Annotated in this window: 115 protein-coding genes, 1 tRNA gene and 1 riboswitch (2 of these 117 only partly in view); of the genes, 56 read left to right on the top strand and 60 right to left on the bottom strand. The window is 67.8% G+C overall.

Going from position 1 to position 109,837, the window contains the following annotated elements:
• The 4 genes from uvrA to JC881_RS15905 all read left to right on the top strand — a co-directional run.
• Positions 1-3,708, top strand: partial view of an excinuclease ABC subunit UvrA gene (gene uvrA, locus JC881_RS15920; protein ID WP_198786668.1) — the 3' portion only. The gene continues 2,043 nt to the left of window position 1, outside the view; 3,708 of the gene's 5,751 nt are visible here — the last part of the coding sequence; its start codon lies beyond the left edge, outside the window; its stop codon occupies positions 3,706-3,708.
• A 118-nt stretch (positions 3,709-3,826) separates the two neighbouring features.
• Positions 3,827-4,876 (top strand): ornithine cyclodeaminase, encoded by a 1,050-nt coding sequence (locus JC881_RS15915; RefSeq protein ID WP_198786667.1) that lies wholly within the window; start codon positions 3,827-3,829, stop codon positions 4,874-4,876.
• Between the two features lie 43 nt (positions 4,877-4,919).
• Complete coding sequence (locus JC881_RS15910) at positions 4,920-5,966, top strand: histone deacetylase family protein (protein ID WP_198786666.1); 1,047 nt, start codon at positions 4,920-4,922, stop codon at positions 5,964-5,966.
• Between the two features lie 95 nt (positions 5,967-6,061).
• On the top strand, positions 6,062-7,042 hold the full coding sequence (locus JC881_RS15905) for a Bug family tripartite tricarboxylate transporter substrate binding protein (RefSeq protein ID WP_198786665.1): 981 nt from the start codon (positions 6,062-6,064) through the stop codon (positions 7,040-7,042).
• Here the strand turns inward: JC881_RS15905 and JC881_RS15900 are convergent.
• Entirely contained in the window at positions 6,996-7,598 is a 603-nt protein-coding gene (locus JC881_RS15900; RefSeq protein WP_198786664.1) for a TetR/AcrR family transcriptional regulator, read from the bottom strand. The genes JC881_RS15905 and JC881_RS15900 overlap by 47 nt on opposite strands.
• A gap of 88 nt (positions 7,599-7,686) precedes the next feature.
• On the opposite strand from JC881_RS15900, the gene JC881_RS15895 reads away from it, so the two are divergent.
• Positions 7,687-8,943, top strand: coding sequence for an MFS transporter (locus JC881_RS15895; RefSeq protein WP_198786663.1), 1,257 nt, complete (start codon positions 7,687-7,689; stop codon positions 8,941-8,943).
• Here JC881_RS15895 and JC881_RS15890 read toward each other — a convergent pair.
• Complete coding sequence (locus JC881_RS15890; protein ID WP_198786662.1) at positions 8,933-9,778, bottom strand: HAD-IIB family hydrolase; 846 nt, start codon at positions 9,776-9,778, stop codon at positions 8,933-8,935. The two genes, JC881_RS15895 and JC881_RS15890, sit on opposite strands and share 11 nt — an antisense overlap.
• 93 nt (positions 9,779-9,871) lie before the next feature.
• On the opposite strand from JC881_RS15890, the gene JC881_RS15885 reads away from it, so the two are divergent.
• From JC881_RS15885 to JC881_RS15875, 3 genes are read left to right on the top strand one after another with little or no spacing between them, the layout of a single operon-like run.
• Entirely contained in the window at positions 9,872-10,867 is a 996-nt protein-coding gene (locus tag JC881_RS15885) for an ABC transporter ATP-binding protein (RefSeq protein WP_198786661.1), read from the top strand.
• Positions 10,867-11,709, top strand: a complete 843-nt coding sequence (locus tag JC881_RS15880; protein WP_198786660.1) for an ABC transporter permease — start codon at positions 10,867-10,869, stop codon at positions 11,707-11,709. Before JC881_RS15885 ends, JC881_RS15880 begins: the two co-directional genes overlap by 1 nt.
• A gap of 4 nt (positions 11,710-11,713) precedes the next feature.
• Complete coding sequence (locus tag JC881_RS15875; RefSeq protein ID WP_198786659.1) at positions 11,714-12,517, top strand: ABC transporter permease; 804 nt, start codon at positions 11,714-11,716, stop codon at positions 12,515-12,517.
• Between the two features lie 16 nt (positions 12,518-12,533).
• On the opposite strand, the gene JC881_RS15870 is transcribed toward JC881_RS15875, so the two are convergent.
• From JC881_RS15870 to JC881_RS15840, 7 genes are all read right to left on the bottom strand, one after another.
• Positions 12,534-14,162 (bottom strand): peptide chain release factor 3, encoded by a 1,629-nt coding sequence (locus JC881_RS15870; protein WP_198786658.1) that lies wholly within the window; start codon positions 14,160-14,162, stop codon positions 12,534-12,536.
• Positions 14,163-14,227: 65 nt separating this feature from the next.
• A complete protein-coding gene (locus JC881_RS15865) occupies positions 14,228-14,830 on the bottom strand; it encodes a GNAT family N-acetyltransferase (protein WP_198786657.1) in 603 nt (200 codons plus the stop codon).
• Entirely contained in the window at positions 14,827-15,900 is a 1,074-nt protein-coding gene (locus tag JC881_RS15860) for an alpha/beta fold hydrolase (RefSeq protein ID WP_198786656.1), read from the bottom strand. The genes JC881_RS15865 and JC881_RS15860 overlap by 4 nt, the downstream gene beginning before the upstream one ends.
• A complete protein-coding gene (locus JC881_RS15855; RefSeq protein ID WP_198786655.1) occupies positions 15,897-16,334 on the bottom strand; it encodes a hypothetical protein in 438 nt (145 codons plus the stop codon). Before JC881_RS15855 ends, JC881_RS15860 begins: the two co-directional genes overlap by 4 nt.
• 29 nt (positions 16,335-16,363) lie before the next feature.
• Positions 16,364-17,281, bottom strand: coding sequence for an alpha/beta fold hydrolase (locus JC881_RS15850; RefSeq protein WP_198786654.1), 918 nt, complete (start codon positions 17,279-17,281; stop codon positions 16,364-16,366).
• Positions 17,282-17,299: 18 nt separating this feature from the next.
• Positions 17,300-17,803, bottom strand: coding sequence for a TIGR01841 family phasin (gene phaP, locus JC881_RS15845; RefSeq protein WP_198786653.1), 504 nt, complete (start codon positions 17,801-17,803; stop codon positions 17,300-17,302).
• Between the two features lie 184 nt (positions 17,804-17,987).
• Positions 17,988-18,623: a hypothetical protein gene (locus tag JC881_RS15840; RefSeq protein ID WP_198786652.1), complete on the bottom strand. Its 636-nt coding sequence runs from the start codon at positions 18,621-18,623 to the stop codon at positions 17,988-17,990.
• 129 nt (positions 18,624-18,752) lie between these two features.
• Positions 18,753-18,822, top strand: a riboswitch (S-adenosyl-L-homocysteine riboswitch).
• A 74-nt stretch (positions 18,823-18,896) separates the two neighbouring features.
• Between JC881_RS15840 and ahcY the strand changes: the two genes are divergently transcribed.
• The 4 genes from ahcY (at position 18,897) to JC881_RS15820 (ending at position 22,679) form a co-directional block, all read left to right on the top strand.
• On the top strand, positions 18,897-20,336 hold the full coding sequence (gene ahcY, locus JC881_RS15835; RefSeq protein WP_198786651.1) for an adenosylhomocysteinase: 1,440 nt from the start codon (positions 18,897-18,899) through the stop codon (positions 20,334-20,336).
• A 6-nt stretch (positions 20,337-20,342) separates the two neighbouring features.
• Positions 20,343-21,134 (top strand): TlyA family RNA methyltransferase, encoded by a 792-nt coding sequence (locus JC881_RS15830; protein ID WP_198786650.1) that lies wholly within the window; start codon positions 20,343-20,345, stop codon positions 21,132-21,134.
• 10 nt (positions 21,135-21,144) lie between these two features.
• Positions 21,145-21,969 carry a methylenetetrahydrofolate reductase [NAD(P)H] gene (metF, locus tag JC881_RS15825; RefSeq protein ID WP_198786649.1) on the top strand — a complete coding sequence of 275 codons (825 nt, stop codon included), beginning with the start codon at positions 21,145-21,147 and terminating at the stop codon, positions 21,967-21,969.
• An 83-nt stretch (positions 21,970-22,052) separates the two neighbouring features.
• Positions 22,053-22,679, top strand: coding sequence for a septal ring lytic transglycosylase RlpA family protein (locus JC881_RS15820; protein WP_198786700.1), 627 nt, complete (start codon positions 22,053-22,055; stop codon positions 22,677-22,679).
• 17 nt (positions 22,680-22,696) lie between these two features.
• On the opposite strand, the gene JC881_RS15815 is transcribed toward JC881_RS15820, so the two are convergent.
• Positions 22,697-23,647: a 23S rRNA (adenine(2030)-N(6))-methyltransferase RlmJ gene (locus tag JC881_RS15815; RefSeq protein WP_198786648.1), complete on the bottom strand. Its 951-nt coding sequence runs from the start codon at positions 23,645-23,647 to the stop codon at positions 22,697-22,699.
• Between the two features lie 130 nt (positions 23,648-23,777).
• Between JC881_RS15815 and JC881_RS15810 the strand changes: the two genes are divergently transcribed.
• From JC881_RS15810 to mdtD, 5 genes are all read left to right on the top strand, one after another.
• Entirely contained in the window at positions 23,778-24,263 is a 486-nt protein-coding gene (locus JC881_RS15810; RefSeq protein ID WP_198786647.1) for a hypothetical protein, read from the top strand.
• A 219-nt stretch (positions 24,264-24,482) separates the two neighbouring features.
• Positions 24,483-24,914 (top strand): 50S ribosomal protein L13, encoded by a 432-nt coding sequence (gene rplM, locus JC881_RS15805; RefSeq protein WP_013543664.1) that lies wholly within the window; start codon positions 24,483-24,485, stop codon positions 24,912-24,914.
• 12 nt (positions 24,915-24,926) lie between these two features.
• Positions 24,927-25,319 carry a 30S ribosomal protein S9 gene (rpsI, locus tag JC881_RS15800; RefSeq protein WP_007827948.1) on the top strand — a complete coding sequence of 131 codons (393 nt, stop codon included), beginning with the start codon at positions 24,927-24,929 and terminating at the stop codon, positions 25,317-25,319.
• Positions 25,320-25,500: 181 nt separating this feature from the next.
• Entirely contained in the window at positions 25,501-25,866 is a 366-nt protein-coding gene (gene erpA / locus JC881_RS15795) for an iron-sulfur cluster insertion protein ErpA (RefSeq protein ID WP_013543663.1), read from the top strand.
• Positions 25,867-25,953: 87 nt separating this feature from the next.
• The gene (mdtD, locus tag JC881_RS15790; protein ID WP_198786646.1) at positions 25,954-27,387 is read left to right on the top strand and encodes a multidrug transporter subunit MdtD; all 1,434 of its coding nucleotides are present in this window, start codon (positions 25,954-25,956) and stop codon (positions 27,385-27,387) included.
• 3 nt (positions 27,388-27,390) lie between these two features.
• On the opposite strand, the gene JC881_RS15785 is transcribed toward mdtD, so the two are convergent.
• Both JC881_RS15785 and JC881_RS15780 read right to left on the bottom strand, forming a co-directional pair.
• Positions 27,391-28,515 carry an anhydro-N-acetylmuramic acid kinase gene (locus JC881_RS15785; protein WP_198786645.1) on the bottom strand — a complete coding sequence of 375 codons (1,125 nt, stop codon included), beginning with the start codon at positions 28,513-28,515 and terminating at the stop codon, positions 27,391-27,393.
• Positions 28,516-28,554: 39 nt separating this feature from the next.
• Positions 28,555-29,901, bottom strand: a complete 1,347-nt coding sequence (locus JC881_RS15780) for a M23 family metallopeptidase (RefSeq protein WP_198786644.1) — start codon at positions 29,899-29,901, stop codon at positions 28,555-28,557.
• A gap of 183 nt (positions 29,902-30,084) precedes the next feature.
• Here JC881_RS15780 and tyrS point away from each other — a divergent pair, with 183 nt between their 5' ends.
• Positions 30,085-31,293, top strand: coding sequence for a tyrosine--tRNA ligase (gene tyrS, locus JC881_RS15775; RefSeq protein ID WP_198786643.1), 1,209 nt, complete (start codon positions 30,085-30,087; stop codon positions 31,291-31,293).
• Positions 31,294-31,303: 10 nt separating this feature from the next.
• On the opposite strand, the gene JC881_RS15770 is transcribed toward tyrS, so the two are convergent.
• Together JC881_RS15770 and JC881_RS15765 are read right to left on the bottom strand one after the other, a co-directional pair.
• The gene (locus JC881_RS15770; protein WP_198786642.1) at positions 31,304-31,921 is read right to left on the bottom strand and encodes an OmpA family protein; all 618 of its coding nucleotides are present in this window, start codon (positions 31,919-31,921) and stop codon (positions 31,304-31,306) included.
• A 5-nt stretch (positions 31,922-31,926) separates the two neighbouring features.
• Positions 31,927-32,373, bottom strand: a complete 447-nt coding sequence (locus tag JC881_RS15765) for a FecR family protein (protein ID WP_233101812.1) — start codon at positions 32,371-32,373, stop codon at positions 31,927-31,929.
• 204 nt (positions 32,374-32,577) lie between these two features.
• Here JC881_RS15765 and JC881_RS15760 point away from each other — a divergent pair, with 204 nt between their 5' ends.
• Both JC881_RS15760 and dtd read left to right on the top strand, forming a co-directional pair.
• Positions 32,578-33,498: a cation diffusion facilitator family transporter gene (locus tag JC881_RS15760; RefSeq protein ID WP_198786640.1), complete on the top strand. Its 921-nt coding sequence runs from the start codon at positions 32,578-32,580 to the stop codon at positions 33,496-33,498.
• Positions 33,495-33,938, top strand: a complete 444-nt coding sequence (gene dtd / locus JC881_RS15755; protein WP_198786639.1) for a D-aminoacyl-tRNA deacylase — start codon at positions 33,495-33,497, stop codon at positions 33,936-33,938. Before JC881_RS15760 ends, dtd begins: the two co-directional genes overlap by 4 nt.
• A gap of 7 nt (positions 33,939-33,945) precedes the next feature.
• Here the strand turns inward: dtd and ybeY are convergent, their stop codons facing one another.
• Both ybeY and JC881_RS15745 read right to left on the bottom strand, forming a co-directional pair.
• Positions 33,946-34,404, bottom strand: a complete 459-nt coding sequence (gene ybeY / locus JC881_RS15750) for an rRNA maturation RNase YbeY (RefSeq protein WP_198786638.1) — start codon at positions 34,402-34,404, stop codon at positions 33,946-33,948.
• 1 nt (position 34,405) lies between these two features.
• Positions 34,406-35,347: a PhoH family protein gene (locus tag JC881_RS15745; protein ID WP_198786637.1), complete on the bottom strand. Its 942-nt coding sequence runs from the start codon at positions 35,345-35,347 to the stop codon at positions 34,406-34,408.
• A 169-nt stretch (positions 35,348-35,516) separates the two neighbouring features.
• Between JC881_RS15745 and ruvA the strand changes: the two genes are divergently transcribed.
• Both ruvA and JC881_RS15735 read left to right on the top strand, forming a co-directional pair.
• Positions 35,517-36,089 (top strand): Holliday junction branch migration protein RuvA, encoded by a 573-nt coding sequence (ruvA, locus tag JC881_RS15740; RefSeq protein ID WP_198786636.1) that lies wholly within the window; start codon positions 35,517-35,519, stop codon positions 36,087-36,089.
• A complete protein-coding gene (locus tag JC881_RS15735; RefSeq protein WP_198786635.1) occupies positions 36,086-36,973 on the top strand; it encodes a hypothetical protein in 888 nt (295 codons plus the stop codon). The genes ruvA and JC881_RS15735 overlap by 4 nt, the downstream gene beginning before the upstream one ends.
• A gap of 6 nt (positions 36,974-36,979) precedes the next feature.
• On the opposite strand, the gene JC881_RS15730 is transcribed toward JC881_RS15735, so the two are convergent.
• From JC881_RS15730 to JC881_RS15700, 7 genes are read right to left on the bottom strand one after another with little or no spacing between them, the layout of a single operon-like run.
• The gene (locus JC881_RS15730) at positions 36,980-37,612 is read right to left on the bottom strand and encodes a YdeI/OmpD-associated family protein (protein ID WP_198786634.1); all 633 of its coding nucleotides are present in this window, start codon (positions 37,610-37,612) and stop codon (positions 36,980-36,982) included.
• Entirely contained in the window at positions 37,609-38,565 is a 957-nt protein-coding gene (locus JC881_RS15725; RefSeq protein WP_093442378.1) for a phosphatidate cytidylyltransferase, read from the bottom strand. The genes JC881_RS15730 and JC881_RS15725 overlap by 4 nt, the downstream gene beginning before the upstream one ends.
• Complete coding sequence (locus JC881_RS15720) at positions 38,562-39,227, bottom strand: lysophospholipid acyltransferase family protein (protein ID WP_198786699.1); 666 nt, start codon at positions 39,225-39,227, stop codon at positions 38,562-38,564. The genes JC881_RS15725 and JC881_RS15720 overlap by 4 nt, the downstream gene beginning before the upstream one ends.
• A gap of 56 nt (positions 39,228-39,283) precedes the next feature.
• On the bottom strand, positions 39,284-39,724 hold the full coding sequence (locus JC881_RS15715) for a hypothetical protein (protein WP_198786633.1): 441 nt from the start codon (positions 39,722-39,724) through the stop codon (positions 39,284-39,286).
• Positions 39,717-41,063, bottom strand: a complete 1,347-nt coding sequence (locus tag JC881_RS15710) for a phosphatase PAP2/dual specificity phosphatase family protein (RefSeq protein WP_198786632.1) — start codon at positions 41,061-41,063, stop codon at positions 39,717-39,719. Before JC881_RS15710 ends, JC881_RS15715 begins: the two co-directional genes overlap by 8 nt.
• Positions 41,060-42,826 (bottom strand): bifunctional alpha/beta hydrolase/class I SAM-dependent methyltransferase, encoded by a 1,767-nt coding sequence (locus JC881_RS15705; RefSeq protein ID WP_198786631.1) that lies wholly within the window; start codon positions 42,824-42,826, stop codon positions 41,060-41,062. The genes JC881_RS15710 and JC881_RS15705 overlap by 4 nt, the downstream gene beginning before the upstream one ends.
• Before the next feature lie 35 nt (positions 42,827-42,861).
• Positions 42,862-43,488, bottom strand: coding sequence for a CDP-alcohol phosphatidyltransferase family protein (locus tag JC881_RS15700; RefSeq protein ID WP_198786630.1), 627 nt, complete (start codon positions 43,486-43,488; stop codon positions 42,862-42,864).
• A gap of 84 nt (positions 43,489-43,572) precedes the next feature.
• Here JC881_RS15700 and ruvB point away from each other — a divergent pair, with 84 nt between their 5' ends.
• Positions 43,573-44,637, top strand: coding sequence for a Holliday junction branch migration DNA helicase RuvB (gene ruvB / locus JC881_RS15695; protein ID WP_198786629.1), 1,065 nt, complete (start codon positions 43,573-43,575; stop codon positions 44,635-44,637).
• Between the two features lie 6 nt (positions 44,638-44,643).
• Positions 44,644-45,618, top strand: coding sequence for a CDF family Co(II)/Ni(II) efflux transporter DmeF (gene dmeF / locus JC881_RS15690; RefSeq protein ID WP_198786628.1), 975 nt, complete (start codon positions 44,644-44,646; stop codon positions 45,616-45,618).
• A 122-nt stretch (positions 45,619-45,740) separates the two neighbouring features.
• Here dmeF and JC881_RS15685 read toward each other — a convergent pair whose 3' ends face one another.
• Positions 45,741-47,486 carry a lysoplasmalogenase family protein gene (locus JC881_RS15685; protein WP_198786627.1) on the bottom strand — a complete coding sequence of 582 codons (1,746 nt, stop codon included), beginning with the start codon at positions 47,484-47,486 and terminating at the stop codon, positions 45,741-45,743.
• Positions 47,487-47,757: 271 nt separating this feature from the next.
• Between JC881_RS15685 and JC881_RS15680 the strand changes: the two genes are divergently transcribed.
• The gene (locus JC881_RS15680; protein WP_198786626.1) at positions 47,758-48,627 is read left to right on the top strand and encodes a UDP-2,3-diacylglucosamine diphosphatase; all 870 of its coding nucleotides are present in this window, start codon (positions 47,758-47,760) and stop codon (positions 48,625-48,627) included.
• Positions 48,628-48,646: 19 nt separating this feature from the next.
• Here JC881_RS15680 and JC881_RS15675 read toward each other — a convergent pair whose 3' ends face one another.
• Entirely contained in the window at positions 48,647-48,898 is a 252-nt protein-coding gene (locus JC881_RS15675; protein WP_198786625.1) for a hypothetical protein, read from the bottom strand.
• Between the two features lie 208 nt (positions 48,899-49,106).
• Here JC881_RS15675 and JC881_RS15670 point away from each other — a divergent pair, with 208 nt between their 5' ends.
• The 5 genes from JC881_RS15670 (at position 49,107) to JC881_RS15650 (ending at position 55,446) form a co-directional block, all read left to right on the top strand.
• A complete protein-coding gene (locus JC881_RS15670; RefSeq protein ID WP_198786624.1) occupies positions 49,107-50,297 on the top strand; it encodes an acyl-CoA dehydrogenase family protein in 1,191 nt (396 codons plus the stop codon).
• Between the two features lie 10 nt (positions 50,298-50,307).
• Entirely contained in the window at positions 50,308-51,441 is a 1,134-nt protein-coding gene (locus JC881_RS15665; RefSeq protein WP_198786623.1) for an acyl-CoA dehydrogenase family protein, read from the top strand.
• A 96-nt stretch (positions 51,442-51,537) separates the two neighbouring features.
• Entirely contained in the window at positions 51,538-52,686 is a 1,149-nt protein-coding gene (locus JC881_RS15660; RefSeq protein WP_233101810.1) for a CaiB/BaiF CoA transferase family protein, read from the top strand.
• A gap of 15 nt (positions 52,687-52,701) precedes the next feature.
• Positions 52,702-54,261: an acyl-CoA synthetase gene (locus tag JC881_RS15655; RefSeq protein WP_198786622.1), complete on the top strand. Its 1,560-nt coding sequence runs from the start codon at positions 52,702-52,704 to the stop codon at positions 54,259-54,261.
• A gap of 36 nt (positions 54,262-54,297) precedes the next feature.
• A complete protein-coding gene (locus JC881_RS15650; protein ID WP_198786621.1) occupies positions 54,298-55,446 on the top strand; it encodes an acyl-CoA dehydrogenase family protein in 1,149 nt (382 codons plus the stop codon).
• Positions 55,447-55,470: 24 nt separating this feature from the next.
• On the opposite strand, the gene JC881_RS15645 is transcribed toward JC881_RS15650, so the two are convergent.
• Both JC881_RS15645 and JC881_RS15640 read right to left on the bottom strand, forming a co-directional pair.
• Entirely contained in the window at positions 55,471-55,851 is a 381-nt protein-coding gene (locus JC881_RS15645) for a hypothetical protein (RefSeq protein ID WP_198786620.1), read from the bottom strand.
• Positions 55,848-56,663, bottom strand: a complete 816-nt coding sequence (locus JC881_RS15640; RefSeq protein WP_233101809.1) for an AP2 domain-containing protein — start codon at positions 56,661-56,663, stop codon at positions 55,848-55,850. Before JC881_RS15640 ends, JC881_RS15645 begins: the two co-directional genes overlap by 4 nt.
• 121 nt (positions 56,664-56,784) lie before the next feature.
• On the opposite strand from JC881_RS15640, the gene JC881_RS15635 reads away from it, so the two are divergent.
• Positions 56,785-57,891 (top strand): alpha/beta fold hydrolase, encoded by a 1,107-nt coding sequence (locus JC881_RS15635; protein ID WP_443083351.1) that lies wholly within the window; start codon positions 56,785-56,787, stop codon positions 57,889-57,891.
• Positions 57,892-57,917: 26 nt separating this feature from the next.
• On the opposite strand, the gene JC881_RS15630 is transcribed toward JC881_RS15635, so the two are convergent.
• The gene (locus JC881_RS15630; protein ID WP_198786618.1) at positions 57,918-60,665 is read right to left on the bottom strand and encodes a LuxR C-terminal-related transcriptional regulator; all 2,748 of its coding nucleotides are present in this window, start codon (positions 60,663-60,665) and stop codon (positions 57,918-57,920) included.
• Positions 60,666-60,773: 108 nt separating this feature from the next.
• On the opposite strand from JC881_RS15630, the gene JC881_RS15625 reads away from it, so the two are divergent.
• The 5 genes from JC881_RS15625 to JC881_RS15605 all read left to right on the top strand — a co-directional run bounded on the left by JC881_RS15625 (position 60,774) and on the right by JC881_RS15605 (position 64,990).
• On the top strand, positions 60,774-61,556 hold the full coding sequence (locus tag JC881_RS15625; RefSeq protein ID WP_198786617.1) for an SDR family NAD(P)-dependent oxidoreductase: 783 nt from the start codon (positions 60,774-60,776) through the stop codon (positions 61,554-61,556).
• Between the two features lie 245 nt (positions 61,557-61,801).
• Positions 61,802-62,302, top strand: coding sequence for a fatty acid desaturase (locus JC881_RS32715; RefSeq protein WP_198786616.1), 501 nt, complete (start codon positions 61,802-61,804; stop codon positions 62,300-62,302).
• Positions 62,290-62,814 carry a fatty acid desaturase gene (locus JC881_RS32600; protein ID WP_198786697.1) on the top strand — a complete coding sequence of 175 codons (525 nt, stop codon included), beginning with the start codon at positions 62,290-62,292 and terminating at the stop codon, positions 62,812-62,814. Before JC881_RS32715 ends, JC881_RS32600 begins: the two co-directional genes overlap by 13 nt.
• Positions 62,807-63,691: a DMT family transporter gene (locus tag JC881_RS15610; protein WP_198786615.1), complete on the top strand. Its 885-nt coding sequence runs from the start codon at positions 62,807-62,809 to the stop codon at positions 63,689-63,691. Before JC881_RS32600 ends, JC881_RS15610 begins: the two co-directional genes overlap by 8 nt.
• A 120-nt stretch (positions 63,692-63,811) precedes the next feature.
• Positions 63,812-64,990 carry an acetyl-CoA C-acetyltransferase gene (locus tag JC881_RS15605; RefSeq protein WP_198786614.1) on the top strand — a complete coding sequence of 393 codons (1,179 nt, stop codon included), beginning with the start codon at positions 63,812-63,814 and terminating at the stop codon, positions 64,988-64,990.
• A gap of 22 nt (positions 64,991-65,012) precedes the next feature.
• Here the strand turns inward: JC881_RS15605 and JC881_RS15600 are convergent, their stop codons facing one another.
• Positions 65,013-65,390, bottom strand: a complete 378-nt coding sequence (locus JC881_RS15600) for a hypothetical protein (protein WP_198786613.1) — start codon at positions 65,388-65,390, stop codon at positions 65,013-65,015.
• A gap of 17 nt (positions 65,391-65,407) precedes the next feature.
• Positions 65,408-66,313 (bottom strand): AraC family transcriptional regulator, encoded by a 906-nt coding sequence (locus JC881_RS15595; RefSeq protein WP_198786612.1) that lies wholly within the window; start codon positions 66,311-66,313, stop codon positions 65,408-65,410.
• A gap of 174 nt (positions 66,314-66,487) precedes the next feature.
• Between JC881_RS15595 and JC881_RS15590 the strand changes: the two genes are divergently transcribed.
• On the top strand, positions 66,488-67,231 hold the full coding sequence (locus JC881_RS15590) for an SDR family NAD(P)-dependent oxidoreductase (RefSeq protein ID WP_198786611.1): 744 nt from the start codon (positions 66,488-66,490) through the stop codon (positions 67,229-67,231).
• 18 nt (positions 67,232-67,249) lie between these two features.
• Positions 67,250-67,651, top strand: coding sequence for a VOC family protein (locus tag JC881_RS15585; RefSeq protein WP_198786610.1), 402 nt, complete (start codon positions 67,250-67,252; stop codon positions 67,649-67,651).
• A gap of 32 nt (positions 67,652-67,683) precedes the next feature.
• On the opposite strand, the gene JC881_RS15580 is transcribed toward JC881_RS15585, so the two are convergent.
• The 8 genes from JC881_RS15580 to JC881_RS15545 all read right to left on the bottom strand — a co-directional run bounded on the left by JC881_RS15580 (position 67,684) and on the right by JC881_RS15545 (position 74,554).
• Positions 67,684-67,953 (bottom strand): hypothetical protein, encoded by a 270-nt coding sequence (locus tag JC881_RS15580; RefSeq protein ID WP_198786609.1) that lies wholly within the window; start codon positions 67,951-67,953, stop codon positions 67,684-67,686.
• Positions 67,954-68,062: 109 nt separating this feature from the next.
• Positions 68,063-68,545, bottom strand: coding sequence for a hypothetical protein (locus JC881_RS15575; RefSeq protein ID WP_198786608.1), 483 nt, complete (start codon positions 68,543-68,545; stop codon positions 68,063-68,065).
• Positions 68,546-68,741: 196 nt separating this feature from the next.
• Complete coding sequence (locus tag JC881_RS15570) at positions 68,742-69,473, bottom strand: ubiquinone/menaquinone biosynthesis methyltransferase (protein ID WP_198786607.1); 732 nt, start codon at positions 69,471-69,473, stop codon at positions 68,742-68,744.
• An 84-nt stretch (positions 69,474-69,557) separates the two neighbouring features.
• Positions 69,558-70,433, bottom strand: a complete 876-nt coding sequence (locus JC881_RS15565) for a DMT family transporter (protein ID WP_198786606.1) — start codon at positions 70,431-70,433, stop codon at positions 69,558-69,560.
• A 35-nt stretch (positions 70,434-70,468) separates the two neighbouring features.
• Positions 70,469-71,245 carry a helix-turn-helix transcriptional regulator gene (locus tag JC881_RS15560; protein WP_198786605.1) on the bottom strand — a complete coding sequence of 259 codons (777 nt, stop codon included), beginning with the start codon at positions 71,243-71,245 and terminating at the stop codon, positions 70,469-70,471.
• A 30-nt stretch (positions 71,246-71,275) separates the two neighbouring features.
• Positions 71,276-72,070, bottom strand: a complete 795-nt coding sequence (locus JC881_RS15555; RefSeq protein ID WP_198786604.1) for a phosphodiesterase — start codon at positions 72,068-72,070, stop codon at positions 71,276-71,278.
• Between the two features lie 72 nt (positions 72,071-72,142).
• Entirely contained in the window at positions 72,143-73,780 is a 1,638-nt protein-coding gene (locus JC881_RS15550; RefSeq protein WP_198786603.1) for a lactonase family protein, read from the bottom strand.
• Positions 73,781-73,882: 102 nt separating this feature from the next.
• On the bottom strand, positions 73,883-74,554 hold the full coding sequence (locus tag JC881_RS15545; protein WP_198786602.1) for a nitroreductase: 672 nt from the start codon (positions 74,552-74,554) through the stop codon (positions 73,883-73,885).
• A 176-nt stretch (positions 74,555-74,730) separates the two neighbouring features.
• Between JC881_RS15545 and JC881_RS15540 the strand changes: the two genes are divergently transcribed.
• Positions 74,731-76,371: a 3-(methylthio)propionyl-CoA ligase gene (locus JC881_RS15540; protein WP_198786601.1), complete on the top strand. Its 1,641-nt coding sequence runs from the start codon at positions 74,731-74,733 to the stop codon at positions 76,369-76,371.
• Between the two features lie 269 nt (positions 76,372-76,640).
• On the opposite strand, the gene JC881_RS15535 is transcribed toward JC881_RS15540, so the two are convergent.
• From JC881_RS15535 to JC881_RS15525, 3 genes are all read right to left on the bottom strand, one after another.
• A complete protein-coding gene (locus JC881_RS15535; RefSeq protein ID WP_198786600.1) occupies positions 76,641-77,129 on the bottom strand; it encodes a copper chaperone PCu(A)C in 489 nt (162 codons plus the stop codon).
• Positions 77,130-77,178: 49 nt separating this feature from the next.
• Positions 77,179-77,796 (bottom strand): SCO family protein, encoded by a 618-nt coding sequence (locus JC881_RS15530; protein ID WP_198786599.1) that lies wholly within the window; start codon positions 77,794-77,796, stop codon positions 77,179-77,181.
• Between the two features lie 105 nt (positions 77,797-77,901).
• The gene (locus JC881_RS15525) at positions 77,902-78,303 is read right to left on the bottom strand and encodes a DUF2946 family protein (protein WP_233101808.1); all 402 of its coding nucleotides are present in this window, start codon (positions 78,301-78,303) and stop codon (positions 77,902-77,904) included.
• Positions 78,304-78,385: 82 nt separating this feature from the next.
• On the opposite strand from JC881_RS15525, the gene JC881_RS15520 reads away from it, so the two are divergent.
• From JC881_RS15520 to JC881_RS15505, 4 genes are all read left to right on the top strand, one after another.
• Complete coding sequence (locus JC881_RS15520; RefSeq protein WP_332875246.1) at positions 78,386-78,817, top strand: GNAT family N-acetyltransferase; 432 nt, start codon at positions 78,386-78,388, stop codon at positions 78,815-78,817.
• Positions 78,818-78,947: 130 nt separating this feature from the next.
• Complete coding sequence (locus JC881_RS15515; protein ID WP_198786598.1) at positions 78,948-79,397, top strand: helix-turn-helix domain-containing protein; 450 nt, start codon at positions 78,948-78,950, stop codon at positions 79,395-79,397.
• Between the two features lie 38 nt (positions 79,398-79,435).
• A complete protein-coding gene (locus JC881_RS15510) occupies positions 79,436-79,984 on the top strand; it encodes a hypothetical protein (RefSeq protein ID WP_198786597.1) in 549 nt (182 codons plus the stop codon).
• A gap of 430 nt (positions 79,985-80,414) precedes the next feature.
• Positions 80,415-80,861, top strand: coding sequence for an SRPBCC family protein (locus JC881_RS15505; protein WP_198786596.1), 447 nt, complete (start codon positions 80,415-80,417; stop codon positions 80,859-80,861).
• Between the two features lie 100 nt (positions 80,862-80,961).
• Here the strand turns inward: JC881_RS15505 and JC881_RS15500 are convergent.
• Together JC881_RS15500 and JC881_RS15495 are read right to left on the bottom strand one after the other, a co-directional pair.
• Positions 80,962-81,038 (bottom strand) — tRNA-Met (locus tag JC881_RS15500).
• A gap of 53 nt (positions 81,039-81,091) precedes the next feature.
• The gene (locus tag JC881_RS15495; RefSeq protein ID WP_198786595.1) at positions 81,092-82,615 is read right to left on the bottom strand and encodes a vWA domain-containing protein; all 1,524 of its coding nucleotides are present in this window, start codon (positions 82,613-82,615) and stop codon (positions 81,092-81,094) included.
• Between the two features lie 135 nt (positions 82,616-82,750).
• On the opposite strand from JC881_RS15495, the gene JC881_RS15490 reads away from it, so the two are divergent.
• Entirely contained in the window at positions 82,751-83,416 is a 666-nt protein-coding gene (locus JC881_RS15490) for a sigma-70 family RNA polymerase sigma factor (protein ID WP_198786594.1), read from the top strand.
• On the top strand, positions 83,413-84,792 hold the full coding sequence (locus JC881_RS32595) for a hypothetical protein (RefSeq protein WP_269823176.1): 1,380 nt from the start codon (positions 83,413-83,415) through the stop codon (positions 84,790-84,792). The genes JC881_RS15490 and JC881_RS32595 overlap by 4 nt, the downstream gene beginning before the upstream one ends.
• A gap of 21 nt (positions 84,793-84,813) precedes the next feature.
• Here the strand turns inward: JC881_RS32595 and JC881_RS15480 are convergent, their stop codons facing one another.
• A complete protein-coding gene (locus tag JC881_RS15480; RefSeq protein WP_198786593.1) occupies positions 84,814-85,593 on the bottom strand; it encodes an enoyl-CoA hydratase in 780 nt (259 codons plus the stop codon).
• Positions 85,594-85,731: 138 nt separating this feature from the next.
• Here JC881_RS15480 and JC881_RS15475 point away from each other — a divergent pair, with 138 nt between their 5' ends.
• Positions 85,732-86,322, top strand: coding sequence for a DUF2325 domain-containing protein (locus JC881_RS15475; RefSeq protein ID WP_198786592.1), 591 nt, complete (start codon positions 85,732-85,734; stop codon positions 86,320-86,322).
• Here JC881_RS15475 and JC881_RS15470 read toward each other — a convergent pair.
• The 5 genes from JC881_RS15470 to JC881_RS15450 form a co-directional block, all read right to left on the bottom strand.
• A complete protein-coding gene (locus tag JC881_RS15470) occupies positions 86,319-88,151 on the bottom strand; it encodes a M61 family metallopeptidase (RefSeq protein ID WP_198786591.1) in 1,833 nt (610 codons plus the stop codon). The genes JC881_RS15475 and JC881_RS15470 overlap by 4 nt on opposite strands.
• Entirely contained in the window at positions 88,151-88,873 is a 723-nt protein-coding gene (locus JC881_RS15465) for a DsbC family protein (RefSeq protein WP_198786590.1), read from the bottom strand. Before JC881_RS15465 ends, JC881_RS15470 begins: the two co-directional genes overlap by 1 nt.
• Before the next feature lie 40 nt (positions 88,874-88,913).
• Positions 88,914-90,041, bottom strand: a complete 1,128-nt coding sequence (locus JC881_RS15460) for an FAD-dependent monooxygenase (protein ID WP_198786589.1) — start codon at positions 90,039-90,041, stop codon at positions 88,914-88,916.
• A gap of 66 nt (positions 90,042-90,107) precedes the next feature.
• On the bottom strand, positions 90,108-90,845 hold the full coding sequence (locus JC881_RS15455) for a hypothetical protein (protein WP_198786588.1): 738 nt from the start codon (positions 90,843-90,845) through the stop codon (positions 90,108-90,110).
• Positions 90,839-91,549 (bottom strand): hypothetical protein, encoded by a 711-nt coding sequence (locus JC881_RS15450; RefSeq protein WP_198786587.1) that lies wholly within the window; start codon positions 91,547-91,549, stop codon positions 90,839-90,841. Before JC881_RS15450 ends, JC881_RS15455 begins: the two co-directional genes overlap by 7 nt.
• Positions 91,550-91,691: 142 nt before the next feature.
• Here JC881_RS15450 and JC881_RS15445 point away from each other — a divergent pair, with 142 nt between their 5' ends.
• The gene (locus JC881_RS15445; protein ID WP_198786586.1) at positions 91,692-92,573 is read left to right on the top strand and encodes an MOSC domain-containing protein; all 882 of its coding nucleotides are present in this window, start codon (positions 91,692-91,694) and stop codon (positions 92,571-92,573) included.
• Between the two features lies 1 nt (position 92,574).
• Here JC881_RS15445 and rbsD read toward each other — a convergent pair whose 3' ends face one another.
• From rbsD to JC881_RS15415, 6 genes are all read right to left on the bottom strand, one after another.
• Entirely contained in the window at positions 92,575-92,973 is a 399-nt protein-coding gene (gene rbsD, locus JC881_RS15440; RefSeq protein ID WP_198786585.1) for a D-ribose pyranase, read from the bottom strand.
• A complete protein-coding gene (rbsK, locus tag JC881_RS15435; RefSeq protein WP_198786584.1) occupies positions 92,970-93,953 on the bottom strand; it encodes a ribokinase in 984 nt (327 codons plus the stop codon). Before rbsK ends, rbsD begins: the two co-directional genes overlap by 4 nt.
• Complete coding sequence (locus tag JC881_RS15430; RefSeq protein WP_198786583.1) at positions 93,950-95,047, bottom strand: LacI family DNA-binding transcriptional regulator; 1,098 nt, start codon at positions 95,045-95,047, stop codon at positions 93,950-93,952. Before JC881_RS15430 ends, rbsK begins: the two co-directional genes overlap by 4 nt.
• A 194-nt stretch (positions 95,048-95,241) precedes the next feature.
• Positions 95,242-96,228, bottom strand: a complete 987-nt coding sequence (locus JC881_RS15425; RefSeq protein ID WP_198786582.1) for an ABC transporter permease — start codon at positions 96,226-96,228, stop codon at positions 95,242-95,244.
• Positions 96,225-97,838, bottom strand: a complete 1,614-nt coding sequence (locus JC881_RS15420) for a sugar ABC transporter ATP-binding protein (protein ID WP_198786581.1) — start codon at positions 97,836-97,838, stop codon at positions 96,225-96,227. The genes JC881_RS15425 and JC881_RS15420 overlap by 4 nt, the downstream gene beginning before the upstream one ends.
• A 123-nt stretch (positions 97,839-97,961) precedes the next feature.
• On the bottom strand, positions 97,962-98,915 hold the full coding sequence (locus JC881_RS15415; protein ID WP_198786580.1) for a sugar ABC transporter substrate-binding protein: 954 nt from the start codon (positions 98,913-98,915) through the stop codon (positions 97,962-97,964).
• 200 nt (positions 98,916-99,115) lie between these two features.
• Here JC881_RS15415 and ychF point away from each other — a divergent pair, with 200 nt between their 5' ends.
• The gene (gene ychF, locus JC881_RS15410) at positions 99,116-100,207 is read left to right on the top strand and encodes a redox-regulated ATPase YchF (protein ID WP_198786579.1); all 1,092 of its coding nucleotides are present in this window, start codon (positions 99,116-99,118) and stop codon (positions 100,205-100,207) included.
• Here the strand turns inward: ychF and JC881_RS15405 are convergent.
• Positions 100,197-101,192: a trypsin-like peptidase domain-containing protein gene (locus JC881_RS15405; protein WP_198786578.1), complete on the bottom strand. Its 996-nt coding sequence runs from the start codon at positions 101,190-101,192 to the stop codon at positions 100,197-100,199. The two genes, ychF and JC881_RS15405, sit on opposite strands and share 11 nt — an antisense overlap.
• 119 nt (positions 101,193-101,311) lie before the next feature.
• On the opposite strand from JC881_RS15405, the gene JC881_RS15400 reads away from it, so the two are divergent.
• Entirely contained in the window at positions 101,312-101,986 is a 675-nt protein-coding gene (locus JC881_RS15400) for a glutathione S-transferase (RefSeq protein WP_198786577.1), read from the top strand.
• Positions 101,987-101,993: 7 nt separating this feature from the next.
• Here JC881_RS15400 and JC881_RS15395 read toward each other — a convergent pair whose 3' ends face one another.
• Positions 101,994-102,464, bottom strand: a complete 471-nt coding sequence (locus JC881_RS15395) for a YqaA family protein (RefSeq protein ID WP_198786576.1) — start codon at positions 102,462-102,464, stop codon at positions 101,994-101,996.
• Between the two features lie 174 nt (positions 102,465-102,638).
• On the opposite strand from JC881_RS15395, the gene dusB reads away from it, so the two are divergent.
• From dusB to purH, 3 genes are read left to right on the top strand one after another with little or no spacing between them, the layout of a single operon-like run.
• Positions 102,639-103,700 carry a tRNA dihydrouridine synthase DusB gene (gene dusB, locus JC881_RS15390; RefSeq protein ID WP_198786575.1) on the top strand — a complete coding sequence of 354 codons (1,062 nt, stop codon included), beginning with the start codon at positions 102,639-102,641 and terminating at the stop codon, positions 103,698-103,700.
• A 19-nt stretch (positions 103,701-103,719) separates the two neighbouring features.
• Positions 103,720-103,956, top strand: a complete 237-nt coding sequence (locus JC881_RS15385) for a Fis family transcriptional regulator (RefSeq protein ID WP_007838304.1) — start codon at positions 103,720-103,722, stop codon at positions 103,954-103,956.
• A 15-nt stretch (positions 103,957-103,971) separates the two neighbouring features.
• Positions 103,972-105,606, top strand: a complete 1,635-nt coding sequence (gene purH, locus JC881_RS15380; protein WP_198786574.1) for a bifunctional phosphoribosylaminoimidazolecarboxamide formyltransferase/IMP cyclohydrolase — start codon at positions 103,972-103,974, stop codon at positions 105,604-105,606.
• A gap of 115 nt (positions 105,607-105,721) precedes the next feature.
• Here purH and JC881_RS15375 read toward each other — a convergent pair whose 3' ends face one another.
• From JC881_RS15375 to thiD, 3 genes are all read right to left on the bottom strand, one after another.
• Complete coding sequence (locus JC881_RS15375) at positions 105,722-106,210, bottom strand: hypothetical protein (RefSeq protein WP_198786573.1); 489 nt, start codon at positions 106,208-106,210, stop codon at positions 105,722-105,724.
• Between the two features lie 3 nt (positions 106,211-106,213).
• Positions 106,214-107,500: a glutamate-1-semialdehyde 2,1-aminomutase gene (gene hemL, locus JC881_RS15370; RefSeq protein WP_198786572.1), complete on the bottom strand. Its 1,287-nt coding sequence runs from the start codon at positions 107,498-107,500 to the stop codon at positions 106,214-106,216.
• Between the two features lie 127 nt (positions 107,501-107,627).
• Entirely contained in the window at positions 107,628-108,590 is a 963-nt protein-coding gene (gene thiD / locus JC881_RS15365) for a bifunctional hydroxymethylpyrimidine kinase/phosphomethylpyrimidine kinase (RefSeq protein ID WP_198786571.1), read from the bottom strand.
• A gap of 111 nt (positions 108,591-108,701) precedes the next feature.
• Here thiD and JC881_RS15360 point away from each other — a divergent pair, with 111 nt between their 5' ends.
• The 4 genes from JC881_RS15360 to JC881_RS15345 all read left to right on the top strand — a co-directional run.
• On the top strand, positions 108,702-108,872 hold the full coding sequence (locus JC881_RS15360) for a rubredoxin (protein WP_007838397.1): 171 nt from the start codon (positions 108,702-108,704) through the stop codon (positions 108,870-108,872).
• Positions 108,873-108,952: 80 nt separating this feature from the next.
• Positions 108,953-109,351 (top strand): response regulator, encoded by a 399-nt coding sequence (locus JC881_RS15355; RefSeq protein WP_093442538.1) that lies wholly within the window; start codon positions 108,953-108,955, stop codon positions 109,349-109,351.
• Complete coding sequence (locus JC881_RS15350; RefSeq protein ID WP_042581921.1) at positions 109,351-109,716, top strand: response regulator; 366 nt, start codon at positions 109,351-109,353, stop codon at positions 109,714-109,716. Before JC881_RS15355 ends, JC881_RS15350 begins: the two co-directional genes overlap by 1 nt.
• Positions 109,717-109,735: 19 nt before the next feature.
• A protein-coding gene (locus tag JC881_RS15345; protein ID WP_198786570.1) for a chemotaxis protein CheW crosses the window boundary here: on the top strand, positions 109,736-109,837 show its start. Its footprint extends 432 nt past the window's final position; only the first 102 of its 534 coding nucleotides appear in the window; its start codon is at positions 109,736-109,738; its stop codon lies off the right edge, out of view.

Genomic DNA, 109,837 nt, shown 5'->3' with positions numbered 1-109,837 from the left:
CTGGCACCCGCGCTCATGCGCCACTTCGGCAAGGCGACGGAAACGCCTGGCGCGCACGACCGCCTGCTGGGCGCCGATCACCTGGGCGACGTGGTCTTCGTCGACCAGTCGCCCATCGGCAAGACCGCGCGCTCCAACCCCGCGAGCTATGTGGGCGCGTGGGACGCGATCCGCGAGATCTTCGCCACCGCGGCGCTCTCGCGCCAGCGCGGCTACACCGCGAGCAAGTTCAGCTTCAACTCCGGCGACGGGCGCTGCCCGACCTGCGGCGGCTCGGGCTTCGAGCACGTCGAGATGCAGTTCCTCTCGGACGTGTACCTGCGCTGCCCCGATTGCGACGGCAAGCGCTATCGCCCCGAGATCCTCGAAGTGAGGATCGAGCGCAAGGGCAAGAACTACAACGTGGCCGACGTGCTCGACCTCACCGTGGCCGAAGCGGCGACGGTGTTCGAGGCCGACCGCGACGTGCTGCGCGTGCTGCAGCCGATCTCCGACGTGGGCCTGGACTACGTCAAGCTCGGCCAGCCGGTGCCCACGCTCTCGGGCGGCGAGGCCCAGCGCCTGAAGCTCGCGGGCTTCCTCGCCGAAGCGGCCAAGAGCGCAACGGCGAGCAAGCAATCGGTCGCGCGCAAGGGCACGCTGTTCCTGTTCGACGAGCCGACCACGGGCCTGCACTTCGACGACATCGCGCGCCTGATGCGCGCGCTGCGCAAGCTCCTGGATGCCGGCCATTCGCTGATCGTCATCGAGCACAACCTGGACGTGATCCGCGCGAGCGACTGGCTCATCGACCTCGGCCCCGAAGGCGGCGAGGGCGGCGGCAAGGTGGTGGCCGAAGGCACGCCCGAGCAACTGCGCGAGAACCGCGCCTCGCTCACCGGCGCCGCGCTGGCCGACTACGAACTGGCCATTGGCCCCGAGGCCTACAAGGTGGCCGAGCGCGCGGCGCGGCGCTACATCGCGAACGCGAAGACGGCACCCGGCAGCAATGCCATCGAAATCGTCAACGCGCGCGAGCACAACCTGAAGAACCTGAGCGTGAACATCCCGCGTGGCAAGTTCAGCGTGGTGACCGGCGTGAGCGGCTCGGGCAAATCGACGCTGGCCTTCGACATCCTGTTCAACGAAGGGCAGCGGCGCTACCTCGAATCACTCAACGCGTACGCGCGCAGCATCGTTCAGCCAGCCGGGCGTCCTGAAGTGGATGCCGTCTACGGCATTCCGCCGACCGTGGCCATCGAGCAGCGCCTGTCGCGCGGCGGCCGCAAGAGCACGGTGGGCACGACCACCGAGGTGTGGCACTTCCTGCGCCTCCTGTATGTGAAGCTGGGCATCCAGCACTGCATCCACGACGGCGCGGCCGTGCAGCCGCAGACGCCCGACAGCATCGCCGCGCAGCTGATGCGCAACTTCAAGGGCCAGCACATCGGCCTGCTCGCGCCGCTGGTGAGCAACCGCAAGGGCGTGTACACCGAGCTGGCCGACTGGGCACGGCCGCGCGGCTTCACGCACCTGCGCGTGGACGGCGACTTCCTGCCGACGACGGGTTTCCCGCGCATCGACCGCTTCAAGGAACACAGCATCGAGCTGCCCGTGGCCAGCCTCGACGTGCTGCCCTCGAAGGAAAACGAGCTGCGCGAGGCGCTCACCAAGGCGCTCGAGCACGGCAAGGGCGTGGTGCATGTGCTGAGCCAGCTGGACGGCCTGAAGGCCGCGATGATGGCTGGCGTTTCGGCCGCGGGCATCGGCCGCGTCAACGTGTTCTCCACGCTGCGCGCCTGCCCGGTGTGCAGCACCAGCTACGCCGAGCTCGACCCGCGCCTGTTCAGCTACAACAGCAAGCACGGCTGGTGTCCCGATTGCGTGGGCACGGGCGTCAAGCTCAGCAAGGACCAGCGCAAGGTCTTCGACGATTCGATCCGCGACGACGACAACAAGGGCCGCGAACAGACCTTCGCTGAGCCCGAGGTCGAAGACCTGGCCGACACCGCCTGCCCGACCTGCGAAGGCACGCGCCTGAACGCCACGGCGCGCGCCGTGGGCTTCGGCACTGCGGCCGACGGCTCGGGCGGCATCGGCATCACCGAGCTCGCGCGCATGAGCGTGACCGAGGTGCGCCAATGGTTCGAAGGGCTGGTTCTCACCGGCCGCGAAGCCGAGATCGCACGCGACCTCGTGCCCGAGATCAAGAGCCGCCTCGAATTCCTCGAGGAAGTGGGCCTGGGGTATCTCACGCTCGACCGCGGCGCCCCCACGCTCTCGGGCGGCGAGGCGCAGCGCATCCGCCTGGCGGCGCAGCTGGGCAGCAACCTGCAGGGTGTGTGCTACGTGCTCGACGAGCCGACCATCGGCCTGCATGCGCGCGACAACCAGATCCTGCTCGATGCGCTGCACAAGCTCGGCGACAAGGGCAACACGCTGGTGGTGGTGGAGCACGACGAGGACACCATCCGCCGCGCCGACCACATCATCGACATCGGCCCGAGCGCTGGCAAGCGCGGCGGGCGCCTCGTGGCCGAAGGCTCGGTGGCCGATATCGAAGCGGCGGGCGATTCGCAGACCGGCAGGTACCTCCGCGATGCCATCAAGCATCCGCTGCAGGCCCGGCGCCTGATTCCCTCGCCGAATCCGAAGGCCGAAGACAGCGGCCAATGGCTCACCGTGCACGGCGCCGACCTGCACAACCTGCAGGACGTGACGGCCACGCTGCCGCTGCACCGCCTCGTGGTGGTCACCGGCGTCAGCGGCTCGGGCAAGTCGACGCTCGCGCGCGACGTGCTGCTGGCCAGCGTGCAGGGCATCGTGATCCAGCGCATGACCAAGGCCGGCCGCGATGCCGATGCCGCGGGCAAGCGCGCGGCCTGGTCCGGCTGCAGCAAGGTCGAGGGCTACGAGACCATCGACCGCGTGCTCGAGGTCGACCAGACCCCCATCGGCAAGACGCCGCGCAGCTGCCCGGCCACCTACATCGGCTTCTGGGACACCATCCGCAAGCTCTTCGCCGACACGCTGGAAGCCAAGGCGCGCGGCTACGGCCCGGCGCGCTTCAGCTTCAACACCGGCGAAGGCCGCTGCCCGGGCTGCGAGGGCGCGGGCGTGCGCACCATCGAGATGAGCTTCCTGCCCGACGTGAAGGTGCCCTGCGAGGTGTGCCACGGCGCGCGCTTCAACCCCGAGACGCTGGCCGTGAGCTGGCGCGGCAAGAGCATCGGCGACGTGCTGAAGATGGAGGTGGACGAGGCGGTCGAGTTCTTTGCCGCCATGCCCAACATCAGCCATCCGCTGCAGTTGCTCAAGGATGTGGGACTGGGTTACCTCACGCTGGGGCAGCCCTCGCCCACGCTCTCGGGCGGCGAGGCGCAGCGCATCAAGCTGGTGACCGAGCTGAGCAAAGTGCGCGACGACATCACCCGCCGCGGCCAGAAGGCGCCGCACACGCTGTACGTGCTCGACGAGCCGACCGTGGGCCTGCACATGGCCGACGTCGAGAAGCTGATCCACGTGCTGCACCGTTTGGTGAACGGCGGCCACAGCGTGGTGGTGATCGAGCACGACCTGGACCTGATCGCCGAAGCGGACTGGATCATCGACCTCGGGCCCGAGGGCGGAAATGCCGGCGGGCGCATCGTTGCCGCGGCGCCGCCGGAGGAGGTCGTGCGACTGGCTACCCATACGGGTAATGCCTTGGCCCCAGTGCTGGCGCGTTGATGCAGGCAGGCGCAGAATGGTTTCGAACCCTTGGCGCAGGCGCATCCTGAATCAGCCATGGTGGATTGAACATGCGAGGGGATGAAGCGCCGTGCCGGGCTACGCAAGGAGCCATGTCATGACCCGCTTCATCGATGTTCACAGCCTGGTTCGCCTGGTGGATGAAACCGGCGTTCCGCAATTCCTCCAGGCGCTGGCCGACGCGCTGCGCGACGACTTCATGCGCTGGCGCGAGTTCGACAAGAAGGCGCGCGTCGCGAGCCATTCGCACCTGGGCGTGATCGAGCTGATGCCGGTGGCCGACGACGGTGCCTACGCCTTCAAGTACGTCAACGGGCATCCGCACAACACCCAGGTCGGGCTGCCGACGGTCATGGCCTTCGGCGTGCTGGCGGAGGTCGACACCGGCTATCCGGTGCTGCTGTCCGAGCTCACACTCACCACCGCGCTGCGCACGGCGGCCACTTCCGCGATGGCGGCGCAGGCCCTGGCGCGGCCCGATTCGCGCAGCCTCGCGCTGATCGGCAACGGCTCGCAGAGCGAGTTCCAGGCGCTGGCTTTCCATGCGCTGCTGGGCATCGAGGAAGTGCGCGTGTTCGACACCGACCCGCACGCCACCGACAAGCTGGTGCGGCATCTCTCAGCGTGCACGCCGCTGGAGATCGTGCGCGCCCGCTCCGTGGCCGACGCGGTGCGCGGCGCCGACATCGTCACCACCGTCACCGCCTACCAGGGCCGCGCGACCGTGCTCACGGCCGAGATGATCGAGCCGGGCATGCACATCAACGCGGTCGGCGGCGATTCGCCCGGCAAGACCGAATTGCACCCCGACGTGCTGCGCCGCGCGCGCGTGTTCGTGGAGTACGAGGCGCAGACCCGCGTCGAGGGCGAGATCCAGCAGCTGGCCGCCGACTTTCCGGTGCACGAACTGTGGAAGGTGCTGCTGGGCGAAGTGCCGGGGCGCGAGACCGCCGAGCAGGTCACCGTGTTCGATTCGGTCGGCTTTGCGCTGGAGGACTACACCGCGCTGCGCTACATCCACCAGCTCGCGATCGAGCGCGGCATCGGCCAGAAGATCGCGCTGGTGCCCGAGCTGGACGACCCGAAGGACCTGTTCGGCCTCACCGCGTCCGGCAGGCGCCGGGCGGTGCTGCGGCGTGCGGCATGATCGGCGGCATCCGCAACGCCGATCCTGTCTTTCTTCTTTTTCCATGCTCACCATCTACAACGACCAGCACGCACTGCACCAGGGAAAAGTCGAAATGTTCCGTGGCGAGCTGGTGCCTTGCTTCGAGGTGCCGGCCCGCGTCGACCATGTGAAGCATGAGCTGGAGCGCCGCGGCCTCGGCCCGCTGCAGGCGCCCGATGCGATCGACGATGCGCTGCTCGCCAAGGTGCATGCGCCGCGCTACCTGGGCTTCATCGCCGGCGCGTGGGACGAATGGGTCGCGCTCGATCCGGCCAATGCATCGCGCGATGCGCTCCCGTCGTACTGGCCCACGCGCGGCATGCGCACCGATGTACTGCCGCAGAGCTTTCCGGCGCGCCTGGGCCTCTTCTCGTTCGATGCGGGCACGCCACTCACGGCCGGCAGCTGGGCCGCCGCGCGGCAGGGTGCGGCGTGTGCATGGACCTCGACGCAGCGCGTGCTCGGCGGCCAGCGCGCGGCCTTCGCGCTGACGCGGCCTCCGGGCCATCACGCGGGCGCCGATTTCTTCGGCGGCTACTGCTTCGTCAACAACGCCGCGGTGGCCGCGCAGGCGCTGCGCGATGCGGGCATCGAGCGCGTCGCGGTGCTCGATGTCGACTACCACCACGGCAACGGCACGCAGGCCATCTTCTACGAGCGCAGCGACGTGCACTTCGCCAGCCTGCATGGCGATCCGTTCACCGACTACCCGTATTACCTCGGCCATGCCGACGAGCGCGGCGCCGGCCAGGGCGAAGGCTTCAACCACAACCTGCCGCTGCCGCGCGGCACCGAGTTCACGGCATGGCGCGCGGCGCTCAAGACGGCGCTCGACGGCATCGCGAAGGTGAAGGCCGGCGCGCTCGTGGTTTCGCTCGGCGTCGACACCTTCGAGGGCGATCCGATCTCCGGCTTCAAGCTGAAAAGCGACGACTACCTGCGCATGGGAGAAGACCTCGCGCGCGTGGGGTTACCGACGGTGTTCGTGTTCGAGGGCGGCTACGCGGTGGCCGAAGTGGGCGTCAACACAGTGAACGTGCTCGAAGGATTCGGCCACGCGGCCGGCTGAGGAACCTCGGCGACAGCAACCGGGTGAGCCCCGATTGCCGCATCGGGCGGGGCAGGGCCCAATCCGCGGTTCTTCAAGTTTCAGGAGCCTTCGCCATGTCCCGCCGTTCCCTTCTCTGCGCCGCCACGCTCGCCGCGTGCGGCCTCGCTTCCCCGCTGGCGGCGCTTGCCCAGGCTTTCCCCGCCAAGCCGATCAAGCTGGTCATCGCGTTCCCCGCGGGCGGCCCGACCGACATCACGATGCGCCAGCTCGCCGACAACGCGAGCAAGATCCTCGGCCAGCCGGTCATCATCGACAACAAGCCCGGCGCCGGCGGCACGCTGCCCGCGCAGGCGCTGCAGACCGCGCAGCCTGACGGCTACACGGTCGCGCAGATTCCGCTGGGCGTGTTTCGCCTGGGCTACACCACCAAGATCAACTGGGACCCGCTCAAGGACATCACCTACGTCCTGAACGTGACCGGCTACGCCTTCGGCATCGTGGTGCCGGCCAACAGCCCGTTCAAGACCTGGGCCGACTTCGTCGCCTACGCCAAGGCCAACCCCGGCAAGCTCACCTACGGCTCGACCGGCACGCTCACCAGCCCGCACCTGACGACCGAGATCGTCGCGCAGAAGGCCGGCATCGAGCTGCAGCACGTGCCCTACAAGGGCAGCGCCGACCTGATGCTCGCGGTGGTCAGCGGCCAGCTCATGGCCGCCGCCGACAGCACCGGCTTCGCGCCGCAGGTGGAGGCCGGCAAGCTGCGCGTGCTGAACACCTGGGGCGACAAGCGCCTGGCCAAGTTCCCCGATGCGCCCACGCTCAAGGAGCTGGGCTACGACGTGGTGCAGAACTCGCCCTTCGGCATCGGCGCGCCCAAGGGCACGTCGCCCGAGGTGGTGAAGAAGCTGCACGACGCGTTCAAGCAGGCGATGGAAGAGCCGAGCTACGTGGCATCGCTCGGGCGCTACGACATGCTGCCGAACTACATGAGCTCGGCCACGTACACCAAGTTCGCGCAGGACACGGTGGTCAAGGAGAAGGTGGTTATCGAGAAGCTGGGGTTGGCGAAGGAACAGCCGAAGACGAACTGATCGCGAACAGTTCGCCCACCAGCCGGTCCGCCAGTTCCGGCTTCACCGGTTCCGCCCCGAACACCAACCGGAACACGATCGGCGCGATCAGGTGATCGATCACCTGCTCCGCTTGCGGCGCCGGCTCACCGCGGGCGTGCGCCTGCTCGACCAGCGTCAGCGCTTCCTTGCGGCGGTTGCGCAGGCAATCGGTGTCCGCATCGCCGGTGGCCAGCGCGGCAGCGGCTTTCAGCAGGGACTTGCTGCAGGGCTGCGCCAGGTGCGTGATGAGTTCCTGCGCCCACGCGGTCAGGTCTTCGCGCAGTGCGCCGGTGTTCGGCAGCGGCCGGTCCGGGTCCAGCCGGCGCGTGGCCGTCTCGGCCAGAAGACCTGACAGATCCCCCCATCGGCGATAGATGCTGGAGGCGCTGACCCCTGCGCGTTCGGCCACGGCCGGCACGGTGACGCGCTCGCTCCCCTGCTCGGCCACCAGTTGTTCGAGGGCGGTACGCACCAGCGCTTGCACCTGGGCGCTGCGGCCGCCGGGACGCTTGTTGGGAAGGACAACATCGTTCATGTGAGGACTTTAACGCAAAGTTATTTGCTTTAGTGAATCCACAGGTCTAGAATCGCAAAAGCTAAAAAAGTTGCGTTAAGGACCTCCAATGCCTTCCTCCTGCCCTGAACTCGCCGTTGCCACCGCCGACGTCGCTGCCCGTTCCAAGCCCTGGCGCCTGCCGGCGGCGGTCGGTTTTCCGTTGCTGGCCTCGGTGCTGTTCGCCTTTTTCTTCGCGGCCGCCGCGCCCACGCCGCTGTTCGTCGTGTTCCAGCACGCCTGGGGCTTCTCGGCGTCGATGCTCACGGTGGCGTTCGCGATCTATGCGATCGCGTTGCTGATCTCGCTGCTGGTGGCCGGCTCGCTGTCGGACCACATCGGCCGTCGCCCGGTGGTGCTGGCGTCGCTGGTGCTGCAGGCGGTGGCGATGGGGCTTTTCGTGCTGGCAGAGGACATCGCCGGGCTGATCGTCGCGCGCATCGTCCAGGGCGTGGCCACGGGCATCGCGAGCGGCGCGTTGAGCGCGGCGGTGGTCGAGGCGGCGCCGGCATCGCGCAAGCGCCTGGGCGCGCTGATCACGAGCGTCTCGCCGCTCGCGGGGCTCGCGGTGGGCGCGCTGCTGACCGGCATCGCGGTGAAGTTCACCGACCAGCCGGTGATGCTGGTGTTCGGCGTGCTGGCCGTGGTGTTCGCGGTGGGCGCGGCCGTGGTGCTGTGGATGCCCGAGACCGTCACGCCGCGCGCCGGTGCGTTGGCCTCGCTGGTGCCGCGCGTGTCGATTCCCGTGCGGGCGCGGGCCGACTTCGTACGGGGTCTCCCGGTGTTCATCGCGGTCTGGGCGCTGGGCGGCCTGTACCTCTCGCTCGCGCCGTCGCTGATGCTGCATGTGTTCCACATCGACAACGGCGTGGTCAACGGCCTCACGGTCGCGGTGCTCTCGGGCTTCGGCGCGCTCGCGCCCACGCTGCTCGGCCGCTTCCCCGCACCGCGGACCGTGGTCTTCGGCGCGGCCAGCATCGCGGTCGGCCTGGTGCTGCTGCTGGCATCGCTGGCGACGAAGTCGCTCGTGCTGTTCTTCGTGGGCACCGCGATCGCGGGCCTGGGCTTCGGCGGCGCATTCTCGGCGCTGGTGCAGACGCTGGCGCCGCTGGCCGATTCGCACGAGCGCGGCGAGCTTTTCGCCGCCATCTTCGTGGTCTGCTACCTGGCGTTCAGCTTGCCGGCGATGCTCGCGGGCTTCTTGGTGAAGCCGCTCGGCCTGCTCAACACGGTAGAAGGTTATGCGGCCGTGCTGCTGGTGATCGCGGCCTTCGGCATCTGGCGCCAATGGGCGGCGCTGCGCCGCAGCGTGCCGGTCAGCGGCTAACGCGCACCGCAAGCATCGCGCGCGCCGCTTCGGCGAAGCCCACGCCGCGCTCGCCCTGCGTGACGTAGCGCGGCAGGTGCTCCAGCTGCGGCACGAAGCGCGCGACGTTCGCCACGCCGATGCTGCCCGCGAAGGTGCGGAACATCAGCTGGTCGTTGGTGGAATCGCCCACGTAGGCCCAGCGGTCGAGCTCGTCGTCGAGCGTGCGGCCCCAGAGTTCGCGCACGATCCAACGCGCGCCCTCCAGCTTGTCGTTGTCGCCGTACCAGCCGTTGATGTGGATGCTGCTCACCGTGGCGTGCATGCCTTCGCTGCGCATCAGCGCGACGACGTGCGCGATCGTCTCCTCGCCCAGCTGCACGAATTCGCTGTGGTCGATGGCGATGTCGGTCTCGCGGCCCGCCGAATCGGTGGCGCGCTGCGCACCGGGAATCTCGCGCTCGATGCGCGCCAGCACCGCCTGCATGCGCGCGAAGTTGGCGGCGCGCGTGGGCGCATCCTGCTGGTAGCGCTTTTCGATCTGCCCGCCGGGCGCGGGCAGGAGCGCCACCGCGCCGTTCTCCGCCACGATCGCATCGACCGGCCAGGTGTTGACGAAAGGCAGGCTCCAGCCCACCGGCCGACCCGTGATCGCGACGATGGCGAAGCCGGCGGCCTTCAGGTCGCCGAGCGCCTGCAGCGCATCGGCCGTGATCGCACCGTCGGTGGTGAGCGTGTCGTCGATGTCCGTGAACACGCCGATGAGCGCGCTGCGCGCCGCGGTGGCCCAGCGGTCGAGCGGCAGAAGGTGGGTGGGCGAGGCGGGCAGGGGGGATGAAGACGACAAGGACGACATGGCTGTGAATCTCTGCAGAGCCCGAGATCGTACCGGCGCTTTCGTGTAGCATCCCGCCCCCGCCGCGCTTCCCGCCCGGAGCGGCACTTTCCCATGTCCCACATCCTCGTCGACCAACTCCTCAAGACCTACCGCATTTCCGAGCGCGACCCGGGCGTGATGGGCGCGCTGCGCGGCCTCGTGCAGCGCCGGCACCGCACGGTCGAGGCGCTCGCCGGCGTGTCCTTCGAGTTGCAGCGCGGCGAGTTGCTCGGCTTCATCGGGCCGAACGGTGCGGGCAAGTCGACCACCATCAAGATCCTCGCGGGCATCCTGCGGCCCGACGGCGGGCGCGTGGAGATCGACGGGCGCGATCCTTTCGCGGACCGCGAGCGTCACGTGGCGCGCATCGGCGTGGTCTTCGGGCAGCGCACGCAGCTGTGGTGGGACCTGCCCGTGGGCGACGGTTTCGACCTCTTGCGCGACATCTACCGCGTCGATCCGCAGCGCTACCGGCGCACGCGCGACGAGCTGGTCGCGCTGCTGCACCTGGAGCGCGTGCTCGACCAGCCGGTGCGCCAGCTCTCGCTCGGCCAGCGCATGCGTGCGGAGATCGCGGCGGCGCTGCTGCACGAGCCCGACATTCTTTTTCTCGACGAGCCGACCATCGGGCTGGATGCGCCGTCCAAGCTCGCGGTGCGCGACTTCGTGCGCCGCGCCAACCGCGAGCGCGGCACGACGGTGCTGCTCACCACGCACGACATGCACGACATCGAGGCGCTGGCCCAGCGCGTGATCGTCATCGGCCACGGCCGCGTGCTGGCCGACAGCCCTGTCGAGGCGCTGCGCGCGCAGGTGATGGCCGAGCGCCGGTTGATCGTCGATTTCGCGCAGGACGCCGTGCTGCCCGCAGAGGTGCCCGGCGCCACGGTGCATGCGCGCGACGGCCAGACGCTGGTGCTCGACTTCGATCCTTCGGTGACCACCGCGCCGGCGCTGATCGCACGCATCGCGGCCGCGCACGCGGTGGAAGACATCCGCCTCGAAGGCATGGCGATCGAGGCGGTGATCGCGCGCTTCTACGCGATGCACGGAGCGGCCGAAGCGTGATGCAGCTGCGAACCCTCGCGCGCCCCTACGTCGCGGCCTTCGCTTCGCGCTTCCTGCAGATGCTGCAGTACCGCACCGCTGCGCTCGCGGGCTTCGCGACGCAGTGCTGGTGGGGCGGCATCAAGGTGATGGTGTTTGCCGCTTTCTACGGCGGCACTGCGATTGCAGGCGCGAGTTCGTCGATGTCGCTCGAACAGGCCATCACCTACACATGGCTCGCGCAAGGGCTGCTCGTGCTGCTGCCCTGGCTCGGCGATCCCGAAGTGGCGCAGGCCGTGCGCACCGGCGCGGTCGCCTACGACCGGCTGCGTCCGGTGGACGCTTATGCGCTGTGGTTCGCGCGCAGCGCCGGATGGATCGCCGCGCGCGTGCTGCCGCGCGTGGCGCTGATGGCGGCGTTCGCCGCGGTCGCATTGCCATTGGTGGGGCTCGGCGAATGGGCCTGGCAACTGCCCGCGAGCTGGACCGCGGGCCTCGCGTTCCTTGTGTCCATCGTGCTCGCGCTGCTGCTGTCGGCATCGATGGTGATGCTGCTGAACGTGGCGGCGACCGCGGCGCTCAACGAGCGGGGCATCAGCGCGGTGGCGACGCCCGTGGTCATCGTGCTGTCGGGCAATCTGCTGCCCCTCGCGCTGCTGCCGGACGCCTGGCAGACGGTGCTGCGGGTCCAGCCGCTGGCCGGGCTGATGGACATTCCGGCGCGGCTGTACTTCGGGCAGTTGGGCGGCTGGCACGCCGTGGCCGCGCTCGCACTGCAGTGCTTCTGGATCGCCGTGACCGTCGCGGCGGGACGCTTCGCGATGGGCCGCACGATGCGCAGCCTGCAGATCCAGGGGGGCTGACCGAATGGGCTCGCTGCCTCTTTTCTTTCGCCTCGTGCGCGCCTCCATCGGCGGCCAGGCGCGGTATCCCGCCTCGGCGCTGATGCTGACCGTCGGCCAGTTCCTGGGCACCGGCATCGAGGTGATCGTCGTCTGGGCGCTGTTCCACCGCTTCGGCGAGGTGCAGGGCTGGCGCATCGGCGAAGTGGCGCTGTTCTACGGACTGGTCAACTGCATGTTCGCGCTGGCCGATGCGCTGGGTCGCGGCTTCGACGTGCTCGGCACCGAGTTCCTGCGCACCGGCGCCTTCGACCGCCTGCTGCTGCGCCCGCGCCCCCTGGCGCTGCAGCTGATGGGCAACGACTTGCGCATCAGCCGCGCGGGCCGCCTGCTGCAGGGCCTGGCCGTCGTGGCATTCGCCACGCAGCAGGCCGGCATCGAATGGACGGCTGCCACGGTGGCGATCGCGCTGTTCGCGCTGGCCGGCGGCGTCGCGCTGTTCCTGGGCATCCTGGTGCTGCAGGGCACGCTGTCGTTCTGGACCGTCGAGAGCCTGGAGATCGCCAACGTGCTCACCTACGGCGGCGTGCAGGCCGCGCAGTACCCGCTGGCGCTGTATGCACAGTGGTTCCGCCGCGTGCTGACCTTCGTGGTGCCGCTGGCCTGCGTGGCCTATTACCCCGCGCTGGCGATCTTGGGAAAGGCCGATCCGCTGGGGGCGCCGGCGTGGGTGGGTGTCGTGTCGCCGGTCACGGGCTTCGTGTTCCTGGCGGCTGCCTTCGGCGTGTGGCGGCTGGGGGTGCGCCGCTACGCGTCGACGGGCAGCTAGGGCTTTCTCGCCGCGATCAACCGGCGCTCTGCAGTGCCAGCCCCGCATGCTCCCGCAGCGGATGGAAGTGGATCTTCGGAAACCGCTCCTGCGCCAGCCGCACGTCGTAGGGAGAGGTGCAGAGAAAGGCCAGCGTGTCGGCCGCATCCTTGGCCATGCGCACCGGGTAGGCGTTGACGAACTCGCGCAACTCGGCCGGCGTGTCGGCGGTGATCCAGCGCGCGCCCGTGTACTGGCAGCCTTCGAGCCGCACGTCGGCGTCGTACTCGGCCTTCAGGCGGTGCTGCACCACTTCGAACTGCAGCTGGCCGACCGCGCCCAGCAGCATCGGCCCGCCGACCTCGGGGCGGAACACCTGGATCGCGCCCTCTTCGCCGAGCTGCGCCAGGCCCTGCTGCAACTGCTTGGTGCGCAGCGGGTTCTTCAGGATCACCGTCATGAAGAGTTCCGGTGCGAAGAAGGGCAGGCCGGTGAACTGCAGGCTCGCGCCGTCGGTGATGGTGTCGCCCAACTGCACGCCGCCGTGCGTGGTGAAGCCCACGATGTCGCCCGCGTAGGCTTCCTCGACCGCTTCGCGGCGCTGGCTCATGAAGGTCACGACGCTGGTGGGGCGCAGTTCCTTGGCGGTGCGCTGCACCTTGAGCTTCATGCCCGGCGTGTACTTGCCCGAGGCCATGCGCACGAAGGCGATGCGGTCGCGGTGGTTGGCGTCCATGTTGGCCTGCACCTTGAAGACCACGCCCGCGAAGTCCTTGTCCTCGGGCTGGATCTCCTTCACCACCGGCTGGCGATTGACCATGGTGGTGCTGGTGCGCGACTGCGGCGAGGGCGCCAGGTCGACCAGCGCGTCGAGCACTTCCATCACGCCGAAGTTGTTCACGCCCGAGCCGAAGAACACGGGCGTCTGCTTGCCGGCGAGGAACGCCTCGCGGTCCCAGGTGGGCGAAGCGCCGGTGGCCAGCTCCATGCTGTCCATGGCGGAGTCGAAATCGGCGCCGAAGCGCTTGGTGAGCACGTCGCGTTCCGTGAGGGCGATCGTCTCGAAGTCGTGCGGCAGCCGTTCGCTGCCCGACTCGAACACCGTCATCGTCTGCGTGCGCAGGTTCATGATCCCGCGAAAGCTCTTGCCCTGGCCCACGGGCCAGGTCATCGGCACGCAGGGCATGCCGAGCTCGCGCTCCACTTCGTCCAGGATGTCCAATGGCTCGCGCACTTCGCGGTCCATCTTGTTGACGAAGGTGATGATGGGCGTGTCACGCTGGCGGCAGACCTCGATCAGCCGGCGCGTCTGCGCTTCCACGCCGTTGGCCGCGTCGATCACCATCAGCGCCGAGTCGACGGCGGTGAGCACGCGGTAGGTGTCTTCCGAGAAGTCCTTGTGGCCGGGCGTGTCGAGCAGGTTGATCACGTGGTCGCGGTACAGCATCTGCATGACCGACGAGGCCACCGAGATGCCGCGCTGCTTTTCGATTTCCATCCAGTCGGAGGTCGCATGGCGCGAGGCCTTGCGCGCCTTCACGGAGCCGGCGATCTGGATCGCGCCGGAGAAAAGCAGCAGCTTTTCGGTCAGCGTGGTCTTGCCGGCGTCAGGGTGGGAAATGATCGCGAAGGTGCGGCGGCGGCGGGTTTCGGAGACAAAAGACAAGGTGGGCAATCTGCGGGGGAATGCCGGGATTTTAGAAGGTGGCCCCGAAACGCCCGCACCGAACCCTAAAAAGCCTCCGTCACCCCATACGCCCGCATCTGCGCCTCGAACTGCGCCACGTCGTTGCTCAGCACCACGAGGTCGTGCGCCTGGCCCTGACGGTCCTTCACGTGCTTGCTCAAGAGCGCCTCGGGCCGAAAGCCCAGCGCCTGGAAGACGGCGATGGCGCCGCGCTGGTCGACCGTCATCTGCGCGACGATCTTTTCCTGCCCGCGCTCGACCGCCAGCGCACAGCCCTCCTGCGCGAGTTGCTGGCCGAGGCCGCTGCCGCGCAGCGCCGGCGCGACCAGCACGCGCAGCTCGGCCACGTGGTCCGACCAGGAATGCGGGTCGCGGATCACCGCCGCGCAGCCGAGCACCGTGCTGCCGCGCACCGCGAGCACGCTGTCGATGTCGCCGCGCTCGATGGCGCGGACCCACGCGCCCATCACCTTGGGCTCGGTGATGTCGCGGGGCAAAAAGAGCAGGTCGTGCGCGGGCAGCGCCTTCGCGAACGCGAGCACGGCGGGGGCGTCGTACGCGGTCATCAGGCGCAGCTCGATGTCGCCGTCGCCGTTCGGCACCATGCGCGGGTAGTTGCGGGAGGAAGAGGCCAAGGTGATGGTCATGTCGATCGCACTCCAAGCCAGTCGTCGAGTTTGGGCCACAGCCGGCGCACCGCGTTGGTGCCCGCGGCCAGGCTGACGTGGCCGCCCTTGAGGACGACCTCTTCCTTGTCGGCCGAGCCGATGTTCGCGATGAGCGGCTGGCCGGCCTCGTAGGGAACGATGTGGTCGTGCTGCGCAAGCGCGTGCAGCACCGGCACCTTGATGTTTTTCAGCAGCACCTTGCGCCCGCCGAGCACCAATTCGCCCTTGAAGAGCTTGTTGTCCCACATCAGCTCTTTCACCGTCTGGCGGAAGTACTCGCCGGCCAGCGGCAGCATCTCGGCGCCCCAGCGGTCGAACATGCGGTACGACTTCACGAACTCGTCGTTGGCCATGTTGTCCCACAGCTGCACCACGCCGGCGCCGCGGCCCGCGGGACGCAGCATGTCGAACGAGGCGAACAGCATCTCGGGCGGCACGTTGCCGATGGTGTCGATGAGCCGGTCGACGTCGAAATAGCGCCGGTCCGACCACGCATGGAAGAGCTTCATGCGGCTGAAGTCGATGGGCGTGGTGAAGAGCGCGAGGCTCTTCATCGGCCCGTCGGGGTGCAGCGCCGCGTACAGCGTGGAGAGCACGCCGCCCATGCAATAGCCGGCGATGGTGATGTCTTCCTCGCCCGAATCTTCCTGCACGCGGCGAATGGAATCGGGAATGAAGTCGAGCACGTAGTCCTCGATGCGCAGGCGCTTCTCGTCGGCGCGCGGCGCGTTCCAGTCCATCACGTAGACGTCGTAGCCTTTGAGGAGCAGGTACTCGACCATGCTCTGGCCGGGCGCGAGGTCGAAGATGTACGCGCGGTTGGTGGTGGCCATCACCATCAACACCGGCACGCGGTAGATCTCGTCGACCAGCGGGCGGTAGTGGTAAAGGCTCAGCGTGCCGCGGCGGTGGATCTCGTCCTTGGGCGTCTGGCCGACCGCGGGCGTGGCGGAGGTGAGGAAATCCAGGCCCTTGATGTTGCGCTGGATCGCGCGCTCGATCTCCGCGCCGATGTCCGGCAGAGCGAGTGCGTCGGCGATGGCGTTCATCGCGCGCTGCGCTTTCTTGCGGGGCGCTTCGGTGCGGGGGGCGGTGCCGGGGCTTTCGCGGCGGCGGCAGCTTGCGGCGGCTGTTTGGTGCGGCGCGGCTTGGGTGGCGCGGCCGTGGCCGCGGAGGTTGCAGGACCGCGCCCGCCCTCCATCGCGCGGCTGATGTTCGCCAGGTGATCGTCGATGCGCTGCAACTGTTCGCCCAGCGCCTGGATGTCGGCGCGCGTGGGCAGGTTGAGCAGCGTGAGGTAGCGCGCCATCAGGTCGCCCAGCCCCTTCTGCGCGGTGAGCGATGCGTTCATGCCGCCGTGCATGCCCTGGCGAAACGGGTCCGAGGCCATGGTCTCGTTGGCGAATTCGTTGGTGCTTTTTTCCCATTGGGCCGTGAACTCGCGCCACATGGCCATCGGGTCGAGGGGGGAGAACTTGTTCATGGACAGAGGCCCCGTCGTCTATCGGTCGGTCAATGGTCGCGGCGCTGCCCGGTGTGCGCGGCGATGGCGTCGATGATCTGCGGCCACATCGACACCGGCAGCGCGTGGCCCATGCGCGGAATGCGTAGCAGCTTCGCGCCCGCAATGGCATCGGCCACATCCACGCCGCAGGCCACCGGCACCAGCGGATCGGCATCGCCGTGGATCACCAGCGTGGGCACCTGCACGTCGCGCAGCGCGGGCTTGCGGTTGCCGGACGCGAAGATCGCCGCCAGCTGGCGCGCCACGCCGCCCGGGTTGAGCCCGCGCAGGAAAATGAGCTGCGCGCGCTCGGCGTCGCGCGCCTCGTCGAGCGGAAAGTCGGGGCCGCGCAGCACGTGCCAGACCTTCCTGTAATGCGGCAGGTAGGCATCGAAGGAGAGCGGCGTCGGCGAGAACAGCACCGCCATCGCCTCGGGCGTGGGCGGCGGCAGCGCCGGGTTGCCGGTGGTGGACATGATGCTGGTGAAGGAGCGCATGCGCTCGGGGTGATGGATGGCCAACTCCTGCCCGATGGCGCCGCCCATCGATGCGCCCACGAAGTGCGCGCGGTCGATGCCGAGCGCATCGAGCAGGCCGATGCAGTCGGCCGCCATGTCGCGCAGCGTGTAGGGCACCGCGAGCGGCTTGCCCGCCATGGCCTGCAGCATCAGCGCCTGGATGTCGGGAATGCCCAGGTGCGGCAGGTGCGTGGAATGGCCGATGTCGCGGTTGTCGAAACGGATCACGCGGTGCCCGCCGGCTTCGGCCAGGCGGGCGCAGAACGCGTCGTCCCAGGCGACCATCTGGGCGCCGAGGCCCATGATCAGGAGGAGCGGCGGCGCGTCGGGGGCGCCGAAGCTGTCCCACGCGATGTCGATGCCGTTGGCGAGCGTGCGGCGCTCGGTGCGGGGTGGGACGGCGGTCATCGCGCGAGCGCCTTGCGCTTACTTGCGCTGCAGCAGCTTGGTCACTTCGTCCACGTTGGACTGGATGCGCTGGCGCACCACGTCGAAGGCATCGGCCTGCGACTTGGCCGCGAGGTTGGCCAACTCCTTGATGTCGTCGATGGCGCGCTGGAACGATTGGCGGCCGAGCTCGTCGAGCTTGGCGAGGTTGGCCTTGGCGTCCTTGGCCGGCATTTCCTTGGCGGCCGTCTGCCATTCGGTGATGGCGCTCTTGATCATCTCGGTCTGCCGCTGCACCACGGTCTGCAGGCCCTGGTAGGACTTTTCGTTGGCCTGCATCAGCGCCTGCAAATCCTTGCGGCCGCTCTCGAGGAGCTTGCCCGCGCCGCCGGTCAAGTTCAGTTCCTGCAGGCGATCGGTCATGCCCTTGAGGTTCTTCAGCGGGTTGAGCATGTCGGCGGCGCTGGGAGCGGCCGTCTTGGCGCTGCTGCTGCTACTGCTGGCGGTGGTCTTCTTGGCGGCGGCTTTCTTGGCAGTGGCCATGGTGCGGTATCTCCTGTGTCGGGTGAACGGGTGAATGGCAAGGACCGGCCGGACGGCAAAAGTCCCTCGCCACGATACGCCGCACCGGCACGGCCAAGGTCCCCACGGCAACAAAAATGCCTGCGGGATTTCCCTTGGATATTGAATGCCTATGTCGCGAATGCCCGCGACTGTCTGCGAAGGCTTACATCGGCGGCGCGAAGCCGTTGCGCCCGGCCGTCACGCGCAACGCGGTGGGCGTGCCGTTCTTTTCCTGCGCATTGACCAGCACCTTGGCGCCGGGCACCAGGAGTGCATCGGTGCCGGGGCGGAAGGTCACGACGGGCACGTCGGGCGGCACGATGACGGTCTTCTCGCCGCCCTTGTAGGTCAGGCGCAGCTGCTGTCCGCCCTTCACCGATTTCGGCGCCGCGGCCAGGTCGGCGACGGTGGCGTTGGTCATGGTGCTCTGCGGCAGCAGGTCCCACGGGCGATGGCCTTCGCCGGTGCCGCGCGCGGCCTCGGGGAACACCACGACTTCGAGCGCCTTCTGCGAGCCGTCGGCCTGCGGCATGGCAGCGGTGCCGATGAAGCTGCCTTTCTTGATGTCGGCCAGCTTGATCTGGTAGACCTCCGACAGCTGCATGTCGGCCGGTCGCGCGAGGCTGACGACTTCGCCGCCGCGGTCCTGCACGACGAGGGTCTTGGCATCGACGCGGACGATGGTGCCGCGGATGCGGACTTGTTCGGAGGCCGCTTGCGCGGAGGCGATGACCGGGAGGGCCGCAGCGGCGAGAAGTGCGGCCGAGGCCAGCAGGGTCGAGGGGATTCTGGAGAACATGGGGGGTCTTGCGTCTTGCATCTTGGTGTTGGGGTGCGGATCAATGTACGCCTCGACAACGAAACGCGCTTCCCGTCATGTGGGATACCCCAGCGGTTGGCTCGGCCTGGCACCCCGTCTACAATCCGCCGTTCCGAGGAGCGTTGCAGCGCCATCAAGGCGTGAGGCTCGGACCACATCGCAACCACGCTCACCCGCTGTTCTCGCGGTGAGTCCTTTTTCCGTCAGACCCCCGTACGCAGTGGCATCTTTCAAACCAGTTTTGGAGTTCTCATGAGCGCTGTTCTCAAGCCCACCCCCGTTTTGACCGCCGACCAGGCGATTGCCGACCTGTCCCTCGCCGCCTGGGGCCGCAAGGAAATCCGCATTGCGGAAACCGAGATGCCCGGCCTGATGGCCATCCGTGAAGAGTTCTCGAAGGCGCAGCCGCTCAAGGGCGCGCGCATCACGGGCTCGCTGCACATGACCATCCAGACGGCCGTGCTGATCGAGACGCTGCAAGCCCTGGGCGCCACCGTGCGCTGGGCCTCGTGCAACATCTTCTCGACGCAGGACCACGCCGCCGCGGCCATCGCCGCTTCGGGCACGCCGGTGTTCGCGATCAAGGGCGAGTCGCTGGAAGACTACTGGGGCTACACCCACAGCATCTTCGACTTCGGCCCGAAGGACTCCAAGGGCGAAGGCCCGAACATGATTCTGGACGACGGCGGCGACGCGACGCTGCTGATGCACCTGGGCCAACGCGCCGAGAAGGACCTGGGCGTGCTGGCCAATCCGACCAGCGAAGAAGAACGCATCCTCTACGCCGCGATCAAGGCCAAGCTGGCCGTCGATTCGACCTGGTACACCCGCAAGTCCGCCGAGATCATCGGCGTGACCGAAGAGACCACCACCGGCGTGCACCGCCTGAACGAGATGAGCGCCAAGGGCACGCTGCTGTTCCGCGCCATCAACGTGAACGACTCGGTCACCAAGAGCAAGTTCGACAACCTGTACGGCTGCCGCGAATCGCTGGTGGACGGCATCAAGCGCGCGACCGACGTGATGATCGCCGGCAAGGTGGCCTGCGTGGCCGGCTACGGCGACGTGGGCAAGGGCTCGGCCCAGGCCCTGCGCGCCCTGAGCGCCCAGGTGTGGGTCACCGAAATCGACCCGATCAACGCCCTGCAGGCCGCGATGGAAGGCTACAAGGTCGTGACGATGGAATACGCCGCCGACAAGGCCGACATCTTCGTGACGACCACCGGCAACAAGGACGTCATCACGCACGACACGATGGCCAAGATGAAGGACCAGGCGATCGTCTGCAACATCGGCCACTTCGACAACGAGATCGACGTCGCCTCGATCGAGAAGTACGAGTGGGAAGAAATCAAGCCGCAGGTCGACCACATCACCTTCCCGGACGGCAAGAAGATCATCCTGCTGGCCAAGGGCCGCCTGGTGAACCTGGGCTGCGGCACGGGCCACCCGAGCTTCGTGATGTCGTCGTCGTTCGCCAACCAGACCATCGCGCAGATCGAGCTGTTCACCAAGCAGGACGCGTATCAGGCCGGCAAGGTCTACGTGCTGCCCAAGCACCTGGACGAGAAGGTCGCGCGCCTGCACCTGAAGAAGGTCGGCGCCATGCTGACCGAGTTGACGGACTCGCAAGCCGCCTACATCGGCGTGAGCAAGAACGGCCCGTACAAGCCGGACACGTACCGCTACTAAGCGTCCATGCGCGCTGATCAATTGCTGGTGGAACGCGGCCTCGCCGCGTCGCGTTCGCAGGCCGTGCGGCTGATCGCCGGCGGCATGCGCTGGCGTGATGCGGGCACGAGCGACGCATGGCGCTCGGTCGTCAAGAACAAGGACGAGGTGCCCGATTCCGCCGAGCTCGAGCTCGACGACGCGGCCGAGGCGCGCTACGTCTCGCGCGGCGGACTCAAGCTCGAAGGCGCGCTCACTGTGAGCGGTGTCGATCCCGCCGGCAAGCTGTGCCTCGATGTGGGCCAGTCGACCGGCGGCTTCACCGACTGCCTGCTGCAACGCGGCGCGACGAAGGTCGTGGGTGTCGATGTCGGCCACGGGCAGTTGCATGCGAAGTTGCGCGAGGACGAGCGCGTCGTCGCCATCGAAGGCGTCAATGCGCGGGCCTTGTCGCCGGACGATCTGCAAGACGAGGAGGGCGAAGCGCCGTCCGATCTGCGTTTCGACCTGATCGTGGGCGACCTGTCGTTCATTTCGCTCACGCTGGTGCTGCCAGCGGTGGTCGAATTCCTGGCCGACGACGGCCAGCTCCTGATGCTGATCAAGCCGCAGTTCGAACTGCAGCCCGGCCAGGTCGGCAAGGGCGGCATCGTGCGCGATGCGGCGATGTACGAGATCGTCGAGAAGCGCCTGCGCGATGCGTGCGCCGCACTCGAGCTGCGCGTGCTGCAGTGGTTCGACAGCCCGATCGCCGGTGGCGACGGCAACCGCGAGTTTTTCATTCACGCCGTGCGCGCGTCCGGCGCGAACGGCTCCTAAGGAGACGCAGGTGCGCCTTCCGCTGAGTTTCGAATTCTTCCCGACCAAGACGCCCGAAGGCGCGGTTAAGCTGCGCGCCGTGCGCCAGCAGCTGTACGTGCGCAAGCCCCAGTTCTGCTCGGTCACCTACGGTGCCGGCGGCTCCACGCACCAGGGCACCTTCGGTGCGGTGCAGGAGATCCTGGGCGAAGGCGTCGATGCCGCCAGCCATTTCTCGTGCATCGGTGCCACCAAGGCCACCGTGCGGGAGCAGCTGGCCGAACTCAAGGCCATGGGCGTCAAGCGCCTCGTGGCGCTGCGCGGCGACCTGCCGAGCGGCTATGGCATCGGCGGGGAATTCCACTACGCGAGCGATCTCGTGGCCTTCATCCGCGAGGAAACGGGCCGCGACTTCCATATCGAGGTGGCCTGCTATCCCGAAGTGCATCCGCAGGCCCGCTCGCCCGAGGCCGACCTGCAGGCCTTCGCCGCGAAGGTGAAGGCGGGCGCCGATTCGGCCATCACCCAGTATTTCTTCAGCCCCGAGGCCTACTTCCGCTTCGTCGACGACGTGCGCAAGCTCGGCATCGACACGCCGATCGTGCCGGGGATCATGCCCATCACGAGCTCGACGCAGCTCATGCGCTTCTCGGACGCCTGCGGCGCCGAGATCCCGCGCTGGATCCGGCTGCGCCTGCAGGGCTTCGGCGACGACACGGCCTCGATCAAGGCCTTCGGCCTGGACGTGGTGACCGACCTCTGCGCGCGCCTGCGTGACGGCGGCGCACCCGCGATCCACTTCTACACGATGAACCAGTCGGCGGCGACGCTGGCGATTCTGGAGCGCCTCGATTGAGAGGGCGCGCCGCAGGTTCGTCGCTGCGCGCGGGGCTTCGCCTCGCGATCGTCGCTGCCACCTGCGTGCTTGCGGGCTGCGCCATGCCGCCCGCCACCGAGGGCGGCACCGATCCGGGTGCGGCGGCGGGCTCGCGCCTGCGGCCGCTGTCGAAGGGGCTGGCGGTTCCGCCGGGCGCTTCGGCGCGCTCGGATGTGCCGTCGGTGCGCTATGACCTCGCGGTGTCCGGCACCGGCGAGTTGACGCCCGACGACGGCGTGCCCGGCGACGACGGCCCGCGCGATATCTTCGAGCGCGGCGGCGCGTCCTGGTACGGCATCCAGTTCCACCAGCGCAAGACCGCGAGCGGCGAGCGCTTCGACATGACGGCCCTGACGGCCGCCCACAAGACCCTGCCGTTCGGGACGCGCGTCTGCGTGCGCAGCCTGGTCAACGGCAGCGAGGTGCTGGTGCGCATCAACGACCGCGGCCCCTATGCGCAGGGCCGCGTCATCGACCTGAGCCGGGCCGCCGCCGACCGCATCGGGCTGATCGGCCTGGGCATCAAGCAGGTGGCGCTGTCGGTCGTCGGGCCCGGGGGCATGCGTTGCGGCGGTGTGCAGGCCGAGCCGGGCGAGGCCGCCGCGCCGGTGGCACCGGGCGCCGACCGTGCCAAGGCCGCGGTGCCGGCCCGGCGCAAGGTGATCGTGCCGCCGCGGCGGCACCGTTGAGGCGCTGAAAGGGCTGATCAGCCGCCGCTGTCGAGCGAGAAGGTCGCGTTGCGGTCCTGCGCCAGCTTCTCCGCCAGCTGCGGCAGCGCCGCGGCGAGCAGCGGCTTGAGCGTGTAGGGCGGGTTGATCAGGAACATGCCGCTGGCCGGGAGACCCGGACGCTTGGTCTCGCCGGTGGGCGTGGCCGTCAGCTTGCTCGACTTGACCGTCAGCGTGGCATGCAGCCACGGCTTGCCGGCCTTGGTCGCCATGGTCTTGAGCCGGCGCGGCAGGTCGTGCGCCTCGGGCCGCGGAATGATCGGATACCAGACGGCATACGTGCCCGTGGCGAAGCGCTTGAGCGCCTCGGCCGCGAAGTCGAGCACGCGGGCGTAGTCGCTCTTGATTTCGTAGCTGGGGTCCATCAGCACCAGCGCGCGGCGCGACGGCGGCGGCAGGAACTTGGTGGCGCTCCCGAAGCCGTCTTCGCGCAGCACGGCGATCTGCCGGCCGGCCTCCAGCTGGGCGATGTTGGCGTCCAGCGTGCGCGCGTCGGTGGGGTGCAGCTCGAACAGCTTGAGCTTGTCGTGGTCGCGCAGCAGGTGCTGCACGATGAACGGCGAGCCGGGGTAGACGCGGGCGCCGCCCTTGGGGTTGAAGTCGTGGATCACGCCGAGGTAGCGCGCGATCGCGTCGGCCAGCGGTGCCTCGGCTTCCGGGGCCGCTTTCTTGGCCGCCGATTTTGCGGCGGGCGCGGGTGCGGCGGGCTCTTTGGGAGGGGCCAGCAGACGCAGGATGCCGTCTGCCGCCTCGCCGCTGGTGTCGGCGTAGTCGCCATCGAGCCGATAGAGGCCCGCGCCGGCGTGGGTGTCGACGACCGTGAGTGCTGCTTCTTTTTCAAGCAGGTGGTCGAGCGTGGCAATCAGCACCGTGTGCTTGAGCACGTCGGCGTGGTTGCCGGCATGGAAGGCGTGGCGGTAACTGAACATGAGGGGATTCCGGATAGGTGGCAGATGTGCAACAGCCTATCAACAGAGGCTGCGGTAACATCAAATTACAAAACTAGAGGGAAACAGGATGAGTCCGTCGAACTGGAGATTTTGGGGCCTCGCGGCCACGATGGGGATTTTGTCGGTCCTGGGCGGCTGCGCCGCCGTCAGCCAGGGGCTCGATCAGCCGATGCGCGTGGACGTCCTGTCGCAGAAGGGCGAGCTCATTCCCGATGCGCGATGCCGGGCGGTCAACGACAAGGCCAAGGTGAGGATGCGCTCCGGCCGGGTCATCGGCGTGCGCCGCTCGCGGGCCGACCTCGTGATCCAGTGCGCCGTCGACGGGCAGGGCGTGGCCACCGGCCAGGCGATCTCGCGTCCCAACATCGGTTTCCTGGGTAATTTCGCCATCGCCGGTGGCGTGATCGGCGCTGCGGTGGACGACAGCGCCGGCACGGCCTACACGTACCCGACGTGGATCCAGATGGTCATCGGCGAAGAGCGTCTGTACGACCGCAGCGGGCACCGCGACGAAAGCCTGGACACCGGCACCCTGGTTCGCAAGATCGACACCGGGGTCGCCGTGGCCAGCCCGGTGGCCGCGCCGGCCCACTGAGCTGCAGCGCCCCCGCGCGAAGCCCGGCGACGGCGGAAATTGGCCAGATCGGCCGATTCTTCATATAATCGCGGGCTTCGCAGCGTTTTTGTAGCCCCGCGGCGAAGGCATTCAACCCGCTTGCGGGGCGAATGAAAACCCACCTAAGAGATTCCCATCAGAGGAACGCCGACCGTGGAAAAGGGCTCGCCAAACCCTCTTTTTTCAAGAGAAAAACTCATGACCAAAACGTTCAGCGCCAAGCCCGCTGACGTGACGCACGAGTGGTTTGTGATTGACGCGACCGACAAGGTCCTCGGACGAGTAGCCAGCGAAGTTGCTCTCCGTTTGCGCGGCAAACACAAGGCCATTTACACGCCTCACGTCGATACCGGTGACTTCATCGTCATCATCAACGCAGCACAACTGCGTGTCACCGGCGCCAAGTCGATCGACAAGGTGTACTACCGTCACTCGGGCTACCCGGGCGGCATCAGTGCCACCAACTTCCGCGACATGCAATCCAAGTTCCCGGGCCGTGCCCTGGAAAAGGCCGTCAAGGGCATGCTGCCCAAGGGCCCGCTGGGATACGCGATGATCAAGAAACTCAAGGTCTACGGTGGCGCAGAGCACCCGCATACCGCCCAACAGCCCAAAGTGCTGGAACTGTAAGGAGCCTTGAGAATGATTGGTGAATGGAACAATGGCACCGGCCGTCGCAAATCGAGCGTCGCCCGTGTGTTTCTGAAAAAAGGCACCGGCAAGATCACGGTCAACGGCAAGGACATCCAAGAGTTCTTCGGCCGCGAAACCTCGATCATGATTGCCAAGCAGCCCCTGGCGCTGACCAACAACCTCGAAGCTTTCGACGTGATGGTCAACGTGAACGGTGGCGGCGAATCGGGTCAAGCCGGCGCAACGCGCCACGGCATCACCCGCGCGCTGATTGACTACGACGCGACGCTCAAGCCCGTGCTGAGCCAAGCCGGCTTCGTAACGCGCGATGCGCGTGAAGTCGAACGTAAGAAGGTCGGTCTGCACTCCGCCCGTCGCCGCAAGCAGTTCAGCAAGCGCTGATCCTGTTCGTTGCGAACCAAAGCCGCCTTCGGGCGGCTTTTTCGTTGCCAGTACTTGGCGTGCGACGCATCCGACCCCACTTGCGTTGGGGTGCACGCCACAGTCAGCCTGCCGGAAATGCGGCATTGCAGTAGCATTCGTTCCATTGGCCGCATGTCCGGCCCCCCAAGGAGTTACCCCCATGAGCGCCGTAGCCGAAAACATCCAGACCCAGATGCCCGAGCCGATCGTCTTCACCGACAGCGCGGCAGCCAAGGTGGCCGACCTGATCGCCGAAGAAGGCAACCCCGAGCTGAAGCTGCGCGTGTTCGTGCAGGGCGGCGGTTGCTCCGGCTTCCAGTACGGTTTCACCTTCGATGAAATCACCAACGAAGACGACACCACCATGACCAAGAATGGCGTGTCGCTGCTGATCGATGCCATGAGCTACCAGTATCTGGTCGGCGCCGAGATCGACTACAAGGAAGACCTCCAGGGCGCCCAGTTCGTGATCAAGAACCCGAACGCCACCAGCACCTGCGGCTGCGGATCGAGCTTCTCGGCCTGATGCCTGGATGCCGCTGACAAGGCCCCTCCAAGAAAGCCGCCTCCGGGCGGCTTTTTGCTGCCCGTCGTTTTTCGCTTTCCTTCTTCCATGACGTCCGAAGCCGCCACCGCCGTCGATCCCTCCCGCAAGAGCCTCTTGTGGCTCGTGGCCGTCGGCTTCTTCATGCAGACGCTGGACGCCACCATCATCAACACCGCGCTGCCGGCCATGGCCGCGAGCCTGAGCGTGAGCCCGCTGCGGATGCAGTCGGTGGTGGTGGCCTATGCGCTCACGATGGCGATGCTGATCCCCGCCTCGGGCTGGATCGCCGACCGATTTGGCACGCGGCGCATCTTCTTCGCGGCCATCGTGCTGTTCGCCGCCGGGTCGGTGCTCTGCGCGCTGTCGCAGGGGTTGGGGCAGCTCGTGGCCGCTCGGGTGGTGCAGGGCCTGGGCGGCGCGTTGCTGCTGCCTGTGGGGCGCCTGGCGCTGCTGCGCACGGTGCCGCGAGGCGAATTCCTCCAGGCGATGAGTTTCGTCGCGATCCCGGGGCTCATAGGCCCCTTGCTGGGGCCCACGCTGGGCGGCTGGCTGGTGCAGTACGCCTCCTGGCACTGGATCTTCCTGATCAACGTGCCGGTCGGCCTAGCGGGCTGCATCGCCACGCTCAAGTACATGCCGGACCTGCGCGGCGCCATCCAGAAGCGCTTCGACAGCGTGGGCTACGCGATGCTGGCCTTCGGCATGGTGGCGATCTCGCTGGCGCTGGACGGCGTGTCCGAACTCGGCCTGCGCCAGGGCGGTGTGATGGTCGTGCTGATCTTCGGCTTCGCGAGTGTGGTGGCCTACTGGCTGCGCGCCGCGCGCACGCCGGAGCCCCTGTTCGCGCCCTCGCTGTTCGGCGTGCCGACGCTCAGCATCGGGCTGATCGGCAATCTGTTCTCGCGCCTTGGCAGCAGTTGCATGCCCTTTCTCGTGCCGCTGCTGCTGCAGGTGTCGATGGGCTATTCGCCGGTGCGGGCCGGCCTGATGATGCTGCCGATCGCGCTGGCGGGCATGGCCATGAAGCGCTTTGCCACGCCGCTGATCACCCGCCACGGCTATCGCAAGGTGCTGGTGGTCAACACGGTGCTGGTGGGCTGCACGATGGCCAGCTTCGGCCTGACGGCGCCCGGCCAGCCCATGGTGCTTCACGTGCTGCAACTGCTGGCTTTCGGTGCGGTCAATTCCCTGCAGTTCACCGCGATGAACACGATCACGCTCAAGGACCTGGACGGCAGCATGGCCAGCAGCGGCAACAGCCTGCTGTCGATGGTGCAGATGCTGGCGATGAGCCTGGGCGTAGCGGCCGCTGGCGCCGTGCTGGCGGGCTACAACGGCATCTTTGGCACCGAAACGGCCGCGCACACGCTCGACGCCTTTCAGGCCACTTTTGCGAGCATGGGTCTGATCACGGTGGCATCTGCCTTGATCTTCTGGCATCTGCCCGCGGAAGTTCGCGCAGCGCAGCCTGCGCAACCGGAAGTTTCCGGTCAGGGCTGAGGCTCAGGCCGGGTAGATCGCGCCCAGCACCCGCGCACCGCGCGCCCCGGTCACGCTGGCCAGATTGCCCGCCTCGCGCCGAACGGTGCACCGCGCGAGCCAGGCAAACGCCGCGGCCTCGACCTGCTGAGGTGGCAGGCCTTGGTCGGTCGATGCCACCACCTGCACACCGGGAAGCAGCGTGCGTAGGCGTCCAAGGAGATGGTCGTTCAGCGCGCCACCGCCGCAGACGATCAGCAGCTTGCTATCTTTTCCGTAGCTGACGAGATCGGCGGCACAGGTGCTGGCTGTCAACTCCGTCAACGTGGCCTGCACATCGGCAGGCGCCATGGCCGTGGTCCCGAGGTGCGAGGCCAGCCAGGTCGGATTGAACAGGTCGCGCCCCGTGCTTTTCGGCGGCGCCTTGGCGAAATACGGATCGGCCCGCAACTGTGCGAGCAGTTGAGGCAGCACCTGCCCGCTGGCCGCCCACTGGCCGCCGCGGTCGAAGGGCTGGCCCTGGTAGGTCTGGCACCAGTGGTCCATCAGCGCGTTGCCGGGACCGCAGTCGAAGCCCAGCACGATGGCGCCATCGGGGGCATTGGTGGCCGGGAGCAGGCTCAAGTTGGAAATGCCGCCGATGTTCAGCACCGCGACGGTTTCGTCGGCACGCGCGAACAGGGCGCGGTGAAACGCCGGCACCAGCGGCGCGCCCTGGCCGCCGGCGGCGAGGTCGCGGCTGCGGAAGTCGCCGACCACGTCGATGCCGGTCAGCTCGGCCAGCAGCGAGGGGTTGTTGATCTGCAGGGTGTAGCCGACGTCGTCGAATTCGAGCGGCCGGTGGCGCACCGTCTGCCCGTGCGCGCCGATGGCGGTGATCGCTCCTGCGGCGATGCCGCTGTCCGCCAGCAGTTGCTGGACCACGCCGGCATAGGCCCGGGCGAGCCCGTTGCCGGCCAGCGCCGCGCGATGCAGTTCGTTGTCGCCGGGGGTGTTGAGCGCCATGAGCTCCGCGCGCAAGGCCACGGGAAACTCCGCGGTGGCGTAGGCCTTCACCGCGATCCGGCCGTCGGAAAGGTCGGCAAGCACGCCGTCGACGCCGTCGAGCGATGTGCCCGACATCAGGCCGATGAAAAGCTCGGCGGCCATCTCAGGATCGGTGTCTGGAGAAGACCGCCGCGAGCGTGCTCAGTCCGCGCTGGCCTGGATGACGGAGAAGGCGGCTGCCAGCTCGGTGCGGGCGCCGACGGCGATCCGCTCGAACGCCGGGCGCAGCGCCGCGGTGATCGGGGCGCCGCCTTCTTGCGCGATGGTGGCCGGGTCCTGATAGACGCCGCCCACGCGGAATTCGAAGTGCAGGTGCGGACCGGTGGCCCAGCCCGTGGAGCCCACGGCGCCGATCGCCTGGCCCTGGCTCACGCTCTGGCCGGCCTTGACGTCGATGCGGCTCAGGTGCGCATACGCCGTTTGCTGGTTGTTGCGGTGCGTGATGATGATGATGTTGCCGTAGCCGCTCTGCGTGCCCGCGAAATCGACCGTGCCGTCGCCGACCGTGCGCACCGAGGTGCCGGTGGGCGCCGCGTAGTCGATGCCGTTGTGCTGGCGCCAGCTGTTCAGGATCGGATGCATGCGCATCGCGAAACCGCTGGACACGCGCGAGAACTCGACCGGCGTCGCCAGGTAGGCCTTGCGCAGGCTGTCGCCGTTCGGGCGGTAGTAGCTGCCCTTCTGGCCCGCGCCCGGGGGCTGGAACCAGACGGCCTGGTGGATCTTGCCGTTGTTCTCGAACTCGGCCGAGAGCACGCGGCCGCTGCGCAGCGCCTGTCCGTCGGCTTCGAAAGTCTCGTAGACCACGGCGAAGCGGTCGCCCTTGCGCAGAGCCCGCACGTCGACGTCGCCCGCGAAGATGTCGGCCAGCTGGCTCGCCACCGCGTCGGGAATGCGCGAGTCGTCGGTGGCGGCGAACAGCGAGGTGCGGATGGTGCCGCTGGCCAGGCGCGTGCCCGGCGTCAGCGTGTCGCGCTCGGTGAGGGCGACGAAGCCGACCGGCGTGCGCTCGATGACGAAACGCTTGAAGCCGCCGTCACCGTCGGGAATCCAGCGGGCGCTCAGCTTCTTGAGCTGGTTTTCCTGCGTGGCTTCGGCCGTGATGGTGCGGCCGGCGCGGGCGAACAGCGCATTGCGGGCTTCGCCGCTGCCGCGCACGAAGGCGGTGGCTGCGGGATCGGAAATGCCCAGGCGCCTCAGAAGGGCTTCGGCCGTGTCGCTCGAGCGGGTGATGTCGGTGCGAAACAGCGTGAAGCTGAAGTTCTCGAGCGAAGCCGTCTGGTCTGCGAAAGACTGGGGCGCCGTGGCTTCGAGGATCTGGTGGACCGGAAGGTCGGAAGCGTCAGGACCCAGCGAGGCCACCGCGAGGGTGCCGGCGCTCAGCATGGCCGCGGCGATGAGCGCCGTGATCTGCTTGGGATAGGTACGGAACGTATAGGCCACGCGAGAAGCAAGGAGCTCCTCGGCGGCAAGAATGCCGTTGATCAAACTATGAATTCCAGCTCAGGTTCTGCAAATCCGTGCTGCAAGGCCCAGTGCGTTCAGGGCGGCAGGAGACGGTGCGGAAAAAGCGCCGCTTAGAATTCGGCGCTTGAAAAGTCGGGCTGAGTATAGCTTCGGCATCCCTAAAGTCAGCCAAAAAAGCCCGTAAAGGCCGAATCTGTTACATCCATGACCCTCTCAAATAGTGTAGGACGTGCGCTCGAAATATCCCTCCGTGGGGCTGACGAGTTGCTGCCGCAGGACGAGTGGGTGCGCAAGCTCCAGCGCTCCGAGGCGACCGGAACGCCACTTCGCATCAAGCTCGGGCTCGACCCGACCGCGCCGGACATCCACATCGGCCACACGGTGGTGCTTAACAAGATGCGCCAGCTCCAGGACCTGGGGCACCGGGTGATCTTCCTGATCGGCGATTTCACCAGCACGATCGGCGACCCCTCCGGCCGCAACAACACCCGTCCGCCGCTCACCCGGGAGCAGATCGAGGCCAACGCCCAGACTTACTACAAGCAGGCCAGCCTCGTGCTGGACCCCGAGAAGACCGAGATTCGGTACAACTCCGAGTGGAGCGACCCGCTGGGCGCCCGCGGAATGATCCAGCTGGCCGCCAAGTACACGGTGGCCCGGATGATGGAGCGCGACGACTTCAACAAACGCTTCAAGGCCGGCCAGTCGATTTCGGTGCACGAATTCCTCTATCCGCTGATGCAGGGCTACGACTCGGTGGCGCTCAAGAGCGACCTTGAATTGGGCGGCACGGACCAGAAGTTCAACTTGCTCGTGGGCCGTCATCTCCAGCAGGAATACGGCCAGGAACCGCAGTGCATACTCACTATGCCGCTGCTGGAAGGGCTCGATGGCGTCGAGAAGATGTCCAAGAGCAAGAACAATTACATCGGCATCAGCGAAGACGCCAACACCATGTTCGCCAAGGTGCTGTCGATTTCCGATGACCTGATGTGGCGCTGGTACACGCTGCTGAGCTTCCAGTCGCTGGAACAGATCGAGGCGCTGAAGGCCGAAATCGCCGGCGGCCGCAATCCGAAGGATGCGAAGGTCGCGCTGGCCAAGGAAATCACCGCGCGCTTCCACAGCGCGGCGGCGGCCGAGACGGCGGAGCAGGATTTCATCAACCGCAGCAAGGGCGGCGTGCCGGACGAGATTCCCGAGGTGTCGCTCAGTGGCGCGCCGATGGGCATCGGCCAACTGCTCAAGCAGGCGAACCTGGCGTCTTCAGCCGGGGACGGCAACCGCCTGATCGACGGCGGCGGGGTGCGCGTCGACTCGGTCGTGATCAGCGACAAGGCGCTGAAGCTGCCCGCGGGCAGCTACGTGGTGCAGGTCGGCAAGCGCAAGTTCGCGCGGGTGACCCTGAGCTGATCGCCCGCGTTCAGCGGACTTCGATGGTGACGCGCCGGTTGCGCGGCTCGTCCACCTCGTCAGCGGTCGGCACGGCCAGGTCGCGCTCGCCGCGGCCCACGGCCTCGACGCGGTTGGCCGGGAACTGCCGCTCGACGAACAACTGAACCACTTCCTGCGCCCGGCGGCGCGACAGCTGGTCGTTCGATTCGCCGGTGCCCTTGGTATCGGTGTGGCCCGTCACCACGATGTCGCCGCCGCTGCGGGCCAGGGCCGCGGCCAGGGCCTCGGTCATGATCTGCTGCGACGCCGGGGTCAGCGTGGTGCCGCCGACCTCGAAGAACACCGTGTAGCGCTGCGGCGGGGGCGGGCGCATGTCGAACAGCGGCTTGTTGTCCGCCTGGACCTTGGCCGAATCGGCCTGGTCGACCACCGGCGCGCCCTTGGCGCCCACCGCGGCCGTGGCGCGCTGGTAGGGCTGGGAGAGGATTTCCTCCCCATCCTTGGCGCGCACCACGACGGCGGACGGCCTGCCGTCGGCCTGCGGAAGCAGCACCACCCGCGTGCCCGGCGTCGAGCAAGCGGCAAGCAGGAGGGTGATCAGTGCGGTGGGGAGAAGGAGAAGGCGGTGCGACGGGGTTTTCGTCATCATCATCATGGCTGCCCGTCGGTTTGCACGATGAAGTCGGTGCCGCGGATGCCGATGGTGGCCGTTTGCGTCTCGACCCGCACGGCGTCGGGGTTGGTCTTGCCGATGAGGCCGGTGATCATGCGCATCGAGCCGCGCAACAGCGAGACCAGGAGGCCGCCGTCGCGCGTGGTGGAGTCGAAGTGGAATTCCTTCAGGTCCATGCGCGAGGAGGGCCCGACCACCAGGGTCGTGTCGTCGCGAAGAACCACGGAGGCCGAAGAATCGGGACCGGTCACGATGCGGTCCACGGACCCCAGTGCATCGCCGGCGGCGGCGGTGCGCGTGGTGCCGGCGGCGCTGAGCAACTGCACGTTGCCACGCACCGATTTCACGAAACCGGCCTGGAGCTCGGCAACGGCGGCAACAGGGGCGACCGGCGCGGCGGGCGGCGTCTGGGCCTGGGTCATCATGGTGGTGCCCATCAAGGCAAGGCCACCCAAAACGTTCAAAAGGTTTTTCATCATCCGACTCTCTGCGAAGAATGTTTCGCAATTGGTCACAAATATTAGGCCGAAGGCGTTACATGTGGACACTGCGCTGATAATTCAGCGTCATCTTGCGTCCTTTTGCCGCTTTTTGCGTCGTCTTTTGCCGAATCTGCGTTCCGATTGCCCATGACGCTCACTCCCAAAACTCTGCTCCGCGTCTCCGTGGCCGTGGCTCTGGTCACCATCGTGCTCAAGGGGCTGGCGGGCTACATGACCAATTCGATGGGCCTGATCTCCGATGCGATGGAGTCGTTCGTCAATCTTGCCAGCGCCATGTTCGCCTTGGCAATGGTGACGATCGCCGAGCGGCCGGCCGATGAGGACCATCCCTACGGCCACCACAAGGCCGAATACTTCTCCTCCGGCTTCGAAGGCATCCTGATCGTCGGCGCAGCGGTGGCGATCCTTTGGGTGTCGGTGCAGCGGCTGCTGTCGCCCCAGCCGCTCGAGCAACTGGGCTGGGGTCTGGCGCTGTCGGTGCTCAGCTCGGGCTTCAATGCAGCGCTGGCGGTGATGCTGTTCCGCGCCGCGCGCACCCACCGCTCCATCGCGCTGGAGGCCGACGGCCGCCACCTGATGACCGACGTCTGGACCTCCGCCGCCGTGGTAATCGGCATCGTCGGCGTGCATTTCAGCGGCTGGCTCTGGCTCGATCCGCTCCTGGCCATCGGCGTGGCGCTCAACATCGTGCGCGAGGGCGTCAAGCTGGTGTGGCGCTCGTCGCAGGGCCTGATGGACGAAGCCCTGGACGCCGAAACCCTGGCCACCGTGCGCGCCACGCTCGATGCCTTCGCGGCGCGCCAGCCCGAGGGCAGCCGCCTGCGCTTCGACGACATGGTGACGCGCGGCGCCGGCCAACGCCGCTTTGCCGACCTGCACATGCACGTGCCCGGCGATTGGACCTTGCAGCACGCCGCCGCCATGCGCGACCAGCTTGAGCAGGCCCTGATGGACGCAGTGCCCGGCCTGCGCGTCACCATCCAGCTGCTGCCGCTCACCATGGAAGCGCGCGCCACCCGGACCGTGGAAGAACCAGCACACCCATGAAAGCCATCCTCCAGCGCGTCGCGAACGCCCGCGTCGACATTGCTGGCCAGACCGTCGGCGCCATCGATGCCGGCCTCCTGATCCTCCTGTGCGCGGAACGCGGCGACGTCGATGCGCTCGCCGACCGCATGCTCGCCAAGATCCTCAAGCTGCGCATCTTCTCGGACGACGCCGGCAAGATGAACCGCAGCGTGCAGGACATCGGCGGCGGCCTCCTGGTGGTGAGCCAGTTCACGCTGGCCGCCGACGTGAGCGGCGGCAACCGCCCGAGCTTCACGCTCGCGGCACCGCCCGACGAGGGGCGCCGACTCTACGACTACTTCGTGGCGCAGGCACGCGCCGCGCATCCGGTGGTGGCGACCGGCGAGTTCGGCGCCGACATGCAGGTGCACCTCGTCAACGACGGACCGGTCACGATCCCGCTGCAGATGTCCGCGTAGCGACTTGCTACTTGCCGTACGGATCGCGGATGCCCAGCTCCGCGAGGATCTGGATCTCGTACGCCTCCATCTCGTCGGCGTCGGCCTCGCTGGTCTCGTGGTCCCAGCCTTGCGCGTGCAGCGTGCCGTGCACCAGCAGGTGCGCGTAGTGCGCGGCCAGCGTCTTGCGCTGCTCCTTGGCCTCGCGCGCGACCACCGGCGCGCACAGCACCAGGTCGGCCATGGCGACCGGGCTTTGCGCATAGTCGAAGGTCAGCACGTTGGTCGCGTAGTCCTTGCCGCGGAATTCGCGGTTCAGGCGCTGTCCTTCGTCGGCATCGACGATGCGCACCGTGATCTCGCCGTCGATGTCCAGCGCATGGCGGATGCAGCGCGCGACGCGGTGGCGCGGCAGCGCGACGCGATGACGCTCGACGCCCTTGAAGCGCCCGAACTGCAGTGAAAGAGCAAGTGCCGGCAGCGCCATCTCAATGCGTGCCGGTGCGCTTGCGTTGCCCGTCGTAGGCATCGACGATCTTGGCCACCAGCGGATGCCGCACCACGTCGGCGCTCGTGAAGTGCGTGATCGCGATGCCGCTCACGCGCCGGAGCACGCGCTCGGCGTCGATCAGCCCGCTCAACTGCTGCTTGGGCAGGTCGATCTGGCTCACGTCGCCCGTCACCACCGCCTTCGCGCCGAAGCCGATGCGCGTGAGGAACATCTTCATCTGCTCGACCGAGGTGTTCTGCGCCTCGTCCAGGATCACGAACGCGTTGTTCAGCGTGCGCCCGCGCATGAAGGCCAGCGGCGCGATCTCCAGCGCATTGCGCTCGAAGGCCTTCTGCACCTTCTCGTAGCCCATGAGGTCGTAGAGCGCGTCGTACAGCGGCCGCAGGTACGGATCGACCTTCTGCGTCAGGTCGCCCGGCAAGAAGCCGAGCCGCTCGCCCGCCTCCACGGCCGGGCGCGTGAGCACGATGCGCTGCACCGCCGCGCGCTCCAGCGCATCGACCGCGCAGGCCACCGCCAGGTACGTCTTGCCGGTGCCGGCCGGGCCGATGCCGAAGGTGATGTCGTGCTTGGCGATGTTGTCCAGGTACAGCGCCTGCGTCGGCGTGCGCGCGCGCAGGTCGGCGCGGCGGGTGACGAGCATGGCCGCGTCCTCGTCGCTCATCGAGCCGTCGCCGGCCAGCGTGAGCTGCACCACGGCCGGATCGATCGGGCGCTGGGCGATTTCGTACAGCGCCTGCAGCACGTCCATCGCGCGCTGCGCCGAGGCCTTGGGGCCGTCGACCTTGAACTGCTCGTGGCGGTGCGCGATCTTCACGCCCAGGGCTTCCTCGATGCGGCGCAGGTGCGCATCGAGCGGTCCGCACAGGTGTCCGAGGCGCGAGTTGTTCGGTGGGGTAAAGGTGTGTCGCAGAATCACGCGGTATCCATTTCCATCTATTTGGCAGCCCTATGCAAGACCAGCCATGCTCGAAAAAACGCAATCCAAAGCGGGGAACACCGCGGAACCGGCTTTGCCGGGCCGCCGGTGTTGCCCCCTTGAGGGGGGAGGCGGCTACACGAAGTGAGCAAGCAACGGGGGTGGGCCAATGATAGGCAAACTCACCGGCATCCTGGCCGAGCGCAATCCACCGCAGGTGGTGGTGGACTGCAACGGCGTCGGTTACGAGGTCGATGTGCCGATGAGCACGTTCTACAACCTGCCCGGCACCGGAGAGCGCGTTTCGCTGCTCACGCATTTCGTGGTGCGCGAGGACGCGCAGATTCTCTACGGTTTCGGCACCGCCGAGGAGCGCGCGGCTTTCCGCCAGCTCATCAAGATCACCGGCGTGGGCCCGCGCACCGCGCTCGGGCTGCTCTCGGGCATGAGCGTGGGCGAGCTGTCGCAGGCGATCACCACGCAGGAGCTGGGCCGGCTCGTGAAGATCCCGGGCATCGGCAAGAAGACCGCCGAGCGGCTGCTGCTGGAGCTCAAGGGCAAGCTGGGCGCCGACATCGGCCTGCCCGCGCACGCGGCCTCCGATGCGCAGGCTGACATCCTGCAGGCGCTGATTGCGCTGGGCTACAGCGACAAGGAAGCGGCGCTGGCCCTGAAGGCGCTGCCCAAGGATGCGACGGTGAGCGATGGCATCAAGCTGGCGCTGAAGGCCCTGGCCAAGTGAACCTGCGCGGGGCCTGGTCGCGCGTCGAGGCGCTGCGCCACGAATCGGTCCACAGCGACTTGCTGCTCTTGCGCGTAGCCCTGATCGGTTGCGTGCCGATTCTCCTGGCCTACGGATGCGCGGGCATCGTCTACGGCAACCTGCCGTTGATGACGCCGGTCGGCTTCATCGACATGCCGGGCGCCTGCGCATGGCTCACCGCCGCGATGGCGTTCGCACTGGCGATCCTTGCGACCGACTGGCTGGTCCGCGGCGAACTGACACCGCCCCAGCCGCAGCCCGTCGTGGTGACGAAGCGCTGGAGCCGGGGCAGCTACACGCGGACCGTCATGCCGCCGCATGTCGTCCCCGAGCCTCGTTCGTCTCTGCTGCGCATCGGCTGCCTGGGCGTTGCGGCCGTGGGCTGTGCGTCCGCGCTGGTGGGCCGCGCCACGCTCGCGCTGGGGTGGCAGGCCTTCGCGCGGCCGGGCGGCATCGCGCCGCGGGCGGAGTGGCCGCTCTGTCCACTGCAGTGGGTCTGGCCCTGGCTGCTGCCGCTGGCCCGGCGGCCCGTCGTGCTCGGATTGATCGGGGTGGGCGCCGTGCTGCTGGCAGCCGCCTACTTCATGAACTGGCGCAAGGTGCGCGGTGCGTGGTTCCCGTTCCTGACGGTGCTGCCGATGCTGGTGACGCTCAATTTCCTGGGCGATGCGGGTTTCGATTTCGCCGCCGCACGCGGCCTGGGCGGACTGGTCGAGCCTGAACTCGTGAGCGCGCTGGCGCAGCAGCCGGGCCGCTACAACGTCTTCAATTTCCTGAGCCTCTGGGGCGCCGTCGGCTTTGGCACGGTGGGCCTGATCGTGGGTTTCTGGTTCGGTCGCTCACGGGTGATGGACGAAGACTAGTACGCCTCAGGGGTGGATCTTCTCGCCCTTGGCGAGCATCTCCACGAACTTCGCGATGCGCCGGGCCCGCGTCTCGGCCTTCTTCGCTCCCTGCGTGCGAAACAGCACCGCATAGCGATTGCGCGCATCCAGCGTGGCGAAGAACTTCGCGGCCTTCTTGTTCGCATCGAGCGCGGCCTGCAGGTCGGGCGGCACGGTCGCCACGCTCGCGCCGTCGTAGGCCGCATCCCAGCGGCCGTCGGCCTTCGCCCGCTCCACTTCGGCCAGCCCGCCCGGCTGCATGCGTTCTTCGTCGATCAGTTTCAGCGCCTTGTCACGGTTGATCTTCGACCAGGTGCTGCGCGCGGTGCGCGGCGTGAAGCGCTGCAGAAAATACCGTTCGCCGTCGTCCGTGTCGCTCTTGCGCTGCCCGTCGATCCAGCCGAAGCACAGCGCGATTTCCAATGCCTCGGGGTGGTCGATGGAGGCGATGCCGCTGGCCTTCTTCGCGATGCGCAGCCACACGCCGGCGTGCGTGCCGTGGTGGCGCTTGTACCAGCGCACGAGCGCCGCGGCGTTGGCGAATTCGACGGGCGCGTCGTCGACGATGCGCTCCGCCTTCGCAGCAGTCTTCGGGGTTTTGACTGCTGCGGTGCTCACGGCACCCACCAGTAGCGCAGTGCGTGGAAGTAGATCGGCGCCGCGAAGATCACCGAGTCCAGCCGGTCGAGCATGCCGCCATGGCCTTCGATCATCGAGCCCCAGTCCTTCACGCCGCGGTCGCGCTTGATGGCCGACATCACCAAGCCGCCGAAGAAGCCCATGAAGCAGATCATGAAAGCCATCAGCGCCGCCTGCCACGGATTGAAAGGCGTGGCCCAGTAGAGCGCCGCGCCCAGCGCGGTGGCGCTGGCCACGCCGCCGATGAGGCCTTCCCAGGTCTTGGAGGGCGAGAGTTCGGGCGCCACCTTGCGCTTGCCGAAGAGCTTGCCCCACACGTACTGCAGCACGTCGCTGCCCTGCACCACGATCACCAGGAACGCGATCAGGAGCAGGTTGCGGCCCTCGAAGCCCGGGATCTGCAGCGTGAGCAGCGCGGGCACGTGGCTGATGCAGAACACGCACACCATCAGGCCCCACTGGATCTTCGATGTGCGCTCCAGGAAGCGCTGCGTGTCGCCGCCCACCGCCGCGAGGATCGGCAGGATGAGGAAGGCGTAGACCGGGATGAAGATCGAATAGAGCCCGTACCACTCGATCCAGATCAAAAAGTACTGCCCCGGCAGCGCGATGAAGAACGCGAGCGCGATCGCCGCATGGTCGCCGCGCCGCGTGTACGCGAGGCTGATGAACTCGCGCAGCGCATAGAACGAGATCAGGTAGAACAGCACGATCACGCCGCCCTTGCCGAAGGCGAAGGCCAGGCCGATCACCGCCACCATCACCCACCACGCGTTCACGCGCGAGTTGAGGTTGTCGATCACCGAATGCGGCTGGCCGTGCGCCACGCGCCACTTGAGCAGCGCGCCGATGGCCGAGGCCAGCAACAGCACGCCGAAGACGCCGCCGAAGAGCTTGAACGTGGTCCACGCGAAAGGAGACAGTTCGATCATGATGCGGCGCCCTCGGCCTTGTCGTTTCGGTCGTATTCGGGGCGCAAATCGAGCATGGCGGCGCGCGCGCGGGCGATGAAGGTGTTCTTGTCCTCGCCTTCGGCCAGCACGATCGGCGTGCCGAAGCGCACCGTGCAGGCCAGCGGAATCGGCACCAGCGTGCCCTTGGGCAGCACGCGCTTCAGGTTCTCGATCCACACCGGCACCAGCCGCACGCTGGGGCAGGCGCGCGCCAGGTGAAAGAGGCCGCTCTTGAGCGGCAGCAGGATCTCGTCGCCGGTGTTGCGCGTGCCTTCGGGAAACATGATGAGCGAGTCGCCGCCTTCCAGCGCCTCCTTCATCTGCTCGACCGGGTTGTCGCCCTGGCCCGAGCCGTCGCGGCGGATCATGAGCGCGTTGAACACGTCCGCGCCGATGAACTGGCGCACCTTCGAGGCCATCCAGTAGTCCTGTCCCGCCACCGGCCGGGTGAGGGCGCGCAGGTCGGGCGGCAGCGTCGCCCACAGCAGCACGAAGTCGCCGTGGCTCGTGTGGTTGGCGAAGTAGAGCGTCTGCTCGGCCTTGGGCGTGGTGCCGCTCCAGATGGCGCGCACGCCAGTCAGGAGCCCCGCCGCGCCGATGATCAGCTTGCCCGCGACGATGGCGAGCCCGCGGCGCAACACCGTGCTTTCCGGCCTGTCGTTGGGCTTGTCGTTCTTGTTGTTCTCGTTTTCGTCGGTCAAGAGAAATCCTGTGTCATCAAGGCAAGAAGGAACATGGCGCTCTGGCAGGCGACCACGATGGCGTGGCGCTGCATGAGCTGGCGGGTGCCCTGCACGCGGTCGTCGAGCGGCCGCGTTGTGGGGGACGACGGCGCGTTGCGAAGGCCCAGCCGCTCGAGCGCGCGGTCGAGCGCGTCCAGCGAGGCGATGGTGCCGCGCGCGAGGTCGCCGAAGAGCGTCTGGTCCAGCCGCAGCCGGAAGGCGAAATAACGTTCGAGCACGCCGAGGATCACGACCGCGCCAAAGCCCATGGTGGGCGTGGTCGGGAGCGAGCGCAGCGTGAGCGCGAGCACCAACGCCGCGATGCACGTGAGCGCAAAGCCCCAGATCGCCAGCACCGTGAAGGCGCGCAGCAGGCCGGCGAGCGCGGCGCAGGTGGCGCGGTCGTTGTCAGTCATGGGGTGGCACCTCTCGTGCGGGATGGAGCGGCGCGAGCGAACTCAGCCACGCGGGGCGCAGCACGATCTGCGGCCGCGCACGGCGCACCGCGTCCTCGGCCTGCGCCATTCCGCCGGCCGAACCGTAGCGGCCCAGCCAGGCGATCACCGCCGCGGCGCTGCGCGAAAAGCCGAGCGCGCAGCAGACCCACACCGGCGCGCCCTCCGCGTTGCGGCGCTGGCCTTCGATGACCGCGGCCGCGCGTTGCAGCCGCACCGTCGGCGGCACCGTCAGGTCGAGCAAGGGCACGCACCGCGCATGCGGCACGCCGGCCGGCATCTGCAGTTCGGCGCACAGGCTCACGAGGCGCGGCTTGCCGGCGGCGAGCCATTCGGCGTGCGTGGGCCGCCGGCCGAGCCGCAAGCCGGGCACCACCTCGACCGAGGCGGGCAGCTTGCGCGTCCAGAGCCAGGCGTTGACCGCGGCGCCCAGGCGGTAGGGCGCGAACAGCCAGCGCGCCGCCCAGCCCATGCGCCCGCGTGCGTCCATCTGGAAGCCGCGCGCGCCGAGGCCGATGTAGTTGAGCGCCACGAAGGCGAGCGATGCCGCCGGCCATGCGAGCCACAGCCACACGCCGCCGCCGTACAAGGCAACGGCAAGAAACAGCGCCGCACCCACCGCATAGAACGCCGCGAGCTTCCACCGCTGCGCATCGTGCGTGACCTGCCAGGCGCGCCGCATCGACACCACCCGCTGCAGCGGCCAGAGCCACACGCACAGCACCCCGAGCAGCGCGCCGGTCGGGATGTCGATGAAGTGGTGCTGCCAGGTCGTGAGCACCGAGGCGCAGATCGCGAACGCCCACACATGCAGCACCAGCCGCGCCCACAGCGGACGGATGAATTGCCGGTACCAGTCCCACAGGATCACGGCCAGCGCGATGTGCAACGAGGGCGCCTGGTTGAACGGCTGGTCGAAGCCGCGCAGCGCGTTGAAGAGAAACGCCGGCGCGCCATCGACCGGAGGCTGCCCGAAGCTGAAGTGCAGCGGCCAGGCGATGAAGCAGGTGCAGGCGACCAGCGTCGCGGTGACCAGCCGCAGCGCATGCCGGTCCAGCGTGTGCTTGCTGCGCGCGAGGAACAGCGACAGCGCGTAGAAGACGTTGATCGTCCAGTACGGAAAGATCGTCCACGGCCAGAACGGGATCTGCCGCTCCCAGTCGAAGGCCATCGACGGCACGTTCGCGCGCGTGGTGGCCCACCAGTTGGCGAAGCCGTAGGTCGCGTAGAACAGCGGTCCCAGAAACACGAGCCATGCGGCGGCGCGCTTCCAGGGCCGTTGCGCGAACCAGGCTTTCATCGCCCGGTGCGCACCGCCAACGACACCGTGAAGATCCCCCACTCATCGACCCGCTGGTCGATCTTGCGGAAGCCCGCTTCTTCCACCAACTGGTCCATCTCGACCTGCGTGCGGCGGCGCATGACCCAGGCTTCGCCTTGCCGGTGGCTGGTGAGCGCGCGGGCGATCATCTCCAACTGCGGATGCCACGGCTGCCCGGTGTAGACAAGGTAGCCGCGGTCTTCCACCGCGTCGCCCACGCCCGCGAGCGAGCGCTGCACCATCTCGTTGTCGGGGAAGAGTTCGTACAGGCCCGACACCACCGCGAGCGTGGGCCGCGGCGTCACGGTCGCGAGGCTGATGCGGTCGAAGGCATCGGCCTGCACGAACTGCGCAGTGTCCTGCAGCCCCTTCTCGGCGATGAGCGCGCGGCCGTCGCGCACGTTGATGTCGCTGTAGTCGCGCAGCAGGATCGAGCTGGCCTTGACCGGGCTCGCGAGCACCGCGTCGAGCACGTAGCGGCCGTGGCCGGCGGCGATGTCCATCACCCGCACCTCGCGGTGCATCTCGGCCAGGCGCTCCATCGCGATGCGCAGCAACTCCTCGACGTGGATCTTGCGTTGCCGGATGCCGCGCCAGCCGATCGAGTTGAGGTACGTGTTGTCGATGCTGCGGCCCAGCGGCCCCTTGCCTTCGGGGTGGTTGCGGTAGACGTAGTCGAGCGTGCTGCCCGAGTCGAAGCCGGTTTCGTGGCCCAGCGCGATGCCGCTGGAGAGCTTGCCGCCGATGCGCAGTCCCCCGCGCGTCAGGGCCCAGTAGGCGCCGCGAGGCGACAGCGGCGAGAGCGGCTCGGCCAGCGCGCGCGATTCGTCGGCCGTGTCGCCGGCCAGGTGCGCCGCGGTGCGGTCCACCGGCACGGCCGGCGCGTCGAAGCGCTGCAGGATGAATTCCCGGATCTGCGCCACGGCCGGCGCCCGGTCTTTCTCGCCCAGCGTGTCGTGGAAGAAGCCCGGCAGCTCCGTCTTGGTCTTCACGGCGCTGCCCAGCCGCTCGAAGAACTGGTGCTGCGGCTTGTGGTGCACCACCCAGTCGGCGCCGGAGATCAGCAGCTGAACCGGCAGCGTGATCGCGTTGGCATCGGCCACCACGCGGTCGGCCGCTTCGTACAGGCCCAGCAGGATGTTGACCGCGATGGGCCGCGAGATCAGCGGATCGCTCTCGTAGCTCGCGATGCGCTCGGGGTCGTGCGTGAGGAACTTCGCCTTCACGTAGCTGTTGACGAAAAACAGGCCCCGCAGCTTGTGCATCAGCCCGAGCCCGGCGCGCGCGAAGGGCACGTAGAGCTTCACCTTGAAGGCGGGCGAGGCCAGCGTGAGGCCGCGCACCTTGGGCGCGTAGTCGTGCGCCCAGGTGGCGATCAGCACCGCGCCCACGCTCTGCGCGACGACGTGGATGTCCTGCTCGGCCACGCCGTGCGCCGTGCCGATGTGGTGCACGAAGGTCTGCACGTCGCGCACCGAGGTGCCGAAGCTCGGGCTGTAGCCGCGCTGGCCCGGCGAGCGGCCGTGGCCGCGCGCATCCCAGGCGAAGAAGTCGAAGTCCGGGAGGTCCAGTTCGTCGACCAGGTGCGCCATGCGCGCGCCGTGCTCGTGGCCGCGGTGGAACAGCACGATGGCGCCGCGGCGCACGGCGCCCGTGGCCGGCCAGTGGCGGTAGAAAAGCGATTCGCCGTCGTGCGTCTGGAAGTGCAGCTCTTGCGCGGTGCGTGGCGTGGTGTCGGTCATTGAATCCCTGTCGATGTTTCTTTGTTTGTATGTGTTCAGTGGCTGCCGGCGCGGGCTGTCGCATCGGCTTCGGCCAACGCGCGGCGGATGCGGTTGACGACAGTCCAGGCCACCAGCGCCGCCAGCAGCGGCATGAGCCAGGCCGTCCAGGCCGCGAGCGGCCAGCCCAGCGCCACGTAGAGGCCGAGCGCGCCGAACACGAAGGCCCGGTCGCTCTTGCCCAGCGGCCCGTCGTAACGGCGCGAAGCGCCCACCGTGGGACCGAGCGCGCCGGCGAATTCGCTCAGGCCCGCCAGCACGATCACCGTGCCGATCCAGAACGGGCTGAAGGGCGCGACCAGCGCGAAGGGCAGGTAGAGCGCGGCGTCGGAGACCACGTCGGTCAGTTCGTTGAGAAAGGCGCCCAGCTTGCTTTGCTGGTTGTGCTCGCGCGCCAGCATGCCGTCGATGGCGTTGAAGGCCATGCGCAGGAACATCCAGGCCGGAATGAGCGCAAAGGCCGCTGCCGAGCGCACGAAGAAGAAAAGCCCGAGCCCGAGCGCGACCGAGACGACGCACGCCGCCAGCGTGACCTGGTTGGCCGTGACGCCCATCGCATGCAGGCGGACCACCAGCGGCCGCAGCAGTGCCTGGAAACGCGGCTTCAATTCGTAGATCGACACGTGCTGCCTTCCCCTCGTTCGTTATATGGCCGAAGCATTCTGCCAGTGAAGGGCAGGCACTAAACTCAAGCCAAACCCCCTCCCATGACCATCCAGACAGACGATTTCGCACCCGCCCCCCAGCGCGTGGTGTCCGCCGCCCCCGCCTCGCCCAACGAGGAGGCGATCGAACGGGCCCTGCGCCCCAAGCTGCTCGATGAATACGTCGGCCAGGCCAAGGTGCGCGAGCAGCTCGAAATCTTCATCGGCGCGGCGCGCAAGCGCAAGGAGGCGCTCGACCACGTGCTGCTGTTCGGCCCGCCGGGCCTGGGCAAGACCACGCTGTCGCACATCATCGCGGCCGAGCTGGGCGTCAACCTGCGCCAGACGTCGGGGCCCGTGCTCGAAAAGCCCAAGGACCTGGCGGCGCTGCTGACCAACCTCGAGCCCAACGACGTGCTCTTCATCGACGAGATCCACCGGCTGAGCCCGGTCGTCGAGGAAATCCTCTACCCCGCGCTGGAGGACTACCAGATCGACATCATGATCGGCGAGGGCCCCGCGGCGCGCAGCATCAAGCTCGACCTGCAGCCCTTCACGCTGGTGGGCGCCACCACCCGCGCCGGCATGCTGACCAACCCGCTGCGCGACCGCTTCGGCATCGTCGCGCGGCTGGAGTTCTACACGCCCGAGGAGCTCGCGCTGATCGTGACCCGCAGCGCCCGCCTGCTCAAGGTGGAAACCGACGCCACCGGCGGCTTCGAGATCGCCCGGCGCTCGCGCGGCACGCCCCGCATCGCCAACCGCCTGCTGCGCCGCGTGCGCGACTACGCCGAGGTCAAGGGCAACGGCCGCATCACCGAGGACATCGCCCACAAGGCGCTCGCCATGCTCGACGTCGATCCGCAGGGCTTCGACCTCATGGACCGGAAGCTGCTCGAAGCCGTGATCCACCGCTTCGACGGCGGCCCGGTGGGCCTGGACAACGTCGCGGCCAGCATCGGCGAGGAGCGCGACACCATCGAGGACGTGATCGAGCCGTATCTCATCCAGCAGGGCTACCTGCAGCGCACGCCGCGCGGGCGCATCGCCACGCTGGCCGCCTACCGCCACCTGGGCGTGACGCCGCCCTCGAGCCGTTCCGACGGACAGGACCTTTTCGGAGCCTGAAGACCCATGCACACCCATGACCTGAGCGCCTGGCAGCACGACCACCAGTTCGGCGCCGGCAGTGCCTCCGCCGAGCGCAGCACGCGCCTGGTGATGTGGATCACCGCCGCGATGATGGTGGTGGAGATCGGCGCCGGCTGGTGGTTCAACTCGATGGCGCTGCTGGCCGACGGCTGGCACATGAGCTCGCACGCGCTGGCCATCGGCCTGAGCGCCTTCGCCTATGCGGCCGCGCGCCGCTACGCGCGCGATCCGCGCTTCGCCTTCGGCACCTGGAAGATCGAAGTGCTCGGCGGCTTCGCGAGCGCGCTGCTGCTGCTCGGCGTGGCGGCGCTGATGGTGGTGGGCTCGCTGGAGCGGCTGTGGTCGCCCTCGGCGATCCACTACCCCGAGGCGATTTCGGTGGCGGTGCTGGGGCTCGTGGTCAACCTGGTCTGCGCGCGGCTGCTGGGCGGCACGCACCACGATCACGGGCATGACCATGGGCACCACCACCATGGCCATACCCAGGGCGATCAGCACGACGATCACCACGAACACGGCCACGACCTGAACCTGCGCTCCGCCTACCTGCACGTGGTGGCCGACGCCGCGACTTCGGTGCTCGCCATCGTGGCGCTGCTGGGCGGCTGGTTCTACGGCTGGGCCTGGCTCGACCCGGCCATGGGCATCGTCGGCGCGGTGCTGGTCGCCAGCTGGGCCCGGGGGCTCTTGAAGGAAACCGGCAAGGTGCTGCTCGACCGCGAGATGGACCACCCGGTCACCGCAGAAATCCGCGAAGGCGTCGAGACCACGCTGGCCGATTCGGAAACCCGCGTGGCCGACCTGCATGTCTGGCGCGTCGGCCGCGACGCCTACGCCTGCGCGCTCACGGTCGTGACCCATTCGCCGACGCTCACCGCCGACGAGGTGCGCGCCTGCTTCTCGATGCACGAGGAAATCCGCCACTCGACGGTGGAAATCCAGCGCTGCGCGGATTAGGTTTCAGGCCTTGCTCCTTCCCCCTCTGGGGGAAGGTTGGGATGGGGGCGGGCAGAGCGCCCGATGGGTACGCCGCTTGCCCCCACCCCTGCCCTCCCCCAGCGGGGGAGGGAGAAAGAAATTCAGGCAGCCGTCCGGCGAACGTGCCGCACGATCAGCACCTGCGCCGCGTAGTAAGTCGCCAGCACCCACAGCTGCGCCAACGGCAGCGCCGAGACAAATCGGTTGGTTGCCAGCAGCGCATCGCTCAGCATGAAGAAGCACGCGCCCACCGCCACCCACACCGCTGACGGATCGGCTTCGCGCAGCACCGCCGCACGCCCGATCGCCTGCGCCGCCATGCAGGCGATCACCACCACGTAGACCCCGACCGGAATGCGCAGCGCGGGCGGCAGCCCGCCCTGCCAGAGAAACGCGTACATCCCCGCGCCGACCAGCAGCGTCGCCGCCAGCACCCCGCGCCGCGGGAACAGGCCCACGCCGATGCCAAAGAGCGCGATGTACGCCAGGTGCGCGAGCAAGAAGCACACGAGCCCCGGCACGAACAGCGTCGCCGGGCCCATCAGCAGCACGTCGCCCGCGAGAGACGCGGCCAGCCCGGCCAGCAGCAGCACGTCGAAGCGCGCGATGCCGCCCGCCCGCATCGCACGCCGCGCCGCGAAGACGATCGCGATCGACAGCGCCAGCGGCTTGAAGACGTGGTGCAGCCCGTCGATGTGCAGCGCCGCGCTCGCGGTGGCCAGCGCGGCGGCCTCGACGAGCAGCACCTCGGTGACCGACAGCCGCCCCTGCAGCACCGCGCCGATGGCCCACACGCTCGCCGTCAGCGCGGCCAGCCAGACGGCCGCGCGCTGCATCGGCATGTCGTCGGAGAACCAGAGAAACAAGGCCACGCCGCCCAGCATCAAGAGGAACTGCACGCCCGCGAACCACTGCACCCCGCGGCTCACGACGGGCTCGTAGCGCGTGACTTTCGCGATGTCGAAGGCCGGCTTCGGAAAACGCGCCGCCACGTCGGCCGGCCGCCAGCCGGGAGGCTTGATCCACACGCGCAGCTTGTCGGCCCAGCTGCGCGCATGCCACGAGTCCCTCGCCAGCGCCCAGTACACCTCGGCATTCGCCCACAGCGGGTCCCAGCTCTTCAACTCGCCGCGCGTGCCGTAGACGCAGCGTTCGTCCTCTTCGCGGAAGGTGCCGAACATGCGGTCCCACACGATGAGGACGCCGCCGTAGTTGCGGTCCAGGTAGGTGTCGTTCACCGCGTGGTGCACCCGGTGGTTCGAGGGCGAGCAGAACCAGCGGTCGAACCAGCCGAGCTTGCCGACCTGCTCGGTGTGCACCCAGAACTGGTAGAGCAGGTCGATGAGCGCCACCACCACGAACACCAGCGGCGGCACGCCGGCCACCGCCATCGGCAGGTAGAAGATCCACCCGAGCAGCGCGCCGCTCGATGTCTGCCGCAGCGCGGTCGACAGGTTGTAATGCTGGCTCTGGTGGTGCACCACGTGCGCCGCCCACAGCACCGCCGATTCGTGGCCCATGCGGTGCAGCCAGTAGTAGCAGAAGTCGTAGAACACCAGCGCCAGCAGCCAGCCGTACCAGGTGGTCCAGAAGTCGCTGGCCGCCTCTTTCGGAAAGAGCGCCACCGCCGAATACACCGCGGTGTAGATGCCGATGCGCAGGAGCCCCGTGAGCACCGCGCTGATCTGGCTCAGCATGCCCAGGCCGATGCTGTTGACCGCATCGGCCAGCCGGTAGGTGTCGTGCCCCGTGCCGCGGCGCGCCCGCACGCGGCCTACCGCGAACTCGATCGCGATCAGCAATAAGAAAACAGGGGTCGCAAGAACGATGATCTGGCCAGGTCGCATCGCGCGATTGTGGCGTTGCCGGGCCTGTTGATGCTATTTCCGGCGTCGCGTTGGACAGCCAACCCTGCGGGAAGGTATGCCAGGGCAGCCCACTCTGCGTTGCGCTCCTTGCGTGTGCATATGCACACGCGGCGTCGCGCGCCTTGATTGGCCCGCCCTGGCATACCTTCGCGACGCCGGAAATAGCATCAACAGGCCCTGGGCCACGCGTCACCGGGATGTCACGGGTGTGCCATCGCGGCGTCATGCGCCGGTGGGAGCCTACCCGTCCATGCAACGCGACGACGCTTTCCTTCGCGCATGGCGCGACACCGCTGCCCAGGCTCCCGACCTGGAGGACGACGATCGCCAGCGTCCGCCGCTGCAGTTCCGCACGCTCTGGATCTCCGACCTGCACCTGGGCACGCCCGGCTGCCAGGCGCGCGCGCTGCTCGACTTCCTGAAGCACACCGAGTGCGAGACGCTCTTCCTGGTCGGCGACATCATCGACGGCTGGCAGCTCAAGCGCCACTGGTACTGGCCGCAGGCGCACAACGACGTCATCCAGAAGCTCTTGCGCAAGGCGCGCAAAGGCACGCGCGTGATCTTCATCCCGGGCAACCACGACGAGTTCGCCCGCAAGTACCTCAACCACAACTTCGGCGGCATCGACGTGGCCGACGAATGGATCCACGAGACGGCCGATGGCCGCAAGCTCTGGATCATCCACGGCGACCTGTTCGACGGCGTGATCCAGTGCGCCAAGTGGCTCGCCTACGTGGGCGATTCGCTCTACGAATTCACGTTGAAGCTGAACCGCCACCTCAACTCGCTGCGCGCGCGCATGGGGCTGCCGTACTGGTCGCTGTCCAAGTACCTCAAGGGCAAGGTCAAGCGCGCGGTGAGCTACGTGGGCGACTTCGAGAATGCCGTGGCACGCGAGGCCCGCAAGCGCGGCGCGCAGGGCGTGGTGTGCGGCCACATCCACCATGCCGAGATGCGCGACATCGACGGCATCCTCTACTGCAACGACGGCGACTGGGTGGAGAGCCTCACGGCGCTGGCCGAGCATGCCGACGGCACGCTGGAAATCATCGACTGGGCCGAGCACATGCCGGTGCCCTCGAAGGCGACGCCGGCGCGCGAAGCCGTCGCGGCCTGAGCGCGGAACCAGGGGAGGATCAGTCGCGCCGCGCCGGCCCCTTGGCGGTGTGGCTGAGGTAGTGCTCCCGCCAGGCATCGCAGTGGCGCCACATGCTCTTGCCCATTTCGTCCATCCACAGCCACCAGGTCAGCGCGAGCTTCTCGGGGTCGTGAACGTCGGACAGCAGGGGCATCGCCGCGGAGGCGCGGGCCGGCGGATCGGGCAGTTCGTAGTCGCACAGCCGCTCGACGCTGGCGTGCGAGAAACCGGGTGTGGTGGTCGCGTGCATGGTGCTCTCCATTGAGCGCAGCGCATTCTCTGGCGCACAGAACAACTCCCGGACGCCGATTGTGCGCGGCGGCTCCACCGCGTCGCAGAGGACTATCCCGGGTGTGCGCACAAACTACGGAAAGTGGTGAGTCTTCGTCCGATCCGACGATGCCGCCACCCCGCCCCGCGGGTGCACACTCGCCGCTGCATTCCAACGGGACCCCACCATGGCCTGGACACTCAGCGCGGCTGAAACAGCATTCCGGAACGAGGTTCGCGACTTCCTCTCGCGTGAGCTGACGCCCGCGCTGCGCGCCGCCGGCCGGCGCTGCTCGGGCATCTTCAGCGACTACGCCGAAGGCAATGGCTGGCACCGCATCCTTGCCCAACGCGGCTGGAGCGTGCCGCACTGGCCCGTCGAGCACGGCGGCACCGGCTGGACGCCGATGCAGCACTACCTCTTCGCGGCCGAGCTGGCCGCGGCCGATGCGCCGCAGCGCGCGCCCATGGGGCCGGGCATGGTTGCGCCGGTCATCATCGCCTTCGGCACCGAGGCGCAGAAGCGCGCGTGGCTGCCGGGCATCCGCTCGGGCGAGGACTACTGGTGTCAGGGCTACTCCGAGCCGCAGGCGGGCTCGGACCTCGCTTCGCTGCAGTGCAAGGCCGTTCGCGATCACAGCAATGGCGACCACTACGTCATCAACGGCACCAAGATCTGGACCACCCACGCGCAGTACGCCAACCGCATGTTCTGCCTGGTGCGCACCGCCTCGGGCGGCAAGCCGCAGCAGGGCATCAGCTTCCTGTGCTTCGACCTTCCCACGCCGGGCATCACCATCCGGCCGATCATCAGCATCTCGGGCGACCACGAGCTGAACCAGGTGTTCTTCGACGACGTGCGCGTGCCCGCCGAAGGGCTCATCGGCGAGGAGAACCAGGGCTGGACCATCGCCAAGTACCTGCTGCAGCACGAGCGCGGCGGCGCCTGGACGCCGATGCTGCGCGCGCGCCTGCGCCGCTTGTACGTGGCTGCCGACGCGATCGCCGATGCGCAAGAGGCCGACGACATGGCGCTGCGCCTGGCCGACGCCGAGTGCGCCATCGACGCGCTCGAGGCCACCGAGCTGCAATCGCTGCGCGCGCACGCCCGCGGCGAGCCGCCCGGCATCCGCCCCTCGATGGGCAAGGTGCTCGGCTCCGAGCTGCGCCAGCGGCTGACCGAACTGGGCGTCGACATCGCCGGCCCCTACGCTGGCGTCGACCTGCCGCTGGACGACGGGCTGCAGGGCGAACTGCAGATCCCTGAGGAGGCCGTGTTCTCGATGTCGGCCTACCTCAACGACCGCGCCGCGTCGATCTACGCCGGCTCCAACGAGGTGCAGCGCAACATCGTCGCGGCGCACCTGCTGGCCCGCTGAGGTTTCCGTCATGAGCACACGCACCGAACAAGACGACACCCTCGCGATGCTGCGCGACAGCCTCGCGCGCTACTTGGACGACAACCACGGCTTCGCGCAGCGCCTGCATGCGCTCGCGAAAGCCGACAACGCGCCGCCGCCGTTCTGGCAGGGCCTCTCGCGCGAGCTCGACCTGCTGGGCGCGGCACTGCCCGAATCGCAAGGCGGCCTGGGCCTGGGCATGGCCGCGCACCTCGCGCTGACGGAAACGCTGGGCGGCGCGCTCGCGGCCGAGCCCTATTTGTCGACGATGGTGATCGGCGCCGGCCTGCTGCAGCGCCACCCCGGCGCGGAGGCCGATGCGCTGCTCGCGCGCATCGTCGCGGGGCAGGCCGTGCTGGCCTTTGCGCACGGCGAGCCACAGAGCCGCCATGCGCGCGACGACGTGCAGGCGCAACTCGTGCGCGAGGGCGACGGCTTCCGGCTCGACGGCCGCAAGGCCGTGGTGCAGGCCGCGCCGTGGGCCAGCCACTTCATCGTCACGGCGCGCAGCGACAAGGGCCTGTCGCTGCTCGTGGTGCCCAACGACACGCCCGGCCTGCGCTTGCGCGCCTACCCGACGCGCGACGGTGGCCGCGCCGCCGACATCGCCTTCGACAACGTGCGCCTGCCCGCCGATGCATTGCTCGGCGCGGAGGGCGGCGCGCTGCCGCAGATCGAACGCGCGCTCGACGAGGCCACGCTCGCCGTCTGCGCCGAATCGGTCGGCGTCATGCGCCGCCTGCTGCGCGACACGCTGGACTATGTGCGCCAGCGCAAGCAATTCGGCGTGCCCATCGCGAGCTTCCAGGTGCTGCAGCACCGCCTGGCCGACATGCACATGGCGCTGGAGCAGGCGGCCGCGCTCACCGCGAGCGTCGGCGAAATGGTCGACAGCGCGAGCGACGACGAACGCGCCCGCGCGGTCTCGTCCGCCAAGGTCGCCGCGGCCAAGGCGTGCAAGGCCGTGGGGCAGGGCGCGGTGCAACTGCACGGCGGCATGGGCATGACCGAGGAGCTGGCGATCGGCCATTACATGCGCCGCGCCACGTTGATCGAAGGACAGTTCGGCCCGCCCGCATGGCACCTGCGCCGCGTGGTGAAGCTGCGCGCCGTCGTCACCTAGACGGACATGGCGATATAGCGGGCGCATTCGTCGCTTTGGACGATGCACCCCCGCCGCCCCCGCGCCAAGATTGCCTCCACACACAGGAGACAGACCATGGCAGGCCCATTGCAGGGACTCAGGGTGATCGAGATGGCGGGCATCGGCCCCGGGCCGTTCTGCGCGATGCTCTTCGCCGACATGGGCGCGGAGGTGGTCCGCATCGAGCGCCCCGGCACGCGCACCGCTTCCTGCGACATCCTCGCGCGCGGCCGCAGCACGCTGCAGCTCGACCTGCGCGCGGAAGGCGCGGCCGAGGCTGTGCTCGCGGCCATCGCGAAGGCCGACGTGCTCATCGAAGGCTTTCGCCCCGGCGTGATGGAGCGCCTGGGCCTCGGCCCTGCTGAATGCCATGCGCGCAACCCGCGCCTGGTCTACGGCCGCATGACCGGCTGGGGCCAGCACGGCCCGCTCGCACATGCGGCCGGCCACGACATCAACTACATCGCCATCAGCGGCGCGCTGCACGCCATCGGCCGCGCGGGCGAGCCGCCGGTGCCGCCGCTCAACTACGTGGGCGATTTCGGCGGCGGCGCGATGCTGCTGGCCTTCGGCATCCTCGCCGCGCTGCACGAGGCCAAGGGCTCGGGCCAGGGACAGGTGGTCGATGCGGCGATGACCGACGGCGCAGCGTTGCTGTCCTCGATGATGTACGGCTTCAAGTCGGCCGGCATGTGGAGCAACCAGCGCGGCGAGAACATGCTGGACGGCGGCGCGCACTTCTACGACACCTATGCCTGCGCCGACGGCAAGTACGTGGCCGTGGGCGCCATCGAGCCGCAGTTCTACGCACTGCTGCGCGAGCGCTGCGGCATCGCCGACGACACCGCCTTCGATGCGCAGATGGACGCCGACCGATGGCCGCTGCTCAAGCTGCGCATGGCCGACCTGTTCCGCACCCGCACGCGCGACGAATGGTGCGTGCTGCTCGAAGGCAGCGACGCCTGCTTCGCGCCCGTGCTCGACTGGGACGAGGCGCCCGCGCATCCGCACAACGTGGCGCGCGGCACCTTCGCGAACGTCGGCGGCGTGGTGCAGCCTGCGCCCGCGCCGCGCTTCAGCCGCACCGCACCGGTGATGCCGCCCGCCACCGCGCACGACGACGGCGAAGCGATGCTGCGCCGCTGGGGCGCGGCGACCGTGCCCGTCGTTCCCATCGCGCCCACCGCGTCCACCGCGTCCATCGCGCCCACCGTGGCCGGCTGAAAAAGGAGACACCCCATGTTCCTCACCCAGCCCCTGCACAAGGGCCGCCGCGAGAAGGCCCGCGACACCGCCGTGGTCTGCGGCAGCAAGCGCCTCAACTTCGGCGAACTCGCCGACCGCGCCGCGCGCCTGGGCGCCGTGCTGCGGCAACTCGGCATGCAGCGCGGCGACCGCGTCGGCATGATGAGCCTCAACTCGCACCGCTTCGTCGAGTACTTCTTCGGCACCTGGTGGGGCGGCGGTGTCATCAACCCGGTCAACATCCGCTGGAACCCGAAGGAGGTCGCGTACTCGCTGGACGATTGCGACACCCGCATCCTGCTGGTGGACGATCTCTTCGCTCCGATGTCGCCCGCGCTGCGCCAGCTTTCGGCATCGCTGCGCACCGTGGTCTATTGCGGCGACGGCGCGGTGCCCGAAGGCATGGTCGGCTACGAGGCGCTGCTCGCCGAAGCGGCGCCCATCGACGACGCACAGCACAGCGCCGACGAACTCGCGGCCGTCATGTACACCGGCGGCACCACCGGCCAACCCAAGGGCGTGATGCTCACGCACGGCAGCCTCTGCATCAACGCGCTGGGCACCGTCGCTGCGCTGCCGCGCGAAACGCAGGACGCGGCCGCCATCGTCGCCGCGCCGATGTTCCACGTGGCCGGCTGCGGCATCGCATTGCAGAGCCTGCAGCGGCTCGTGCCCATCCACGTGGTGCCGATGTTCGACGAGCTCGCGGTGCTCCAGACCCTGCAGTCCGCGCGCATCACCGAGATGTTCCTGGTGCCGACCATGATCAAGCGCGTGATCGAGCATCCGCGCTTCGCCGAGTTCGACCTGTCGAACCTGCGGCTGCTGTCGTACGGCGCCGCGCCCATCGACGCGGCGCTGCTCGACCAGGCCATGCGCGCCTTTCCGCGCACCGCGTTCGCGCAGGTGTACGGCATGACGGAGCTCTCGCCCGTCATTACCGCGCTGCCGCCGCACTGTCACCAGAGCGGGCCCGATCGCGAGCGCCTGCTGCGCTCGGCCGGCACGCCGATTTCCATTGCAGAGGTGCGCATCGTCGATGGCGACGACAACGAACTGCCCTTCGGCCAGGTCGGCGAGATCGTCGCGCGCGGGCCGATGGTGATGAAGGGCTACTGGAACAAGCCAGAGGAAACCGAGGCTGCATTGCGCGGCGGCTGGATGCACACCGGCGACGGCGGGTACATGGACGGGCACGGCTTCGTCTACGTGGTCGACCGCATGAAGGACATGATCGTGAGCGGCGGCGAGAACGTGTATTCGGCGGAGGTCGAGAACGCCATTGCGCAGTTGCCGCAGGTGCTGATGTCCGCCGTGATCGGCGTGCCCGACGACCGATGGGGCGAGCGCGTGCACGCGGTGATCGTGCGGCGCGAAGGCATGGCGCTGGAGGCGGAGGCGGTCATCGCGCATTGCCGCGAACAGATCGCCACCTACAAATGCCCGCGCAGCGTGGAGTTCCGCGATGCGCTGCCGCTCTCGGCCGCGGGCAAGCTGCAGAAATTCCAGCTGCGCGAACCCTTCTGGGCCGGCAAGGCGCGCCGCGTCGGCTGACCGCCAACATTTTCAAAACTACAAAGGACAACTCCCATGCCCATCGATTTCAGCCGCTCCTGGAGCGACGAAGACCTGGCGCTCTACCGCGACAACGTGGTGCGCTTCGTCGAAACCGAAGTGCTTCCGCACGACGAGGAAGCCCGCAAGCGCGGGCACGTCGGCCACGAGGTCTGGCGCAAGGCCGGCGCGCTCGGCCTCTTGTGCGCCGACATTCCCGACGACTACGGCGGCGCGGGCGGCGACTTCCGCCACGAGGCCGTGGTGTACGAGGAGATGTCGCGCCGCGGCCTCACGGGCATGGCCACCTCGGTGCACGCCATCGTCGCGCACTACATCTTCAACCACGGCACCGAGGAACAGAAGCGCCACTACCTGCCGCTCCTGGCGAGCGGCGAGATGGTCGGCGCCATCGCCATGACCGAGCCCGGCGCGGGCTCCGACCTGCAGGGCGTGCGCACCCGCGCCGAGAAGAAGGACGGCGGCTACGTCATCAACGGCTCGAAGACCTTCATCACCAACGGCTACCTCGCCGGCCTGGTGCTGGTGGTGTGCAAGACCGATCCGGCGCAGGGCGCCAAGGGCACCTCGATCCTCATCGTGGAGACCGCGGGCTGCGAGGGCTTTCGCGTGGGGCGCGTGCTCGACAAGATCGGCATGAAGGCGCAGGACACCTCCGAGCTCTTCTTCGACGATGTGCGCGTGCCCGCCGATGCGCTGCTCGGCGGCCAGGAGGGGCAAGGCTTTTTCCAGTTGATGAGCGACCTGCCGTACGAGCGCACCATCATCGGCGTGACCGCGCTCGCGGCCATGGAAGGCGCCTACGAGGCCACGCTGGACTACGTGCGCGACCGCAAGGCCTTCGGCAAGCCGATCGCCGAGTTCCAGAACACCAAGTTCAAGCTCGCCGAGATCGCCACCCAGATCAAGGTGGGCCGCGCCTTCATCGACCGCTGCGTCGAAGACCTGGTGGCCGGCCGGCTGGACACCGCCACCGCCTCCATGGCCAAGCTCTGGGGCACCGAGGCGCAGGGCCGCGTGATGGACGAGTGCCTGCAGCTGTTCGGCGGCTACGGCTACATGAGCGAATACATGGTCGCGCGCATGTACGCCGATGCGCGGGTGCAGCGCATCTACGGCGGCACCAACGAGATCATGAAAGAGGTGATTTCGCGGGCGCTGTAATGCGCCGCGCCGGCGTCCGCGCGCTCAGGTCAGACGGCGGATTTCCGCCCGCGCGATTTCGCGGTGGTGGTACGAGGGCGAGATGCCGATGAACCGCGTGTAGCGCTCCACGGCGGCCACTGTGTTGCCCGTGTCTTCCAGCTCCAGCGCCTCGAGCATGAACTGGGTGAAGAGCTTGTTGGCGTCGGCCTCGCGGTCGGACGCGGCGAGCGTCTTGGGCCGCAGCTCGGGCCGGATCGCGAAGATCCGGCGCTGCACTTCCATCACCTCGATGAGCGCGCGGCCGATGCGCTCGATGTTCTCGGGGATCGGTTCGAGCTGGGTGTCGCGCACTTCCGTCGCGGCCTGGTCCAGCAGATGAGAAGCCACCCGCAGCAGCTGATGCAGTGGTTTGTGGTTGGTCATGGCCGGGCCGGATGGCCGCTGGCCTTGTACTGGAAGGAGAAATCGGGCGATGCCTGCTTGGGCTGCTGCGGCTGCACTTCCTGCTGCTGCAGCTGCTGGTGTTGATGCTGCTGCTCCGCATCCTTCAGCTTCTGGGCCAGCTGGCGGCCGCGCTCGGCGATCGCCAGGCTCTTGGCCGTGTCGTAGCCGTGCTCCTTCACCGAGAAGGCCTTGCACACGCTGCCCTTGCCCGCGGTGAACGTGGTCGCGAGCCAGTAGCCGGGATGGCCCGCATTGGGCATTTTGAACTGCACGCCGCTCACGCCGCTGGAATTGGTGCTGCGGGTGATCTCCGACTTGGAGCGCTTGGACGTGCGCGGCCCCGGCGCCTGCACCGTCATGCCCTGGCGGATCGCCTCTTCGGCCGGATGCAGCCGCGCGAGGCCCGACATGCGGGCGAGCTGTTTCTCGCGCTCCTCGATGGCCAGCGCCAGCGCCGCGTTGCCGACGCTGTCGACCGGAAAGTCGGTGCGCAGGATCTCGTCCTGCCCGATGTAGGTCTTGGCGACCCACGCCCGCACCCGGCCGCCGGATGCGATCTGGCAGAAGACGCCCGAGACGCCCGTGGTGTTGTTGGCGCGCAGCTTTTCGGCCCGCGCGCGCCGCGCCACCGGCGGCACGCTGCGCACCACGGCATCGCGCCAGTCCTGCGCCTGGACCAGGGCCTGCTCCAGCCCACCGTAGCTCGCCTTGCCGAACTGCCGGTAATAGCGGGTTCCGTTGCGCACGAGCGAGACTTCGAACCCCCAGGGGCGGGGGGCGATGCCATACATGGCGGCTGGGTTGGGAATACCTCTGGGCATTTGGGCGCACTGCTACTTTTTCAGCATTTCTGCTGGGGGGGCTCCCTGGCGGGTCGGGCTGTTCTGACAGGGATGCTAGAGATTGCGCTCCGTGGGCGGTATCACCGATTTCCGTAGTCGTGAGACGACCGGGTGCCAAGGGCGCGGCCCGAATGCCTTTGCGGCCGCGCCGGCGCTGGTGTTGTATTTCTTTTCTATCTATTCGGAGCGCAAAAGAGGACTATTGGTAATGATCAAATTCAGACCCCACCTCGCCCTCCTGGCCCTGCTCGCGGCAGGCTTCGTTGCCATGACAGCCCATGCGCAGGGTTCGCCAGCTCCTGCGTCCACGGCGTCCCGGGCATTCCCGGCGTTTCCCGCGGGCTTCAAGACCCAGAACATCACCGTCAACGGCGCGACGCTCCACGTGCGCGTCGGCGGCAAGGGGCCGGCCGTCACCCTGCTGCACGGTTACGGCGAAACGGGCGACATGTGGGCGCCCATGGCCGCCGATCTCGCGCGCGACCACACGGTCGTCGTGCCCGACCTGCGCGGCATGGGCCTGTCGGACCACCCGGCCGGCGGCTACGACAAGAAAACCCAGGGCCAGGACATCGCGCTGCTGCTCGACACCCTGAAGATCGACCGCACCGACCTCGTGACGCACGACATCGGCAACATGGTCGGCTACGCGTTCGCCGCGCAATACCGCGACCGCGTGACCCGCTTCGTGCTCATCGACGCGCCGCTGCCGGGCGTCGGGCCGTGGGAAGAGATCCTGAAGACGCCGCTGCTGTGGCACTTCCGCTTCGGCGGTCCTGACATGGAGCGGCTGGTGGCAGGCCGTGAGCGCATTTATCTCGACCGTTTCTGGAACGAGTTCTCGGCCACCCCCGCGCGCTTTTCGGAAGGCGCCCGCCGGCACTACGCCAAGCTGTACGCGCGGCCCGGCGCGATGCACTCGGGCTTTGCGCAGTTCGCGGCGTTCGACCAGGACGTGATCGACAACAAGGCCTTCATGGCGCAAGGCAAGCTCGCGATGCCGGTGCTGGCCTTGGGTGGGGAGAAATCCTTCGGCCCGATGATGGCGACGGTGATGCGGTTCGCTGCGAGCGATGTGACGGAAGGGTCGATTCCGGATTCGGGGCACTGGATCATGGAGGAGAACCCCGCAGCAACGGTGAAGGCGGTGAGGGCGTTTCTCGACGGGGTGAAGTAACAACGTCGTGGCCCCCTGCGAGGAAGCTAGCGGATCACCCCCACCTTCCTCGCAATCGCCACCGCCTGCGTCCTGCTCTTCGCATCCAGCTTCATATTGATATTGCGCAGGTGCGTTCGCACCGTGCTGTCCGACACGAACAATTTTTCCGCCATCGCGTTGTTCGAGTACCCCTCGGCCAGCAGCTGCAGCACGCGAATCTCCTTGCGGGTCAGCGGCTCTTTGATCGCGTCGCCGGCCGGCGCCGTCTCCGCATCGACCGCCGCCATCGGCCCCATCGCCTGCAGCAGCCGCTGCAGGTAGTCCGCAAGGATCGGATCGCCGCGCGTCGAAGAAGAAGGCGACGCAGCCGCCTCCTGCGCCGCCGCATTCGCATACCGCTGCACCAGCACCCCCACCGCCGGCCCTTCGTCGAGGATCAGCCGCATGAAGCCTTCCTGGCTCGCGGTCTGCAGCACGGCGCTGATCTCGTCGATCGCTGCGGCGACATCGCCCGCGCGCTGCAGCGCCATCGCGCGCAGCACGCGCAGCTTGAGCACGCGGCGGTTGCGGTTCGATGCGACGGCTGCGTGCATCTCGGCATCGAGCACCGCGAGCGCCGCGCGCGCATCGCCGAACGCGATGTCCCAGCGCGCCTTTGCGAGCGCCAGGTAGTCCAGGTCGTGCGCAGCCAGCTGCTGGCGCCGCTCGCGTGCCCACAGCTCGGGGTCGTCGGCGCGCAGCAGTTCGTCGCGCGATGCAGGCCCGTTGCCTTGCAGCAGCAGCATGCGCGAGCGCTCCAGCTTCGCGCTCGCCACCACGCGGGGCAGTTGCCGGTGGTGGCCGAGGTATTCGAGTTCGGTCAGCGCCTGGACGGCCGCGTCGATGTCGCCCGCGTGGAACGCGATGCGCGAGCGCATCACGTGACTCAGGATCATGTGGTCCGGCAGGCCCACGTCGCGCGCGAGCGGCAGGTACACGTTCAGCAGGTGATCGGCCTGCGGCAACTGGTTCGACTCGTACACCACGCCCGCATACAGTACGCCGGCCCAGGCGTTGCCGTGGCTGTGGTTGTAGGACACCGCATGCGTCGTATCGACCGCCATGCGCAGCCGCGCGGTCGCCTGGCGGAGGCGCCCTTCGTGCAGGTCGAACAGGCCCGCCAGCGACTCGGTGTACATGCGGTTGAAGGTGCTGTTGCCTTGTTCCCGCCGCGCGGCGTCCAGGAGGCGCTGCGCCTCGCGCTGGTCGCCGCGCACGGCCAGGATGTTGGCCATGGCGTTGAGCAGCACGCTGTCGGCAAAGGCCAGGCCCGTGGGCATGCGGGCCAGGCTGGCGCGGCCCGCTTCGTAGGCTTCGTCGTGCTTGTCCTGCATGGCCAGCAGCAGCGGCACCAGCGCGTGCGCGCTGGCCCGCACCTCGGGAATGGCGCTGTCGATGCAGCCCGATTGCTCGAGCATCTGCATCGCCTCCCACGGCCCGTGCGTGAAGCAGGTGGCCCACAGCGCGATGGGCTGCAGGAACGGGTGCGCGCGCAGCTGGTGTTCCGGAATGGCCGAGAACCAGCGCGCGAGCATGCGCATGCGGCCCTGCTCGAGGAACTGCCCCGCATAGCTGTCCAGCAGCGTGAGCGCATGCGGGTGGTCGCCGCCTTCGATCGCGTGGTCGATGGCCGGCACGGGCCGGTCCTGCGATTCGTACCAGCCCGAGGCGGCGAGGTGCAGCCGCTCGATCTCGCCGGGTTGCTCCCGCACCAGCTGCGCGCGCAGGAAGTCGGCGAACAGGCTGTGATAGCGCCAAGCGCGGCCGTCGCCGCTCACGGGCGTGAGAAAAAGATTGGCCGCGGCCAGCTGCTCCAGCAGAGCCGCGCAGTCGATGCGCGGGTTGAGCGCCTGGCACACCGAAGCGTCGAGCTGGCGCAGGATGCTGGTGCGCAAGAGGAAGTCGCGGATCTCCCTGGGCTGGTGCGCGAGCACGTCTTCGGCGAGGTACTCGGCCACCGCGCGGTCGGAGCCCGAGAAGCGCTCGACAAAGCCGGTCGCGGTGCCGTGCCGCTCCAGCGCCATCGACGCGAGCCAGATGGCGGCCACCCAGCCTTCGGTCTTGCGGTGCAGCTGCGAGAGCAGTTCGGCCGGCAGCGCTTGCGATGCATGCGATGCCTGAGATGCGTGGGCCTGCCGCAGGCCGAAGAAGGCGCTGGTTTCCTCGAGCGTGAAGCGCAGGCGGTCGGTGTCGATCTCCATCAGCTGCCCGCGCGCGCGCAGCCGCCCCAGGCTCAGGTCGGGCAGGCTGCGCGAGCCGATCACGATCTGCCCGCCGCGCGGCAGCTGCTCGATGATCTCGCGCACGAGCCCGAGCACCGCGGGCTCCTGCACCACCTCGAAATCATCGAGAAAAAGAGTGAAGGGCGCGTCGTGCGCGGCCAGCGCGGCCACGGCGTCGAAGGGACCGTTGGCGCGGGGCTCTTCCACGCCCAGGCGCTGCACGGCCTCGGCCAGGCAATTGAGAAAGCGCGAGACGTCGTTGTCGGCGCGGTCCAGCGTGATCCACGCGGTGGCGGTGCCCTGCGCCTCCATGCGCTCGCGGATCTGCGCCATGGCGGTGGTCTTGCCGAAGCCGGCGGGCGCGCGCACGAGCACCAGCTTGACGCTGGCCGCGGCGATCTCCTCGCCGATGGTGGTGCGCGGCACCTGCGTGGCGACGAAAGCAGGCGGGTTGAGCTTGGTTTCGAGAATCCGGAGAGAGCGCGGTGAAGAGCGCGGTGAAAAGGGCGGTGGAGCAGCAGGAGAAGGCATCGCAAACGGGGGAGTGAGCGCCTTGAAATTCCGTCGCTTCCGACGATTCCGGCCGTCGATTCTGCTGCCTAAACTGGTTTTCGGACAACCTTCCGGAGACAACCCAAGATGCAACTCGATGCCAGTATTTCCGCCGTCGTGACCGGCGGCGCCTCGGGCCTGGGCGCCGCCACCGCGCGCCGCCTGGCCAGCCACGGCGTAAAGGTCGCGCTGTTCGACCTCAACGCGGAGCAGGGCGAAGCGCTCGCGAAAGAGCTGGGCGGCGTGTTCTGCAAGGTCGACGTGACCTCCGAGGAGCAGGTCGACGCCGCCTTCGCCAAGGCCCGCACGGCGCACGGGCAGGAGCGGGTGCTGGTCAACTGCGCGGGCACCGGCAACGCGGTCAAGACCGCGAGCCGCGACAAGGCGACGGGCGAGATCAAGCACTTTCCGCTCGCCAACTTCGACCGCATCATCCAGATCAACCTGGTGGGCACCTTCCGCTGCATCGCCAAGTCGGCGGCCGGCATGCTCACGCTCGATGCGCTGCAGGACGGCGAGCGCGGCGCCATCGTCAACACCGCCTCGGTGGCCGCGCAGGACGGGCAGATGGGGCAGGCCGCCTACACCGCGTCGAAAGCCGGCATCGTCGGCATGACGCTGCCCATTGCGCGCGACCTGATGAGCGAGGGCATCCGCGTGAACACGATCCTGCCGGGCATCTTCGACACGCCGCTCCTGCAGGGCGCGCCCGACAACGTGAAGGCGGCGCTCGCGGCGTCGGTGCCGTTTCCCAAGCGCCTCGGTAACCCCGCGGAGTACGCGACGCTGGCCGAGCTGATGATCACCAACGGCTATTTCAACGGCGAGAGCGTGCGGCTGGATGGGGCCATTCGCATGGCGCCGCGCTGACTGCATTTATTCAGTGCGGTAGAAGCGCAGCGTCGTTGTACGAATATCTTGTAATTCAATAGATTGCGTCGAACCGTTCGCACCCGCGGGAACGAGATATTTTCATCTAGCATTTGAATTAATTGACTTAAAACCGTCAATCCCGGTTTGGCCAATGTCATATGCTCTTGCGAGAACCACGGGGTTCGAACGCGATTGTCTGCAAGATGGGCTAATAATCTTTCGACAATCATCATCGCGCGCAAGTGCATCAGGGACTTCCAGAAGGGGCTCAAGCCCCTCATATTCAGATGATTCGTTATCAGTTTGATGAAAAAGTAAAAAATTCAATTCATTTACTTTACCGGTACAACAACAGCGCCGGAATCCTGGCTGTCTGTGTCAATTTTTCATTGATTGCCGCCGTAATTGCGTTGAGCGAGTACAGCATGTGGTTTTTGCCGGTGTCCATACTGGTAATAGGTTCTCGGCAAAGAGCGTTGGCCACACTCCTTCATGAGGCGTCGCATGGCATCTTGAGTCGGAGCAAACGTTTGAATCGATTCCTTGGAACCTGGCTTTCCGGCTATCTTGTTTTTCAGACGTGGAGTGCGTACAAGGCATCGCATGTGCATGCCCATCATTCGAAATTGGGTAATCCGACACATGACCCGGATTTTCAGTTCTATGTCAAATCTGGCGTATACGACATAAAGACAAGTGAGGCTTTTTTTGGCGCCACGTCGCGCGGCCGATTTTATTTCTGAACTTCTTATCGAGCGTTTTTTATCTTGCACGCCATCGATTGTTGAATAAAGATTCCAGGAGTGAAATTCCTTCGCTCATGCTGGCGGTAACGGCGTTGGGAACGGTGGGCACATTGTGCGCCGGCTCCAAGTTTTTCCTGTTGTACTGGCTGCTGCCGTATTTCACTGTTTTTCAGGCTATCACTTGGTTCATCGAACTTTCCGAGCATTTTCCGATGGTCAAGTACGCCAAAAAAGATATAGAGGCGACTCGCAACCGATTCAGCCACGCCATTGAGCATTTTCTCACGGGCATGCACGGCGAGAACTTTCATCTTGTTCATCACCTTTTTCCGGGGGTGCCCTTCTATCGATTGAAGGCGGCGCACCGAATTCTTTTGGGTGATCCCGTCTACGCCCAATTGAACGCCAATACCGGTGGGATTTTCTTGTCGAGCAATTTCGCGCCCGCCGTCATTCCGGCAATTCTTTCGGCCATGTCGGCTCGCCAGATCGAAGGCACTCATGCGTGATGCCCACAAGGGGGTGCTCTACGCATTGGCCGCGGCCGGACTCAATGCAACGATTGGCGTCCTGACGAAGACGACGGCGGCACTGGGATTCCAGTCAGATGCGATCGCCGCGCTCAAAACAGTCATCGGATTTGCAACGGTGGGCCTTCTCGCCGCCGTCTATCTTCGCCCTCAGATGCGAGGCAAATGGCGCGAGGCGGCGCTCTGTGCTTTCTTCGGCATCTTCGTGCTGTTCTATTTCGAGACTGCAGCTTATGCACACGAGCTCACTGCAAATGTGGTCGTCACCCTGATGGCCTTCGCGGCGCTGTCGGCGATCCTGCTGGGCTGGCCTCTCTTGGGCGACAAGCCGACCCGCATGCAGTTTCTGGGCTTGGGCCTGGCGCTGTTGGGGGTCGGCTTGGTCTCGGGCGTGCGTGCGGCGCACAGCGGGCAAGGGCTGCTCCTTGCTGCCAGCGCCGGCATTGGCTACGGTGTGTTTTCGGTGCTGGTGAAGCATTTCGCCTTGCCCGGAGGCTTCGCGCTGACGGCGAGGTTGCTGTTCTTTGGCACGATCTATTTGGGCGCGACGTTGCACTTCGATGCGCTGGCGCAAGCCAGATGGAGCGCTGCAGCCGTCGCAATGCTGGGGTTGCTCGCGGTCTTCCCGACCATCATGGGTTTCGTATGCACGACGCGGGCCATCCAATACATCGCGCCCGGGCGTGTCCAGACGCTCGAACTCACGGAGCCGCTGTTCGCCAGCATCTTCGCGCTCGTCTTCTTGCACGAAGTACCGACCGCCTGGACTGTCGCTGGCGGCGTGCTGGTGGTGCTGGGCCTGTACGTGTCGTCCATGCAACCGAGCCCGATGGGCCCGGCACGATCGGCTCCGTAGCTGCGCTGCCAGGTCGCGTGCGCATTTGCGGGGGATGGTGAAATCGTCCGTTCCGACGACGCTGTGCGCCGGCACGGCGTCAACAATTCCCCGATCCACGAATTTCGACGGAGAACACACATGCCCGAAGCCTATATCGTCGCCGCCGCCCGCACCGCCGGCGGCCGCCGCAACGGACGCCTGTCCGGCTGGCACCCCGCCGACCTCGCCGCGCAGGTGCTCAACGCGCTGGTCGAGCGCACCGACGTCGATCCCGCGCTGGTGGAAGACGTCATCATGGGCTGCGTCGGCCAGGTCGGCGAGCAGGCCTCGAACATCGCGCGCAACGCGGTGCTGGCTTCGCGCCTGCCCGAGTCGGTGCCGGCCACCTCGGTCGACCGGCAGTGCGGCTCGTCGCAGCAGGCGCTGCACTTCGCGGCGCAGGCCGTGATGTCGGGCAGCATGGACATCGCGATTGCCGCCGGCGTCGAGAGCATGACGCGCGTGCCCATGGGCACGCCGAACATCCTGCCGATGAAGAACGGCCTGGGCTTCTACGTGAGCCCGCTGATGCAGCAGCGCTACCCCGACATCCAGTTCAGCCAGTTCACCGGCGCCGAGATGATCGCGAAGAACTACGGCATCGAGAAATCCGAGCTCGATGCCTACGCGCTGCGCAGCCACCGCAACGCCATCGCGGCCACGAAGGCGGGCCGCTTCGACGCCGAGATCGTGCCCGTGGCCGCGCGCCTGAACGATGGCAGCGAGCCGGGCGACATGCACACCGCCGACGAAGGCATCCGCTACGACGCCACGCTGGAGAGCATCGCGGGCGTGAAGCTCATCGCCGAGGGCGGCCGCTGCACCGCGGCCACCGCCAGCCAGATCTGCGACGGCGCGAGCGGCGTGATGGTGGTCAACGAGCGGGGCCTGAAGACGCTGGGCGTGAAGCCGCTCGCGCGCATCCACCACATGAGCGTGATGGGCCACGACCCGGTGATCATGCTGGAGGCGCCGCTGCCCGCCACGCAGCGCGCGCTCGCCAAGGCCGGCATGAAGATCGAGGACATCGACCTGTACGAAGTCAACGAAGCCTTCGCGCCGGTGCCGCTGGCCTGGCTGCAGGCGCTGGGCGCGGACCCGGAGCGCCTGAACGTCAACGGCGGCGCGATCGCGCTGGGCCATCCGCTGGGCGCCTCGGGCACCAAGCTCATGACCACGCTGGTCCACGCGCTCGCGCAGCGCGGCAAGCGCTATGGGTTGCAGACGATGTGCGAAGGCGGCGGCATGGCGAACGTGACGATCATCGAGCGGCTCTGAGGCCGCGCGCGGGATCGCTCGATCAGCCCACGGACCAGTCGCAGCGCAGCTTGTGGCGGGCGCCGCGGTAGGTGAGGGCGCCTGCATTTCCGGAGATCCACAGCGTGGCCTTCACTTCCGGCCGCTCCAGGCTCGTGCCGCTCGCGCGCATGAGCTTGCGCCGGTAATCGACGAACCTCTGCTGCAAGGCGAACCGCTCGCCCGTGTGCTGCGAATCGTCGGTGCGCGCGATGACGAGTTCCGTCAATCGGCCGGTCGAAAGGCTGGACTGGATCTCCACCGTGTAGGCCGGGCCTTCGCACAGCATGCTGCCGGTTGCGAAAGCGGGCGAGGCGCACAGCAGCCATGTGCCGGCGGCCAGCAGCATGCGTCGCAGCCTGGGGCGCGTCTTGTTGTTCATGGTCATCTTCTCGTGGTTCATCGCGCGGCCCTCGCGCCGGACGCGCGCGCATTGTCGAGAATCCGCGCCGCGTCCTGCGTCGGCGGCAGGCCGAACGCGCGAGCGTATTCGCGGCTGAACTGCGTCGGGCTCTGGTAGCCCACGTCGAACGCGGCGGCGGTGACGTTCCGGCCGCCCGCGATGAGCAGCATGCGCGCCTGCAGCAGGCGAATGCGCTTCTGGAACTGCAGCGGGCTCAGCGCGGTCACCGTCTTGAAATGGCGGTGGAAGGCGGACGGGCTCATTGCCGCTTTTTCGGCCAGCGTGTCGATGCGCAGCGGCTTGGCGAAGTCGCGCCGTATCCACTGGATGGCCAGGCCGATGCGCGCGAGCGCGGTGTCGGGGTTCGCGATGTCGCGCAGCATCCAGCCGTGCGGGCCCTGCAGCACCCTGTAGAGAATCTCGCGCTCGTAGGCCGGCGCCAGTGCCGGGATGTCGTCCGGCCGCGTCATGAGCCGCAGCATGCGGACCCACGCATCCATCAATTCGTCGGACACGGGCGCCACCGAGAAACCGGCTTGGTGCTCGCCCGCATCGGCAGGTTTGGGCAGGTCGATCAGCAAGGCGGAAACCACGGCGGGATCGAGCGTCAGGCTGACGGCGAGATACGGCTCGCCCGAGGCCGATGGCCGCACCGTGCCCACCGCGGGCAGGTCGATGGACATCACGAAATAGGTCGCGGGGTCGTAGTGCAGCGTGCGGTCTCCCACCGTCATCGACTTGCTGCCTTGCAAGATGAGATTGACCATCGGGTCGTAGACCGCGGCCAGCTGGTGCTCGGGGATCGCGCCTTTGACCATGGCCACGCGCGGGATGCCGGTCTCGGTGCGCCGGTTGGCGGCGTTCGCTGCGAGCGCGCGCAGTTCGTTCAGCGGGTCTGTCATTGCTGTGCATCTAACCGCAGTGCCGTGCATTGCACAAGCCTTCGGGCCGGCCATCGAGCAGGCCATCGGGCAGGCCATCGGGCAGGAATAGGCAGGCATGAGGCAAGAACAGGCAGGCCGGAACCGGGGCCGATGGATATCGTCGATGCACACCTTCACACACGAAAGAAAGACATGAGCGTCATCGTCATCACCGGCGGCAGCCGGGGCATCGGAGCCGCCACCGCGGTCGAATGCGCACAGCGCGGGATGAGCGTCATCCTCACGTACAAGACCAACCCGACGGCCGCCGACGCCGTGGTCCGGCGCATCGAGGCGGCGGGCGGCAAGGCCGTGGCGCTGCCACTCGACGTGGCCGATGCGCAAAGCTTCGGCGCATTTCGAGGCACCGTGCAGCGCACGCTGGAAACGGCATGGGGCGCCACGACGCTGCACGGCCTGGTCAACAACGCGGGCTACGGGCTCTACAACCCCATCGAGACGGTCACGCCCGCGCAGTTCGACGGCCTCATGAACGTCCACCTCAAGGGACCGTTCTTCCTCACGCAGGCGCTGCTGCCGCTGATGGCGCAGGGCGCGAGCATCGTGAACCTCACCAGCGCCACGACGCGCGTGGCCACCGCGGGCGTGGCGCCTTACGCGGCATTCAAGGGCGGGCTCGAAGTGCTGACGCGCTACATGGCCAAGGAGTTCGGCGAACGGCGCATCCGCGCCAATGCCGTGTCCCCCGGCGCGATACGCACCGAACTGGGCGGCGGGTTGACCGGCGAGTTCGAGGCCCTGCTCGCATCGCAGACCGCGCTCGGCCGCGTCGGCGAGCCGGAGGAAGTCGCCCGGGTCATTGCCCACCTGCTGTCCAGCGAGAGCGGCTGGGTCAACGCGCAGTCCATCGAGGTCACGGGCGGCTACGCTGTCTGAACCCAAAGGAGTGCCACGATGCTCGACCATGTCTTCCTGTCGGTGAGCGACCTGCGTCGCTCGATCGATTTTTACACCGCCGCCCTCACGCCGCTGGGCATCACGACCCGGCTCGACTACGACGGCAAGAACGGCCCGCCGGGCCATCCGGACCTCAAGGGCTTCGGTGCGAACGGACGCGTCTTCTTCTGGCTGCGCGAGGGCGTGGTGCAGGGGCGGGCTGTGCACGTCGGTTTCGTGGCATCGCGCACGGCAGAGGTCGATGCCGCCTACGCCGCTGCCATGGCGGCCGGCGCCACGGACAACGGCGCGCCCGGCGCACGGCTGCACTACGACCCGCGTTACTACGCGGCCAACGTGCTGGACCCGGATGGCTACAGCCTGGAGTTCGTCTACAAGAGCTGGCAGCACCCGCAGTGAAGCAAGGCGGGCACGCGCCTCACGTACGCGGCTCAGTCCTCGAACTCGCGCCCCGTGCGCGGCGCATCGGGCGCCTGCTCGTCGAGCGACTGCCGGTAGCGCACGCAGCCTCGCATGAACTGCGGCCAGTCGGGCACGGTGAAGCGCGGGTCGGTTTGATCGGGCAGCAGCGCCCAGAGATCGGGGTGGTGCCAGCACAGGTCGTGGCCGCTCGAATCCCGGTGCTGCCGGATGGCGGCGCGGAGCTTGCGGACTTCCGCGACGAGCGCTTCGTGGGGGAGTGCATCGAGGTCTTCATCCATCGCATGAACCTCCGTGGATGGGTGTGGGTGGGTGTGGATGGGGGCAAGCCGCCACTGTTGGCTGAAACCCGGCGCGATGCAAGCGGGCATCGCGGGCCTGCCCGGGCGCTCAAGCCTGCCAGGCCTTCAGCGCGGCCCGCAGGCACTCCTCGAAGCCGCGCTCCACGCGCGATGGATTCACCGACTCGATGCCCAGCGCCTCGTGCGTGACGCCGTGTTCGCCCGAGCGCTGGTCGTAGGAAGACACGTGGTGCACCTGCCGCGTCGCCGCGAACGCGCGCAGCGCGAAGACCGACTCGCGCGAAGCCAGGTCCGCCAGCCGCACGCCGGCGACCGGTGAGAAGCGCACCGAGATGTAGGGCTTGTAGGGGTTGGCCAGGTCGTCGTCGACGATCGCATCGTGCCGCGAGGCGGCGAGGTCCGCGACGAAGGCCTCGAGCAGCGGCCGTGCGTTCGCCTCGACCAGGGCCTTGAACTCCGAGAGAAACGCGTCGCGCGCGACCTGCGTGTTGATGGCGGCGGCCGCCTTGCTGGCCGCGCGCGCGGCGACCTCGGCCTTGTGTTCTTCGATTGCTTTTTTGACCAGCGACATGGAGTGAGAGAGAGGGTGCTTCGGGTGTCTGCGTTCGCGTTCGCCCGAAGTGCCGGGTGCTCGGCGCAGGCTCAGGGGCGGTGGGAGCCCAAGTGATTCCATGCGGAAAAATCGGGCGCGGCGACTGTAACGGCGCGACTTGCCCGCCTTCTGCACAAAGGCAAAAAGTATCGCCTAGCGATACCGAAGGTAGCAGTCAGGGGCGCGGCCCGAGCGGCTTGCGCGCGAGATGGATCGCGACGATCCCGAGCGACAGCCGCTCGAACGAGACGTCCGCGAACCCCATCTCCCGCAGTTCCGCGGCGAGCCCTTCGGCCGTGGGGAAGTCCTGGATGCCCTTGAGCAGGTAGCGGTAGGCCGAGGCATCGCCGCCGGTCGCGGCCCATCCGATGACGGGCATGCACACGGCCATGTAGCCGAGGTAGGCGCGATGCAGCCAGCGCGCGGAAATGTTGGACGCCTCCAGCGCGATGAAGCGGCCGCCGGGCTTCAGCACGCGGAGCGCTTCGCGCAGCGCCAGCTTGCGCTCGCAGATCTTCAGGCCCAGCGAGATGGAATAGAGATCGACGCTCGCGTCCGCAATCTCCGGCATCGCGTGCGCATCGAGCACCCGGAACTCGACCGGCACCTTCAACTGCGTGGCGCGCCAGCGCGCGATCGCGAGCATCTGTGGGCTGATGTCCGAGGCGACGATCTTCTGGCCGGACTGCAGGCCCTGGCGCCGCGCCACCTTCAGGACGACATCGCCCGTGCCTGCGGCGACGTCGAGCAGATCGGTCCACGGCTCTCGTGAGATCAGTGCCGCCACCCGCCGCTTCCACAGCCGGTGGATGCCGAAGCTGAAGAGGTCCGACAGCAGGTCGTAGCGTCCGGCGATGCGCCCGAACACGTCGTCTTCTTGGGTGTGGAAATCGGCTGCGTTGTTCATGGAAGGGGCTGTCGCGCAGGTGCGGGGTGCGCGGATTCTGCCGCAGGGGCATGTCTTGCCCTCGGGCCGCTCGGACCGCCGCCCTTACCTGATGCGCACGCCGCTCGCGAGCACGATCCCCGGCACGACCAGCATCAATGCCAGCACCACCGCCGCCGTGATGGGCTCGCCCATGAAACAGGCCGCGCCGAGCGTGGTGAGCACCGGCACGGCGGCCGCCGACAGCGAGGCGCGCGCCGCGCCCAGGTGCGAGATGGCCACCGCATAGGCCACCAGGCCGAGCACGCCGGCGACCACGCCTTGCCCCACAGCCTGCAGTGCCACGTCGGCCCCAGGCGCGCCGAGCAGCCGCGGCGTGCCCGTGAACCACAGCAGCGGCAGCAGCAACAGCATCGACCACCCGTTGACGAAAGCCGCACCTTGCCATGGTGTCAGGCCGCAATGCCCGAAGGCGAGCGAGTAGACGGCCCAGAGCATCGCGGCCGCGAGAAAGAGCAAGTCACCTTGCCAGCTCAGCGAGCCCGGCTGGAAGCTGCCCACCGCGAAGAGCGCCATGCCCAGGGCGATGCAGCACAGGCCGATCAACCGGACGCCCTGCACCTTCTCTCCCTTGTGGATGCGCGCGCCGATGGCCGTGAAGAGCGGCAGGCTGCCGGCCATGAACAGGCCCATGTGGCTGGCCGGCGCCCACTGCGCGCCGGCGAGCACCAGCAAGCCGAAGGGCAGTCCGCCGCCGATGACCAGCAGCGCGAGCGCGATGCGCGGCGCCTTGGCCACGACGCGTTGCTTGCCGAACAGAAAGGGGCAGAGCAACAGCGCTGGAATGCCGTAGCGCAGCAGCGCGATGTCCAGCGGGCCGAGCGTGGTGGTGACGCCGTGGCGCGAGATGAGTTGCCAGGCGCTGCCCACGAGCGCCGCGGCCAGCGCAGCGAAGAGGCCGACGGAAAAGTTGCGATCCATCGCGCGAGTCTCGCGACGGCCCGGCGCGAAAGCTATCAGATTCGTGCGCCCGGCCCCAGCGTGCGGCGGGCTTCGCCCAGCGTGACGCCGACCTCCTGCCGGAACACCGCGCCCAGGTGGCTCTGGCTGCAGTAGCCGAGATCGTGCGCGATGCCGGGCAGGTCGCGGTCGCCATCGACCAGGCGCTCCATCGCCGTGGCCAGGCGCAGGTGCTGGCGGTACTGGTGCAGGCTGAGGCCGGTTTGCGTCCTGAAGCTGCGCGCCAGGTGGAACGGCGAGCGCGAGACGGCATCGGCGACCTCATGCAGCGATGGGCCCGCATGCCGGTCCGCGGTTTCCACGAGCAGCCGCCGTGCGCCGGCGACAGGGCCGGTCAGCGGCACCAGCCGGCGTGCGCAACGCAGTTCGTCGACGAGCGAGGCGATCGGCGTCGCATCGCTAGTGCCCGATCGAAGCTGCTGCTGCGCGATATGGACGCGATAGAGCGACTTCGGCGAGAGGAAGCAGACATCCGGCGCTGCATGCGCCGAGATCCGCCGATGCCCGCTGACGATCACGCTGCGCCGCGCGGCCTGTGCACCCGGCCGCAGCTGGTAGACCGCCGCATCGCTGAAGCTGATGGTGGTGAGTCCATCGACCAGCCAGGTGTCATTGCCCAAGCGCAGCTCCAGCATCGCGCGGCTGATCGGAAAGACGATGCGCTGCGACGCCATGACGTACGGCGCGCTCCATTCATGGCCATGCGCATGCGAGCGAACGTGTTCCACCTCGAACTCGCGTCCGGCGTAGAGAAGGGTTCGTTCCTGGGGCATGGCGTGGGTTCGAAGTCGCGAGCGGCAGTGTCACGCAAACGGGTAGGGCCCGTCCATCTTTTCGATGTGGCTCACATGGCTCACCATGCCCTCTGCCTCGTCCCACAGGTGCAGCATGCAACCCGGCCGTCCCACGTAAGACGCGGGCGCCGCGTCGGGCGCCAGCCGCAGCGCGATCTCGGTCGTGCTGCTCGGGCACGAACAGACGACCGTGCCCGCCCAGCGCTTGAACATCGTGCGGTGCACGTGCCCGCAGAGCACGAGCTCGATGTTGCCGGCGCTTCGCACGATGGCTTCGAGCGGCGCGGCGTCGATGTACCGGTAGCTGTCCATGTACGGAATGCCGCTCGAGAAGGGCGGGTGATGCAGCATCAGCAGCGTCGGCTTTTTGCGGTCGGCATCGAGCGTGCGCTGCAGCCACGCGAGGCCCTCGGCGTCGGCGTGTCCGTGATGCAGCCCGGGAACGCAAGCGTCGAGCGCAACGATGCGCACCGGGTGCGTGTCGATGCAGTAGTGCAGCGCGCCCGTGGTGGGCAGATAGGCATGGTCCGCGAAGGCGGCGCGGAAGTTCTCGCGATGGTCGTGGTTGCCGGGGATGACGAGGTACGGCAGCGCCAGGTGCGCGAGCAGGCGGCGCACCTGCGCGTACTCCTCGGGCCGGCCTTCATCGACGAGGTCGCCGGTCAGCAGCACCAGGTCGGGCTGTCGGTCGAGCGAGTGCAGGTGGGCGATGGCCGCTTCGAACATCCGGTTCGAATCGACCACGCCCTGGTACAGCTGGCCGGCGGGGCGGACATGGGGGTCGGAGATCTGTGCGATGAGCATGACGGGGGAGGCGCCTGAATGGTCCTCTCCGTCAAGCACGATCCGTTCCCCGTGCCGGTTGTGGGCGCCTTTTTATTTCGTGAGCGCGAGGAATTGCGGCCCGCCGCCCGAGGACACGATTCTGACGCCCGTACCGAGCGAGCCGGTCGCCCTATCGATCGTGAAGAAGGTGATCGTGTTGTCGGCTTGGTTGGCCGTGTAGGCGAAGCGGCCCGTGCGGTCCACGGTCACGGAGTTGGGCACGTTGCCCGCCGCGAAAGGTTGGCCTGGCACCGGCGTGAGCGCGCCGGTGCGCGGGTCGATGCTGTACGCCGAGACGTTGTTGGAGTTTCTGTTCGCCGCATACAGGAAGCGGCCGCTCGGATCGATGGCCATGCCGAAGGGCGTGTTGCCGGCGGGGACCGAGCCGATCTGGGTCAGCGCGCCCGTGGTCGCGTCGATCGCGTACGCGAGCAGCGTGCCGGGGTTGTTGCCGACGTTGGCATAGGCGAAGCGGCCGGTGGGCTCGATCGCGATGTCGGTGAGTCCGCTGCTGCCGGGCAGCGCGACCGACGCGGGCGGAGAGATCGGCGCGCCTGTGGCCGGGTCCAGGCGGAACGCGGCCAGGGAGTTGCCGTTGACCACCACGAACGCGAAGCGGCCTTGGGGGTCCAGGCCGATCTTGCGGCTGACGCCACCGGCAACGGCCGTGCCGCCGGTGAGTTCGCCTGTGTTGGGATCGACGTCGAGGGTGTGCAGCATCCCATCCCCGATCACGTAGGCATGCTGGCCGTTGGGCGCGATTCCGACGAAGTACGGGTTCGTTCCGACACCGGCGGTGATGGCGCGCTGCTGTGTCAGCGTGCCCGTGGGAACGGTGGTGGTGTCGATGGTGTACTGGATGACGCCCCTGGTGGCGCCCGAGATGTTGCTGGCGTAGATGTACGGCTTCGAAGGGTGCGTGGTCACATGCTGAGGCGTCCCGCCCACGGGGAAGCGGCCGGCATCCGTCAGGCTGCCATCGGAATTGACGATGTACATCGAAACATCGCTCGTGCCCTCGTTGGCGGTGAAGGCAAAGCGATCGGCGCCCGGCGTCGTGCAGGCGATCGTCACCGAGGCGATGGGCGCCGTGGTCACCGTGCCGAATGCCTGCTTCGCGATGCACACCTGCAGCGCGGTGGGCTGCGTCTTCACCGTCACGCCGTAGTCGGCGCCGACTGCCACCGGCGTCGCAAAGCTGAAGGTGCCGTCGGCGCTCACGGCAAGGTCGTCGCCTGCATTGTTCTGCAGCACCAGCCCGCCGGCTGCGTCCAGGCCCGTGACGGCTACGCTCACCTTCTGGCTCGTGGTGGCGCAGACCACCGCCACGTTGGCGACGTCGGCATTCCCGATGGTGCCGGACGCGTTGTTCACGGTGCAGGTCTGCGAGGGCGTCGAGGGCTGCTGCTTGACGCTCACCGCGTAGCTCGCGCCCTTGTCGAGTTTCTCGCTGAAGACGAAGGCGCCGTTGGCGGTCACGGCCAGGTCGGTGGCGCCAGCGAGTTGCAGCACGAGGCCGCTGCCCTGCAGGCCGCTGACGTTGCCGCCCACCGCGTACTTCGCCGCGGTCGACGGTGGCGGAAAGGGAAAGAAGGAAAAGCCGCCACCGCCTCCACCGCCGCCGCACGAAGCGAGCGCCAGCGGCACCAGGACGAACAGGGCAAGACGAAGACGGGAAACGAGCGGCATCGCGGGCATTTTTTACCTCCTGCAACAAACGGGCGGGAGCGATGTTAGCGGCACATCGTTCCATTTGCACGCCCGCCGATCGGCGTACTTTCCGCGCGCTCGTCAGATGCCGATGAACTGCGCCACTTCATCCAGCGGCGCGCGCTCGGTCACCAGCGCATCGATCGCCTTGCTGCGGTCCGCGTACCCGATGGCCATGCCCGTGAACAGCATCCGTTCGGGCGGCAGTTCGATGAAGCGCCCGATGGTCTGCGGGTACATCGCCCAGCACTCCTGCGGGCAGCTGTCCAGGCCCTCGGCGCGCAGCAGCAGCATCACGTTCTGCAGCACCATGCCCAGGTCCGACCACTGCGGCGGACCCATGCGGCGGTCCACCGTGCAGAACAGCGCGAGCGGCGCGCCGAAGAACTGGTAGTTGCGCGCGAACCATGCGCGCCGCGCGGCCTTGTCCTCACGCGGAATTCCCAGGCGCGCATACATCGCCTCGCCGACCGCGAAGCGGCGGTCGCGATAAGGCGCGACGAGCTCGCGCGGGTAGATGTCGTATTCGGTGCCTTCGCCGGTCGGCGCTTCGTGCACGCGGGTGCGCATGAGCGCCTTGAGTTCATCGAGCCGTTCGCCGCCCACCACGTGCAGGTGCCAGGGCTGCAGGTTGCCGCCCGAGGGCGCGCGCAATGCTTGCTGCAGCACGCGGCGGATGACATCGGGCGCCACGGGGTCGCTCAAAAATTCGCGCACCGATCGGCGGCTCGCAACGGCTTCGTACACGTTCATGCTTTGGCTTTCACTCGGAAGAAAGGCGGGACGACATCGTCCTGGATGACACCGATGCTAGGGGCAACCCTCAGGTGCTCAATCGTCCGTTCCGACGATGTGGCGCGCGCGAGGCCCTGCCTACGATGCAGCCGGCCGCTGCATGAGATTCCCGTTGGCGCACAGGAGACAAGAACATGTTCGGATTGATGCAAGACCGCCCGCTGTTGATCTCTTCGCTGATCGACCACGCGGCCACCTTCCACCCGCGTGCCGAGATCGTGGGGCGCACGGTGGAGGGACCTGTTCATCGCACCACCTACGGCGAGGTGCAGCGCCGCGCCAAGCAGGTGGCCAACGCGATGAACGTGCTGGGCGTGGCGCCCGGCGACCGCGTCGGCACGCTCGCATGGAACACGCACCGCCACCTCGCGCTGTACTACGGCGTCTCGGGTTCGGGCGCTGTGCTGCACACGGTGAACCCGCGGCTCTTTCCGGAGCAGATCGACTACATCGTGAACCACGCGGAAGACAAGGTGCTGTTCTTCGACACCACCTTCGCGCAGTTGGTCGAGAAGCTCGCGCCGCACCTGAAGACCGTGCGCGCCTTCATCGCGATGACCGACCGTGCGCACATGCCCGCCATCGATGTGCCCAACCTGCTGTGCTACGACGAGCTCGTCGGCGCGCAGAGCGAGCACTACGCCTGGCCCTCGTTCGACGAGCGCACGGCCTCGTCGCTCTGCTACACCTCGGGCACCACGGGCAACCCGAAGGGCGTCTTGTATTCGCACCGCTCCACCGTGCTGCATTCGCTGATGGAGTGCGCGCCCGACACCTTCGGCGTCAACTCGCAGATGACGCTGCTGCTCGCGGTGCCGATGTTCCATGCCAATGCATGGGGCATGCCGTATGCGGCCGCCATGACCGGCATGAAGCTGGTGATGCCCGGCCCGCACATGGACCCGCAGAGCCTGTACGAGCTGATGCGCGACGAGAAGGTCGGCTTCTCGCAGGCCGTGCCGACCATCTGGCTCATGCTGTTCCAGTATTTCGATGCGCATCCCGAAATCGACACGCACGCCATTGGCTTGAAGCGCATCGGCGTGGGCGGCGCGGCCACGCCGCGCGCCATGATCGAGCGCTTCGAGCGCGACTTCGACGCCGACTTCGTGCAGGGCTGGGGCATGACCGAGACCAGCCCCATCGGCGTGATCGGCAACCTGCTGCCCAAGCACCGCGCGCTATCGAAGCAAGAGCAGACCACGGTGAAGATGAAGCAGGGCCGCGGTGTGTGGGGCGTGGAGATCAAGATCGTCGGCGAAGACGGCCAGCGCCTCGCGCACGACGGCAAGGCCTTCGGTCACCTGCACGTGCGCGGTCCGTGGATCGCGAGCGGTTACTTCAAGGGCGAGGGCGGCAGCGTGCTCGACGCCGAAGGCTTCTTCCCGACGGGCGACGTTGCCACCATCGACGAAGACGGCTACGTGCAGCTGGTCGACCGCGCGAAGGACGTCATCAAGTCGGGCGGCGAGTGGATCTCGTCCATCGACCTGGAGAACGCCGCGAGCGCGCACCCGGCCGTGGCCGAGGCCGCGGTGATCGGCATCGCGCATCCGAAGTGGCAGGAGCGGCCACTGCTCATCGTGGTCAAGCGCGCGGGCATGGAGGTCACGGGCGAGGAACTGCTCACTTTTCTTTCGACGCGCGTGGTGAAGTGGTGGCTGCCCGACGACGTGGCTTTCGTCGACAGCCTGCCGCATACAGCCACCGGCAAGCTGCTGAAAACCAAGCTGCGGGAAATGTTCAAGGGATATGTCGCGGCGAAGTCAGTTTGATGACTTGTTCGATTTTTCTGTGGACAACTCTGTGGGTTGCCGGAGGAGGGCGGGCTTCAAAGCGAGCAATGACGGGGCTTCCCACCACGTTGCCTGTTGAATGAGCAGCCCTTCGGCCGGCGGGGAAAACGTGCGACGCAAACTGGTGCGTTCACAGCCGGCGTAAGGGGAAATCCCCAGCAGATTTCCCGTGTGACACGCGGCGCTCTTGGGTAACATCGCCGGCCGCTCGTGTGCAGCGATCGGCGATCGATCTCTCGCGCAGTCGCTCAGTGCTTGTGCTCGCCGTGCGCAGCGCCGGCAGGCTTGGCCGCGGCGTTGAGCGCGCGCACCGGCGCCTTCACCTCCAGCGTCTCGCGCTTGCCGTCCTGTCCTTCGAACACCAGCGTGAGCGGCACCGTGTCGCCTTCCTTCACCTGCTGCTTGAGATCGAGCAGCATCACGTGATAGCCGCCGGGCTTGAGCTCGACCGTCTTGCCCGCGGGCAATGCGACCGAAGGCACCTGGCGCATGCGCATCACGCCGTCCTGCATCGCCATCTCGTGCACCTCGACGACCGGCGTGACGGGCGAGCTGGCCGAGATGAGCCGGGTGTCCTTCGCGGCGCTGATCTGCATGAACGCGCCGGTGGCCTGCTGCTGCGGCACGGTGGCGCGCACCCACGCCTCCTTCACGGTGACCTGCGCATGCGCGGTGGCCACGAGGAACGAAGCGGCGGAGAGGGCGAGGATGCGTGCGATGGGGGTCATGTTCGTCATGAGGGAAATCTCCTTGGATTGAATGGATCGGATCGGACGGAGCGGGTGCTCAGGCGGTCGTCTTGAGAATCGTGCGCAGGTCTTCGGTGCATTCCTGCGCGCTCTGTTCGTGGCGCAGCACCAGCCGCACTTTTCCTTGCGGGTCGTACACGTAGCTGAAGGCCGAATGGTCCATCGTGTACGAAGCGCCCGTGGGCACTTTCTTGTAGTAGGCCTTGAAGGCCTTGGCCGTTTCGCTGGTTCGTTGCAGGTCGCCGTAGAGCCCGATGAAGCTCGCATCGAATGCGTTCGTGTAGGCCTTGAGCACGATGGGCGTGTCGCGCTCCGGATCGACGGTGACGAAGATCACCTGCAGCCGCTCGCCGTCGGCGCCGAGCATGTGGCGGATCTCGGCGGCGCGCAGCAGCGCGGTGGGGCAGACGTCGGGGCACTGCGTGAAGCCGAAGAACAGCATCACGGCCTTGCCCTTGAAATCGGCCACGGTGCGCTCGCGGCCGTCGGGGTCGGTGAGACGGAAATCCTGCGCGTAGTTGGCGCCGGTGATGTCGATGCCGTTGAAGCGCGCGGGCAGCACCTTGTCGCAAGCGGCGAGCGACAGCGCGGCGAGGCCGCCGCCGGCGACGAGCAGGTGCCGTCGTGAAAATTCTTTGGGTCGTGTCGTGTGCATGAAAGCTCTCTCTGGCGATCGTGATCGCGATCGCATGAATGGCGGGAACGCGCGATGCGGTGCCGTCAACAAGGCGGCATCACATGCGCGGAAACCGGAAGCGATTCAGGAGAGCGAGGGAGGCCCGCGCGCGGGCGGCGGCGCTGCGGTGATGGCGGCGATGTGCGCACGCGCGAACGGCGTGGCCGCGTGGACCGCGGGTGCGACCGATGGCAATGACACGCCCGGCGTTGCGGGCGGTGCGCCGCCGAGCGCGCACAGCGGGCAGTCGAGGTGACCGGCGCCCAGTTCGTGCGCGCCATCGTCGGTGTGCACGATGGCCTTGACCGAACCGCTGGCCGAGCAGACCAGTTCCATCGACACCGGATGCACCATCGGCGAGGCGATGGCCGCGCCGAGCGACAGCGCGAACCACAGCAGCGCCCATCGGATCAGCGGCACACCGGGACGCCGCAAGACCGCAGGGGCTGCGTGCCTGTTCGGTGCGGCGTGGAAGGGCGTGGGCATTGGCGCGGATTATCGGTGACACGCATGACGGGGCATGTGCCAGGACTTCTCCAACGAAAGGGCTTTGCTTATGCTCGCCGGCATGCAGCAACTTCGAATCTCCACCGCGATCGAGGACCTGGACGTGCCGCTCATCCATCGCTTCCTGTCGGAAGAGTCGGCGTGGGCGCGGCAGATTCCGATCGAGACCGTGCGCACGTCCATCGACAACTCGCTGAACTTCGGCGGCTTCCTCGGCGATGCGCAGGTGGCGTTCGCAAGGGTCGTCTCCGACTACGCAACGTTCGCCTACCTCGTCGATGTGTTCGTGCTGAAGGCGCATCGCGGCAACGGGTACAGCGCGGCCATGGTCGCGGCGGTCATGGCCCATCCGCAACTGCAGGGGCTGCGGCGCTTCATGCTGGCGACCGGCGATGCGCACGGGCTCTATGCGAAGTTCGGCTTCACGCCGCCGTCGCGGCCGCAGACGTTGATGGAGAAGTACGTGCCGGATGCCTACGCGCGCGTGCGCTGAACGTGGCGAAGCCTGAGGCGGGCAAGGCGCTCGCGCGTTCATCGCTGGCCATGGGCAAGGAGCTCCACGCCCGCGTCTCTGGTCAAGAATCCTGACAGCCGCGGACCCGCTATGTGGTCACAATGCCGGCATGCCCAATATTGCATCCATCCTCAAAGCCGAGATCTCACGCGTTGCCAGGAAAGAAGTTCGCGCGGAGATCGACATCCTCAAGAAGGCCTCCGCCCAACATCGCGCCTCGATCGCCGCATTGCGCCGGCAGGTGAGTGCACTGGAAAAGGAATTGCGACGCGCCGCCAAAGGCGCCGCACGGCGAGCGCCTGCCGACGATGCCGATCAGACGGACGAGTCGGGCGAGGCGGGGCCGAAGCGGCGATTCAGCGCGACGCGGCTGGCCACGCATCGCGGCAAGCTCGGTCTTTCAGCTGCGTCGTACGGGAAGCTTGTTGGCGTGTCGGGCCAGACGATCTATCACTGGGAACAGGGCAAAGCCCGGCCGCGTGCGGCGCAGTTGCAGTCCCTGGCGGCCGTGAGAAGCCTCAGCAAGAAGGACGTGGCCGAACTGCTGGAAGAAAAGTAAGGCTTGGCCTTTGGGCATGCGAGCGTTCAACGGCGCTTATGAAAGTACTGCGAATATCCCTGACGGGCGTTCTTGCGGCCATCGGCTTCGTCGTACTCTTGATTGCTCTTTCGTCGTCATACCGAGCAGTTGTCGCCCTTCTTTCCTTCGATGAAGTCAAAGGCGTCGTCACCCGGGCTGGCGGGCAAGAAGTTTGGATCGAGTACGTTCAGCCTGATGGCCGAAGGGGCGAACTTAGAGCGTCGGGCGGTGGCAAATTCAATCCCCGCGCCATTGGCAAAAAAGTTGCGGTGCTGCTGCCTCCGCAAGACGGGGCAGATCAAGAACTAACCCCGCTCGTCAAAGACGATTTGAGCGGGGTTTTCACAGAGCTTGCAGTCGCCGCTATTTTCCTGGCGAGTGCGGTGTTGATCTGGCGTGAAAAATCGGGCGAGCGGATCACCGATAGCGGAGATCGTTCGGGCGAGGGTGTGCGTGTGAGATCGCTTCGCACCGACTCGGCGGACCGCGAACGTCAGGTGCGCCTGCAGGCGTCAATCGATCTCGAGATTGCGGAGAGAAATGGAAGGCGGCAGAAACTCAAGTGATGAAGCACTTGAGGGAATCGCCTCACCAGGGCTTCCACCAAGGCCGCACGGATGGCCAGTCGGCCAAGGGGCGAGTGTCCAGATCGTGGGCCGCGATCGGCGGTCCGCCGCGCAGCCGTCGCACCTCCACTTCGAGCGCATGGGCGATGCCCCGTGCATCCCGATCGCCTCGAAGGGCTCGCCGTCGCCACTCGGCCGCCTGGGCTGCCAAGCCGTGTGAGTCGGGGTCTTCCATTTCGAGCATGGGATGGGATTCTTCATTTCCGCGTGCGATTGCCTGTAGGCCAAAGGAGTAAGCGTCTGTACGAAGAGATACAGACGGCTTTGCGCCGGCATCGAGCGCCGCGCGCGGTTGGCAGGATCTACGGTTTCTCGGTCCTTGTGATGCGCTGCGGATGTTCGTAGGCTCGCGGTTTCGAAAGGAAGAACCATGAGCACCAACACAGTCAGATTGCATCGCGTCCTCGCCGCCAAGCCCGAAAAGGTCTATCGCGCATTTCTCGATGCCGACGCCAAGGCGCGGTGGCTGCCGCCCAATGGCTTCACGGGCAAGGTCCACGAGATGGACGCCAGGGTGGGCGGCAAGTACAAGATGTCGTTCACCAACTTCACCACGGGCAAGAGCCATTCGTTCGGTGGCGAATACGTCGAGCTCGTGCCGAACCAACTGCTGCGCTACACCGATGTTTTCGACGATCCCAACCTGCCCGGGAAGATCCACGTGACCGTCACGTTGAAAGAGGTGTCGGTCGGCACCGAGCTGAGCATCGTCCAGGAGGGGCTGCCCGAGGTGATTCCGGTGGAAGCCTGTTATCTGGGCTGGCAGGAGTCGCTGCGCAACCTGGCCAGGCTGGTCGAGCCGGAGATCAACGAGTAGCAGGCGCCGCAGGATTGCCTGGCGACAGGACGAAAAAAGCCCTAAGTAGTTGATCTACCTAGGGCTTTTTGGCTTCAGCGGAGAACCGCTTCGGCAGTGTTGGTGGCTCTTCACGGATTCGAACCGCGGACCTGTGGATTATGATTCCATCGCTCTAACCGACTGAGCTAAAGAGCCGTTTCAGCGTTTTGCGCTGAGCCCAAAATTATAGCCCAGTCCGCGGGGCGCTTTCAACCACCCGCCGGCAGCTTGCCCAATTCTTCCGTCACCAGCCGCACGATCAGCCGGTCCAGCGTCTGGACCGAGTAGTTCGCCACGTCGTGCCGCGTCTCCGCGCCCGGTCCGCTCGCGGGGTTCGCGCCCTCCTTGTAGGTCAGGAAAACGAAGCGCCCGCCCGTGTACTGGGCGATCTGGCGCTGGATGTATTCGCCCTGCTTGTCCAGGCCCGAGGCGCCCACGCTGAACACCTTGATGCCCTTGCCCAGCGCCGCGACCATGCTGTCGTCGTACTGCGGGCCGCCGTAGTCCAGGTGCGGCGGCGCGTCGGCCAGCAGCACGACCAGGCGCGTGGTGCCCGTGCCGCGCCAACTCAGCTGGTGGACGGTTTCGGCCAGCGCCTCGTTCATCGCCTCGGGATAGTCGCCGCCGCCCGCGGCCTGCAGCCCATCGAGCACGCCCTGGAACGCGTCGAGGTTGTCGGTGAAATCGTGGCGGCGCACGACGAAGTCGTCGGTGACGTCGCGGTACGCCACCAGCCCGAAGCAGGTGTCGGGGCGGCTCGGCAGCCGCGCCACCTCGTCGGCGATGGTGCGCAGCGTGCCTTTGAGCTTGGCGATCTCGTCGGCCATCGAACCCGTGGCGTCGATCAGGAAGACCAGGTCCAACTGCGCGCGTGCGGGCGCGGCGCCGGGCTTGTCGATCACCACGTCGACCGCGCTCTTCTGGCCGCGCTGCAGGAAGGCGGTGCCCTGCCGGCCGTTCTTGCGGACCGTGACCTCGTACATCTGGCTGTGCGTGCGGTCGAAGGCGAGCGGATGCAGCCAGGCGCGCCCGCCCGCATCGGTGCGCGCCCACATGGCGGCGCCGCTGGGCGCCTGCACGGCCACCTCGGCATCGGGCACTGCAGCGCCGCGCGCGTCGCGCACCTGGAGCAGGTAGCGCATGCTGACGTCGCGCTCGCGGTGGGCCACCTGGGTGCGGCCACGGAAGTTCAGGTATTCGCTGAAGTCGGCGTTGTCGTCGACCATGCCGGCGGTGACGGGTTCGTTGGCCGGGCGTCCGGCCTGCGCGGGCTGGGCGATGCTTGCGCGCGGGGCCGGCGATACAGGCATGGGCGCCGCGGCGACCGGTGCCGGCACAGAGGCCGCCACAGGCGGCACGGCCGCGCTCAGCTCGCGGGTGCTCGAACCGTAGGCTTTCTTCTCGGCCGCCGCGGCCGGTTCCGCCTTGCGCAGTGCCTCGGGCGGTGCGGCGTCCAGGCGCCCCATCGTCGGCGCAGTGGTGGCCCTGGGTCTTTCGAGCTGCGCGTTCCGCGCGCCCGGCGTCTCGTGGGTCTGCACCGGCCGCGCGCAATGCGTGGCCGAGGGCGCCTGGAAGTTCGGCTCGGTCTGCGAGACCTGCAGGGCCGGCTGGGGCCAGCGCGCGTTGCTGCCGACGGCCGGAATCTCGGTCGCGCCGCTGGCGCTCCACAGGAATTGCGCGCACAGCAGCACGACCAGCGGGCGGCGAAAACGGGGAGCGAAAGGTTGGGCCATGGAAAGACTCCGGGTGGTGGAATGCAGGCTGATACGGCCGGCCCGCGGCCCCGGGGTTAAGCCGTGTGACTTTTTTTGTGGACGCGAACCCCGATGCCGTCCGCCGCCCGTACAAGCTCAGGTGAAAATCCGCCGATGTCTGCGCTCCCACGCGCCCCTTCCGCCAAAGCCGCCACCGAGCGCGACGCCATGCCCGACGATCAGTTGATGCTGGCCTACGCCCACGGTGACGCCGCCGCGTTCGACGTGCTCTATGCGCGCCACGAGGGCGGGCTGTTCCGCTTCGTCAAGCGCCTGCTGGGTGCGCGGCTCGTGGCGCAGGCCGACGAGGTGTTCCAGGACACCTGGGTGCGGATCATCTCGGCGCGCGAGAGCTTCTCGCCGCAGGGCGCCACCTGGCGCACGTGGGCCTTCACGATCGCGCACAACCTGGCGATGGACCGCCTGCGCGTGAGCGGCCGCGAGGTGACGCTCGATGCGCACCCGGACGACGACGGCGATGCCGTGCCCACGCTCGATCGCGGCGTGCGCGGGGCGGTCGATGCCGCCGCCCATCCGTCCGCCGAGGAGCTCGCCTTCTGGCGCGCCGCCGGCCGGCGCCTGCTGGCGTGCCTGGACGAACTGCCGGCCGAGCAGCGCGCCGCATTCCTGCTGCACCACGAAGACGGCCTGACCGTCGAGGCGCTGGCGGCGAGCCTGGAGATCGGTTTCGAGACGGTGCGCAGCCGCCTGCGCTACGGGCTGCAGAAGCTGCGCGGCTGTATGGAACGCTACCTGTCGGTGCTGGAGCAACGCGCATGAGCAATGGCATCGATCTTCCCGACGACGGCGATCTGCGCGATGCGGCGCTGCGCCGCGCGCTCGACCATGCGCCCGATCGCGATGCGGCGCCCGATCCGCGCACGCGCGATGCGATCCTGAAGATGGCGCACAACATGGCCGCCGCGCCACCGGCCTCTGCCGCCAACAACGCGAGCGCCGCGCCTTGGTGGCGCCGGCTGTTCGGCGGCGGCGGCACACGCGCGCGCATGCCCTGGAATGCGGCCTTCGCCACCGTGCTCGTGGCCGGCTTCGTGACCGTGCTGTGGCACAGCGAGCCGATTCCCGATGCGAGGCTCGATGGCGAGGCGAAGGTCGCGAGCGCGCCGGCGCCGGCACCCGCAGCAGCGCCGACGCCACCCGCGGCAGAGTCCGCGCCCAGCCCCGCAATCGCAGCGCAGCAGGCGCCTGCGGCAGAAGCACCCGCAGCGCCCGCGCGCGATGCGGTCAGGGAGGCGCCAAGTCGCGCCACGGCGGATGCTGCCCGCAAGCCGGCGCCGGCGACTGCCCGCAAGCAGGTTGAGGCGTCGCCTGCACAGGAGGCGAAGGCGACGCTTCCCGAGCCAGCCCCGACTGCAGCCCAGGCTGAAGCGCGATCGGCTGTGGTGCCTATCTCTCCGCCGCCTGCCATCGTTGCACCGGCGCCCGCACCTGCACCTGCGGCGGCAGCACCTCCACCGGCACTCGCGGCGCAGGCGCCGGGCGTCGCCGAGTCGTCCGCACGCGCGCGTCAAAAGAGCGAAAGCGCGCAGGACGAAAGAGAGCAGGAGAGGCGTGCTGCCTATGCCGCTCCGCCCGCGCCATCGGTGGCGCCTGCGCCCATCGCCGTGCCCGAAAGGACGCCGCCTGCGGTGGCCTCTGCGCCGGCCGCGCCGCCAGCGCCAGTGGCACCGGCGCCCTCGCAACGGGAACTGTCAGGCAACGTATCCGGCTCCGTTGCACGGGGAGGCAGTCCGAATGCCGACGTCTCGGGCGCCCTGCGCGATGCGGCCCCGCCACGTGCCGCCGCCGCCAAGGCCGCAAGGTCGCCGGCGGGCGCGCCATCGTTCTCCGCGCTGGACCGCTGGACGTCCTTCGACATCACGCGCGCAGGCGCGGATGTGCGCCACGCACGCGGCGACATCGAAGGGCTGGCGGCATTGGTGAACACGGTGGCCCGCTCGGCCACGACGGCCGATGCGCCACTGGCCGCGCCGGTCGAGGCGCGCCTGTCGCTCTATCAGGGCGGCACGTTGATCGCCGTCCTCGAGATCGCCGGCGACCAGGTGCGCTGGACGCCGCAGCCCGGCGGCACCGCAACGGTCGGCACGCCGCCGGCGCAGGCGCTCGCAGCGCTGCGTGCCCTGCTGACGCGCTAGCTGCGCGTCAGGCCAACGCCCTCAGGCGTTCTTGAAATCAGGCGCGCGCTTGTTCAGGAAGGCGTCCATGCCTTCCTTCTGGTCGACCGTGGCGAACAGCGCGTGGAACATCCGGCGCTCGAACATCACGCCGTCGCTCAGGCCGCTCTCGAAGGCGCGGTTGACCGATTCCTTGGCCGCCATCACCGAGATCTGCGAGAAGCCGCAGATGACGAGCGCCGCGCCCAGCGCCTCGTCGGCGAGCTTTTCGTAAGGCACCACGCGGCTCACGAGGCCGGCGCGCTCGGCTTCGGCGGCGTCCATCATGCGGGCGGTGAGCACCATGTCCATCGCCTTGCTCTTGCCCACCGCGCGCGGCAGGCGCTGCGTGCCGCCGGCGCCGGGGATCACGCCGATCTTGATCTCGGGCTGGCCGAACTTGGCGGTGTCGGCCGCGATGATGAAGTCGCACATCATCGCCAGCTCGCAGCCGCCGCCCAGCGCGAAGCCGGCGACCGCGCCGATCACCGGCTTGCGGATCGAGCGAATGGTTTCCCAGTTGCGGGTGATGTAGTCGCCCTTGTAGGTGTCGATGAAGCTGTACTTGGCCATCGCCGCGATGTCGGCGCCGGCCGCGAAGGCGCGCTCGCTGCCCGTGAGGATGATGCAGCCGATGGCCTCGTCGGCATCGAAGGCCTCGAGCGCCTGGCCCAGCTCGGTCATGAGCGCGTCGTTGAGCGCGTTCAGGGCCTTGGGGCGGTTGAGGGTGATGATGCCGACCTTGCCTGCTTCGGTCCGCACTTCGATGTTTTCGTAGCTCATGGTGTCTCCGGGAAAGGTGAGGGAAAAGGGGAAAAATTCGCTCGGGCCACTATACCGAGCATGGCTTCTTGCCTGCTGACACCCCAGGCCTTCCAATTGAGAATTGCTCTCATCTAGAATGGCCGCATGGAGTTCCCGATGCAAGAACATGCCGTGTTGCTGCGGGCCTATGCCCGCGTGCAGGAGCGCTGCTCGCGCCTGCTGGCCGAGCAGGCCGCACTGGTCGAGCGGCTGGAGGCGCAGGTCGTGCGCCTGCGCGGCGCGCTGGTGGCGCGCGATTCGGCCATCGCGATGGTGCGCGAAGAACTCGCGGCGCGCGCGGCCGTCGGCGGTACGCTGCCCAAGCGCCTGCACGCGCTGCTGTCGCCGGCCAGCCGCCGCCACGAGCGGCCGCCCGCCGCCGAAGCCCCATCCGATCTGCGCGAAAAATCGGTGCTGTGCGTCGGCCGCGAAGAAGAGGCGCCGTCGCTCGCACGCCAGCTGGTCGAAATCGCCGGTGGGCGCTACCTGCACCACGACGGCGGCGACGACGCCGACGACCTCGCGCTCGAAGCGGGCCTGCGCGCCGCCGATCTCGTGATCTGCCAGACGGGCTGCGTGAGCCATGGCGCCTACTGGCGCGTGCAGGACCATTGCCGGCGCACCGGCAAGCCCTGTGTGCTGGTGGGCGAGCCGCAGCCGATGCTGTTCGTGCGGCAGCAGCCCGCGGCGACCGAAAACGCCGGCTAGCCGGCCAGCCAGCCCGTCACTTTGGCGGCGTCGTGCGTGAACAGGCGCCAAGTCGTCACGCCGGTCGGCAGCGTGAGCGGCAGCCGCAGCAGCTTGCGGTCGCGCGCGACGATGGCTGTGAACTTCGTCGTGTCGCCCAGGTAGAGCGTGAGGTCGTCGAGCTTGGCGATGCGCCAGGCTTGCGCAGACTTCTTCTTGCCGATGGCGGGCAGTTCGATGCCGATCCACTCGTCGTTCGCGGAAAACCCGGCCTTCTCGGCCGCGCCGCCGCGCAACACCACCTTCACCTGCACGCTGCCGTTGGCTTCGGCCACGCGCAGGCCGAGCACCTGCGCCTGCTGCGACGGGTCTTCGAGCGTCGCCACGCCGTGCGCGCGCAACAGCTGCGCGAGCGGCAGCTCCTCGGTCGAATGCACCCAGCGCGCGAGTTCCAGCGCATACGAGCGGCCGCTCACCGCTTCGAGCGCGGCCGCGATGTCCGCTTCGCTGATCGGCCCGCCGCTGCTGTGCGTCCACAGGTGGCGCATCACGTCGTCCAGCGAACCCTTGCCTTCGTGGCGCAGCGTGAGGTCGAAGCACAGCGCCACCAGCGCGCCCTTGGTGTAGTAGCTCACCGTGCTGTTGGGCGTCTGCTCGTCCTGGCGGTAGTACTTGACCCAGGCGTCGAAGCTCGCATCGGCGACAGGCTGCACGAGCCGCCCCGGCGTCTGCTGCACCTGGTTGATGGTCTTGTTGAGCAGCCGCAGGTAGGCCGCATCGTCGATGCGTCCCGCGCGGCGCAGCAGCAGGTCGTCGTAGTAGCTGGTGAAGCCTTCGAAGAACCACAGGAGCTGCGTGTAGTTCTCGCGGCTGTAGTCGTAGCGGGCGAACTCCGCCGGCCGCATCCGCTTGACGTTCCAGGTGTGGAAGTACTCGTGGCTGATGAGCCCCATCAGCGTGGTGTAGCCCTCGGGCTGCTTTTTCTTTTCGCCGCGCTGCGGCAGGTCGCGGCGGTTGCAGATGAGCGCCGTGGAGTGGCGGTGCTCCAGCCCGCCGTAGCCGTCGTCCACCGCATTGAGCATGAAAACGTAGCGGTCGATCGGCAGCTTGGGGCCGCCGCGCTTGCCGGCCTTGTCGCCGTGCCAGAAGCGGATCTCGGCTTCGCAGATGGCCTTGGTGTCGGCGATGAGCCGGTCGCCATCGAACGAGGCCGCGGCGCCCGCGATCACGAAGCGGTGCGGCACGCCGCAGGCGTCGAATTCGGCGCTCCAGAAGGCGCCCATTTCGACGGGGCTGTCGGCCAGTTCGTCGTAGCCGCCGGCCTCGTAGCTCCCGAAACCTTGCTTGTCGATCTTCGAGGGCACGAGCGCCGTGGCGCATGACCAGGTGGCGCCTTCGGCCGTCGATGCGGGGGCGATGATTTCGATCGCGTGCGGCGCATCGGTCTGCCCCTCGACGCGCAGGCACAGGCTCGTGCCGTTGAAGAAGCCGCGCTCGGCATCGAGCCACGCGGTGCGCACCGAGTTGTCGTACGCGCAGACCTGGTAGTGCAGCACCAGCGGCTGGCCCGGCGTGCAATCGACCAGCCAGCTGCACTTGTCGACCTGCGTGAGCACGGGCTTGCGGCGCCCCTGCACGGCGCGCAGGCCCTGCAGGTTCTTGGCGAATTCGCGCACGAGATAACTGCCCGGAATCCACACCGGCAGCGTCACGCGCTGCAGCGCGGCGGGTGCGTCGATGGTCAGCGTGACGGCGAAGAGGTGCGCGTGCAGGTCCGCGCACTCGATGCGGTAGCGCACGCCCGCAGCGGGCGCGCCGGCTGCGCGCCGGGACACGGCTTTCGTCGCCATCAGCTGGCGGAAGCGGCGAGTTGCTTCTCGACCTGCTCTGCGGGAATGGCGCCCGGCGTGCGCGTGCCGTTGCTGAAGATCAGCGTGGGCGTGCCGGTGATGTTGTACTTGCGGCCGAACTCCACGTTGCGCTGCAACGCGGTCACGTCGCAGCTGCCCGCCGCGGTGGTGGGCTTGGCGCCGGTTTCCATCCAGTCGCCCCAGGCCTTGCCCTTGTCCTTGCTGCACCAGATGTCGCGCGACTTGACGGTCGAATCGGCGCCCAGCACCGGGTAGAGGAACAGGTACACGGTGACGTTGTTGACCGTCTTCATGTCCTTCTCGAAGCGCTTGCAGTAGCCGCAGTTCGGGTCCTCGAACACCGCGAGCTTGCGCTTGCCGTTGCCGCGCACGATCTTGATCGAGTCCTGCAGCGGCAGCTTGTCGAAGGCCACTTCGCTCAGCTTCTCCACGCGCTCCTCGGTGAGGTTGCGGCGCGTCTTCGCGTCGATCAGGTTGCCCTGGATCAGGTAGCTGCCCTGCTCGTCGGTGTAGAAGATCTGCGAGCCGTTCACGCGCACTTCGTAGAGGCCGGCGATCGGCGACTTCGTCACCTCGTCGATGGCCGGGAACTGCGGAATGTGCGTGGGCAGGTTCTTGCGGATCTCGGCTTCGCCGGCGGTGGCGGCCATGGCCGCGCCCAGCGTGCAGGCGGCAAGAAGAAGGGTGCGTGCGAGAGTCATCTAGAGATCCGTTCGGTTCGAATGTGGAAGCTGCATGCGTTCAGGCCTTCAGGCCCATGGCTTGCGCGGTGATCCAGTGCTTGACCAGGCGCGTGCGGTCGAAACCGCGCATGCCCCAGTTGCGCAACGCAGGCAATGGCCCCAGGTTGTGCGAGAAAAGTTGCTGCAGGCCGTCGGTGGCCAGGCTCATCTGCAGCACGTCGGCGCGGCGCGCGCGCTCGTAGCGGCGCAGGAGGCGCGCATCGCCCACGCTGCGCCAGTAGTCGCGCGTCTTGATCACTTCGGCGAGCGCCGCAGCATCGGCCAGGCCGAGGTTCAGGCCCTGGCCCGCGAGCGGATGCACCGTGTGGGCCGCATCGCCCGCGAGTGCCCATGATCGATTCGCCTGCCCGGTCATCGCGCCGGTCCAGCGGTCGGCGATGGCGCGCGCGAGCGGCCAGGCCGCGCGCTCGCTCGCGAGCCGGAGCGCACCGAGCGCTCCGTGGCTCGCCTCGGTCACCGCGGCGTTGAATTCGTCGTCGCCCTGCGCGAGCAGCGCGGGGGCGCGCAGCTGGTCGACCGACCACACCAGCGCGACCGTCTTGCCGTGCGTGCCGCCCAGCGGCAGCAGCGCGAGCACTTCGCCCTTGTCGTTGAACCACTGGCGCGCGATGCCGTCGTGCGACTGCTCGGCCTCCAGGCGCGCCGCAACCGCGTGCTGCGGATAGCGCGTGACTTCGTAGCTCACGCCCAGCGCCTCGCGCGTGGCACTGGCCTTGCCTTCGCACACCACGGTGAGCGGCGCGGGCACCGGCTCGGCCACGATCTCGATCTGGGGCTGGAAGCGCACCGCATCGGCCAGCTGCTGTTCGAGCGCCGGCACATCGACGATCCACGCGAGCGCATCGACCTTCTGGCGCGCCGCGCTGAACTGCACGCGGCCGCCTTCGTCGCCATGCACCAGCATCTCGCGCACGGGGGTGGCGTGGGCCGCATCGGGCCAGGCGCGCAGCGATTCGAGGAGGGTGCGGGAGGCGGTGTTGAGCGCGTAGGCGCGAATGTCCTGCCTGCCCTGCGTGGCCGGCGGCACCACCAGCGCCACGCGCACGCGTTCGCGTGCGAGCAGCAGGGCCAGCGTGCGGCCGACGATGCCGGCGCCGCGAATGCAAACTTCTGGGGGGAGGGCCATCGGACGATTGTAGGAGTTGCGTTGTGTGCCCGTTCCCGCGCCCCCGCCCGGTGAGGGGGCGATGCGTCAGGCGCCCTGGGCCAGCGCGTGGCCGTAGCGCGACAGGGTTTCGGCCGGCGCATGCACCTGCCAGGGCAGGCCGTGCGCGGTGAAGCGTTCGGCGAGCGCGTCGGCGATGGCCTGCGCTTCGGTGTCCCCGAGCGCGATCACGCCCATCAGCGCGCCGTCCACGCCCGGAAAGGCCGCGGCCGTCATCTTGTCCTCGGCCGGCAGCGCGTCCAGCACCGACCAGTTCTTCTCCGCTGCCAGCGTGCAGATGAAGCGGTCGTCCACGCCCGGTGCGGCCGCCCTGGACAGCAGCACCAGCTGCGCGCCCTGGAACCACCCCGAGAATTCGAACAGGCGCGCCGCCACCTCGGGCCTCACGGTCGAGGTGAGTCCCAGCTCCACCGGCGCCGTGCCCACGGCGCCCGCCGCGCCGAACGCGCTGCGCAGCACGATGCGGCGGTGCCGCGTGCCATCTTCCTCGGGCGTCCATTCGGCGCCTTCGCTGCGGTGGTGCCCCGGGCTCCAGAGCTTGCGCCACAGCGTGCCGAGCGTGGGCCGCTCCACGTCTTCCAGGAAGGTGACGCGGCCCAGCGCCACGAAGGCTTCGGCGATGGCCAGGTGCAGCGCGTCGAGCGCCTCGTCGTCCGCATCGTCCATCTGCACCAGCAGCATCGACTGGCCCACGCCCAGCTGGCCGAGCTCCAGGGCCGGCGGCAGGCTCGCGCGCACCGTGTGCAGCCCGATGCGCCCTACCATCGCGGCGTTCCCAGCTCGTTCATGAAGGCGTTGACCTCGAACTCGGCCGCGCGCAGCAGCGGCGTGAAGACCGTCTCGTCGGCCCAGTCGTAGACGATGAAGGCCGCCTGCGCCATCTTCTCGCCGGCCCAGTAGCCCGCGATGCCGCCGATCAGGCAGCCGCCGATGCCGCCCGCCGCGATGCCGTAGGGCCCGCCCGCCACGCCCGCACCCGCGCCGTATTCACCCACCGCCACGCAGCCCACGCGTGCCAGCGCCCAGGCCGACACCACCTCGGTGGCGCGGCGCATCGGCCGGTCCGACTGCACGACCGAGACCGCGTCCAGCGACATGCCCACGATGCCGATGATGCGTCCGCCCCACTTGAAATACTTGGCCGCCTGGTAGACGTACTTGCCCGCCGCGCCCGCGGGCTGGTGGTCGCCGTAGCCGAAATGCCCTGTGGCATTGTTGGCGTTCCAGTGGTAGTTCACCGAGTTGGTCTTGACGTTGAAGCCGTAGTCCAGCCGCAGGTGCTTCTTGCCCTTGATGTCCTGGAAGAACAGCGTCGAGGTCGAGCCGCCCTTGGGCACCCAGCCGCGCGGGTCCAGCTCGATGCACAGGTTGGTGCCGGGAATCGGAATGCGCACCAGCGCCGCCAGGCCCGTGGGCATCAGGACCTGCCCGGTCATCGGAATCTGCTGTTCGCTCAGGTCTTCTGCCATGCGGATGCTTTCTCCAGGAGATGGACGCAACGGGGACACAAAGGCGCAAGGCGCGGTTTTAACGCCATTCGCGCCGGAACGCCAAGTCCCCGGGCGGTGCCGATGCGGGACAATCGCGGTCGATTTTCAAGAAAGCCCCACCGTGTCGCAGCCCGTTTTCGACCTCGAAGCCACCATCGCGCGCCTGTTCGTCTACCCCGTCAAATCGTGTGCCGGCGTCGAATTGAATGAGATGCTGCTGACCGAAACCGGCCTGGAATTCGACCGGGCCTGGATGGTGGTCGATGCCAACGGCGAGTTCGTCACCCAGCGCCAGATCCCGCGCATGGCGCTCATCAGGCCGCAGATGAAGCACATGGAAGTGGTGCTGCGCGCCCCCGGCATGCTGGCCCTGCACCTGGCCTTCGACCGCGTCGAGAAACCGGTGCGCGTGCGCGTGTGGAAAGACGAGGTGGCCGCCTACGACATGGGCGACATCGCCGCCCAGTGGTTCAGCGATTTCCTCTCCGAGCCCGGCAAGCCGCAGACCCTGCGGCTGGTGCGCTCCGACCCGGAGCACAAGCGGCTGTCGAGCCTCAAATGGACCGACGGCGCCGAGGCGCTGAACCAGTTCGCCGACGGCTATCCGCTCTTGGTGGCGAGCGAAGGGTCTCTGGCCGAACTCAACGAGCGGCTCGCGGCGGCGGGGCACGAGGCGGTCGGCATCGAGCGCTTCCGGCCCAACATCGTGCTGGCCGGCATCGAGTCGCACGACGAAGACCGTGTCGATGCGCTGCATGTCACCACGGCCGAAGGCGAGGCCGAGCTCAAGCCGGTCAAGCCCTGCACGCGCTGCCCGATCCCGGACATCGACCCGGCCACCGCCGTGAGCAGCCCCGAGGTCGGCAACGTGCTGCGCACCTACCGCGCGGATGCGCGCGTCGATGGGGGCATCACCTTCGGCATGAACTGCATCGTGGTGCAGGGCGTCGAATACATGCTCAAGGTCGGGCAGACCGTGGGCGCGAACTACCGGTTCGAATAGCTCAGAAGGTCACGCCCGAACAGAGAATGATGTTCGCGTAGGGCGTGCATTCGCCGGTGCGAATGACAGCCTTGGCCCTCGCGCTCAGGCGCTTGAGCTCCTCGTGCGAGATCGTCTCGGGCACGACGGCCAGTTGACCCTCGCACCAGGCGGGCAACGCGCCGGCCGGCAGTTGCTCCACCGCCTCGCGTGCGAGCAGCGCGCGTTCCACCTGCATCTCCGACAGCACCGCCTTGAGCACGTCCGCGACGCGCGGAATGCCGGGCGTGAGCGCCAGGTCGATGCGCTTGGGGCCATCGGGAATCGGCAGGCCGGCATCGCCGATGACAAGCATGTCGCCATGCCCCAGCGCGGCGATCACTTGCGAGAGTTCGGCATGCAGCAGGGGAGAGCGTTTCACAGCGTGATCCAGTCGGGAGGCAGGGGGCTTTGCAGCACGGCGTCGCGCTGCGGAATGGAGGGTTGGGCGCCGGGCTGCTGGATGCACAGCGCCGCGGCGCGGACGCCCAGGCGCACGGCCTCGTCGAACGATTGGCCCTCGCCGAGCGCCACGGCGAGCGCACCGAGAAAGGTGTCGCCGGCGGCGGTGGTGTCGACGGCCTGCACCTTCGGCGCGGGATGGTGGCGTGCACCGTCGGCATCGATGGCCACCGCGCCGCGCGAACCGAGTGTGACGACCACGCGCGCGATGCCCTTGGCGCGCAGCGCCCGGCCCGCGAGCGCGGCGTCTTGCGGGCTGTCGGCCGACTGGCCGCACAGCGTCTGGGCCTCGATCTCGTTGACCACCAGCGTGTCGATGCGCGGCCAGAGCGGCTCGGCGATCGCCTGCACCGGCGACGGATTCAGCAGCACCTTGCAGCCTGCCTCGTGCGCCACCGAGATGGCACGTGCGACCTGCTCCATCGGCGTCTCGAACTGCATCACGAGAAAGGCCGCGCCGTGCAACTGCTCGCGCAGCGCGGCCTCGTCGATCTCGACCTTCGCGTTGGCACCGGGGATCATCACGATGCGGTTCTGGCCGCTGTCTTCCACCAGGATGAGCGCCGTGCCGGTGGGCTCGGCATCGACAGTGCGCAGCGCGGCGGTGTCGATGCCGTCGCGCTCCAGCGATTCGCGCAGCGCACGGCCGTGGGCGTCGTCGCCCACGCAGCCGATCATGCGCACCTGGCCGCCTTCGCGCGCGCAGCTCACGGCCTGGTTGGCGCCCTTGCCGCCGGGGATGTTGGCGATCGAATGGCCGATCAGGGTTTCGCCCGCGGCCGGTGCGTGGGGGACGCGCAGCACCAGGTCCATGTTGAGGCTGCCGAGCACCACGATGCGGGGTGGCACCGGGGGCACCGATGGTGGCTCGGGACTGCGGGAAGAAGGCTTCGGACTCACGGGGTGCGGGACTTTCGGTTTTCCGTTGAAGGCGCCGCGCTCGATGCGGGCGCTGCAGATGAAGGCGTGGGCGCGGCGGGTTCGCGAAAGCTCGCATGGCGCGCGGTCGAGGCGCGCACGCGCAGCTCGGGCTGCAGCACCACCTTGCGCGCATCGCGCCGCTTGCCGCCCACGCGCTCCAGCAGCATGTCGACCGCCAGCGCGCCGATGCGCTCCTTGGGCTGCGCGACGGTGGTGAGCGGCGGGCTGGTGTAGGCCGAGAGTTCGATGTCGTCGAAGCCGACGATCGAGAGTTCGTCGGGCACGTGCACGCCGCTTTCATGCGCGGCGCGCAGCGCGCCGATGGCCATCAGGTCGTTGCAGACGAACACGGCCGAAGGCGGGTTTTCCGTGCGCAGGATGGCGTGCATCGCCTCGTAGCCGCTCTGGCTGGTGAACGCGCCGCGCCACAACAGCGCATCGGCGTTCGGCGCCGATCCGGTCTCGGCCAGCGCCATGCGCCAGCCCTCGATGCGCTGCTCGCTGGGCGTGAGGCCCTCAGGCCCGCCGATGCAGGCGATGCGCTTGTGGCCGAGCGACAAGAGGTGCCGCACCGCGAGCAGGCCGCCCTGCATGTGCGCGGTTTCCACCAGGTCGCAGCTCGGGTCGGCGATCTCGCGGTCCACCAGCACCGTGGGAATGCGCAGGCCCTGCAGTTGCGTCACCAGCGAATCGTCGTCGCCCGTGGACACCACGATCAGCCCGTCGATGCGGCGCTCGGCCAGCACCTGCAGGTACACGCTCTGGCGGCGGGGCTCGTCGTCGGTGTTGCACAGCACCAGCGTGTAGCCGGCGCCGAAGCACCGGTCTTCCACGATGCGCACGATCTCGGCGAAGTAGGGATTGGAGCTGTTCGGAATCAGCATCCCGAGCGTCGAGGTGGTATTGCTCTTCAAGCTTCGCGCCATCGCGTTGGGCACGTAGCCCAGCTCGCGGATGGCGAGCTCCACGCGCTCGCGGCCCTTGGCGCTCACATGGCGCGTGTCGTTGACCACGTGCGAGACGGTGGTGACGGAGACTCCCGCGCGCAGCGCGACGTCCTTGATGGTGGCCATGGGTTGTTGTTCCTCGTTCCGTGGGAAGCGTCAGAAGGTGTGAATGGATCCGGCGTGCCCGAGCAGCCCGCCCAGGCGCGCCCGCTCAAGGCGCAAAGCGCAGCCATAGCTCGCGCTATGGCGAGCATTTGCAACGCCGAGCGGGTGCGCCTGGGTGGGATGAGCGGGCATGGCGGATTCGTTCACACCTTCTCCTAGGCCAGGCGGCGGTCCGCGCGGCGCTGGCGCAAGGTGTCGATGATCACCGCAACCACGATCACGGCGCCCGTGATGATGCGTTTGCTCGGCTCGCTCGCCCCCACCTGCGCCAGCCCGGCCTCGAGCACCGCGATGATCAGCACGCCGAAGAAGGTGTTGACCACCGAGCCGCGCCCGCCCATGAGGCTGGTGCCGCCGATGACCACGGCCGCGATCACCTGCAGTTCGATGCCGACGCCCGCGTTCGGGTCGGCCGCTTCGAGGCGGGCCGACTGCATCAGGCCCGCGAGGCCCGCGAGAAGACCGGTAACCGCGAACACGATGATGCGGATCGGCCGAGGATCGACACCTGCCAGGCGCATCGCCTCTTCGTTCGTGCCGATGCCCACCACATGCCGCCCGAACACCGTGCGCGTGAGCACCATCTGCCCGACGACGACCAGCACCACCGCGAGCACGAAGGCGGCGGAGATGCCGCCGATCCACGGCGCGGCCAGGCCCGAGATCGCATCGCCCACGTACTGCGTGCGCGAGTCGGTGACCAGGTACGCGCCGCCGCGCACCGCTTCGAGCATGCCCAGCGAGACGATGAAGCTCGGCAGCCGCCAGGCGACCGACACCGCACCGGTCACCGTGCCGCAGATGAGGCCGGTGGCCAGGCCGAGCACCGCGGCCAGCGGCACCGAGAGCTTCCATTCGAGGATGGCCGCGGCGGTGACGGCCGCGCTGAGCGCGAGCACCGAGCCGACCGACAGGTCGATGCCCGCGATGATCAGCACGAAGGTCATGCCCACGGCCATCACGGCGAGCGCGGGGATTTCGTTGGCGATCGAGATGAAGGTGTCGCGCGTGAGGAAGTATTCGCTCATCGAGCCGAAGAGCGCGACCATGCCCACCAGCACGATCGTGAGGCCGAGGTAGGTGCCCAGCTGGCCCTTGAGTGCGGAGGTGCGCGGATTGGTTGTCGGGACGGCTGCGTTCATGGTGTCTCGGCAGTGGCCGGTTGGGCCGGGTTCGAATCGGGGACGGGAGTCGTGGATGAGGCGGCCGCGGGGCGTCCGGTCGCGTCGCTGAAGGCGGCGGCGAGCAGCGATTGTTCGCTCCACTCGCCGCGCTCGAACACCGCGACCAGCTTGCCCGCGCTCATCACGCCGATGCGGTCGCACATCGCCATCAGTTCGCGCAGGTCGCTCGAGACCATCAGGAGCGCCTTGCCGGCGTCGGTCATGCGGTCGAGTTCGGCGTAGAGATCGGCGCGCGCACCGACGTCCACGCCGCGCGTGGGTTCGTCCAGCAGCAGCACCTTGCATTCGCGGTGCAGCCAGCGCGCGAACACCACCTTCTGCTGGTTGCCGCCGCTCAACGTGGCGACGGGTTGTTCGATGCTGCGCGAGCGGATGCGCAAGAGCTCCACCAGTTGCCGCGCGATGCTGCGTTCCTTGGCGCGCTGCAGCCAGCCGGCGTGCGAGATCGCGCCCAGGTCGCTGAGCGTCGCGTTGACGCGGATCGATTGCGTGAGGAGCAGGCCCTGCGACTTGCGGTCTTCGGTGACGAGGCCGATGCCGGCGCGAATCGCCTGCATCGGCGAGCGCCAGCCCTTGCGCACGCGCTGTACCGGCTCTGCGCCAGACTTCGGGTCGTGGAGCGAAATCTCGCCGCGGTCCGCGCGGTCGGCGCCGAACAGGAGGCGCACCAGCTCGGTCCGGCCCGAGCCGACGAGACCCGCGAGGCCCATGATTTCTCCGGCGCGCAGGTCGATGTCGACATCGCGCACCATCTGCGCCCGGCCGAGGCCGCGCGCGCTCAGCAGCACCGGCCCGGCGACGCGGCGCGCGCGCCCTTCGTGCTCGTGCACCGCGCGGCCGACCATGCGCTGCACGAGTTCGGATTCGCGCACGCCGGCCATGGCGCGCACGTCCACCAGCTTGCCGTCGCGCAGCACCGCCACGCGGTCGGCGATGCGCTGCAGTTCTTCCAGGCGGTGCGACACGTAGACGATCGCCACGCCGCGCGCCTTCAGCAGTTCGATCTGCTCGAAGAGGTGCGAGGTCTCGCGGGGCGTGAGCATCGCGGTGGGCTCGTCGAGCACCAGCACGCGCGTGTCGTCCTGCAGGTTGCGCGCGATTTCCACCATCTGCTGCTGGCCGATGCCCAACCGCGCGACGGGCGTGGCGGGGTCGATGTTCTCCATGCCGATCTTGGCGAGCTGGCGCGCGGCCAGCTCGTGGAGCTTCGCCTTGCGAATCCAGCCGGTCTTGTTGGGCAGGCGGTCGAGCAGCAGGTTCTCGGCCACCGACAGCGTGGTGACCAGCCCCAGTTCCTGCATCACCATGCGCACGCCCAGGCGCTCGGCATCGCGGCGGGAGGCGGGCTGGAAGGGCTTGCCGTCCAGCAGCATCTGGCCGCGCGTGGGCTGCACCAGACCGCAGACGATCTTGGAGAGCGTGCTCTTGCCGGCGCCGTTCTCACCCGTGAGGGCGAGCACTTCGCCGGCGTTCAGCACGATCGACACGTCGTCCAGCACCGGCGCCGCGTAGTCCTTGCCGAGCGCGCTCAGCGAGAGCACCGGCGCGCTGCGATCGTTATCAGCCATCGATGGCAACCTCATTCATTCCAGAAACACCGAGGAACCGGCTTTGCCGGGCCTCAGGTGTTGCCCCCGGCAGGGGGTTGGCGAAGCGACACGAAGTGCGCGCAGCCTGGGGGCGAGCAACATTTACTTGGAGCCCTTGGTGACCAGCACCACGTCGGTCTTCACTTCGGCGGGCATCTCCGACTGCTTCTTCTTGTCGGCGATGGCCTTGAGCGCGGTCTCGATGCCGAACACCGCCTGCTTGGCGGCGAACTGGTCGGCCGTGGCGAGCACGCGGCCGTCGGCCAGCATCGGCTTGATGGCGCCGATGTTGTCGTAGCCCACCACCAGCACCTTGCCGGTCTTGCCCGCGGCCTTCACCGCTGCCACCGCGCCCAGCGCCATGCTGTCGTTGCCGGCGAGCAGCGCCTTGAGATCCGGGTGCTCGCGCATCATGCCGGCGGCCACCGTGTTGCCCTTGTCGATTTCCCACTGGCCCGACTGCACGCCCACCACCGTCACGTTGGCGGCCTTCATGGCGTCCTGGTAGCCGAGGGTGCGCTGCTGCGCATTGAAGGTGGTCGAGACGCCTTCGATGATCCCGACCTTGTCGCCCGCCTTCAGCTCCTTGGCCAGCGCGTCGCCCACCAGCTTGGCGCCGGCGCGGTTGTCGGGGCCGACGAAGGGCACCTGGATGCCCTTTTCCTTGAGCGCCGCGGCGTCGAGCTGGTTGTCGATGTTGACCACCAGGATGCCCTTGTCGATCGCGGCCTTGATCACCGGCACGAGGGCCTTCGAATCGGCCGGCGCGATGACCAGCGCGTTGATCTTCTGGGCCACCATCTGCTCGACCATCTTGATCTGGGCGGCGGTGTCGGTCTCGTCCTTGATGCCATTGGCCACCAGCGTGTACTTGGCGGCATTGGCCTTGTTGTGCGCCTTGGCGCCGTCTTCCATGGTGCGGAAGAACTCGTTGGCCAGCGACTTCATGACCAGCGCGACCTTGGGCTTGTCCTGCGCGAAGGAGGGCGTGGCGGCGATGGCGCCCAGCAGCGTGAGCGCGGCGGCGCTTTGCAGGGTGCGGCGGGTGAACTTCATGGTTGTCTCCTGAGGTGGTTGAGCGGTACGCCGGTCTCTGCCGGGGGCTCCGATATTAACCAACGAAAACGTTTGCGCAAACGTTTGCTAATCGGGTTTAACCCTGAGCTTTCGGGCGATGGCGGAAGTGGCCGAAGACCGGAAGCGCGGGCATGAAACCATGGTCGCCTAAAATCGCGGGTTACCCAAGAGGACCTCCCATGAGTTTGCAATGCGGCATCGTCGGCCTGCCCAACGTCGGTAAATCCACTCTTTTCAATGCGTTGACCAAGGCCGGCATCGCAGCGGAAAACTATCCGTTCTGCACCATCGAGCCCAACGTGGGCGTGGTGGAAGTGCCCGATCCGCGGCTTGCGCAACTGAGCGCGATCGTCGGCCCCGAGCGCGTGGTGCCCGCCATCGTCGAGTTCGTCGACATCGCCGGCCTCGTGGCCGGCGCCAGCACCGGCGAGGGCCTGGGCAACAAGTTCCTCGCGCACATCCGCGAAACCGACGCCACGGTGAACGTGGTGCGCTGCTTCGACGACGACAACGTGATCCATGTGGCCGGCAAGGTCGACCCGATTTCCGACATCGAAGTGATCCAGACCGAGCTGTGCCTGGCCGACCTCGCCACGGTCGAGAAGGCGCTGCATCGCCACACCAAGGTCGCGCGCTCGGGCGACAAGGAAGCGCAGAAGCTCGTCGGCCTCCTGGAGCGCTGCCAGGCCGCGCTGAACGAGAACACGCCGGTGCGCGCACTCGAGTTCACCAAGGAAGAGCAGCCGCTGGTCAAGAGCTTCACGCTCATCACCGCCAAGCCCGCGATGTTCGTGGGCAACGTGGCCGAAGACGGCTTCGAGAACAACCCCTACCTCGATCGCCTGCGCGAATACGCCGCCAAGCAGGGCGCGCCCGTGGTCGCCATCTGCGCCAAGATCGAAGCGGACCTGGCCGAGATGGACGACGAGGACAAGAAGATGTTCCTCGCCGAAATCGGCCAGGACGAGCCGGGCCTCAATCGCCTGATCCGCGCGGCCTTCAAGCTGCTCGGCCTGCAGACCTACTTCACCGCCGGCGTGAAGGAAGTGCGCGCCTGGACCATCCACATCGGCGACACCGGCCCGCAAGCGGCCGGCGTGATCCACGGCGATTTCGAGAAGGGTTACATCCGCGCCCAGACCATCGCGTTCGACGACTACATCGCGTTCAAGGGCGAGCAGGGCGCCAAGGACGCGGGGAAGATGCGGTCGGAAGGCAAGGAATACGTCGTCAAGGATGGCGACGTGATGAACTTCCTGTTCAGTTCGTAGCGCTCTTGGCGGGCTGCTGCTTGCCCCACACCACCGTGTTGTCCACCGCATAGGCCGCGCACACCACCTTGCGCTCCGCGCAGCCCTTGAGGTGCTCGGTCAGCGCGGCCGAATTGGTGGCGGTGCCGAACTTGTTGTCGCTCGTGATCAGGAACGCACGCGGCCGCGCCTGCAGCAGAAACTGGCGGTACGCGGCGCGTATCTGCCCGGGGTCGGTGCCGACGACCGGCAGGCCGGCCTCGTCGGCCAGGTCGGCATGGCCTGAGGGCGTGGGCTCGCCGTTGGGGCCGAGCGCCACGCCGACGTTCTTGAGCAGCTCGCGCCACTTCGTCATCTCCGCGATCACGCGCGGCGGCAGTTCCATCACCCATTGCGCCGGATAGGCAAAGCCCAGGTTCGCGCCGCCGGGCGCCACGCTGTCGGTGACGCCGACCAGCCGGCCTTCGTCATCGAAGAGGCCGCCGCCGCTCGAGCCCGAGGACACCGGCGCGGAGGTCTGGATGATCGGCAACTGGCCCTGCGCCCTCGGCCTCAGTGCGGAGATCAGTCCTTCGGTCAGGGTGAGCTCGAGGCCGTGCGGACTGCCGATAGCGAACACGCGCTGGCCGACGCGCAGCTGGTCGGCCGGTGCGATCTGCACGGCGGGCAACTGCAGCGGCGTTTCGGTCATCAGCACGCACAGGTCGCGCGACGGATCGGGGTCGCGCAGGATGCTCTTGATCCTGATGGTGGCCTGGCCCTGCGTCACGGTGGCCGACATGGCGCCGTTCACCACATGGCACGCCGTGGCCAGCGCGGCGGGCGTCACGGCGACCGCGCTGCCGACGCTGGTCTTGTCGTTGCCCTGGTCGCCCTTCACGGTCCAGACCGCGGGCGATGCCTTGCGAAAAACTTCCTCGGGCTGCAGCGCCCATGCGTGACAGGCCAGCACGCCGAGCCAGAGGCCGGCTGCCAGGGGCTTGCAAGGCCGGATGTATTTCTTCATCGACCCGAGTCTAGGAAGCGCGCGCTTCGGTTGCCGTAGGCGATGGCGCTGAGTCGCCGTTGCCAACGGCCCTGTTGTTAGACTGCGCGCGCCCCGAATTCACCCACAAGGCTCGCCCCATGCTCACCGTCCACCATCTCAACAACTCGCGTTCGCAGCGCGTGCTCTGGCTGCTCGAAGAACTCGAACTGCCGTACGAGATCGTCCACTACCAGCGCGATCCGCAAACCATGTTGGCGCCCGCTTCGCTCAAGGCCATTCACCCGCTTGGCAAGTCGCCGGTGGTGACGACGGACGACGGCCTCACGCTCGCGGAATCGGGCGCGGTGATCGAGACGGTGATCGAGCGCTACGGCCACGGCCGCCTTGCGCCCGCGGCCGGCACGCCCGAGGCGTTGCGCTATCGCTACTGGCTGCATTTCGCCGAGGGCACGGCGATGTCGCCGCTGTTGCTCAAGCTGGTGTTCGACCGGATCGAGACGAGCAAGATGCCCTTCTTCGCCAAGCCGGTGGCCAAGGCCATCGCGGCGAAGGCGAAGTCGGCGTTCATCAACCCGAACATCGCGAGCCACCTGAACTACATGGAGTCCGAACTGGGCAAGAGCGAGTGGTTCGCCGGCGATGAATTCACGGGCGCCGACATCCAGATGAGCTTCGTGGTCGAGGCCTCGCAGGCGCGCGGTGGGCTCGATGCGAAACGGCCGAAGCTCATGGGGTACCTCGAGCGCATCCATGCGCGACCGGCTTACAAGCGCGCGCTGGAACGCGGCGGTCCCTACGGCCTGTTGAGCTGAGGTTGCTTCAGTTCGGGAAGATGTAGATCAGCGCGACCGTCATGCAGACGTAGCGCAGGAACTTCCCAATGGCCATGTAGCCCAGGCACGGCCAGAACGGCAGCTTGAGCCAGCCCGCGACCGCGCACAGCGGATCGCCCACCAGCGGCAGCCAGCTCAGGAGACACGCCTTCGGCCCGAGCCGTTCGAGCCAGCCGAGTACGCGCACGTGGTGTTTCGAGTGCGAGTATTTGTCAGCGACCTTGTGCGCGCCGTAGCCCATCCACCAGTCGACCGCGCCGCCCAGCGTGTTGCCCACCGTTGCCACCGCGATGGCGGACCAGAACATGTCGGGGTTGAGCCTGAGCAGGCCGAAGAGGATGGGCTCGGAGCCCACCGGCAGCAGCGTGGCCGAGACGAAAGCGGCGACGAACAGCGTCGAGAGACCGTACTGCGGCAGCGCCAGCAGCGCCATGAGGGAGTCGAGCCAGGCTTGCATAAGGTCGGCGCAGTATAGGCAGCGCCCACATCGCCGCGGCGTCGGAGAAGGCCCCGCGAAACATTGGTGTTTACGCCTGTCCCGCGGGCGCAAATCGTTTCAGTCGCTGAAATCGCAGGTGGCTACAATCGTGCCTCATTTTTCAGCAGCCGAACGCGCACCGCCTCCTTTCCCATGACCTTGCAGATCGGCACCCACACGCTGGAAAACCGCCTGTTCGTCGCGCCCATGGCCGGCGTGACGGACCGGCCCTTCCGCATGCTGTGCCGCGAACTGGGCGCGGGCTATGCGGTCAGCGAGATGGTCACCTCGCGCAAGGAACTCTGGGGCACGCTCAAGACATCGCGCCGTGCCAACCACGACGGCGAACCGGGCCCCATCGCGGTGCAGATCGCCGGCACCGACGCGGCCATGATGGCCGAGGCCACGGTCTACAACATCGAGCGCGGCGCGCAGATCATCGACATCAACATGGGCTGCCCGGCCAAGAAGGTCTGCAACAAGTGGGCCGGTTCCGCGCTGATGCGCGACGAGCCGCTGGCGCTTGAAATCGTGCAGGCCGTGGTCGATGCGGCGCAGCCCTACAACGTGCCGATCACGCTCAAGATGCGCACCGGCTGGAGCCAGGACAACCGCAACGCGGTGAAGCTCGCGCGCGATTTCGAATCGGCCGGCGTGCAGATGCTCACCGTGCACGGCCGCACGCGCGAGCAAGGCTACAAGGGCCACGCCGAGTACGACACCATCGCGGCAGTGAAGGCCGCGGTGCGCGTGCCGGTGGTGGCCAACGGCGACGTCACCTCGCCCGAGAAGGCGCGCGACGTGCTCGCGGCCACCGGCGCCGACGCGGTGATGATCGGCCGCGCCGCGCAGGGCCGGCCCTGGATCTTTCGCGAGATCGCGCACTTCCTGGACACCGGCACGCACCGCGCGCCGCCGCTGGTCGCCGAGGTGCGCCGCCTGCTGCTGGATCACCTGGTGGAGCACTACGCGCTCTACGGCGATTTCAGCGGCGTGCGCACCGCGCGCAAGCACATCGGCTGGTATGTGCGCACGCTTCCCGACGGCGAAGCGTTTCGCGCCACGATGAACACCATCGAGGACTGCGCCGAACAGCTGCGCGCGGTCGGCGACTATTTCGACGGGCTTGCGGACCGCATGGAACGCATGCCCGAGCACCAGGCGGCCGAAGAGCTGTCCGGTGAAGAAGAGGAGGCGGCCTGCGCCGTCGATTGAGAGAAGAAGAGAAGAAGCAATGAGCAAGAAACACATCGAAGACTGCGTGCGCACCAGTCTGGACAGCTACTTTCGCGATCTGCGCGGCACCGAACCCGACGGCATGTACGAGATGCTCGTGCGCGTGGTCGAGAAGCCTTTGCTCGATGTCGTGATGACGCGCGCGGAAGGCAACCAGTCGAAGGCCGCGCAATGGCTGGGCCTGAATCGCAACACCCTTCGCAAGAAGCTGGTCGAGCACAAACTTTTGAAATAACCACCGGCATATCCCATGGCTCAGACCGCACTCATCTCCGTTTCCGACAAGACCGGCATCCTCGAATTCGCCCAGGCGCTGCATGCGTTGGGCATCAAGCTGCTGTCCACCGGCGGCACCGCCAAGCTGCTCGCAGACGCGGGCCTGCCGGTGACCGAGGTTGCCGACCACACCGGCTTTCCCGAAATGCTCGACGGCCGCGTGAAGACGCTGCATCCCAAGATCCACGGCGGCCTGCTCGCGCGGCGCGATGTGCCCGCGCACGTGGCGGCGATCAAGGAGCACGGCATCGACACCATCGACCTCCTGATCGTCAATCTCTACCCGTTCGAATCGACCGTGGCCAAGCCCGGCTGCACGCTGGAGGACGCGATCGAGAACATCGACATCGGCGGCCCAGCCATGGTGCGCAGCGCGGCCAAGAACTGGAAGGACGTGGGCGTGCTCACCGACGCGGCGCAGTACCCCGTGGCGCTCGCAGAACTGAAGGCCGGCGGCAAGCTCAGCGACAAGACCAAGTTCGCGTTCTCGGTGGCCGCGTTCAACCGCATCGCCGACTACGACGGCGCGATCAGCGACTACCTCTCGGCCATCGACTTCGATGCCAGCATCGGCCAGCCTGCGCCGACGCGTTCGCTCTTCCCCGCGCAGAGCAACGGCCGCTTCGTGAAGGTGCAGGACCTGCGCTACGGCGAGAACCCGCACCAGCAGGCCGCGTTCTACCGTGACCTGCATCCGGCGCCCGGCTCGCTCGTCTCGGCCAAACAGCTGCAGGGCAAGGAGCTGAGCTACAACAACATCGCCGACGCCGATGCGGCGTGGGAATGCGTCAAGAGCTTCGACACGTACGCCGAAGGCGGACCCGTCGGGCCCGCGGCGTGCGTGATCGTCAAGCACGCCAACCCCTGCGGCGTGGCCGTGGGCAAGGACGCGAACGAGGCCTACGCCAAGGCCTTCAAGACCGATCCGACCTCGGCCTTCGGCGGCATCATCGCGTTCAACCGTCCGGTGGACGGCGAGACGGCGCAGGCGATTGCCAAGCAGTTCGTCGAAGTGCTGATGGCGCCGGGCTACACCCCCGAGGCGCTCGCGGTGTTCCAGGCCACCAAGGTCAAGCTCAACGTGCGCGTGCTCGAGATCGCGCTGCCGCCGGGCGGCAAGACCGATTGGGAAAACGGCCGCAACCTGATGGACGTCAAGCGCGTCGGCTCGGGCCTCCTCATGCAGACCGCCGACAACCACGAGCTCGCGGAGAGCGACCTCAAGGTGGTGAGCAAGAAGCAGCCCACGCCCCAGCAACTGCAGGACCTGCTGTTCGCATGGAAGGTCGCGAAGTTCGTGAAGAGCAACGCGATCGTGTTCTGTGCCGACGGCATGACGATGGGCGTCGGCGCGGGCCAGATGAGCCGCCTCGATTCGGCCCGCATCGCGAGCATCAAGGCCGAGCACGCGGGCCTGTCGCTCAAGGGCACGGCGGTCGCGAGCGATGCCTTCTTCCCGTTCCGTGACGGCCTCGATGTGGTGGTGGATGCGGGCGCGAGCAGCGTGATCCAGCCGGGTGGTTCGATGCGCGACCAGGAAGTGATCGATGCCGCTGACGAGCGCGGCGTGGTGATGGTCCTGTCCGGCGTGCGCCACTTCCGTCACTGACGGCTTTTTCCGCTTTTTCGAGAACACCGCGGAACCGGCTTTGCCGGGCCGCTGGTGTTGCCCCCGGTAGGGGGTTGGCGAAGCGACACGAAGTGCGCGCAGCCTGGGGGCGAGCCTATTCGTGGGTACCGAACCGGTACTTCAACTGGAAGGTGATCGCACCGTAGAGGCGGTTCTTGACCGTCGGCACGTACGCGATGTTCAGGCCCCAGTTCTTGCCTTCGATGGCGGCCACCGGAAGGATGGCCGGGAACCAGTTGCCGTTGCGGTAGTTGGGGTAGCCGTCGAAGCCGCCCACCACCGCGCCGAACTTCACGCCGTAGAACTCGAAGGGCAGCACGTACAGGCCGAGGTAATTCGACTGCCTGCGGTCGCTGTTGCGAAAGGTGCCGCCCGTGATGCGGTAGGTGTCGCTCAGCGGGTACTCGAAGCCCAGGCCCTGGTTGACGTTTTCGAGGTGCTTGCCGCCGTCGAAGTGCGCCGAATAGAAGCCCGGGTTGATCCAGATGTTCTTCGGCTCGAAGGAGGACTGCGCAAGCGCCAGGCCGGGTAGAAGAAGAGCAAGGGCAGCGCTCGATACCGGCAGCAGGCGCAGGGCGTTCATGGACTAAGGCGTTCTGAAAATCTCTCGTGCCGCTTCTATGGTGGCTGCGATGTCGTCCTCCCCGTGCGCTGCGCTCACGAAGCCTGCTTCGTAGAGCGCCGGGGCAATATACACGCCGCGATCGAGCAAACCGTGAAACAACGCATTGAACTTCGCGTTGTCGGTTGTCATCACGGTGGCATAGTTTTGCGGCAGGTCCTTCATGAGGAAGAAGCCGAACATGCCGCCTTCGCTGTCGGCGTTGAAGGGCTGGCCTTCGGCGGCCGCCGCGGCCTTCAGGCCATCGACCAGCGAGCGCGTCTTCTTGCCGAGCGCTTCGTAGAAGCCGGGCTTGGCGATCTCCTTCAGCGTCGCGAGGCCGCAGGCCGTGGCCACCGGATTGCCCGAGAGCGTGCCCGCCTGGTAGACCGGCCCCTGCGGCGCGAGCTGTTCCATGATGGCGCGCGGACCGCCGAACGCCGCCAGCGGCATGCCGCCGCCGATGACCTTGCCCAGCACCGTGAGGTCGGGCTTGATGCCCAGCACGCCCTGCGCGCCGTGCAGGCCGACGCGAAAGCCGGTCATCACCTCGTCGAAGATCAGGAGCGCGCCATGCTTCGTGCAGAGGTCGCGGCAGCGCTGGGCGAACTCGGGCGTGGCGCGCACGAAGTTCATGTTGCCGGCGATGGCTTCGATCATCAGGCAGGCGATGTCGTTGCCATGCAGCGAGAAGGCCTCTTCGAGTTGCTGCAGGTTGTTGTACTCCAGCACGATCGTGTGCTGCACCACCTCGGGCGGCACGCCGGCCGAGGTCGGGTTGCCGAAGGTCGCGAGACCCGAGCCGGCTTTCACGAGCAGGGCATCGGCGTGGCCGTGATAGCAGCCCTCGAACTTGATGATGCTCTTGCGGCCGGTGGCACCGCGCGCCAGGCGCAGCGCGCTCATCGCGGCCTCGGTGCCCGAGCTCACGAGCCGCACCATCTCCATGGAGGGCACGAGCGCGAGGATGGCCTCGGCCAGTTCGATCTCGCGCTCGGTCGGCGCGCCGTACGAGAAGCCTTCGAGCACGGCCTTCTGCACCGCCTCGACCACCGCGGGGTGGCCGTGGCCCAGGATCATCGGGCCCCAGGAGCCGATGTAGTCGATGTAGCGCTTGCCGTTGGCATCCCAAAAATAGGCGCCTTCGGCGCGCTGGATGAAGCGGGGCGTACCGCCGACGGCCTTGAAGGCGCGCACGGGCGAGTTCACGCCGCCGGGGATCACGGCGCGGGCGCGCTCGAAGAGGGTGTCGTTCTTGTCAGTGGTAGGCATCGCAGCGAAGGGGTGGGTTTCAGGGGAGGGCCGCCGCGCGCGGCCGCCCGAAGCGGCCGGCCCGCCCCCGGTAGGGGGTTGGCGAACCGACACGAAGTGCGGGCAGCCTGGGGGCGAGCAACATATTTCAGTGGCGGGTGTCGTGGGGGGGGAGGGCGAAATCCTGGGGCGCGTCGGGGTCATCGTCTTCGTCGTCGTCCTCGGGCTCGGCCCAGAACAGGCGGTCGGGCAGCACGTGGCCCATGCCGGGGCGAAAGCCCGCGTCCAGGCACCGGTCCATGTAGGCCAGGGCTTCGCTTGTGGCGGCCACCAGGTCGGTGCCGCTCGCGAGCAGGGCGGCCAGCGCGGCCGAGAGCGTGTCGCCCGCGCCGGCGAAGACCGCCTCGAGCCGCTCGTACTTCTCGTTGGCGAGCACCGACTGCGGCGAGGCCAGCACGTTGTCGATGAACTGGTCGGGCAGCACCATGCCGGTCACGAGCGTGTAGGGCACGCCGAACTCGCCGGCGGCCTTGGCGATGTCGCGCGCGCCGGGCGGACGCTCGCCGCTCCAGTCCGGAAGGAGCCATCGCCACAGCGTACTGTGGTTTCCAACCAACACTGTCGTCTGCGGCAAAACAAGTTCGCGAAACGCGTCCAGATAGGCCTCGATCTGGTTTTCGTCCCACCAGGAAAGGTTGGGCATGTAGGCCACCACGGGCACTTCGGGATAGTCGGAAGCGGTCTCGGCGATGGTGCTCAGGGCGTCGGGCGAGCCGACGAAACCGACCTTGATCAGCTGCACCTCCACGTCCTCCAGGATGGCGCGCGCCTGCTCGGCGATGGCCTCCTCGTCGAACGGGAAATGGTCGAATATCTCGGCCGTGTCCCGGGCGTAGGCGCCCGTCACCACGGGGAGAATGTGTGCGCCCACCGACGCCATGGCCAGGGCGTCGGCGCCCAGGCCTCCGGCCCCGCTCGGATCGCTGGCATTGAAGACCAGCACGCAGGGCGGATTCAGGTCGCGTTCGGCGAGCGCTTCGGCGTCCTGCGAGGGGTCGTTAAGATCGCCCGGTTTGCGGGCGTTGTCTGCTGGATGTAAGTAGATGGTCATACGCCGGGCGGAATCTCCTGGATGGTGGCATAGGCGCGACGTTTATAGCTCGCCAGTGAGATACGCATAGATACACTCGTTGCATTTAATGAACAAGGACTTTAAGCTCCGATGAATACGAAAACTTGGATGTGCCTGATTTGTGGGTGGATCTATGACGAAGCGGTGGGTGTTCCGGAAGACGGGATCGCGGCAGGCACGGCCTGGGCCGATGTTCCGATGAACTGGACCTGTCCTGAGTGCGGTGCGCGCAAGGAAGACTTCGAAATGGTTGAAATCTGAAAGATTGGCATAGGGCTACGCGATCTGCGTCGATGTACGGCGCGGCGGGCATCCAAGTCTCATGAGCAGGAGCGTTTGCAATGGGCCCGAATGGATCAGGTTACAAGGTGCTGGTCATCGATGACAGCAACACCATCCGGCGCAGTGCCGAGATTTTTCTGAAGCAGGGTGGGCACGAGGTTCTTCTGGCGGAAGACGGTTTCGATGCGCTCTCCAAGGTTAACGACCACAAGCCCCATCTGATTTTCTGCGACATCCTCATGCCGCGTCTCGACGGTTACCAGACGTGCGCCATCATCAAGCGCAACGCCCATTTCTCCAAGGTTCCGGTCGTCATGCTGTCTTCGAAAGACGGTGTATTCGACAAGGCCCGCGGCCGCATGGTCGGATCGCAAGACTACCTGACCAAGCCTTTCACCAAAGACCAGCTGCTGCAGGCCGTGCAGCAGTTTGGCATCGTTCAACAGGAAGCGCAGTAATGCCTATTCGAAAAATCCTCGTCGTCGACGACTCCAAGACTGAATTGGTGTTCTTGACCGACCTCCTCCAGAAGAACGGCTTTGCCGTGAAGACGGCCGAAAACGCCGACGACGCCATGCGCCGCCTGGAAGAAGAGCAACCCGACCTGATCCTCATGGACGTGGTCATGCCCGGCCAGAACGGCTTCCAGCTCACGCGCGCCATCGCCCGCGACCCGAAGTACGCGGCCATCCCGATCATCCTGTGCACCAGCAAGAACCAGGAAACCGATCGCGTCTGGGGCATGCGCCAGGGCGCACGCGACTACATCGTGAAGCCGGTCAATGCGGCGGATCTGATGTCCAAGATCAGCGCGCTCGCCTGAGCAGGAGTCGGCTGAGTCCATGGCGAATCGCGACGCACTGAGAGCCTTCCAGTCCCGGCTTGCAAGCCGTCTGCAGGCTGCGCGCACGACAGGCGTGGCCGCGACGTGGCTTGCCGTCGAG

Origin of the sequence: Variovorax sp. IB41, assembly GCF_016405905.1 — a bacterium.
GTDB lineage: Bacteria > Pseudomonadota > Gammaproteobacteria > Burkholderiales > Burkholderiaceae_C > Variovorax.
The sequence above is the reverse complement of the archived record's forward strand: the minus strand, read 5'-3'. Positions and strand labels throughout refer to the sequence as shown.

Excerpts from the sequence above, each read along its gene's own strand:
- JC881_RS15810 (WP_198786647.1), top strand. The coding sequence starts at position 23,778 with ATGGGGATTTTGTCGGTCCTGGGCGGCTGCGCCGCCGTCAGCCAGGGG.
- JC881_RS15450 (WP_198786587.1), bottom strand. The coding sequence starts at position 91,549 with ATGGCAGAAGACCTGAGCGAACAGCAGATTCCGATGACCGGGCAGGTC.
- JC881_RS15580 (WP_198786609.1), bottom strand. The coding sequence starts at position 67,953 with ATGGATGAAGACCTCGATGCACTCCCCCACGAAGCGCTCGTCGCGGAA.
- JC881_RS15685 (WP_198786627.1), bottom strand. The coding sequence starts at position 47,486 with ATGCGACCTGGCCAGATCATCGTTCTTGCGACCCCTGTTTTCTTATTG.
- hemL (WP_198786572.1), bottom strand. The coding sequence starts at position 107,500 with ATGCCTACCACTGACAAGAACGACACCCTCTTCGAGCGCGCCCGCGCC.
- phaP (WP_198786653.1), bottom strand. The coding sequence starts at position 17,803 with ATGGCCACTGCCAAGAAAGCCGCCGCCAAGAAGACCACCGCCAGCAGT.
- JC881_RS15675 (WP_198786625.1), bottom strand. The coding sequence starts at position 48,898 with ATGCACGCGACCACCACACCCGGTTTCTCGCACGCCAGCGTCGAGCGG.
- JC881_RS15385 (WP_007838304.1), top strand. The coding sequence starts at position 103,720 with ATGAGCAAGAAACACATCGAAGACTGCGTGCGCACCAGTCTGGACAGC.
- ruvB (WP_198786629.1), top strand. The coding sequence starts at position 43,573 with ATGACCATCCAGACAGACGATTTCGCACCCGCCCCCCAGCGCGTGGTG.
- JC881_RS15355 (WP_093442538.1), top strand. The coding sequence starts at position 108,953 with ATGGGCCCGAATGGATCAGGTTACAAGGTGCTGGTCATCGATGACAGC.
- JC881_RS15705 (WP_198786631.1), bottom strand. The coding sequence starts at position 42,826 with ATGACCGACACCACGCCACGCACCGCGCAAGAGCTGCACTTCCAGACG.
- mdtD (WP_198786646.1), top strand. The coding sequence starts at position 25,954 with ATGACGTCCGAAGCCGCCACCGCCGTCGATCCCTCCCGCAAGAGCCTC.
- JC881_RS15715 (WP_198786633.1), bottom strand. The coding sequence starts at position 39,724 with ATGACTGACAACGACCGCGCCACCTGCGCCGCGCTCGCCGGCCTGCTG.
- JC881_RS15860 (WP_198786656.1), bottom strand. The coding sequence starts at position 15,900 with ATGAACGCCATCGCCGACGCACTCGCTCTGCCGGACATCGGCGCGGAG.
- JC881_RS15560 (WP_198786605.1), bottom strand. The coding sequence starts at position 71,245 with ATGCCCCAGGAACGAACCCTTCTCTACGCCGGACGCGAGTTCGAGGTG.
- JC881_RS15680 (WP_198786626.1), top strand. The coding sequence starts at position 47,758 with ATGCAACGCGACGACGCTTTCCTTCGCGCATGGCGCGACACCGCTGCC.
- JC881_RS15375 (WP_198786573.1), bottom strand. The coding sequence starts at position 106,210 with ATGAACGCCCTGCGCCTGCTGCCGGTATCGAGCGCTGCCCTTGCTCTT.
- erpA (WP_013543663.1), top strand. The coding sequence starts at position 25,501 with ATGAGCGCCGTAGCCGAAAACATCCAGACCCAGATGCCCGAGCCGATC.
- ruvA (WP_198786636.1), top strand. The coding sequence starts at position 35,517 with ATGATAGGCAAACTCACCGGCATCCTGGCCGAGCGCAATCCACCGCAG.
- dmeF (WP_198786628.1), top strand. The coding sequence starts at position 44,644 with ATGCACACCCATGACCTGAGCGCCTGGCAGCACGACCACCAGTTCGGC.
- JC881_RS15545 (WP_198786602.1), bottom strand. The coding sequence starts at position 74,554 with ATGAACGTGTACGAAGCCGTTGCGAGCCGCCGATCGGTGCGCGAATTT.
- ychF (WP_198786579.1), top strand. The coding sequence starts at position 99,116 with ATGAGTTTGCAATGCGGCATCGTCGGCCTGCCCAACGTCGGTAAATCC.
- rpsI (WP_007827948.1), top strand. The coding sequence starts at position 24,927 with ATGATTGGTGAATGGAACAATGGCACCGGCCGTCGCAAATCGAGCGTC.
- JC881_RS15565 (WP_198786606.1), bottom strand. The coding sequence starts at position 70,433 with ATGGATCGCAACTTTTCCGTCGGCCTCTTCGCTGCGCTGGCCGCGGCG.
- JC881_RS15630 (WP_198786618.1), bottom strand. The coding sequence starts at position 60,665 with ATGCCTTCTCCTGCTGCTCCACCGCCCTTTTCACCGCGCTCTTCACCG.
- rplM (WP_013543664.1), top strand. The coding sequence starts at position 24,483 with ATGACCAAAACGTTCAGCGCCAAGCCCGCTGACGTGACGCACGAGTGG.
- JC881_RS15815 (WP_198786648.1), bottom strand. The coding sequence starts at position 23,647 with ATGTTCAGTTACCGCCACGCCTTCCATGCCGGCAACCACGCCGACGTG.
- JC881_RS15530 (WP_198786599.1), bottom strand. The coding sequence starts at position 77,796 with ATGCACACGACACGACCCAAAGAATTTTCACGACGGCACCTGCTCGTC.
- JC881_RS15830 (WP_198786650.1), top strand. The coding sequence starts at position 20,343 with ATGCGCGCTGATCAATTGCTGGTGGAACGCGGCCTCGCCGCGTCGCGT.
- JC881_RS15350 (WP_042581921.1), top strand. The coding sequence starts at position 109,351 with ATGCCTATTCGAAAAATCCTCGTCGTCGACGACTCCAAGACTGAATTG.
- JC881_RS15710 (WP_198786632.1), bottom strand. The coding sequence starts at position 41,063 with ATGAAAGCCTGGTTCGCGCAACGGCCCTGGAAGCGCGCCGCCGCATGG.
- JC881_RS15605 (WP_198786614.1), top strand. The coding sequence starts at position 63,812 with ATGCCCGAAGCCTATATCGTCGCCGCCGCCCGCACCGCCGGCGGCCGC.
- JC881_RS15595 (WP_198786612.1), bottom strand. The coding sequence starts at position 66,313 with ATGACAGACCCGCTGAACGAACTGCGCGCGCTCGCAGCGAACGCCGCC.
- JC881_RS15585 (WP_198786610.1), top strand. The coding sequence starts at position 67,250 with ATGCTCGACCATGTCTTCCTGTCGGTGAGCGACCTGCGTCGCTCGATC.
- JC881_RS15785 (WP_198786645.1), bottom strand. The coding sequence starts at position 28,515 with ATGGCCGCCGAGCTTTTCATCGGCCTGATGTCGGGCACATCGCTCGAC.
- JC881_RS15600 (WP_198786613.1), bottom strand. The coding sequence starts at position 65,390 with ATGAACAACAAGACGCGCCCCAGGCTGCGACGCATGCTGCTGGCCGCC.
- thiD (WP_198786571.1), bottom strand. The coding sequence starts at position 108,590 with ATGACCATCTACTTACATCCAGCAGACAACGCCCGCAAACCGGGCGAT.
- JC881_RS15725 (WP_093442378.1), bottom strand. The coding sequence starts at position 38,565 with ATGATCGAACTGTCTCCTTTCGCGTGGACCACGTTCAAGCTCTTCGGC.
- dtd (WP_198786639.1), top strand. The coding sequence starts at position 33,495 with ATGAAAGCCATCCTCCAGCGCGTCGCGAACGCCCGCGTCGACATTGCT.
- JC881_RS15895 (WP_198786663.1), top strand. The coding sequence starts at position 7,687 with ATGCCTTCCTCCTGCCCTGAACTCGCCGTTGCCACCGCCGACGTCGCT.
- JC881_RS15460 (WP_198786589.1), bottom strand. The coding sequence starts at position 90,041 with ATGGCCCTCCCCCCAGAAGTTTGCATTCGCGGCGCCGGCATCGTCGGC.
- JC881_RS15910 (WP_198786666.1), top strand. The coding sequence starts at position 4,920 with ATGCTCACCATCTACAACGACCAGCACGCACTGCACCAGGGAAAAGTC.
- JC881_RS15915 (WP_198786667.1), top strand. The coding sequence starts at position 3,827 with ATGACCCGCTTCATCGATGTTCACAGCCTGGTTCGCCTGGTGGATGAA.
- purH (WP_198786574.1), top strand. The coding sequence starts at position 103,972 with ATGGCTCAGACCGCACTCATCTCCGTTTCCGACAAGACCGGCATCCTC.
- JC881_RS15765 (WP_233101812.1), bottom strand. The coding sequence starts at position 32,373 with ATGATGACCCAGGCCCAGACGCCGCCCGCCGCGCCGGTCGCCCCTGTT.
- JC881_RS15465 (WP_198786590.1), bottom strand. The coding sequence starts at position 88,873 with ATGACTCTCGCACGCACCCTTCTTCTTGCCGCCTGCACGCTGGGCGCG.
- JC881_RS15875 (WP_198786659.1), top strand. The coding sequence starts at position 11,714 with ATGGGCTCGCTGCCTCTTTTCTTTCGCCTCGTGCGCGCCTCCATCGGC.
- JC881_RS15470 (WP_198786591.1), bottom strand. The coding sequence starts at position 88,151 with ATGGCGACGAAAGCCGTGTCCCGGCGCGCAGCCGGCGCGCCCGCTGCG.
- JC881_RS15525 (WP_233101808.1), bottom strand. The coding sequence starts at position 78,303 with ATGCCCACGCCCTTCCACGCCGCACCGAACAGGCACGCAGCCCCTGCG.
- JC881_RS15420 (WP_198786581.1), bottom strand. The coding sequence starts at position 97,838 with ATGGCTGATAACGATCGCAGCGCGCCGGTGCTCTCGCTGAGCGCGCTC.
- ahcY (WP_198786651.1), top strand. The coding sequence starts at position 18,897 with ATGAGCGCTGTTCTCAAGCCCACCCCCGTTTTGACCGCCGACCAGGCG.
- JC881_RS15885 (WP_198786661.1), top strand. The coding sequence starts at position 9,872 with ATGTCCCACATCCTCGTCGACCAACTCCTCAAGACCTACCGCATTTCC.
- JC881_RS15645 (WP_198786620.1), bottom strand. The coding sequence starts at position 55,851 with ATGACCAACCACAAACCACTGCATCAGCTGCTGCGGGTGGCTTCTCAT.
- JC881_RS15665 (WP_198786623.1), top strand. The coding sequence starts at position 50,308 with ATGAGCACACGCACCGAACAAGACGACACCCTCGCGATGCTGCGCGAC.
- JC881_RS15575 (WP_198786608.1), bottom strand. The coding sequence starts at position 68,545 with ATGTCGCTGGTCAAAAAAGCAATCGAAGAACACAAGGCCGAGGTCGCC.
- JC881_RS15820 (WP_198786700.1), top strand. The coding sequence starts at position 22,053 with ATGCCGCCCGCCACCGAGGGCGGCACCGATCCGGGTGCGGCGGCGGGC.
- JC881_RS15770 (WP_198786642.1), bottom strand. The coding sequence starts at position 31,921 with ATGACGAAAACCCCGTCGCACCGCCTTCTCCTTCTCCCCACCGCACTG.
- JC881_RS15850 (WP_198786654.1), bottom strand. The coding sequence starts at position 17,281 with ATGACCGCCGTCCCACCCCGCACCGAGCGCCGCACGCTCGCCAACGGC.
- JC881_RS15515 (WP_198786598.1), top strand. The coding sequence starts at position 78,948 with ATGCCCAATATTGCATCCATCCTCAAAGCCGAGATCTCACGCGTTGCC.
- JC881_RS15880 (WP_198786660.1), top strand. The coding sequence starts at position 10,867 with ATGCAGCTGCGAACCCTCGCGCGCCCCTACGTCGCGGCCTTCGCTTCG.
- JC881_RS15650 (WP_198786621.1), top strand. The coding sequence starts at position 54,298 with ATGCCCATCGATTTCAGCCGCTCCTGGAGCGACGAAGACCTGGCGCTC.
- JC881_RS15400 (WP_198786577.1), top strand. The coding sequence starts at position 101,312 with ATGCTCACCGTCCACCATCTCAACAACTCGCGTTCGCAGCGCGTGCTC.
- JC881_RS15490 (WP_198786594.1), top strand. The coding sequence starts at position 82,751 with ATGTCTGCGCTCCCACGCGCCCCTTCCGCCAAAGCCGCCACCGAGCGC.
- JC881_RS15640 (WP_233101809.1), bottom strand. The coding sequence starts at position 56,663 with ATGTATGGCATCGCCCCCCGCCCCTGGGGGTTCGAAGTCTCGCTCGTG.
- JC881_RS32595 (WP_269823176.1), top strand. The coding sequence starts at position 83,413 with ATGAGCAATGGCATCGATCTTCCCGACGACGGCGATCTGCGCGATGCG.
- JC881_RS15625 (WP_198786617.1), top strand. The coding sequence starts at position 60,774 with ATGCAACTCGATGCCAGTATTTCCGCCGTCGTGACCGGCGGCGCCTCG.
- JC881_RS15520 (WP_332875246.1), top strand. The coding sequence starts at position 78,386 with ATGCAGCAACTTCGAATCTCCACCGCGATCGAGGACCTGGACGTGCCG.
- JC881_RS15505 (WP_198786596.1), top strand. The coding sequence starts at position 80,415 with ATGAGCACCAACACAGTCAGATTGCATCGCGTCCTCGCCGCCAAGCCC.
- JC881_RS15455 (WP_198786588.1), bottom strand. The coding sequence starts at position 90,845 with ATGGTAGGGCGCATCGGGCTGCACACGGTGCGCGCGAGCCTGCCGCCG.
- JC881_RS15555 (WP_198786604.1), bottom strand. The coding sequence starts at position 72,070 with ATGCTCATCGCACAGATCTCCGACCCCCATGTCCGCCCCGCCGGCCAG.
- JC881_RS15900 (WP_198786664.1), bottom strand. The coding sequence starts at position 7,598 with ATGAACGATGTTGTCCTTCCCAACAAGCGTCCCGGCGGCCGCAGCGCC.
- JC881_RS15360 (WP_007838397.1), top strand. The coding sequence starts at position 108,702 with ATGAATACGAAAACTTGGATGTGCCTGATTTGTGGGTGGATCTATGAC.
- JC881_RS15570 (WP_198786607.1), bottom strand. The coding sequence starts at position 69,473 with ATGAACAACGCAGCCGATTTCCACACCCAAGAAGACGACGTGTTCGGG.
- JC881_RS15550 (WP_198786603.1), bottom strand. The coding sequence starts at position 73,780 with ATGCCGCTCGTTTCCCGTCTTCGTCTTGCCCTGTTCGTCCTGGTGCCG.
- JC881_RS15395 (WP_198786576.1), bottom strand. The coding sequence starts at position 102,464 with ATGCAAGCCTGGCTCGACTCCCTCATGGCGCTGCTGGCGCTGCCGCAG.
- JC881_RS15610 (WP_198786615.1), top strand. The coding sequence starts at position 62,807 with ATGCGTGATGCCCACAAGGGGGTGCTCTACGCATTGGCCGCGGCCGGA.
- JC881_RS15590 (WP_198786611.1), top strand. The coding sequence starts at position 66,488 with ATGAGCGTCATCGTCATCACCGGCGGCAGCCGGGGCATCGGAGCCGCC.
- JC881_RS15905 (WP_198786665.1), top strand. The coding sequence starts at position 6,062 with ATGTCCCGCCGTTCCCTTCTCTGCGCCGCCACGCTCGCCGCGTGCGGC.
- JC881_RS15415 (WP_198786580.1), bottom strand. The coding sequence starts at position 98,915 with ATGAAGTTCACCCGCCGCACCCTGCAAAGCGCCGCCGCGCTCACGCTG.
- JC881_RS15405 (WP_198786578.1), bottom strand. The coding sequence starts at position 101,192 with ATGAAGAAATACATCCGGCCTTGCAAGCCCCTGGCAGCCGGCCTCTGG.
- JC881_RS15430 (WP_198786583.1), bottom strand. The coding sequence starts at position 95,047 with ATGGCCACCATCAAGGACGTCGCGCTGCGCGCGGGAGTCTCCGTCACC.
- JC881_RS15475 (WP_198786592.1), top strand. The coding sequence starts at position 85,732 with ATGCAAGAACATGCCGTGTTGCTGCGGGCCTATGCCCGCGTGCAGGAG.
- JC881_RS15855 (WP_198786655.1), bottom strand. The coding sequence starts at position 16,334 with ATGAACAAGTTCTCCCCCCTCGACCCGATGGCCATGTGGCGCGAGTTC.
- tyrS (WP_198786643.1), top strand. The coding sequence starts at position 30,085 with ATGACCCTCTCAAATAGTGTAGGACGTGCGCTCGAAATATCCCTCCGT.
- JC881_RS15495 (WP_198786595.1), bottom strand. The coding sequence starts at position 82,615 with ATGGCCCAACCTTTCGCTCCCCGTTTTCGCCGCCCGCTGGTCGTGCTG.
- JC881_RS15655 (WP_198786622.1), top strand. The coding sequence starts at position 52,702 with ATGTTCCTCACCCAGCCCCTGCACAAGGGCCGCCGCGAGAAGGCCCGC.
- JC881_RS15480 (WP_198786593.1), bottom strand. The coding sequence starts at position 85,593 with ATGAGCTACGAAAACATCGAAGTGCGGACCGAAGCAGGCAAGGTCGGC.
- dusB (WP_198786575.1), top strand. The coding sequence starts at position 102,639 with ATGACCTTGCAGATCGGCACCCACACGCTGGAAAACCGCCTGTTCGTC.
- ybeY (WP_198786638.1), bottom strand. The coding sequence starts at position 34,404 with ATGGCGCTGCCGGCACTTGCTCTTTCACTGCAGTTCGGGCGCTTCAAG.
- JC881_RS15890 (WP_198786662.1), bottom strand. The coding sequence starts at position 9,778 with ATGTCGTCCTTGTCGTCTTCATCCCCCCTGCCCGCCTCGCCCACCCAC.
- JC881_RS15660 (WP_233101810.1), top strand. The coding sequence starts at position 51,538 with ATGGCAGGCCCATTGCAGGGACTCAGGGTGATCGAGATGGCGGGCATC.
- JC881_RS15865 (WP_198786657.1), bottom strand. The coding sequence starts at position 14,830 with ATGACCATCACCTTGGCCTCTTCCTCCCGCAACTACCCGCGCATGGTG.
- JC881_RS15425 (WP_198786582.1), bottom strand. The coding sequence starts at position 96,228 with ATGAACGCAGCCGTCCCGACAACCAATCCGCGCACCTCCGCACTCAAG.
- JC881_RS15670 (WP_198786624.1), top strand. The coding sequence starts at position 49,107 with ATGGCCTGGACACTCAGCGCGGCTGAAACAGCATTCCGGAACGAGGTT.
- JC881_RS15510 (WP_198786597.1), top strand. The coding sequence starts at position 79,436 with ATGAAAGTACTGCGAATATCCCTGACGGGCGTTCTTGCGGCCATCGGC.
- JC881_RS15760 (WP_198786640.1), top strand. The coding sequence starts at position 32,578 with ATGACGCTCACTCCCAAAACTCTGCTCCGCGTCTCCGTGGCCGTGGCT.
- JC881_RS15535 (WP_198786600.1), bottom strand. The coding sequence starts at position 77,129 with ATGACGAACATGACCCCCATCGCACGCATCCTCGCCCTCTCCGCCGCT.
- JC881_RS15840 (WP_198786652.1), bottom strand. The coding sequence starts at position 18,623 with ATGTTCTCCAGAATCCCCTCGACCCTGCTGGCCTCGGCCGCACTTCTC.
- JC881_RS15540 (WP_198786601.1), top strand. The coding sequence starts at position 74,731 with ATGTTCGGATTGATGCAAGACCGCCCGCTGTTGATCTCTTCGCTGATC.